Origin of the sequence: Schaalia sp. JY-X159 (genome assembly GCF_014525425.1) — a bacterium.
Taxonomy (GTDB): Bacteria; Actinomycetota; Actinomycetes; order Actinomycetales; family Actinomycetaceae; genus Scrofimicrobium.
Genome location: NZ_JACEXI010000004.1, coordinates 115,344 through 230,686, shown reverse-complemented (window position 1 = coordinate 230,686; position 115,343 = coordinate 115,344). Strand labels below are relative to the sequence as shown.

The following is a 115,343-nucleotide window of genomic DNA, read 5'->3' as shown; positions in this document are numbered from 1 at the left end:
TCTCTCTTCCTGGCCACGCAACTCAAATGCGCGCGCCAAATCATCGGATTGTGGTACTTGGTGGTTCTCCCAGTCAGCAACAGACCAGGCCAAGCGAAGAATGCGGTCCACTCCTCTGAGGGAGATGTGACCGGATTCCGTTGCCTGTTCGAGGGCCCGGGCATCCGCACGGGCCAACCCGGTGCGCTCCCGTAAATAGCGTCCCGGAACTTGGGCATTAAACCGCCACGGGTGCCCTCGCCACCTGCGTTCCGACCGTGCTCTGGCCGCCACAGTCCTCTCCCGCAGGCTGGCGGTATCCACCGTGGAACCGCCTGTCAGCGCATTTCGGTCAGGCCGTTCAAGGAGGAGGCGGATGTCCAGCCTGTCCAGCAGTGGACCGGAGATCCTTGCCCAGTAGCGATCTCTTTGAGCGTGTGTGCACCGGCAGCGGTCCTCACCCGCTCTTACCCCACCGCCACAGGGACACGGGTTCGCTGTCATCACCAGTTGAAACCGCGCTGGAAAGACAACCCTCTGTCGGGCTCTGTGGACTGCGATTGTTCCAGATTCCAGGGGCTGACGTAGGGAGTCCAATACCCTGACGCTGAACTCGGGAGCTTCATCGAGCACCAGAACTCCGGCGTGTGCAAGGGAAACAGAACCCGGCCGAATCGGGTTTCCCCCACCAATCAGGGATGCCAACGTCGCTGAATGATGGGGTTGCTCCAGGGGCGGCCTCGAAATCAGGGAATCAACAGCCCCGTCTGAACCCGCTAGGGATCGGAGGGCCGTCACCTCAACGGAGTCGCGAGTCGACAAGTCAGGGAGGAGCGCACGGAGTCGCGTTGCCAACATTGTCTTCCCCACACCGGGCGGGCCCAAGAGGATTGAGTGGTGCCCACCAACGGCGGCAATCCCCATTGCTTCAACCGCAAATGCCTGTCCTCGAACATCCACGATGTCCGCGTCATCGCCGGCAGCGGTGATGAGCGAAGCACCTCCACCTAAGGGACGGTCACTCGGTGCGTCACCACTTCTGAGAATGCGACCTTCAGCCTCCTGTTCAACCAGTTCCCACCCTTCAAGAGCATCGACAAGTTCCGGACCACTGTTCCCGAAGATCGCCAGAAGGTCCCGGAGATGACCACACGCCACGATTTGTACGTCCTCAACCAAGCCTGCTTCCGACGCCATGGCTGGGGCCACCACTATCCTCTTGAACCCGTTTTCACTTGCCGCCAACGCGATTGGGAGAGCTCCGGGTACTGCCTGCAGTGAGCCATCTAGTCCCAGTTCAGCAGCAAAAACAGTGTCCGCCGCTGCGATGATGCCCATTTGCTCACGCGCAATCAACATGGAAACTGCAATCGCGAGGTCGAAACCGGAGCCTGCCTTTGGAAGGTCCGCTGGGGAAAGGTTCACCGTTACCCGCTTACTAAGCGAGGGGATGGCGCAGGAGGAGAATGCTGCGCGAACCCTCTCTTTTGCTTCTCTAAGAGACGCATCTGGGAGCCCGACCAGAGTCGTCCCCACTAGCCCGGGGCCGACATGGGTCTGCACCTCAACGATCTTTCCGTTCAGCCCCTGCAGCGCTACGGCATATGTGCGGGCCAGGGTCGTCGAGTTCATTGGGCGACATCCTGAAGCCATGCGAAAGCCGGCTCTAAGCCCGGGGCAACGTGCACACCTATGACGTCGAAACGGTACCTCGCGGAAAGCTCACCCGCATGTGCGAGCCACGCCAGGGCAACCCGCTGCATGCGAGCCAGCTTTAGGGGCGACACTGCCTCGAGCGCGTCGTGCGCACCGATACGCCGCCGGGTCTTGACCTCTACGAAAACGATGAGGTCGTCAATCGTGGCGATGAGGTCGATTTCCCCGTCGCGACCGTTACGCCAGTTGGCCGCAACAATGGCGTAGCCGCGCTGTTCAAGAAAGCGTGCCGCAGCAGCTTCCCCATTGCGACCGATTTTTTGAGTGGTGTCTGTAGTTATGTTCACAGACACAGAATCTGCTCATCGCGAGCAACCTGCATCCCCACAAAGAACTATCTGTGGAAGACGCCGCAAACCGTGTTCTGTGGACTAAGAGGGAATATCCAGGTCCGGCTTCGTGAGTTCCTCGATGTTGACGTCCTTGAACGTGACCACCCGGACCGATTTCACGAAGCGGGAAGGACGGTAAATGTCCCAAACCCACGCATCCGTGAGCGTGAGCTCAAAGAAAATATCGTTACCCACCGGGCGTGCCTGTAACTCAACCGAGTTGCACAGATAGAAGCGACGGTCTGTTTCGACAACGTAGTTAAAGAGCGCGACGACGTCTCGGTACTCTTTGAAGAGCCCCAGCTCAGAGGCGTTCTCATAGTTCTCGATGTCGTCGCGGTTCACTTCTTTTCCCTTCCGGATCCCACGGCCTAAAAGGTCGAAATCGAATCCTGGCCTGGCTACAGGTTAGTTCACTCCGGGGAGTCGCCAACCCAGTCGATGCTGAGATGACACGCCAAGGCTCGCCAGTCCCTCCACGTGCGACTTGGCCCCGTATCCTTTGTTCGATGCCCACCCGTAGCCGGGATCCCGCAGGTCACACATGTAGCGATCCCGAGCGACTTTGGCAATAATCGATGCGGCCGCTACCACTTGGCTGTGCAGGTCAGCCTTGACCATTGTCGCCACGGGTAACCCATTGGGACCCGTCTCCCAGGGGTCTGGCAGGGGACTGGAATCAGCCCCAAACAATGCGGGGGTGGGGTTCGAAAGGTAGTCGTGCTTCCCATCCAACAAGACCGCACCGAGTGGAGTGTGCCCGCCGCATTGCAATTGCCTGTGCACGAGGGCGAACGCCCTCAGCGACGCCATGCGAAGCGCTGCGGTGACACCCGCGGAACTAACTTCACTTGGGCTGGCCCAGCCAATGGCACTGGCACGAGCCCATGAACCTATTGGTTCGACCAGTGCCTCACGAACACTGGGGCGCAGGGTTTTTGAGTCCGCCACGCCCTCGGGCGCTGGCCCGCATTCCCTGTCAACCACCACAACCCCAACCGCGAGCGGCCCGGCAAGTGCGCCACGTCCGACCTCGTCCACCCCTGCCAGCGAACCCCAGGAATCCAGAAGTGCGCGATCGACTTCACCAGTGGGGATCACCTTCATGACACGTCTTGTGGGTCTGGGACGGATGCGAAGACATCCCGATTGCCCAGGTATGACCAGTCAGAAAGGGGCCAAATCTCCCACTGCGCCCTCCCGATCACGGAGCCTTCCGGAATGAACGGATTTTGACCATTCTCAAGGTGGTACTCGGAATCTGCTGACCGTTGCCGATTGTCACCCATCATCCAGTACGAGCCTTCCGGGACCACCACGGAGAAGGGTGTTGTCGATGGGACTGCGCCCTCCGCCAAGTACGGTTCGTCAATGGCAACTCCGTTTACGGAGAGTCGCCCGAGGTCGTCACAGCAGGTGACGGTATCCCCGCCGACACCGATCACACGTTTCACGACGATCTGCTCGGAACCCTGTGGAGCGAAGCCGAACCATCCCGCAACGGTTGACCAAACGGAGTTTGTGGTCTGATCGACAGGATCCAACCAGCCTTCTGAATCACGAAAGACAACAATGTCACCGCGTTCCACCTGTTTCCCCCAACCAGGAACACTGTTCACAGCGATACGGGAGCCGACATTCAGGGTGTCCATCATCGATTCGGAAGGAATCTTGTAAACCTGCACCACGAAAGCCCTCAGTCCGAGGGCGAGTATCGCAGCAATCCCAACAACCGCAACAACCTCTAGCAGGGCACGCCCAACACGTCTTGCTCGCGGGCTTTGGACGGTGCGGTTTCCCATGCGTGATGGCAACTGGGTGCCGTGTGGTGGCAGTTTTTCTACGGTGGGTCGGAGCTCACGACCTGGAGGCACAGCAAAAGACGGGGGCATTGCGGGCGGCGAGTTGGAATCCAGACGACCGTCTGTGCCGCCACCTTGTGGGGACGGAGGGTCCGTCTCTGGTAACTCTGGATGCATGATGGCCCAGTCTACCGCTCGCGGTGACTGGGCCATCGATGAAGTACCACGTTCGTGGTAACTCAATGTCTATTTCGTTACGTTGATACGCTTTTCCTTGATCCGCGCTGACTTACCAACACGGTCACGCAAGTAGTAAAGCTTTGCGCGGCGGACGTCACCACGGGAGACAACTTCGATCTCTTCAATCGTTGGGGAATGAAGAGGGAAGGTGCGTTCCACACCTACGCCAAAGGAAATCTTGCGGACGGTGAAAGTCTCCGTAACCCCGTGACCCTTGCGGGCGATGACGATGCCCTGGAAGATCTGGATACGGGAACGGCTACCTTCAATAACCTTCACGTGAACCTTTACGTTGTCACCGGGACGAAACGTGGGGATGCTTTCACGCATTGAGTCTGCGTCAAGGAAATCTAACTTCTGCATTTCTGCTCCTCGTTACCTTCGCCGCAGGTCGTGGCAACACATAACCGGACCGAAGTCCGTAAGGTTGGTCTGAGAAGCCTCATGGTGGCCCCCCGCGGCAGGTCTCACCAACATTCTCGGTGCACCAGTCTGCCACAACTCGCGGCGCCACTCCAAGAATATTGTGCGCTATCGGGGCGGGAACTGGGTGAGATCACGCACGTACACAAAATCAGAGTGACTCCGTCCACCCACATCAAAGGTCCGTCGACCAACTTTCTTGAAACCGTGGTTACGGTAGAACCTGATGGCACGCTTGTTCGCGCGATTGGTACCAAGGGCGACACTGCTAACGCCCCACAATGCCATGGCATCTGTCAGCGCGAAGTCAAGGAGAGCGCCGGCAACACCGGTGCCATGCACGTTCGGGTCCGAATAAATCTTCGACAGGTAGCAGGTCCGCTCCGACGCCCCGGGCAGATCCGGTGCAGTGCGCTCTTCGATCAGTGCATACGCTGCGATGGCGCCGTCTTTCAGTGAGCGTGCAATTGTGATTCGCGCCCCGTCCTCGACCGCTGCGAGAAGAGCGTCGACACTGAGGTGGGTGGCGACGTGATCATCAATCTCACTCTGGGTCGTCCCGGGTGGGCACGCGAGGGGGAAGGTCCTTGCAGCCAGGTCAGCAACCTCTGCAATATCGCCAGGCGTAGCGACCTCGAAGGTGAACCCACCTCCACCACCGGAGATGTCGATCCCTCTCGCAGTCAGAACCTCACTGTCATCTCTATCCAGTTCGCTGCCCCTCCCCAGCAGCTTTTCAATCATGTCCGGGCGGCGAGCAGCGGTTCTGCTAAGCGCCTGGTCACGCCGCCACCGCCGTATCCGACTGTGGTCTCCACTGAACAGCACTGCGGGGGTCTCAAGACCGCGCCAACTACGAGGAAGCGTATAGACCGGATACTCCAGCAGACCTTCGGCAGAGTGCGACTCTTCGGCCAGTGACTCCGGGTTCCCGATTACGCCCTCGACCAGACGCGACACACCTTCGACGAGGGCGATTGCGGCAACTTCCCCACCGTTGAGGACATAGTCCCCAAGCGAGTACTCGAAAACTTCGACGCTCGAGGTGCGGTAGTGCTCGGCAACACGCGCATCGATGCCCTCGTACCGCCCACACGCAATGACAATCTGCTTGGCGGTAGAGAGCCTCTCCAAGTCGCGCTGTGTCAGGGGGCCGCCGCTTGGCGTCGGGATCGCGAGGACGGCACCCTCGGAAATGACATCGTCAATGGCGTGACCCCACACGTCGGCGCGCATCACCATGCCCGCACCGCCACCGCTGGGAGAATCATCAACCGACAGGTGTTTGCCAGTTGCCCAGTTCCGCAGATTGTGGACCTCGATGTCGAGGACGCCCGCGTCGCGCGCCTTTCCCACTAGGGAAAGATCCAAGACGGAGAAGAACTCTGGAAATGTGGAGATGACGTCAAAACGCATGTTGTCACGCCCCTCAGTCTTGAGGTGCTACTTGATCTGCATCTGGGAACAAGCCCGATGGTGCGTTAACCACAACTCGACCTTCCTCAACCGAGATGGTTGGAACGATCTCTTCAACGAAGGGGACCATCACGTCCACCTGCCCTGCTCGAACGATGAGCAGATCATGAGCCGGAGCTGCAACAAGGCCCGACACGACGCCAAGTATGTTTCCATCAGCGTCTTCGACCTTGAGCCCTTCAAGCTCCGCTGCATACCAGGCATCATCTTCAGATTCTGGCTCCACGAGGAGCTCGACACCGCGCAGAGCCTCTGCGTCTTCGCGGGTGGTGACGTCCTCGAACTGCACGAAGAGGCGGCCGCTGTGCTCACGCGCGCGGACGACAACCAGCTCTGGGTGCGCAGGTGACGAGGTAGTTAATGTAGCGCCCTCATCGAAGACGCTTTGCGCCCGGTCCGTACGCACATCCACACTAACTTCACCCCGCAAGCCCCGGGCTGCGCCAACAATGCCGGCTAGAAGTAGGTTTGAAGAATGTGTTTTCGTCATGGTGCTCCCTGTTGTCGGACGCGACACCCGTTAGATGCGGGATCCAGGTAGATACGGGATCCGTGGCCTGCGTGCCGGTCGGTTCTGGAAAAAGACTTCGCGTCTGGCTGTTCTGGTTAAAGACTAATGGGCCCGGCCCCTGGCCAGACCCATTAGTCACGAGTTTTCCCGCAAAAGATTATCGGCGGTCAGTCTCTACGACATCGACACGAACGAAATCCTTACCCTTGAGCGCAGAAACCACCTTTCGAAGCGAACGCGCTGTGCGTCCGTTCCGACCGATGACTCGCCCCAAGTCATCCGGGTGAACCCGGACTTCCAAGAGTTCGCCACGGCGCTGGTTTTTGCTGTCGACCCGAACATCTTCCGGGTGATCAACAATTCCTGACACCAAATGTTCTAGGGCATCGGCAAGCGAGCTCATTCTGCAGCAGCCTCTTCAGCTTCTTCAGTCTTAGCATTTGCGGCCTCAACCTCGGCTTCAGCCTTTGCGGCAGCCTTTGATTCAGCCTGCTTCGCCTTCGACTTGCGCGCCTTATCTTCCGCCGCAGTAATGGCTTCCTGCACTTCAGCGGCCTTATCAACGTCAGCAACCTTGATGCGGCTGACAACGTTCTCTTTACCTGCTGCGCGAGCAAGGTCGCCATTCAGGCTGAGCAGACGACGTGCTGACTCGGAAGGCTGTGCGCCAACACCGAGCCAGTAGACGGCCCGCTCAGAATCGATCTTGATAATCGAGGGGTTAGGGATCGGATCGTAAAAACCGATCTCCTCGATCACGCGACCATCGCGCTTTTTACGCGAGTCGACAACAACAACGCGATACTTGGGGTCGTGGATTGCGCCGAGGCGCTTCAAACGAATACGTACAGCCACTTGAGTGGTTTCTCCTTGTTATTACGGTGGGTTCCACTTCCATTGGTGGGGCCAACGGCGTATCGCCCATAGAACGCGATTCACGTGCAGAGAGGGGGCACGGAGCCGAGTACAGTCACACATTCTGCCACCTACGGAGCACATTCCCAAGGCGAATCCACATCCCCGCCCCAATTTAGTGACGTGGAGTTGCTCACCGACGCTCCGACAAGATGTGCGAGAGACTAGACCCATGTCTGAAAACTCAGTTTCTCCCCTGTCAATTCCCACTGCGCTTGCCGAACTGGCAGCAACCGCCACCACCCTGGTTGCGCCCTACTTGAGGAGCGTGGCCCGCTCTGCGCCGGAAGTTGGCTTGAAACAGGACATCCACGACCCCGTCACAGTTCACGACCAACGCACCGAAGCTATCATCCGCTGGTTCCTCGCTAAGTTCGCGCCCGGTTGCACCGTCCTCGGTGAAGAGATGGGTGAGGAACTGGACCCTGAACTTGTTGGGGATATTTCTGAGTACGTTCAAGCTCCAGCTGTCGCGCTCTCCGAGCAGGTTATTGACGTCATCGCACCTCTTCGCAGTCGGGTTCGCTGGATTGTCGACCCCATCGATGGAACCGCGAACTTTGCTTCCGGCCTCACCTACTTTGGAACTTCCATAGGTGTGGAGCTAGACGGAGAAGTGGTGGCGGGCGCGATCTCTGTTCCCTTCAACTACGAAATCTTCGTTGCCGATGACCGGCACTTCTGGCATGAGGATGAGAGGGATGGCACTAGGAAACTACTGACTAGCAGGGGACCCACAACAGAGACCGAAGCGCTGTTGGCTACCTACTATCCGGGCGTGCACGACCTCAACGCAAGCCCGGACTTATCCTTGGCCCACGAGAAAACCTTGATGAACGCCTACTCAACTGTTCGCAGGCCGGGCGCTGGCGCAGTCGACCTCGCCATGGTCGCGGCCGGGTGGATCGGGGTCTCAATGGCGACCGCGCTGAAACCGTGGGACGTGGCAGCCGGCATCCACATGGTGCGCGTCGCCGGGGGCAGCGTCCTCAATCTCCCCATGGGCACTGACCTTCCCGACGGTCTGCGCCCCGGAGTTGTCGCGTCAGGGAGCACGCTTCAAGCCACTACAGCAGAACGAGTGCTGCGTGAACTCGATGCCGAAGCAGACGCATCTCTAGCCGAAGCGGGCAATCCGCTAGAGGACTAGCACCCCACTCACTAGTGACATTCGCAACCTATCCTCGGACTGCGACCGCGCCACTAGCGTTAGTAGCCTTCCAGAGGCGGAACGCGCCAAGCAGACCCAGAGCTAGGAAAAACGCTGCAACCACCAGCGACCACGAAGTCGCCTGGGCAAACCCGTGCGACAGCGCCTCAACCACCGTGCCTGTGGCAGAGCCGAGGTCGCTGTGGTCCCCCTGTGCGCGAAGCATGGAGATCGTCGTACCAGCCGACTGCCGAACCCCGTCGGCCAACTGGTCTGCCATGGCTCCGCCAACACCCGCCGCATCGAGAGCGGCAGGCACGGTAATGGCCATTGCAATCGATAGTGAAGCTCCAGAGATAGCCGTGCCGAGGGCCGATCCCAACTGTCTCACCGTGCTCTGCGTCGCCGAACCCTGACCAGAAATTTCCACCGGCACATCGCGTAGCACAGTTCCGGTAAGTTGAGCCGAAGCCAAACCAAGCCCAAGCCCGTAAGCCACCAGTGGAAGTGCCACCAGCCACGCTGGCGTGTTGTCGCGAAGTACCAATGCCAACACCAGTACGCCAGACAACTCCAAGACCAAACCGATCAGAACGGTACCGGGTGACCCAAAACGTGCCGCAACATGGCGAGCGGCCGCACCTGACATGAATGCCCCCACTGCCATCGCAGCAAAAACAAGTCCCGCGCCCATCACATCCAGGCCCAGGGCATTAACCAGGTAGAGCGGCAAAACAAATACCAGGGCAAACTCTCCCGCAGCAACCGTCGCTGCCGTAACGTTGCCCCACGAGAAGGTCGGAAGTCTGAAGAGACTGAGATCAAGAAGGGCCGCCCGCGCCACCCGCTTGCGGTGCCTTTCCCAGAACACAAACAGGGTCAGCGCGATCGCAGCAATCAAGAACGCAACTGGCACGGGTGAGACGGCCATGGACGTCCCCCACGTCCACCCGAATAGGTGCAGTTCAGCCTGCGGGGTCCACCATCCCAAATCGGGACCCTCGATGATGGCAAAGACGAGGGCGCCAAACCCAATGGCACTAAGCAGGGCGCCGTCGACGTCGACTCCACGCCCACCCGGCTTACCGCGTGTTTCGGGGACAACAAGAAGTGTGGCGATGATGACGAGGACGCCAATGGGAAGGTTGACCAGGAAAATCCAGTTCCATGAAGCCCACTGGGTCAGGGCCCCACCGGCTAGCGGCCCAAGTGCTGCCGCCCCAGAAATCACCGCCCCCCAAACGCCAAAGGCAGCCGCCCTGTACGTCCCCCTGAATGTCGCATTGACGGTGGAAAGCGTCGAAGGCATGATCAGGGCGGCACCAATCGCCTGGACCGCGCGCGACCCAATCAGAGCGCCCGCACTTCCAGCGCCCGCAGCCAAGAGACTCCCTGCAACAAAAATGACGATCCCCAGCAGGAAGACCCGCTTGCGTCCCCACCTGTCTGCCAGACTGCCCGTTGACAGCAAGAGCGCCGCCAAGATCACCGCGTAGAGGCTATTCACCCACTGAGCGTCGGTGAGATCCATGCCAAGGTCTTCAATAATGATGGGTAATGCCACCCCAACGATGGTCCCGTCGAGGACGATCAGCCCGAGCCCAACGGCCAGCACTGCGAGCGCTAGCCAGTCCTTCTTTGTGGGTGTGTGGTCTTGCATTCCGGCTCCTGCCTAACGCTCTGATAATGCAGACGGTTTGTTGCGGGAACCACTCTACGACCATTTGTGACCACCGCTTGCGGGTGGCGCCAGACCTGGGGGGAGCTGCGCGGATCTTCAGCGAAGACAACTGCATCCGCGGGGGCGCCAACCTGCAAACAGTCCAGCCCCAGGAAGTCGCGAGCTTTCCATGTCGCGCTGGCCAGTACGTCCTCGGGCTCCATCCCCCACACAACCCACTGCTCCAGCTCATCAATCAAGGCACCGTGCACCTGGTAGCCGCCAGCGTCGGAGCCCGGAAGGATCATCACGCCCGAAGATAGCAGATCGGCAAACCACTTCTCACGCCCGTCGTAAAGATCGGTCATGGTCTCCGCATACCTGGGGTAGCGAGTTGCCGAGGACGCAAACTCAGGGAACTTGAAGACCTGGATGAGAGTTGGCACCACAACAACTCCCAGCCTGGCTGCGCGTCGCATCTGCGTTGCCGACATCCCGGTGCCGTGCTCAATCGAGTCCACTCCGGCATCAAGCAGGTCGTCGATTATGTCTCGTCCGAAAGTGTGAACGGCAACTTTGGCCCCCACCTCATGAGCGGCATCGATTGCGGCCAGCAGCTCTTCGCGGCTCCACAGTGGTTTAAGGTCCGAGGACGCCCCCTCTGAGCGGTCAATCCAATCCCCCACCAGTTTCACCCAGCCGTCAGAGGCGGACGCTTGACGTTGAACCTCGTCTGCAAGAAGACTTGTCCGGACGGGTACTTCTCCCTCCGTGGGATCCGCGGGAAGCTCGATGGCGAGCCCCCGGTTATAGCGCTTCTCCAGAGCGATGTGCCGACCTGCCGAAATGACGATTGGCCGTCCAAACGGCAGCTCGCCGGGGCTGACCTTCACTGGTGAACCTGGCTCCCGGACGGCTAGCACGCCGGCTCTGATCTCCTCCCACGCGTGTGCTCTGATCACGTCGGACGACTGCGGACCCTGGGCGATCGCCAGGTGAGAATGCAGATCAACGAAGCCGGGCACGATAAAGAGCTGCGAATCAGAGTCGGCTGTGGCGCGCTGCTCCACCATCGAGGATGACGCCGCAACCGACTGCTCAGCAAACGACTCGATAACCGAGTCTCGCCAGGTCAACGTACCGTAGCGGAATGTTGGCCTCTCTCCAGGGTTGTCACGCCACTGTACCCATCCCTGAACGGACCCGCTGGTGGATTTCTCACTATCTGCCATGCTCAGACTCTACCGCTGGCTCAGTTCCGTGTGCCCTTCACGGAAATGTCGTTGGCCCTGCGCGTCCACAGCTCTAAGGTTGCCGGAAGCGCCTAAGGTTGCCCATAATTCGCGAGAACGGCGGCAACCTTAGGCGCTTCCGGCAACCTTAGAGCTGTGGAGCGGGGCGGGCTAGAAGCCCTTCCCCAACATGCGTTTTAGGTCGTCCGGCAGAGAATCCATCGTCTCACGAACGTCTGTCGCCTCGGGAGCCGCAGCAAGCCCAAACGCACTCCCCTGGGGAGACACAGCTTTCCCACCGCGCTGCCCCTTTGGCAGCATTGCCTCAAGTTCCTGCTGACGACGCTTGGCCGGGTTTCCCGAACGCGCCTTCTTCTGCACGCGAGCCTTCTGTGCCTGTGCCTGACGCGCCTGTTCTTTCTGCTTCGCGCGCCCAGCAGCCCGACCGGGTCGCCCCTGCATCGCACCGAGGTTGGGCATCCCGCCCTGCCCCATCGAAGACATCATCTGCTTGGCTGCTTCAAACCTCTTGACGAGGCCGTTCACCTCAGTGACGGATGTTCCCGACCCCTTGGCAATACGAGCACGGCGGGATCCATTAAGGATCTTGACATCTTTGCGCTCACCGGGAGTCATGGAACGCACGATCGCCTCAACGCGATCAACATCCTTCTCATCAAAGTTCTCAAGCTGGTCGCGGACCTGGGCCATCCCAGGCATCATCCCCAAGACCTTCTTCATGGAGCCCATCTTGCGGACCTGCTGAAGTTGCTTCAAGAAGTCATCAAGAGTCAGATCTCCCGACATGGCCTTCGCGGCCATCTCTTCAGCAGTCTCTTGATCAATCTTCTTCTCAGCTTGCTCGATCAGGGTGAGGATATCGCCCATGTCGAGGATGCGGCCCGCCATGCGGTCGGCGTGAAAACGCTCAAAGTCGTCAAGGCCTTCACCGGTCGACGCAAAGAGAATAGGCGCACCGGTCACGCCACGAACGGACAGCGCAGCACCACCGCGTGCATCGCCGTCCATCTTCGACATAACAACACCGGTAAATCCAACCCCGTCGCGGAATGCCGTTGCGGTCTGTACCGCGTCCTGACCCACCATGGCGTCAAGGACGAACATCGTTTCGTGTGGTTTGACAGCATCGCGAATATCGCGAGCCTGCTGCATCATTTCCTCATCGACACCCAGTCGTCCTGCGGTATCAACAATGACGACGTCGTAGCCGTTCATAACGGCCTCGGACAAACCGCTGCGCGCAACCACAATGGGGTTGCCCACCCCGTTGCCAGGTTCAGGTGCCCAAACGTCAACTCCCGCGCGTTCGCCAACAATCTGCAGTTGGTTGACGGCGTTGGGACGCTGCAGGTCAGATGCAACAAGGAGGACGCGCTTATCGTTCTCCCGAAGCCACTTACCAAGCTTCCCGGCCAGGGTGGTTTTACCGGCCCCCTGCAGACCAGCGAGCATGAAGACCGTGGGCCCCCGCTGCGCAAATGTTAACTCCCGGGTTGCACCACCGAGGATCTCTACCAGTTGATCGTGCACAACCTGCACAACCTGTTGGCCGGGATTCAGAGCCTTCGAACGCGCTGCACCATAAGCCTCCTCCCGAACGTTGGCGATGAAATCGCGGACCACCGGGAGTGCAACGTCCGCATCCAGAAGTGCCCGACGAATCTCCCCGAGTGTCTCATCAACATCCGCTTCAGACAGCACACCTTTGCCACGGATGCGCTTGAACGAATCGCTCAGACGATCAGACAGAGTGTTAAACACACGTAAACCCTTCGTTTAGGACCCGCTTGGTGGCCGATGTTATTCCCCAACGATAGCGTCAACAAAGCCGCTGGGATCAAATGGTGCCAGATCATCCGGCCCCTCACCTAGGCCCACCAGCTTGACGGGAACGCCCAGTTCTTTTTGGACGGAGATGACAATTCCACCCTTCGCAGACCCATCCAACTTTGTGAGCACAATCCCTGTGATTCCCACGGCCTGCGCAAACACCTGGGCCTGCTTCATACCATTTTGTCCCGTGGTGGCATCCAGCACCAACAAGACCTCTCCAACTGGAACCTGTTTTTCCATGACGCGCCGAATCTTCCCCAGCTCGTCCATCAGTGCGGTCTTGGTCTGCAGTCTGCCTGCCGTATCAACAATCACGACATCAGACCCGGCTTCCACGCCTACCTTTACTGCCTCAAAAGCGACCGAGGCCGGATCCCCACCTTCTCGATCTGAGGCGACAACTGGCACTCCGACCCGCGAACCCCAAGTCGCCAGCTGCTCGCTTGCAGCGGCCCTGAATGTGTCCGCGGCACCCAAAACAACGGTCTTATCCTCGGCGCGCAGTAGTCGAGCCATCTTTCCAACCGTCGTAGTCTTCCCTGTTCCATTGACTCCGACGACGAGGACGGCTGCCGGACCGAGCTTTCCACTGCTGGCAGTAACGGGCTCCAGGTTCAACGACCTGTCCATGCCCGGATCAACTAGTCTCAGCAGCTCATCGCGAAGCACTTCCCTAGCTGCCTCAGAGTCGAGGCTTCCGCGAACCCGCGCCTCGTCCCGCAGTCTCGCAATGATCTCTTCTGTTGGGCCAAGACCAACATCGGCTAGCAGGAGGGTGTCTTCAATTTCTTCCCAATCGGAGGCACTCAGGTCACCGCGAGCAAAGACAGCGAGAAGAGCCTTCCCAATGCCACCCGACGACGCCATGCGAGCGCGGAGGCGCTGCATGCGACTTCGCACGGCCTCCGGCTCTTCAAGAGCAGGGGCAACAGCCTCGGTGTCTTCAGCAGTCGCAACCTCCTCAACCTCTTCCGGAGGTGGGGTTGCAGGAGCTGGCTTCGCCTTCTCAGCGGGTTCTTGGGGTGCTGATTTCCCAGAACGCACCGCCAGAACAATAACGGCCACGACAACAATCAAGACTAGGGCTGCAATCAAGAGTCCTAGCGGAGTTGTGAAGAACTCAGTTAGCGTGTTCATGGGGTGTCCTCTTCTGTGTTTGAGGTCGGGCGCCAACTGGGATGATACCTGTTCACTCGGTCTTCCTCGCCCCCTGCGAGGCCGCGCACCCAGTTGTCAAGATCTTCTGGTTCAGGAGGGGGCGCTGGTACCAAAGGCGGCTGCGCTTGGGTTCCCTCGCTACCCCAGGTCTCGCCCTCCACGTCCAGTTCAGCGTCGTCCAAGATCACTACGTCCACTTCCAAGTCGTCTTGGACCATGGGCTCAGCGTCAACTAGGGCTGCAGAATCTACCTGAGGGTCTGGGTCGGGCTCAACAATGTGCTCTACCGAGTCGCTATCTGCATCGTCTTTGGCGAAGCGAGCTCGAACGGAACTCGCCGCGCCCGAGGTCCATGTGCTAACGCCAGACCACGCCGCTTTAGCAATCTCCGCCTTCTCACGCATCACATCGAGGAACTTCAGATCAGCGCCGTCCGTCCACTCTTCATCCTCTTCATAACCAGGACGATCGAGTGCAGCGTTGAAGATGGATACTTCACCTGTGATCACCGCGGGTTCATAGAACTCGTCGTCATCGAGAGATGGTGGTGGCGGTGCTGCTGGCCCCTGAGCAATCTGAGCCCCTAAGAAGACTCCCTGGTACTGCTGCACCAGTTCACGCGGAGCTGGAGCCAGGGCTGCCATCACCTCTTCACGATGAAGAAGCTTTGGCGCACCAAGATAGGCACTCTCCGGCACTGAGTTGGCGGCCCACATTTCGTCCAGACTAACTTTTCGAGGGCGCAATCCGGGATTGCGAATTGACGGCATTCCCGACTCCCTCACATCTTTGGTTTGGCCGCGCACTGCAACCTGCCATTCTTGGCGAGGGCGGCGCACTAAGGCGGCACTAACCAGGACCAGGATGGCGAGGAGCACAAGGATAATGAGCGCCAAGTAGAGGGCGTGATGTGCACTCATGAGGATCCGTCCTTCACAGCGATGCTCCTCCTGTCCACAGTTTGGATTCACAGTCAGCTTAGCTGCTTCAAGACTCTCGTTAGCCTGCCATTCTGTGTGACATTACCGCAGTGATACCGTCTTTCATGGTCACGCCATAGAGCGCGTCGGCGAACTCCATGGTCCGCTTCTGGTGGGTGATGATAAGCAGCTGGCTTTCGCGACGCAGATCTTCCAGCAGGCGCAGAACCCTGGTCAGGTTAATGTCGTCTAGTGCCGCTTCGATCTCATCAAGTACATAGAACGGTGACGGCCTCGCCTCAAAGATCGCTATCAGGTAGGCCAGTGCCGCCAGAGAACGTTCGCCACCACTGAGTAGAGACAACCTTGTAACGCGTTTTCCGGACGGCCGAGCATAGATTTCTACCCCTGTGGTGAGGGGGTCGTCTGGATCCGTCAGCTCTAGGCGTCCAGTTCCACCGGGGAAGAGGACTGAGAAGGTTCTTTCAAACTTCTGCGCAGTATCCGCAAACGCGTCAGTGAAAGCCGACTTAACCTGCGCGTCAACTTCCTTTATCAGCGCCAGCAAATCAGACTTGGAGCGGTTAAGGTCCTCCACCTGCGTCTGCAAGAAGTTGTACCGTGACGACGCCGCCTCATACTCCTCGACGGCCAGAGGATTGACTATCCCCAGGCGCGAGAGGGCACGCTCAGCTCGCCCTCGTTCTTCTTCCGCCTGCTGACGTGTGAACACGACATTTGAGTTGAGGTCGTCTCCCTCTTCCGCGTCTCCTTCTTCCGGGTGGGGCGGCTGAGGGTTCCACGGCACGTGAGGCCCAAACGAGGCAACTATTGCGTCCCCGCACAGGGCGTCCGTGTTGACCTGGGCATCTTCTTCAGGGTTTGCGCCGCCATGTTCTTCCGATGAAGCCGGGACTTCCCCACTGGCGGCAGATTCCGTATTCCCGTACTTACCCAGCAGGGATGGCATGCGTAGATTCAGCAGTCTGCCGTAGTCCTCGACCAGGGTCTTCGCCTTCTCTTCCAGCGCGGTGACCTGGGAGCGTTCCTGAGCAACTGCCACTTCGGTCTGAAGCAATTCGTCGTTGCCGCTTGCACGTTCCTTCTCGATGGCACCAATCTGCATCAGTAACTGCTCGGCCTCGGACGACAGCTCCTCGAAGCGCTCCCGGGCTTGTGTACGCAAACTCAGGGCCTGCCCCGCAGCGCCCTCGGCCCGGGCAGCACCCTCACGTGCCATAGTCATCACCGACTGAAAACCACCAACAGCGTGCTTGGCTGCGGCCTCACGAGCGACCTGGCGCGCACGATCCTCACGTAGGCTCTGCGCCTGCGCGGCGAAAGCTCGTGCTTGGCGGTCAGCAGCCGTGGATCTTTCCCTAGCGACATGGGCGTCCAACCGGGCCTGGTTCTCTGCCGCCCAAGCCTCCTGTAGAGCCTGGCGTGCTGCCTCGACCGCTGACGAAGCGTCTGCCAAAGCCCGCGAATCCTCAGACGGGGCCGCGGCAGGTACCTTTGCCTCCGCTTCCGCCGCGAGCATTCGGCTGTGCTCCAGGCGCTTCTGCGCGTCCTCCACCTGCTTCGCTATTCGGTCAACGTCAACTTCACTAGCGTGGGCGAGGGCGTTCAGGCGGGCGGCCTCCTGAGCATGTTTCGCCCTCTCCGCATCTGCCGCGCGAAGCCGGGTCAGAGCCTCGTTCTTTCGCTTCACCGCATCCGTAAGAGTGGAACGCGCAGTCTCAACACTGCGAGTCGCGTCCTCGAGGGCGTCATTAGCGCGAGCCTCCTGGGCCGACGTTTCCTCCAAGTCGGCACGCAGGGACAAACGTGACGTTTCCTGCTGACCCCGCAAACGCACGTAATCATGGCCAAGGACCGCACCGTGACGCGTTGCAATTGTGGGCGTGGACTGCGGGTCCGAACCCGGCACCATCTCGGCTTCCAGACGGTCCAGGAAAGCAAGGGCGCCGCCCACCTCGTCGCAGACCCAGGTGTCCGCGAGTAACCGCTCGAGGTAGGAACCCGGTGAAGCCCCGGGTGCAGATGCCGACTTCACGACATCATGTGCCGGGCTGACCCCGCACTCCTGTGCCAGTGCTAATAGCTCGGGTTCCGGCTGGAGGGCCGCCACAGGCCCTTCAACGCCGCCCCCTCGACCCGCGGGAGTATCGGTGAAGACAAGACCCGCCGCACCTAAGTCGGGGGCGCTCAACATGTCGGGCATCTGACCGAGTAGGTTGCGGCTCTCACCTTCACCGACGACAACGCGCGCGGAGAGCATGGTTCCCAGAAGCGCGGTTATCGCCTCTTCCCAACCGCGCTCAATGACGAGAACGTCCTCAAGCCTCGGGCTGACCCCAATCCGATCCCGGAAGTGCCTCACTTCCTCAGATCTTGACGGGGTTGCCTCACGGCCCCCTTCAAGCGAAGCAGCTAGAGTCTCCCGCCTTGAACGCAGTCTAGAAACATCCTCGCGGCAGTCCCGCTCCAACCTCTCGGATACTGCGAGCCGATCCCGTGCTTCCTGTTCCTCACGCGCCGCGTCCTCGTATGCGGCGGCCTCCGAACCGACGGTGTCTCCCGCAATGCCGGTAAGGAGACCCGAATCGTGGTGGGGTGAGGTACTCACAAAATCAGCAACTGCCTTGCGAGCACCGTCAAAACGTCCGTTTGCCGCGGTCAACCGCTCGCGTGCGCCACGCATCTGTCCCGCCGAGGCCTCCACGGCAAGGGCAGCGGTCTCCGCATCTCGCTTGAGGCGCGCAAAGCTCTCTTGGGCAGCTCGTAGTTCAGCGGTCACCTGCCGTAGGACCTTTTCAGCATCGCGCACCTTCGATTCACCCAACTCACGCCCGACGCTGGCATCCCGGTAAGCAACGTCGCTCGCCTCAGTGGCACTACGAAGAAGTTGCGCCTCCGCGGCGGCCTCCTTGGCTCTTTCGTCCGCAAGATCCACGGAACTCTGCGACACGGCCGTCGGTGTGCGTGCGGCGGAGGAGGCCCGTTCTTGAGCTATCTCTTCAACCGCAACGAATCGCTCTCTTGCCTCAGTGAAATCCCTGTACAGCTCACCAACCTGCTCGGCGCGCTCCCGGAAGCGGGAGTGCTGTCCCACGACAGCCTTCTGACGTTCCTTCAGCTCTTCGAGGGCATCCGTCTCGCGCCGTGCTGAGTCACGTAGTTTCTCAAGTCGTTCGAGGTCGCGGTCCAGCTTGGCGCGGGACACCACCAGGTCATCCCCGAGGATCCGGGCAGTTGCGTAACCCAGACGATAGCGCACCCCTGCGGCTTCCCGCGCTGCTTTTGCCTGACGTGCCAGTGGACGCAGTCGTGCCCGCATCTCTTCTGTGAGGTCGAGGACGCGAACCAGGTTGGCATCCATCGACTCTAACTTGCGTAGCGCACGTTCCTTACGGCGCCGGTGCTTGGCGACGCCCGCGGCCTCGTCTATAAAGAGTCGCCTGTCGACCGGCGATGCAGACAGCACTGTGTCCAGTTGCCCCTGGCCCACAATGACGTGCATTTGCCGCCCCAACCCAGAATCGGAAAGGAGCTCCTGAACATCAAGGAGACGCACGGGAGAGCGGTTAATTGCGTATTCGGAGCCGCCTGAGCGAAACATCGTTCGCGAGATCGTGACTTCCGAGTAGGCGATCGGGAGCTTTCCATCGGAGTTGTCTATGGTGAGCTCAACGTGAGCACGCCCGAGGGCGCCACGGGTTGTTCCCCCGGCGAAAATCACGTCGGACATGTTGGAGCCACGCAGAGATTTGGCCCCCTGCTCCCCCATCACCCAGGATAATGCGTCTACGACATTGGATTTGCCGGACCCGTTGGGCCCAACAATGGCGGTGATGCCCGGTTCAAAGCGAAACCGGGTGGTCGAAGCAAAAGACTTGAATCCGGCGGCGGTTAACTCTTTGAGATACACGTTTGCCTACCGTGGACTTTCTTCTGGTGGGCGTACTACAGGGTGGACTCCCCTGATTCGTCATACGACAGTTCTGGGAACCACAGCGCAATCTCCCTGATCGCAGACGTTGGCGAGTCTGAACTGTGAACCACGTTTTCTACTGCGTCCCGACCCCAGTCGCGGCCCAGGTCACCGCGAATGGTGCCGGGATTTGCGAGTGTGGGGTTCGTTGCACCGGCCATGATCCTCAGGGCTTCGATGACACGATCGCCCTCAACGACCACTGCAACCAGTGGGCCTTCCATCATGTAGTCGCGCAACGCTGGGAAGTAGTGCCTGTCCACGTGTTCTTCGTAGTGCTCTTCAAGGATTCTTGCTGAAGCCTTCTTGATCTTCAGTCCCTTGAGTACGAAACCCTTCTGTTCGATGCGGTGGAGGATCTCCCCAGTCAGCCCACGACGAACTCCGTCGGGCTTAATGAGGACGAGGGAGTGCTCCTTGCTTGGGTCCAGTAGATCGGGTGTTGGCATGAAGTTTCCTCGCTTGTTAGTTCGTTCCGTCAGTGTCAAAGCCGATAGTAATCGCGTCAGCCACGGCTTGCATTGCTTCTGCAGCCTGAGCGCCCTCGGCGGTGATTGTAACTTTATCGCCTTGACGCGCCCCCAGTCCCATGATTTCTATCATGGAGTCGGCGGGAGTCCCGTTCACATACACCTGAGCATCAAAGCCTGTCACCAGTTGCGCAAGCATGGCAGCTGGCCTGGCGTGTAATCCCGCAGCGTCCGCTATGACTGCTTCCGCAGACTCGGTGCCTGGCACGGCACCACCCTGATCGACCGAGTCCTTTTCACACCACTGCAACGCGACTTCCTTCACGGAAGCCTCAACCGCGTCTAAGTCCCCACCCTGTTGCGCGGCAACTGCCGCCGCGACCGCGCCCTCAACGAGAGGCCCGGGCACAAAACGTAATGCGTCTGGATCGTCCGCAAATTCCAGCACTGTATCAACGGTGAGAGTGGCGGAACCCAGGTCGGTGAGCAAGACAACGCCGGCACCGTCAGACACCACCAGCGCCTCTTGCACCGCGGTTTCGACTAGGTCAAAGGACGTGCCAAGCCTTCCGTCGTCTGTGCCGGCCGCGGCACGAATATGGACGTCCGCGGCCATTGCCTTGGCCAGTTCAACCAGGCCCACCCCAAGTGCGTGGGAATGAGAAACCAGTACGAGGGCGACTTTCCCCATCCCTACTCCGAACTCTCAGCAAACACTTCGGATGCGGCGTCGGCAGCAGCCTGAAGAAGCAGTGCGGAAGAAGCCGACCCTGGATCAAGGTGGCCGATGCTGCGCTCACCGAGGTAGGAGGCGCGACCTTTGGTCGCCTTCATCGGAATCGTCGCTTCGGAACCGGCATGGCCAGCAGATGCGGCTGCAGCGAACGTGGCGACAACATCGCCGCCCTCGTCAGCCACATCGTGGGCGGCCTGCACCGCGGGAAGCCACGCGTCAACCATGGTCTTCTCTCCCGCCACCGCTTTGCCACGTGCTTGCACCCCCTTCACTGCGGCTTCGAGCACATTGGCCACGTCCTGACTTGTGAGGTCACCTTCCGGCATTGCTCCTGCGCCGCGTAGGTAGGCGGTTCCATACAGTGGTCCCGCTGCGCCGCCCACGGTCGAAAGAAGAGTCTTCGCCACGTACTTCAACACATCTGCGCCGCTTTGGGCCTCACTGAGACCGGGCCCGCTAACTACGGCGGAGAAACCACGGTCCATGTTCTCCCCATGGTCACCGTCACCGATCTGACGGTCGAGGTCGATCAGCAACTCGCGGTTCTCCCCGATCCTCTCGGCAGAAAGCTCCACCCAGCGACGCGCCCACGTTACGTTCTTTCCCATGACGGACTCCACTTCTCTCAAGAAAATGTCACGGATACATTCTGCACTGTTTCAAGGGGACGTAGGTGCGCCCAGCCCACAGTTGCGAGCCGGGCGCCCCCACATCATGAGTATCTTGCTAGTTCTTCCAAGCAGGAGTGTCGACCGGTGCATCAAAGTAGCCGAGCATTGCGTCATCGACGCGCGTCAGTGTGATTGACACACCCGGCATCTCTAGGCTGGTTACGTAGTTGCCCACCATCGGGCGGGCTGCCTCGATGCCATCGGCTGCCAGCAACTGCGCCAACTTGCGGTAGACAATGTACAGCTCTGACTCCGGGGTTCCCCCCATACCGTTGACGAGGGCGATAACACTGTCACCTGACTTCAAGCCGAGGTCGTCACGCACCTTCACATAGAGTTCCTCGGTGAGGTCGTCGGCCGGTTCCATCGGGCCACGACGGTATCCGGGCTCACCGTGAATACCTATACCCAACTCAATCTCATTTTCCTCCAGATCGAAGGAAGGCTTACCTGCGTGGGGAACCGTGCAGGGCCCAAGAGCCAGGCCCATTGAGCGCGTGTTGGCATTAACGTCGCGGCCAATCTGTGCGACTTCACCGAGCGGCAGGCCCGCTTCCGCCGCAGCGCCGACGATCTTCTCGACAATTACCGTGCCGGCAACGCCGCGCCGCCCAGCCGTGTACAGGGAATCTTCGACCGCACAGTCGTCGTCGATCAAAACTGTCTCAACCTCGACGTCATCCATTCCCGCTAGCTCCGCCGCAGTCTCAAAGTTGAGGACGTCACCGGTGTAGTTCTTGACGATGTGGACCACCCCGGCGCCTCGGTCGGCAGCCTTCGTCGCCTCGACAATGGGGTCGGGAGTTGGCGAGGTGAATACGGCTCCGGGAACAGCGGCATCAAGCATTCCAAGTCCGACATAGCCTGCATGGAGGGGTTCGTGTCCTGACCCCCCACCGGAGATAACGCCTACCTTGCCGTCTGCTTTTGGCTCAGCGCGCTCAACCCAGTCGGGGTCAAAATGGACTTTTACCTGGTCGCCGTGAGCTGCCTGAAAACCCTCAAGGGTTTCGCGGACAACTGCTTTTGGATCATTGATGAGTTTCTTCATTGAGTACTCCAATTCTTGTGGGCGCGGGCTAAAGCCCGATCCCTCTCAATCTTGCCAGCCTGGAGCCCAGTCCGTAAGTCCCATGGCGCCCCCGCACGAAGTTGCGCGCCCGGAGATCTGGCCGCGCAACCGTGCACCGCACCCGCACCCCGCCCGCTGACCCGGCACCGCACCCGACCCCACCCGCTGACCCGGCACCGCACCCTCAAATGTATACGTGGGGAACCAATGCGTGCCTGGGGTACGTACCCCAGAGGCGTTCTGGTTCCCCACGTATACATTTCGTGAGTGCCGCCGCCTGCCTGAGTGTTTGGAGTCGATGGATTGCTGTTTGCTTGTCGTTGAGGTTGGTACCGGCGCTACCCCGTGTCGTGAGGGAGCTACTTGAGCCATAGGGAGCCCGATAGGCCCAGCACAGCCAGGGATTACACCGTTATGCAAGCCTAACTGGCTCCGTGTGGCGTAGCAGGCTCCGTATGGCCGCACCGAGCTCCGTATGGCCGCACCGGCTCCGGAATGCGGCTCTTAGCAGAAGGGGCTGCGGGTATCCTTCCCGCCTCTACGACCGGTCACCGTTGCCGTCACTACCCACCTCAAACCGCGAGATCGAATAGTATCGACACATTACACTGTTATTGGACCCGAAGCTGTCGATACTATTCGATTTCGCGGAGGCGGGGGCGGAGGCCGATGTGGGTGTGGGTCGCAGGGGCGGTGTGGGTGCCGCGCACCCGCACCCCGTTAGCGGCGCAGCAGGGCTGTGACCTCACCGACCAGCTGAATCGACCCGAATGCCACGATGGCGCGCGTCAATGTCGGATCCTGGGGTGTGTCAGCAAGTGCCGTGGCCCGATCGATACCGTCGGCTACGTTTTCAGCGACATGGACTCGGTCTGCGCCAAACACGTCCTCGGCAATCACTTTGAGATCTTCTAGATCTGCAGCCCGGTCCCCACCCATGGGAACGAGGACGATTTCGCTGAGGTCCGGCTCAATTTCAACCAGCATTTCTTCAATGGCCTTGTCTGCCATTGCTGAGAACAGACCGATCGTAACGTTGAAGCGGAAGGACTCGTCAAGAGCATCCCTCAAGGAGGCCACCCCGGCGGGGTTATGCGCTGCATCCACGACGACCGTTGGGGAGGTGCGTACCACCTCGAGGCGTCCGGGGGAACGAGCCGTCAAGAAGCCCTCCTCAACGACCTCGGCCGGAAGCACCTTACCGCCCATCATCGCCTCCGTAGCCACAAGGGCGGCCGCAGCATTATGCGCCTGATGCAGGCCGTGCAGTGGCACAAAGAGCTGCTCATAAACACCTGTTGGAGTGCGAACATCCACAATCTGCCCACCAACTCCTGGGGTGCGGCTTAGGACCTCCCAGTCACGACCTTCTAGCCAAAGTACCGAATCGGTTTCGAGGGCGCGGCGCTCGATGACCTCGAGGACTACCTCTTCCTGATGGCAGACAACGACGATCGACCTGTCCTTGATTATTTGTGCTTTCTCAAAGGCAATTTCGGTGAGGGTGTTGCCCAGCCAGTTCTGGTGATCTAGCGAAATGGGGCTGATGATGACAACTCCAGCATCAATCACGTTGGTGGCATCCCAACGTCCCCCAAGCCCGACCTCCACAACGGCCGCATCCACGGGTGCGTCACCAAACCAGGCGAGTGCCATTATTGTCAGAGCCTCGAAATACGAAATCTGCGGCTGTCCCTGAGCAGCCGAAGCAGCATCAACCATGCCGATGTAGGGCTCCACATCCTTCCAAGCGGCCACGAACTCCGCCGGCGAAAGCGGCTCCCCATTGATGGCAATCCGCTCCCTCACATCCACAAGGTGCGGGGAAGTGTAGGTTCCAACGCGAAGACCAAATGCATGCAGAAGCGCCGCAGCCATGCGGGTGGTCGATGTCTTGCCATTTGTTCCACCGACATGAATGGAAGGATAACTGTCCTGAGGATCCCCCAAAATATCCAGGACCTGCTGCATGCGGACCATCGACGGGTCGAAGTCATGCTCGGGGTTACGAGTCAGCAAAGAACGGTAGATTGCGTGTGCCTCACCGGTGGCGAGCGCCGCAAGCGCTACCTCATCGACCTCGCCCTCGGCTTCTTCGTCACCATCCTCATCTTCACCGAGTTCCCCCGCCAGAACAGCGTCGACCAGGTCCGGGTCTGCACCGGCCAGGAGGGTGTCGCGAACAATGGCACGCAGAACATCGAGGTCGGCGTCACCTTCTTCCGCAACGTCATCCTCGCTACCGGGGGCGGCGTCGAGTCGTAGGTCGTCATCGTCTGCTTCGTCCTCCTCTTGGGCGGCGGCGAAGAAGGGGGCCATCTCCGGATCGATGCCCTGCGGTAACTGGAAGTCCTGCTCGTCATTAGCCATTGCGGCCACCTTCTTCTCTCTACTGGCTTGGGACATCTAGCGCTTCGAAATGGTCAGCGTCTGCTCATCACCGGCGCTGGCCACCAGATCAATGGTGAGGGTTTCGTGCTTGATGAGGTCCTCGTGGACACCGAGGGCCTCGAGGCGGTCTTCAGGCACCGTCAGCGTGACATTGATGCGGTCTGCGATGTGCAGGCCCTCCGCCTTGCGCGTGTCCTGGATTTGTCGGATCAAGTCGCGCGCCCACCCTTCGGCTTCCAGTTCTGCGCTGACCAGTTTGTCGAGGACGACGAAGCATCCGGAGCCCAGCACCGTGGCGGCCTCGTCCCCTTCAGCTTCGACGCGCTCAACGAGGGAGAACTGGTTGCCAAACAACTCGACCGCGGCCCCGTCGACCTCCACGCTGGGGAATCGCACGCCCTCGCCCTCGTCAATCACTTCCCAGCCGCCTGTCTTTGCCGCTTGGAACAGTGCGGAAGTCTTAGGACGAACGGCGGCGGAGAACTCACGTGGGTTGAGTGTCAGGTCCTGACGCAAGACCAGTCCCGACCTATCCGGCGTCTCGAACTCCACTTCTTTGACGTTTACTTCCGAGGCGATGATGGGTGCGAAGCCCGCCAGAGCCTCGGCGTCACTGGAAACGACCCGCAGCTTCGCCAGGGGTTGGCGAACGCGGAGCTTCTCAGCCTTTCGCAGGGAGTGTGCTGCGGAGACGATCTCTTGGACTTCATCCATCCCCTCAACTAACGCCTCATCCGCCCAGGACGCAGGCAGTTTCGGGTAGTCGACCAGGTGAATGGATTCGCCACCGGTGAGGCCGCGCCAGATCTCTTCCGTCACCAGGGGAAGTAGGGGTGCTGCAGCTTCGCAGAGGACGACGAGGGCGGTGTAGAGACTGTCGAATGCGGCCTCGTCCTCGTCCCAGAACCGTTGACGCTGGGTCCGCACATACCAGTTGGTGATGACGCCGAGGTGGCCGACGATGCGCGCGGAAGCACGAGGCAGGTCGTATTCGTCCATCGCGACTCGCACCTCTTCGGTAACCTCGCGGGTGCGGGCCAGCAGGTAGCGGTCCATTTCAGGAAGCGCGGCAAATGCGGCCGCTGGATCATCAAGTTTGTCCAGACGTGTCGGCGTGATGCCCGCGCCCTGGTTGGAGGCATTTCCGTACAGGGTCAGGAAGTAGTAGGCGTTCCACAGGGGTAGCAGCACCTGGCGAACCGCGTCACGGACGCCCTCTTCGGTGACGATCAGGTTGCCGCCGCGAACCACTGGCGAAGCGAGCAGGAACCACCGCATCGCATCTGAACCATAGGTGTCGAGGACGCCCTGAACGTCAGGGTAGTTGCGCAGGGACTTGCTCATCTTGCGCCCGTCGTTACCCAGGATGATGCCGTGGGAAAGTGACGTACGGAAGGCGGGCCGGTCGAAGAGCGCGGTTGCGAGGACGTGCAGCGTGTAGAACCAGCCGCGAGTCTGCCCAACGTACTCAACAATAAAGTCACCCGGGTAGTGGCTGTCGAACCACTCCCTGTTCTCAAATGGGTAGTGGACCTGAGCGAACGGCATGGAGCCCGACTCGAACCAGCAGTCCAAGACCTCGGGAACTCGGCGCATCATGGATTGACCAGTCGGATCGTCCGGGTTGGGACGTACGAGGTCGTCCACCATGGGCCGGTGCAGGTTGATCTCCTCGGCTGGCATACCGAAGTCATCGGCCAACTGCTGGTAGGAACCGTAAACATCCATCCGCGGGTAGGCGGGGTTGTCGGACTTCCACACGGGAATGGGGGCGCCCCAGAAACGGGTGCGGGAGATGGACCAGTCGCGGGCACCTTCGAGCCACTTACCGAACTGGCCGTCTTTGAGGTGTTCGGGAACCCAGGTGATCTGCTGGTTTAGTTCAACCATGCGGTCGCGGAACTTGGTGACCTCGACGAACCACGACGATACGGCGCGGTAGATCAGGGGTTGGCGGCAGCGCCAGCAGTGCGGGTAGCTGTGCTGGTAGGAAGCCTGGCGCACCAGGATCGGACGCATCTCCTCACTCATCGACGCCAGCGGGCCGGAGCCTTCACGCAGGTCAGAGAGGATCAGCCGGTTGGATTCGAAAACCTGCACGCCCGCGTAATCGGGTACTTCAGTCGTGAAGCAACCTGAGTCATCAACCGGGACCACGGTCTTGATTCCGTTGGCCAGACAGACGTTCATGTCGTCTTCACCAAAGGCCGGGGCAAGGTGTACGAGGCCGGTTCCGTCCTCGGTCGTCACGAAGTCGGCCTGAAGTATCTGGAAGGCTTCGGGTCCGGGGGCCGCGTCCTCGTCAGAGTTAGCAAAGTAGGGGAACATCGGGGCGTAGCGACGACCAACCAGGTCGGCACCTTTGAAGCGGCTCACTATCAAGTCCTGCACCGAGGTTGGGAGCTCGCTTAGCTCCGCGGCTTCGGGAGCGACCTCCGGAGTAGCATCTGCGACGACATCAATGCCGAACTCTTTGGCGTAGGACTCAGCAAGTGCCTCCGCGATCACGACGAGTTTGCCTGCAAGCGGGCCAGCCACCGGCAGTACCGTCACATAGTCGACGTCGGGGCCGACAGCTATCGCCAGGTTTGAGGGCAGCGTCCACGGCGTGGTCGTCCAGATGAGGGCAACTTCGCCACTGGGGCGTCCGTCCTCGTCCAAAAGCGCAACACCGACTGTGGCGGTCTGGTCAGTGCGGTCCTGATAGACGTCATCATCCATCTTTAGTTCGTGATTCGACAGCGGGGTCTCATCGTTCCAACAGTAGGGCAGAACGCGGTGTCCCTCGTAGATCAAGCCCTTATCGAACAGGGTCTTGAACGCCCACAGCGTCGATTCCATGTAGGTGGGGTCAAGGGTCTTGTAGTCGTTATCGAAGTCCACCCAGCGCGCCTGACGGGTGACGTAGTCTTCCCACTCTTTCGTGTAGCGCAGAACGGAGCTCTTGCAGGCATCGTTGAATGCTTTGATGCCGATTCCGTCGGGACCCTCGATTTCGGACTTGTCGACTATACCTAAGAGGCGTTCGGCCTCGATCTCTGCGGGGAGACCGTGGGTATCCCAGCCGAAACGACGTTCGACGCGGTGGCCCAACATGGTCTGGTAGCGACCCACCACGTCCTTGACGTAGCCGGTGAGCAGGTGCCCGTAGTGCGGGGTGCCGTTGGCAAAGGGAGGTCCGTCGTAAAAGACGAACTCATTCGAACCTTTGTCACCGGCTGCGCGATTCTCCACCGACTTCTTAAAGGTGTCGTCGGCGTCCCAATACGCGAGGGTCTCTTCCTCAATCGTTGGGAAGGAAGGTTTTGGGTTGACCTCTTGATCCCCGCGGTGGAGCGGGAAACGCTTCGTGGTGCCTTCTGATGCCATCTTCGTCCTCTTTCAAATCCACAACCGGTTCGAGGACGAAACGCCGGAGCCTTCCGCGGTACCACCTCGCTTGTGGCTACCGCTACGATCCTGGTTCTCCAGGTCAGAGGGCAACCACCGCTCATTAGGCTGTAACGGGCCACCCGTTCGGTTCTACTGGGATGGCTGACCGCGTGGCGCCACCTTTTCTTCCGAATGCTCCCCGGTGATACCCACTCCCCCGCATGCGCGGTGGTTTGGCCGGATCGATGCCCCTTCATGTTAGGCGACGCATGGCGCAGTTTGTAGCCCGGGGCGGCCGCTGAGAGCGTAATTGCTGTCACGTTTGCTTCAATCTTTGAGAGCAGTTGGTCGCAATTGGCGAGGTTCTGGTGGGACGGCTCGGCAATTTCCGTAGCTGTGCCGGGTTTTTCTGGGAACATTAGCCTTATGGTGACTGACAACCGCAAAATCTTTCCCGGAACAGAGTTCATTTCAACGGTGCTGCAGGCAGCAGATGCGAAGTCCTCGATGACAAAGCACCTGTCGCGTGTCTTCCTGATGCGTGCGGCGATGGCCGGGATCCTCATCGGTATTTTCTACCTGGCCAACTACTCCGTGATTGCTGCGTTTGTGGAGATCAGCCCGCGTGATGCCCGCCTTGGCTCAATCTTTGGTGCCGTGGTGTTTGGGTTCTGTCTTGTCTTCATCTACTACTCCAAGTCGGAACTGTTGACGTCCAACATGATGGTGACAACCATCGCCGTGTACTTCCGTCGCATGTCCGTGAGTCGCGCGGGGGTTGTGATGCTCCTGTGTTTCTTAGGCAACTTCCTAGGCGGGCTGCTCACGGCGATCATCGTCAAGTTCACGACACTCTTGGACGGGAGCGCTGGTGAACTTGTTACCGGCGCGGTTGAACACAAGCTGGCTTTCGTTTCTGGTGGGGCCGCGGGGATGGCAGATCTGTTCTTCCGCGCCATTCTTTGTAACTTTATGATCAACATCGCCATGCTGTTGATCTACAACGGGTTCGTCAAGTCCGATGGTGTGAAGGTTGCGGCCATGGTGGTATCAGTCCTGCTTTTCGCCTTCCTCGGCTTTGAGCACTCGGTGGCTAACACGGTCCTCTTTACCGTCGAAGGACTGAGGAACGGTATCGATGTCGGACTGGCACTTGGCAACGTGGGAATCGCACTGCTCGGCAACTTCGTGGGGGGTGGTCTGTTGATCGGGCTCTACTATGCCTATGCGAACGACTCTGAACGGCACCGTCGGACTCATCCGGCTTTGCGCGAAGAGTAGAAATACCTATCCACAGTGCACGGGAAGCGGAGTTTTCCCCAAGTTCACCGTTATTCCAGCAAAATGTCGGAACCTCCTCATAAGCTGAAGGCAGGAAATGAGAGGCGCGTCACCCCTCATCAGGTGTGATGGTGTGATGACCCGCTTCAGACTATTGAGGAGGACGCTCATGGCACTGCGAGCAGTGGCAACGGGAATGATTGCCGAACCTGTACTGCGCTGGACACCCCAGCAGAAGGCGGTGCTGGACCTACGGATTAACGCGACTGCTTCAGCGCGGGACAAGGCAAGTGGGCAGTGGGCCGACATTGGCGGTCCACTGTGGGTTGGGGCAACGTTCTGGGATGATGAAGCGAAGCATCTTGCAGACATCCTCAGCAAGGGTGACCGCGTCAGCATTGAGGGGACGCTGGTTGTAGATACGTTCCAGCGTCGGGACGGGACTGAGGGGCAGAAGCACATCATTCGTTTCCCACGCTTCCTCGGCATGATTCCCGGGCGCCGCCAGAGTGCGGAGGACGCTGGTGCATATGGCGGAGCCGCGCAAAGCCCCCAAAGCACATATGTAGACGCCGGCCCACCGCAGTCGGGTCCCATACCTCGCGTCGACGGTGGCGGTCAGGGACCAGCGGAAGCTCCCTTCTAGGCGCGCTGATCGTCTCAGTCCACTGACTGCACCGGGGCGGCGGTAGCTGGGCATTCACCTCATCGCTTAGGAAGACAAGTGCTCCGCGCGGCGGCGCTAACATGAAGGCATGACAAGTAACAAGAACGAACTACGCGCCCACGTCCTCGAACCCGCACTGATGGACACCGCTGTCCGTCCCCAAGATGACTTCTACCGCTACATCAACGGAACCTGGCTGCGTGAGCACCAGATTCCTGCGGACCGGGCATCTGACGGCGCGTTCTATGCGCTGCATGACCTGTCTGAGAAGCGCTGCGATGAGATCGCTACGGACGCGGCAAAGGGCGCTCTTGAGGGTGCAGAGGCACGCCGGATCGGGATCCTCTACAAGCAGTTCATGGACCAAAAGACACTGAATAGCCTTGGGATCACGCCGATCCAGGGACTTCTCAACTCTGTTTCTGACGCGAAGAGCCACGAGGATCTGGCTCGCCTCTTGGGAAATTTGACCCGAAACGGAATCGGCGGCTACTTCAGTGTTGGCGTGTCGACAGACCTTAACGACACCACTAAGTACACGGCAAGCTTTGAACAGAGTGGGCTCGGCCTACCTGATGAGTCCTACTACCGGGAAGATGAATACCGGAACTACCGCGACAAGTACGTCCAGCACGTAGCGAAGCTGCTAACCCTGGCCGGTGTCTCGACTGAAGAGAAAGCGCCACTTGCAGCAGCCGAAGTCATGGAGTTTGAGACGGATCTTGCCGCTCACCACTGGGATGTTGTCCGCTGCCGTGAGATCGACCCGCAGAACAACCCAAAGACATGGGCCCAAGTCGTTGCAGAGAACCCTGGATTCGACTGGGAAGGATGGGACGCAGGCCTCGGCTTCCCCCTGGATGGAAAGAGCCTCAACGTTTCGCAGCCGGACTTCCTTGAAGCTGCATCAACCCTATGGAAGAACACCCACCTGCACACCCTGAAACTGTGGCTTGCCCGCGCCATCATCGATGGGTTCGGCCCCTACCTCTCAGATCCATTCGCTGAAGAGACCTTCGACTTTTACGGACGTACCCTTGCCGGTATTGAAGAGATGCGCCCCCGCTGGAAGCGCGCACTGTCAATGATCGAAGGTGTCGTCGGTTTCGACATGGGGCGTCTCTACGTGGAGCGACACTTCCCGCCCGAGCACAAAGAACAGATGAGCCGTCTGGTCGACAATCTTCTGGATGCCTACCGTGATTCCATTCAAACACTAGATTGGATGAGCGAAATGACGAAGGAACGCGCCCTTGAGAAGCTCGACACCTTCATGCCAAAAATCGGCTACCCGGAAGAGCCACGTTCTTACGAGGGGCTGGATATCACCGCCGAGCGCACGCTGGTTGAAAACCTCATGGCATCGGCGCAGTTCGATATCGACTGGGAGTTCGCAAAGCTAGGTAAGCCAGTTGACCGGACCGAATGGCTCATGACGCCACACACTGTCAACGCGTACTACTACCCGTCGATGAACGAGATTGTTTTCCCAGCCGCCATCCTCCAGCCACCATTCTTCAACCCGGAAGCTGACGACGCGGTGAACTACGCGGGAATCGGGGCCGTGATCGGCCACGAAATCGGCCACGGTTTCGACGACCAGGGCAGTCAGTTTGACGCCCAGGGTGAAGTGAATAACTGGTGGAGCGACCAGGACCGTGAAGAGTTCGAAAAGCGCACCAAAGCGCTAATCTCCCAGTACGACCAGTTCTCTCCCGAGGAGCTGGATGATGAGCAGAAGGTCAACGGAGCACTAACCATTGGTGAGAACATCGGGGACCTCGGTGGCCTGACAATCGCCTGGAAAGCCTGGAAGAAAGCCCTTGCAGAAAGTGGGGTTTCATCACCCGTAGATGCAGAGGTCATTGACGGCCTCAGCGGGCCCGAGCGCTTCTTCACGTCATGGGCGCGGATCTGGCGCGGGAAACAGCGCAATGACTACGCGGTCCAACTGCTCGCCATTGACCCGCACTCACCGGCCGAGTTCCGCTGCAATGGCGTCCTCGCGAACTTTGACGAGTTTGCAGACCACTACGAACTCTCCCCCGGCGATGCCCTGTGGATCTCGCCGGAGGACCGGGTCAAGATTTGGTAGATGCCGACCTTGACACCCCCCAAACCCAAGCACTTCAAAAGTAAGAAATAGAAAGGTACCCATGCCTGGCTTGAACCTAACCCGAGTCGAAGCCCGCGAACGCGCCGCGGTTATTACCAACGTTGAGAGCTACGAGGTCGCCCTCGACCTTACGACTGGCGACAAGACTTTCCGGTCGACGACGAAGATCACTTTTGACGCGGTGGAAGGTGGGGAGACATTCCTCGACCTGGTCGTCGACAGGATCCACACCGCATCCCTCAATGGCGAGGCGCTGAACCCGGCAGAGTACGCGGACAACCGCCTGCCTATCCGTGGCCTTAAAGCGAAGAACGTCGTTGAGATTGATGCAGATTTTATCTACATGCACACGGGTGAAGGCCTGCACCGCTCGGTTGACCCAGCCGACGGCAAGGTCTACCTCTACTCCCAGTTTGAAGTTCCAGACGCACGACGCGTCTACCCGACCTTCGAACAGCCTGACCTCAAGTCATCGTTCACTTTCACTTTGACGGTTCCGGAAGGCTGGACGACCTTCTCGGTCTCCCCCACGCCGCAACCAACCGCCCTCGACGACGGACGTCAGGTTTTCAAGTTTGCACCGACCCAACGTATCTCCACGTACATCACCGCGATTATCGCTGGACCCTACGAAGGGGAAACCAAGACGATCCGCTCCACGGATGGCCGTGAGATCGACCTCGGCGTCTACAGCCGCGCATCACTGGTGAAGTACCTGGATGCCAGCGACATCATGGACATTACCGAGGCCGGTTTTGCTTTCTTTGAGAATGCGTACGGAATTCCCTACCCATTCACGAAGTACGACCAAATCTTCGTGCCCGAATACAACGCGGGCGCCATGGAAAACGCGGGTTGTGTAACCTTCCGCGACCAGTACATTTTCCGGTCCAAGCCGACCGACTGGCAGTTGGAATCACGCTGCAACACGATCCTCCACGAGCTTGCGCACATGTGGTTCGGGGATCTTGTCACGATGGCGTGGTGGGATGACCTCTGGCTCAATGAGTCCTTCGCGGAGTACATGGCACACCTTGCAACGTCGGAAGCCACGCGTTGGAGTGACGCGTGGGTCGGCTTCCTGACTCGCAAAGAGTGGGGCTTGGCGCAAGATCAGAAGCCTTCCACACACCCGGTGAAAGCAGAGATCCGCGATCTGGCGGACGTTGAAGTTAACTTCGATGGAATCACCTACGCGAAAGGCGCAGCGGTTCTGCGCCAGATGGTTTCTTACGTAGGCCGCGACAACTTCTTCAAGGGGCTGCACCAGTATCTGACCAAGCATTCTTACAAGAACGCAACACTGTCCGACCTGATTTCTGAGTTGGAAATCGCATCCGGACGGGACATGAAGAACTGGGTCAGCGTGTGGGTTGAGGAAGCGGGTGTCACCACCCTGCGTCCTCAGATCGACGTTGACGAGGACGGAACACTGACCTCGCTCAACGTTCTTCAAGAGGCTTTCTCCCCGCAAGCGTCGCTACGTCCGCACCGCCTTGTCGTTGCGGGGTACGACTTGAACGAGGACGGAAGCAAGGTTGAGCGCGTCTTCTCCGAAGAACTTGATGTTGATGGGGCAAGCACGCTTGTTGCCAGTGCCGCCGGACTCAAGAGGCCGGCGCTGATACTCGTGAACGATGGGGACCTGGCTTACGCGAAGGTTCGCATGGATGATGATTCTCTGGCATTCGCCATTGCGAACATCTCCAAGTTTGATGACCCCCTCACCCGCAGAATCATCCTGGCATCTGCCTGGGATATGACCCGTGATGGGGAGTTCCCGGCATCGCGCTTCCTCAACCTGGTGTTTGAGGCAGCGCGTGTCGAGACGTCAATTGCGTCGCTGACTGCACTGCTTCGCCAGATCGACACCGCTGTGACCTCGTACGTGTCACCCGCTCACCGTCCTGCCCAACTTGGCGTTGTGGCTGACCGACTCCTCGAGTTGGCTCAGAATGCTGACCCGGGAACGGATGCACAAGAGATGTTTGTACTCGGTGCGACAAGGCGCGCTGTGACACACGCGCAGTACGAGCAGATTGAGCGCCTCTACAAGGGTGAGGACGTCCTCGATGGCCTGGTGCTAAGCGAGGACCTACGCTGGGCAATGCTCTTCGCCCTCGTACGTGGCGGTCTGGCTAATGAAGCGGATATCAACGCGCTACGCGAGGAAGACAACACTCTCACCGGAGAGCAGAACGCAGCCCGCGCCCGGGCGACCTTCAACTCTCCGGAAGTGCGCCTCCAAACTTGGGAAGCCGTGATGCACGACGTCTCGATCCCCAACGACACACGTTGGGCAATGGTGGCTGGGTTCTGGTCACATGTGACTACTTCCCCGGCGACCTACGCGCAATACGTGGAGAAGTTTTATGACCAGGTGGCACGAACCTGGGATGAACACACCTTCCACATTGCCTCCGGCATCGTCACCGACCTTGAACCGCTGCCGCTGGTCGGCTACCTCCCTGAGGTTGACGTAGTGGCACGCTCCCAGGACTGGTTGGATGAGCACAGGGAACGTCCTGACTCGCTGCGCCGCCTAATCGCCGAGGGTCGCGATGATGCTCAGCGCATGCTGCGCGCTCAGAAGGCGGACGCATAGGTATCCGTTTTCAAGACTCGGACTGCATGTGATAGGCAGCTCCTCGGTTTTACCGAGGAGCTGCTCACCTTTTGGGGATGCTCAAACGCCACCGTGCTACCTTAAAAACGCGTAGAGATTTCAGTGTCGAGGCTGCCGGGAGTTGGCCTTGGCGCGACATTAGTGAAACGGGGATCCCATGTCTCAGGCACAAGACATTCTTGCCGGACTAGGTGGCAACGAAAACATCGACAGTATTGAGCCCTGCATCACGCGCTTGCGCGTAGAGGTCGTCGATCCAACGTTGATTGATGAAAAGGCGCTCAAGCAGGCAGGAGCCTTCGGCGTTGTTCAGGTTGGGCAGACGGTGCAGGTTGTGGTTGGACCTATCGCTGACAACCTAGCCGATGAGATCAACGAGCTGAACTGAGCCCGGTGAGCACAGTCCTCGCCAAGTTCAGAACAGCTGAGCCAAGTTAGCGGGAGCGGCCCGGTAGGGGCACAGTCGCCATTGGAGGGCGCCTGGGACAGGATTGTTCCGGGCGCCCTCCATGCTTTTGGTAAGGGGCCCATGTAAGGCTGCCCCCCCTACTCCCCCATCGCCTCCCGCATCACAGCGAACAGATGGTTGCCTTCCTGGACTGCAAGATCCTCCATCCACACACGTCGGCCCTCGCCATCAGCGAGCGGAACACGCCAGTTTGGATACTCCGTGTTCGTTCCAGGGAGGTTCTGCGGCCGCTTCTCTCCGACTGCATCCACAAGCGCTGCCGCCACTAGCCTGGCGGGTGTCGCACAGATGTAGCGATGTAGGCCATCCATGAACTCAACGTCCGTCTCGTCCTCCGGAATCAAGCCATACTCCCGAAGGCGCACCGCCATCTGGTGTTGCTCCTCGCGATCCGCCGCGCGGACGTCCTCGACGTCCTCAACGAGTAGTCCTAGCCTGTCACGAAGGGTTGTCTGGATCCCCTCAATGTAGCCCTGAGTGGGGGGAAGGTCGTGAGTATTGACGGTACCAAGGATGTCGCGGCGGTACTGGTCAGCGTGCAGCGGCCAACCCGACCCTTCCTTCTCAAACCACAGTACAGACGTCCCGAAGATCCCGCGACTAGCCAGATACTCGCGCACCCACGGCTCCACCGTCCCTAGATCTTCACCAATCAACACCGCGTCTGCCCGGTGCGCTTCCAAGAGCAGTATGCCAACCGTCGCCTCATGGTCGTAGTAGACGTACGTTCCATCTGCGGGTGATCCGTTGGCGGGAAGCCACCAAAGCCGGAAAAGCCCAAGAATGTGGTCAATCCGTAGCGCACCTGACAGCTTCAAAGTTGTCGCAACAACTTTACGCAGCGGCTCGTAGCCGCGCTCTGCGAGCTGACGTGGGTTGTATGGTGGCTGACTCCAACTCTGGCCCTGCTGGCTGTACATGTCGGGTGGCGCACCGACGTACATCCCCTGCGCAAATGCGCTTCGATCTGCCCAGACATCCGACCCCTCCGGGTGTATGCCAACGGCGAGGTCAGCCATCAACCCAATTTGCATACCGAGCTCGGTTGCCACCCGGTTGCACTCAGAGAGTTGATCTAGCGCGACCCACTGCAACCACTTGTAGAAGTCCACTTCCGCCTCGTGTGCCTCTGCGAACCGCGCAACCGAGGGCGCAAGGGGGTCGCTGTACTCCTCCGGCAGGGTCACACTGCCTGTGTCCTCAACAAGAGCCGCCCATAGAGCGTAGTTATCTAGGTGCTCCCCTCCTTCCATGCAGAAGGCTTGGAACAGCGCCTCACGATGTACTGAACGTGGCGCCGTATAGATGATCCGAAGGGCGGCCAACTTCGCAGCCCAGCTGGTATCGCGGTCCAAGAGAATGTCATCGTCCTCCGTCATTACTGAAGACCTCAGATCCTCTACCTCATCACGAACACCATCGGGGAGCATTGAGTACTCCGGGATTGATTCTGGTCGAATGTAGGAAGCATTCAGCCACTGCCTAGTAACAGGCAGGTAGGGAGAGTTCTCAATCGGCGCCAGAGGCTCTGCAGCATGCATCGGGTTCACCAACAAGAACTGGGCTCCCTCACGCGCAATAATTGCAGCCAGATCAGCCAGGTCTGAGGAATCACCCACGCCCCACGAAGAATGCGACTGAATCGAATACGCTTGGGCATTCACACCCCAGAAGCGCTTATCGCCGCGAAGCGCCGACGGATCAATGCGCTGAGGGACCACGATCAGAGGTGCTGAAACTGCCTCGCCCCCATTTATCTCGGCAAACACCGTGTGGTAACCCAAAGGAAGTGTCCCGGGGACCTCGAACGTTGCACGTCCTCGCCACTGGCCATCCACTTCTCTTGGTGGCACGTAGCGGTCCAGTTGCGAAAAGTCGCCAGTTGTTCCGTCCTCAAGGCGGTACCAAACATGGACGGAATCACCATGGACCACGTGAACAGGCAGGTCACGCCAATCACCACGCCTCACCACGGTACAGATGGGGAGGGTGTCAAGCCACGGTGCGTCTTCAGTAGCGCGGATCGCCTCCACAACCTCATGGTTGCTGGAGCGGGGGGAAACCGCCACACCCATCGCTTCCAAAACCCGTAGCAGGTTCCCCGGCTCAACCTGCTGCTGGGAGCCACCCCACGTCCAAAAGTACGTGGCGACCCCGTTTAGGTCTGCTAACTTCCTCACCAACTCGTGATCCACATCTGGGTTCACGTAGGCAGTTGTACTTTCCGTATCGGCATCTGGGCCGACTTCCAAAACGTCCTCGTTCATGGTCACCCTTTACTCCGGGAGATGGTCAACTCCTATAGATGATAGTCGCTTCTGATCATCCATGAACCCAAACCTGACCCTCACCTGGGAATTGTTCATCAAGTGGCAGAGCGAGAGAGAATAGACCTATGACTTCTCCCATTGCTGTTCCCCTGATCGATACGGAACCAGTTGCATCGGTTCTGCGGATTCTCAACTTATCTCCACTGGACGAGGACGTCTTTACCGCGCAGTCCCTCCCCCAGGTGCGGCGTGTCTACGGCGGTCAAGTTGTGGCCCAGGCGCTACTGGCAGCCGCGGCAACGGTCCCTGACCAGAACAGGTTGCCACACTCACTACACTCATATTTCCTCCGCGGAGGGAACCCCGATGAAGTCTTCGAGGTCTCTGTTGAGCGCCTCCGCGATGGACGTTCATTTTCCAACCGAAGAGTCGTTGCTCGCCAAGGTGAAAGAGAGATTTTCTCCATGATCACCTCTTTCCAAGCCACCGAGGACGGGCTGTCTTTTGCTTCTGTTGCCCCCGAAGTTGCCGGACCGGAAGAGCTGTCCAGCGCGCTCGAACTCTTCCGCACCATGGATCATCCCGTCGGAAAGTTCTTGGGCAAGACTGCGGCGTTTGATGTTCGCCACGTCCAGTCTTCCCTCTACACGGGAGCAGACCCATCAAGGAGCGGAGATCAGCAGTTGTGGATGAAGATTCGTTCTGATGTTGCCAGTGACACCCCGCAGGTTGTTCACCGCGCTCTACTGGCCTACGTTATCGACCAGGTAATGCTCGAACCCGCATTGAGGAGTGTTGGCCTCTCCTGGCTCACTCCGGGACTGTCGTTGGCGTCACTGGACCACGCCATGTGGTTTCACACAAATGTCAACATCAATGACTGGCTACTCTTCTGCGGTCATGTGGACTCAGTCGGTGGGGGGCGCGCCAAGGCACGCGCGGAGGTCTACAATCCGGACGGGCAGCCGATAGCAACCGCATCTCAAGAGGGAATGATTCGTGTCGCAAACCCGGACCATGGGGCCAACTCGCGTTGGGGCTTCAACTCCTAGAGAGGTCCCAAGGATCCCTGTCATCCCCAAAATAAGACACGACACCGTCCTCGGCTGCCCTGTGGAACAGGTCGATCCTTGACTCGACGTTGCGCCCATCTTGGCGGTACTTCTCACGAATTCGTGCCACCGACTTGTTCACGGTGTGAATGGAAAATGAGAGTCGTCTAGCGATCTGTTCCGCCGTCTCACCCGAGGCATAGAGAGCAAGAATCGCCGTCTCATTCTTCGTGAGATTCTCAGTAACGAAATCCCTATCTGCGTCGAGGGCGGCAGCCCAGTCCAACCCGGCACTCGGCCTCCCCTCGGACGCGGCCAAGATGGACTCAACCAGTTCGCTGGGGGGAGCAGATTTCCTCACGACTGCAAGAGCTCCCGCACCAATCGCTTCCCTCACCAGAACGGGGTTGTCTGCCGAAGTGTAAACGACAGTGGGCAAACCAAGTCGGTGCAAGTACCCCAGGGATTCGGCTGGTCTGGAGCCGTCATGCAGGCGAAGATCCAAGACAGCAACCGCTGGAAGTCTCAGCAGAGTTGGCACCTTATGCACCGAATCAGCATAGAAAAAATCGGCGCTGACTCCCGCTTCACTGAATGCGTGCTGCACACCAAGGAAAACAATCTCATGGTCGTCGATGACGACTATGGCGAGGGCGCCTGTACGCTCCCCATCAGGGATTTCCCGAGATATTTCGACCATGACCAATAATCTCACAAAGGTGCGGGGGGTTGACAATCCATGTCACCCCCCGTACCTTCGTACCCGCCCGAGTGTCTCTTAGTCCCGGGTCAGTTTGCGGTAGGTTACCGACTTCGGACGCGCAGCCTCGGCACCAAGACGCTCGACCTTGTTCTTCTCGTACGCCTCAAAGTTGCCTTCGAACCAGTACCACTGATCAGGGTTCTCCGCGGTGCCTTCCCATGCCAGGATGTGGGTTGCCACCCTGTCAAGGAACCACCGGTCGTGCGTCACTACGACAGCACAACCCGGGAACTGCTCAAGAGCGTTCTCCAGAGACGAGAGGGTTTCAACATCCAGGTCGTTTGTGGGCTCATCAAGCAGCAGGAGGTTGCCACCCTGTTTGAGTGTTAGCGCCAGGTTGAGCCGGTTCCGTTCACCACCTGAGAGGACACCGGCTGGCTTCTGCTGGTCGGCACCCTTAAACCCAAATGCCGACACGTAGGCGCGGGACGGCATCTCAACATTGCCGACCTGAATGTGGTCGAGGCCGTCCGAGACAACTTCCCAAAGAGGCTTGTCCGGGTCAATGCCAGCGCGATTCTGGTCGACATAAGAGATCTTGACCGTCTCGCCAATCTTGAGATCACCATCATCAAGCGGCTCAAGACCGACAATTGTCTTGAACAAAGTAGTCTTCCCAACACCGTTGGGGCCAATCACGCCGACGATGCCGTTCGGAGGCAGTGAGAATGACAAGCCACTAATCAGGACCCTGTCACCGAAACCTTTCTTGAGGTTCTTTGCCTCAATGACCGTGGAGCCAAGACGGGGGCCCGGCGGAATCTGGATCTCTTCAAAGTCAAGCTTGCGTGTCCGTTCGGCCTCAGTCGCCATCTCTTCGTAGCGCTCGAGGCGAGCCTTCTGCTTCGCCTGACGCCCCTTGGCGCTTGTGCGAACCCAGTCGAGTTCATCCTTGAGCCGCTTGGCCATCTTCTGGTCCTTCTTGCCCTGAATCTGCAGACGGCGCTGCTTCTCTTCAAGGTAAGTCGTGTAGTTCCCCTCATACGCGTAGAGGTGACCGCGGTCAATCTCAGCAATCCACTGCGCGACATGATCCAAGAAGTAGCGGTCGTGAGTAATCGCAATAACAGCACCGGGGTATTTCTGCAGGTGTTGCTCTAGCCAGAGCACTGACTCAGCATCCAAGTGGTTCGTTGGCTCATCAAGCAGAAGGAGGTCTGGAGCCTCAAGGAGGAGGCGACAGAGTGCAACGCGGCGACGCTCACCCCCGGAGAGGACGGACACAGGCGTATCCGGGGGCGGGCACCGCAGTGCATCCATGGCCTGAGACAGCTGTGAGTCAAGATCCCAGGCATCCGCCGCGTCGATCTCCGTCTGCAGTTCACCCATCTCACCCATCAGCGCGTCAAAGTCAGCGTCTGGGTCTGCCATCTCCTCAGAGATCTGGTTGTAGCGGTGAAGCTTGGACATGATGCCCGACACGCCCAGCTCGACGTTTTCAAGCACGGTCTTGTCTTCGTCCAACTTCGGTTCCTGCTCGAGAATCCCGACCGAGTATCCCGGTGTTAGTCGAGCCTCACCGTTCGATGGCTCATCAATGCCAGCCATGATCTTCAGAATTGAAGACTTACCCGCACCATTGGGGCCAACCATACCGATTTTGGCACCCGGCAGGAAAGCCATTGTTACATCGTCAAGGATCACCTTGTCACCGTGCGCCTTACGGGCGCGGACCATTGAGTAAATGTACTCAGCCACGACACTCCATTCATGGGGGAAGAAGACAACTTCCCCCATGGTAGGCGGACCTGCGGGTACGTGAAAGCGACCGGCTGAAGGTCACATCATGCCGCGTCAGAAATCGCCGTGGATTCGTCCTCCTGCGACTCGCCAGCGGCTAAGGCATCACCCTCCTGGATCACCTCCGGATCCACTTGGTGTGCCACCTCCGTTTCAAGTTCGTCGTCGTTCCCCGCTTCTCCATCGGAGCGTGGCTGGGTGTCTTGAGACGGGATGATCCGGATGTCTGGCCCCTCTTCTTCGCCGGGCCGCACCGGAGCAAGACGCCGGTAGTTCGTTATCCCAAAGCCCATGTCATGTCCGGCCGTGAACGCGTTGATCGCAAGTTCCGTGCGTATCTCACCATCCTGGCCAACCCACGCATGAGCCGCGGGTCGTCCGATGACGACCAGGGGCTGCCCTTTTCGAAGAGAACTCGCCATATTCTCTGCCAGTGGACCCCACGCGCGGATGGTGTGCCATTTAGGTTCGCCATCCTCCCACTTGCCACTGTCATTCCGCCTGGCGCGGGGGATGACCATTCGGAAGCGGACGAAGCTTCGCCCTCCCCCGTCCTCGGGTCGATGCAGCGTCAGGTTGGTCCCCACACGCCCCCGCAACACCATCAGATCACTCATACTCATAGCAGCTCCCTTTCGTCCTGGCTTCCCCGTCTTTGCGGGGGCTTGTCCTAGCCGCCTTCAGTTTGGCGACAGAGGAGGAGGGCTGCCAGCGGGTCAGGAGAGATCTGGGGAAAACGCCGCAAGTGCTGAGCTGTGGAAAACTTACTCTTCGTCGCCTGCGAACGTGGCATCGGCAGCGCTGCGAACTTCCTCAGCCATGCGACGATACACACCCTTCTCTTCGATGAGGTCGTCGGGGAACAATGCTCGCCGGTAGTAGGCCAACTCAACTATCGAGTCCTGAATGTCCCCGAGCGCGCGGTGCCCTCCGTTCTTCTCAGGCGCACAAACGTATACCCGCGGGTACCAGCGCTTCGCCAACTCCTTGATTGTCGACACGTCGATGATCCGGTAGTGCATGTACTCGACCAGGTTCGGCATGTAGGCGCGGAGAAAGCGCACGTCCTGCCCGATGGAGTTGCCGGCAATCGGGGCCACGCCAGGCTGAGAGATAATCGAACTCACGTACTCAAGCACCGCGACCTCGGCATCTTTGAGCGGAACTCCGGAGTCGAACTCATTGATCAAACCCGAGTCCGTATGCATCTGCGTGACAAAAGGAGACATCTGCGCCAGAGACGCAGCCGACGGCTTGATGACGATATCGATGCCTTCGGCCAGGGGGTTGAGGTCGGAGTCCGTGATGATCACGGCTATCTCCACCAGTTCGTCAACCTCTGGGTCCAGACCTGTCATTTCGCAGTCGATCCAGACGATCGGGTTCTTTACGGATTTGCTGTTGTCAGTACTCACCCCCTCACTTTACGTCGCCATATGGTCAAGGACCGCATTGTTTCAGGACCCTCCTAGACTGTCTGTGTGGAAAGCACGGAAGATACTCAGCAACACGCCCGCAGGCCCGGACATGAACGAGGGCGGAAGGACGCGGAATCATCCCCCCATGCCGTTTCTGCACGCGATGTTGATGAGGCTGCGCAACGCCTCTCGCACGTTGCACGGCTCACGGCGGTGGATGAAATCGACAGGCTCACAGAGGCAGCTGGGGTACGCGTTCTGGTGAAACGTGAAGATCAGCAGGTTGTCCGCTCTTTCAAGCTGCGCGGCGCCTACAACCGAATGGCACAGTTGTCTGAGTCGGAACGGCAAGCGGGAGTGGTGTGTGCATCCGCTGGGAACCACGCGCAGGGTGTTGCGATGGCATGCGCCCAGCTAGGTATCCATGGCACCATCTTTCTTCCTTCCTCCACACCGCGGCAGAAACGGCGCCGTATCGCCACCATCGGTGGCCCCTGGATCACCATGCAGTTCGTGGACGGCACTTTCGACGAAACACAGGCGGTGGCACTCGCGGCCGCTGAACGTTCGTGGAAGACCTACATTCACCCCTATGACGATCCTGCTGTTATCGCAGGTCAGGGTTCAGTTGCCAAGGAGATCGCCGAGCAGTTAGGCGACAGTCTTGCGACCGTGGTGGTGCCGGTCGGAGGTGGTGGCCTCATCGCAGGTATGGCCGCGTGGCTCAGTGAGAACCGTCCTGATGTACGCGTTATTGGCGTTGAGTCCGAGGGCGCCGCTTCCACCTCGGCCGCATTGGCTGCCGGGGAGCCCGTCAAACTCCCGCAGGTCGACATGTTTGTCGACGGCACCGCCGTTGGGCTGGCGGGGTCCTGCACCTACGACCTCGTTCGTGACCTGGTTGACGAGGTCGTGGTGGTTCCCGAAGGTGCGGTCTGCACCGAAATGCTTGACCTCTACCACCTGGATGGAATCATCGCTGAACCCGCCGGCGCACTTTCAACAACTGCGATTTCTTTGGCGGCAGCGGGCCTGCTCCAAGGCCTTCCCCTCGATGGGGTCACCGTCGGCATTATTTCCGGTGGCAACAATGACTTGACTCGCTACAACGAGGTTCAAGAACGGTCCCAGGTTTACCGTAATTTGCGCCACTACTTCCTAGTGTCGTTTCCGCAGAGGCCGGGCGCGCTTCGGGAGTTCCTCGATGATGTGCTTGGCCCAGAAGATGACATTCTCTACTTCGAGTACACGAAGAAGAACAACCGTGAAACCGGTCCCGCCCTCGTTGGGATCGACACGGCCTCGGAATCTTCACTCACCGATCTGCGCGAGCGCATGGCGTCCTCGGACTTGAGGATTGACGAACTGGACTCAGATTCGGAGCTGTTGCGCTTCCTGGTCTAAGCCCCGCTCACGGTTCAGAAGAGGGGATCCTTGTCACCCCATGGCACAACCGCGAACCGGCGCGCCTCGGGGTTGGCGTCAAGGACACCCGCCACTGCGGTGAGGCTATCGGCCGTATCTGTGCCCGCCCTGAGGTAGCGACCCGACCATGCGTCCAGCTCGCCACGCCCAATCGCGCAGACCAGCTCAACTGTTGCTTCCACGGGGGTGAACTCCTCACGCCCAGCATGCGCTGCCATGGAAGTGGTCATGTCGGTACGCACCACGCCCGGCGCTACACCAAAAGCGCGGATTCCCAGGGGTGCCCCGGCTTCATCCACATCCCCCACGTTGCGTAACTGCGCCGCTTTGCTAGTTGTGTAGGCGCTGGCAACCCCCCAGCTGTTCGCCCCCGCGCCGGACACCAGGTTCACCACCCGACCACGTACGCCTGAAGAGTCGCCCAGATTGTGGGCGAGGACGGCTGGAAGAACCGCGCGTTCGACGTAAAGCGTGCCGAGCAGATTCGTTTCCACAACTGCCCGCAACTGGCTTGGGTCTGCTTCCCACACGGGGACTTCGGTGTCGATGCGCCCAGCATTGTTTACCAGCAACTGGGGGACACCAATTTCGGCGATGAGACTCGTCACGGCAGTTGACACCGCCCGGTAGTCGCCCACATCTGCGGCAGCGACACTGACCCGAGAGCCTGTCGACGAGTGGATTTCAGCCGCCAGTTCAGCGAGTGCGTCCTCGTCCGTCGCGATCAGACCCAGGTTCCAACCTGACTCGGCAAGCCCGAGGGCGATCGCGCGGCCAATTCCACGGCTCGCTCCGGTAACGAATGCGGTCTGCTTGCTGGTTTTCATGATCGCTCCAATGCGTCAACCTAGAAGCACCCCCGACAGGACTCGAACCTGCAACCTACGGATTAGAAGTCCGTTGCTCTATCCATTGAGCTACGGGGGCTAGTGGGTTAGAAACCCGCTACAGAGGATAGTACTCAAACACGTCTTCGTGCCAACTGGTCGAAGTAGATGAGGTGGAATCCCTACGGGCGTGCTCTGGTATCAACCTTTTCCGACACGGTAGGAAAATGCCTTCTGGGTCCCCTTGCGCCCGCTTGTCAACACCAGGTAGCCACCCCCTGCGAGTGCCGCGAAGACCGCAGCACGGCCTACGAAACGCAATACAACATCTTTTGTTTCATGGGCGCGTAGAATTTGCCACTCATTGGCACGAGCATGGGCCCGAAGGGCGCGGTCCGGGTTGACTGCGACAGGGTGGCCAACGGTGGAGAGCATCGGAATGTCGTTGGCCGAGTCCGAGTAAGCCCACGACTGGCTCAGGTCTAGATTGTTCTCCGCTGCCACCTCGAGGACGGCAACGACCTTCTCTTCACCGTGAACGATTTTCCCGTCAAGTTCGCCAATCAGGTAGCCATCAGCAACCTTGATCTTGGTGCCGATACCTCCGACTGCCCCGATCTGTCTGGCAATCTCCTCAGCTATCAGCCACGGCGTGGCTGAAATGAGGTAGACCGTGTGGCCAGCAGCGACGTGTGCTTTCAAGAGTTCGTATGTTGCCCTGTAAACCTTGGGAACGAAGTACTTCTCAAAAATGTCCTCGCCTAGGCGCTGCATGTCTTCAACAGAGTTACCTGCTACCAGCTGTGCGGCTCTGGAAGAAAAACTGCCGATCTTGTCCGTGTTCTCCCCAAACAGAATGAACTTGAAGGACTCCTTTGCGGCAAATCCCAGATCCCGAAAACCAAAAAGCGAGCGGCGAAACATCTCTTTCGCGGCCCAGTAGGCACTGGCGCCACGAACCAGCGTTTCATCGACATCAAAGAATGCTCCTATTCGGGAAGGTTCAATCTCTGCCTCAGCGTGGATTGCTTCGCGAAGTGTCGCTCGAACCCCGGGAACTTCTTCCTGCGGACGGTTACTCATAGCTCCATCTTACGGATGGTCGTCAAGAGATGTCCCCAATGCAAGAGATTCGGCGTTATCCCCAGATTGAGATTTCTGAGATGTGCCGACTGTATTTAGTTGGAAACGTAGGTGTTCAGCCAGTCATCAGGTCGCAACCGCGGCAGTTGGCCGGCTCATATCCGTCAATTCCAATGAAAGGTCCTCCCTTGAGAAAACTGACTATTGCAGCGATGGGAATCGCTGCCGTCCTAATGGGTGCATCCAACGTCGCCGCATCTGCCGCTCCCCCTCCCCCTTTGATTCCAGACGGAGCAACCGGGAGCATCAGCGTCCACAAGTACGCTCAGCCCACTCGCTATATAGCGGACAATCAGGGCATGCAACTGCCTCCTGGCGACCTGGAAGGCTTAGCCCCGTTGGAAGGCGCAAAGTTCACGATTGAACAGGTCGCAGGTATTGATTTGAAAACCAATGCCGGTTGGAAGAAAGCTCAATCACTTGTCGACACCTTCGACCCGTTCAACCCTGGTGCGATCACGCAGAACGGTCACGGCCTGGTCAACAAGAAGGAGGCAACCACCAACGCTTCGGGACTTGCATCATTCAAGAGTCTCCCGGTTGGTCTGTATCTTGTTCAAGAGAGCCAGGCTCCAACCGTTCCAGCCAATTCTGCGGTCACTAAGTCAATGCCATTCTTGATCTCAGTTCCTCTCACGGACCCACAGGATCGTCAGAACTGGGTCTTTGACGTCCACGCCTACCCGAAGAACACCATTAGTCGTGTCACAAAGACCGTGAATGACGGCTCCGCATACGCCCTCGGACAGGCGATAAGATTCACGATCGATTCCACCATTCCCGGCGGATCCGCAACTACCAAGTACGTCGTCAAGGACCACCTAGATCCGAAGCTGACCTACCGATCCACAACGGTGACGATCGATGGCCAAGCGACCACGGATTTCAATGCCACACATGACAAAGGCCTTGTTACCGTCACTCTCGGAGCTACCGCAAGGAAGGCAGCTTTTGACGCGCTTGTCGGCAACCCCAATGCAAAGGTGTCAGTCACACATGAGGCCATTGTGGCGGCTTCTGGGGAGATCTCTAACCAAGCGGAGCTGACCTTCCAGCGTGAGGGCGAACCGGAAACAGAGGTTCCCTCCACTGTGATCGAAACCAAGTTTGGAGGGATCAACGTCCTCAAGCACAATCGCGAAGGCAAGTTCTTGAGCGGAGCAATCTTTGAGGTTCGGGCTTCTCACACCAAAGACTTTGCGACTGCGACCGCGGTATCAGTCAACGGAAAGAGCCAGTGGGCCACAGGAGCTGATGGAAGAGTCACTGTTGATGGCTTGCGCTACTCAAACTGGGCGAACGGGGCAACTGTGGCGGAAGGATCGCCAGACTACAACTTTTACTGGCTCGTAGAAAAGCAGGCGCCGGTCGGCTATGAGCTACTTCCCGAACCCATTCCATTTACTGTCACCGCCCCAGTTGCCTCCGCGGCAACGGTAGACGTCGTCAACAGCCCGCACAACGCAGGCGGAGAGCTACCCAAGACAGGTGCCGAGGGGTCAGCTGCTCTTCTGGTCGGTGGACTCGCACTGATAGGCATAGGCGGCGGAGCTCTGATGCTGTCTCGCTCAAGGCGGAACTCCGACAAGGCATGAACCTTGCCGGCTCCCATGTAAAGCAACGATGAACTCCCACAGAGCTCGACGAAGCCAACCCGGCCGCACAGCCGCCAAGGTCCTCTCTTTGGTAGTGCTCGTGGCCGGGTTGGCTGTGCTGATGTATCCAGCCGTCTCCAAATGGCACGCAGCCTCAACCCATACGCAGGCAGTAGCTGAGTACGCATTCCTCCAACCTGACTCAGCCTTTGCCCAGTTCGAAACTGCACGCCAAGCCAATGAGGTGCGGGATCTCGAAACCGCGGGTCAAGCATTGGTTGTCGTCGGTAGCGACGTTCGTGCCCGGGTGCAGGTTCCGGCCGTCAAGATTGACCTACCCGTTTACGCAACCTCCTCGCCCGAAGACCTCCTGCGGGGAGCAGGCATCCTTGAAGGTAGCTCACTTCCTGTAGGTGGGGCGGGCACCCATGCCGCGATCACTGCGCACTCAGGAATGGTTACCGCCTCCATGTTCGACCATCTCGGCGAAGTCGCACTTGGGGACCACATCTACGTTGGGGTACTTGGGCAGACCCTGGCTTACACCGTCACCGAACGGGTCGTCGACACCCCTCGGGACGGTAGAGCTCGGATACAACCACAAACTGGCAAAGACCTTCTAACCCTGATCACCTGTACTCCCTACGGCATTAATACACATCGACTCTTGGTTACCGCGGAGCGCGACCTGGCCGAAGAGATGCAATTTGCTTCAAGTGCCTCCTCCGCGGCACAACCGGCACAGGTCGATTCCGACCGCCGCATTAACGCTGTCCTAGTGGCGACTGCATTGTTCCCATGCACCCTCGCAGCCTCCGCCCTCGTCATCAGAAACAAGACGAGGAAGCGAAGAAACGCTACGAGGCTGCGGCCCCGCCACCGATCGCCCACCCGTCGGCATCGAGCAGGTGCTCCAGGGTCAGCGCGTTAGTGGGCGCGTGGCCCGCGGCGGTGTTGTCAAAGTACACGTAGCAGTCCCGACCCACCTCAAGAAGGGGGCGCAGACGCGCCGCCCATGCCTATAGATCGGCCTCGGAGTAGTTGGAGTAGTAGATGCGCGGGCTTCCGTGTAGCCGGACATAGGTGAAGTCCGCAGTAACTTCGTCGAAGAAGGGATGTTTACCGGCCGAATCAGCCATGACTAATGCGGCATTGTGGCGACTCAGAATCTCGATTGCCTCCGTCGCCTCGAAACTGGCGTTACGAGGTTCGACTGCATACCGGATGAGCTGGTCGCGAACCTCTGTAGGGATCTCCGGAGGGGTTTCCGCAAGCGCTGCGGCGTCCCCAAGGGTCTTCGGAAGGGCGTCGAGGAAGCCCTCGAGAACGGAGGCGTCAAATCCTAGTGAGGGCGGCAGCTGCCAGAGCACGGGCCCCAGACTCTCCCCCAGCTCAAGTACGCCCGAGCCGAAAAACTGGCCAATGGCACCCTCGACGTCGTACTTCTTCCATCCCCCAACTATCACCCAGAGCAGACGCCGCAGCAACATATCGGACTGGGTAGGGGTCACCGGGTACGCTGGATCCCACTCACTTTCCCGATCTGAAGGAACGCTCGTGGAGAACGAACAAGATAGGCCGGAAGAGGCGCCTACCACCGTTGATGCTTGGGAACAGCGTTACGCCGACAGACCTCAGGTCTGGTCGGGGCGTGTCAATGCAGCCCTGGAAGAAGTGGTGCGGACGCTGCCCCCAGGAACAGCCCTCGACATTGGCTCCGGTGAGGGCGGCGACGTTATTTGGCTGGCAAGCCGCGGCTGGCAAGCCACAGGCCTTGATGCATCAAAGACCGCGGTGGAGCGTGCCTTGGCTGCAGCGCGAACCCATGGCCTCAGTGAAGGTAGCGCTCGATTCGTCGCATCCGACCTCACCGACATTGATGAGGTTGTGGGATCAGAGCGCTTCAACCTGGTGACAATGTCGTTCATGCAGTCACCCGCATCACTGACGCGCAGGGGCATCCTTGAAGTCGTGGCACCGCTGGTGGCAGTCGGAGGGTTGTTGCTCCTCACCTCTCACGCGGAGCCCCCACCATGGTCAAGTGGTCGGGGACCCAGGGTTTACCCGCAGCCTGCAGAGGAAGAAGCTGCCGTCAGGGCAGTGGTACCAGGTGTCGCTTGGGAAACCCTCGAGGCCGACATCCGCACTCGGGTCCACTCCCATGCCGGTAGAGAGCCTGCCGAGCTCCGAGACACCGTGGTGCTGATGCGGCGGCTCACCGGTCGATCCTAGGCCCCGCCCCCACACTCGCCTACGGCATCATCGCGTTACTCACGCTGATCACCATGGAGTCCATCTTCCGAGGGGTTCAGCACGCAGGAGGCTCGGGCCATTTCCTTGGGACCAAACCCATCCTCGTCTTCGTTGACGGCAAACCTGTGCCGGAGTCCTGCAAGGCAACACACACTTCCGTTGACGACCTCAACTCTGCGATGAGGAAAGCTGGAGCTCCAACCCCGAACGACGTGAAGTGCATCGTCTTGGAACCCAATGGGACCTACTCGGTTATCCGAGCAGGGAGTGAGTTCAATGTCGACATGTTCTCAGACGTTGTGGGAGCGGAGCGTCTCTCAGGACAAAACTAAAACCCCGGCGGAGTTGGTCCTTGGCCGTCGTTCAGCTCAACTCGCCGTGGTGATTCCTAGGCGCCAACGCGCTCCCCCTCGAACGTCTTTACGCGGTGAGAGCGGGAAACGCCCACTTGCCCGAGAGGATTTCCTGATGCGGGCGGTAGAGGCGGACGAGGTAGTTCCAACCCTCAGTGATCGGTATCGCGTTCGGCGTGCCTGGTGGATAGTCGCCGAATCGGATCGTGATCCGCCCGTCGGGATCACGGGCGCCGGTGATGTTATTGACCGTGTACGCATCTGCCTTGTTGGGTTCGAAGAATCCGTCCGCGTTGTACACAGACACCGACCAGAACCCGTCGACCGGGACCTGCCCGACCGTCAGCTCGTATTGCCCTAAAGGCAAGCGGGGGTCGACGCCGATGTAGCTGGCCTCCTCACTAGGTAGGCCACCCCAGCCTGCGGCGGTGCCAATGAGGTGGCGGACCGGATCCACTTGATCGGGCGTGCCGAACATCCGATCAAAGCCACTAAGGTTGCGGGCAAGCGACAAGAGCGCTTCGCGAGTCTCATCAAACGAGGCCCTGTCGTAGTCGGGCATCTCGAAGGGGAGATCCGAACCGCAATCCAGCCCGACCTGGTCCTGCAATGACACGACGGCCCGCACATCGGCGGTATCGGTCGGATCAACGAGGATGCGCAAAGCGATCACCGCATACCGAGTTCCGTCTTCCGGGGTACTCAGAGCGTGTGTACCCTCGTCATGGAACACATCGGTAACGTAGTGCCGTTCACTTACGATCATCGCCGAAAGGTAGCGATCACCGTGCTCGGGGATAGTCAGTGTTGCCCCGCCTTCCAGGTCGATGACGGCGAAGCTGTAGAGCGTGTCGCGGTTCAATCTGATCACTGCCTGCGCATTGATCGATGCCGGTTCACGGTTGTGGGTGAACTGGTTCACGCCTCCCGAAACGTGTTGCAGATCATGCATCATGCGGTGCGTCTCAGCGATTGCAAAGTTATCAACGTTAACCAAGGCACTCATGTGTCCATCATCTCATCCGCCCGATTCCACAAGTCAAGCCCTACGGATGGGATCGGTGCTCAGCTCGGCACTGCCAATGTCTTGCGGCTTGGCAAAGACATCCGCCCGATTCCCTGGTGCCGCGATGATCTTGATAGCCAACTCTCGATGGGACTGCTGCATAAGGAGGTGACAGTTGTTGCTGGCTGCTCTTGCATTGTGCTGGCACCTCAACCGAGGACTACCACAACGGCTGGAGTCGACGCTCGACCATTGGCAACCAAACACCCGCAGAGTACAAGCTGTGACACATGAAGCTACAAGCCGTGTCCTCGATTCTCACAAACAGGCTGCATAGATCCCGGAGCAGTTGAAGCACATGAATCAGCTCGTTCACGGTTCTTAAGTCATATCTGGGGCCCTGAGTCCCCTGCTCGCCTCTACCATCAACTACAGCCCGATTCGCCTTGCCAGCCCCTCCCCACTCCGCGAGATCGCTTAACTCCGCCACTTTCGGACGCGATCACAGTGTTATATGGCGGAATTATGCGATCTCACGGGGCGGGGATGCGTGGAGGCCGGTATCCCACCTCTTACCGGTAAAGCTAAAGCCCCCACCGAGGTGGAGGCTTCTGCTGTTGGTACGCCATCAGGGACTCGAACCCTGGACCCACAGATTAAGAGTCTGTTGCTCTAGCCAACTGAGCTAATGGCGCCTGGTAAAACCATGCCGCATCGGCCGTATCCAACCCTTGCGACGAATGAAAACTCTAGTGGATTCAGGGTCACTTGAGCAAGTTCGAAAGGCCTTCCCGGCATGTGAGTCTGCTCCTACGCAGGAGCCGGGGAAGATAAGCTCTCTAGTGCTACCAAACCGCAACTTCAGGGGGACCCGTGCCGAACGCATCATCAAAAGCTGCAAGATGGACCAGCCCGGCCACAGGCATCGCAGTCCTCTTCTTCGCGATTGTCGGCCTGATCTCCTCGATCGCGCTAATCCATTCGGAGCTCGAAGTGCTCCAAGACCCTGAAGCCAACCTGCTGTGTGACGTGAACCCTCTGATTGGCTGTTCATCATCATTGCTATCACCGCAGGCCCACCTCCTGGTTATCCCCAACGCAGCAGTGGGGCTGATGGCCTTCGGCGCACTGGCCGCCCTCGGCGCCGTCCTTACCTTCAAAGGATCCCTCCCCCGGCTGGTGTGGTGGGGAATGTCTGCTGGCGTCCTCGCTGGTGTCGGTTTCGTGGCGTTCTTCCTGCACGCCTCCGTCGCCGTCTTCCGGGCACTCTGCCCTTACTGCATGCTGACGTGGGTGGCCGCCCTCGCCCTCGTCCCCATCATCCTGGGCGGCGCGCTGGCATCCGGGTCTTTCGGCGACGGGTCCATCTCTTCGGGTAAGACAACCCTGAAGTACTCTTGGGCAATCGCCCTGGTCCTCTACCTCATTGTCGTCCTGGTCATCGTTGTGACCATGTCCGATAAGATCGGCTACCTCTTCTAGAACCCTAGAATGTCCTCGGGGAAGACATCACCATTGGGAGGTGCTTGGTGTGTCCCTGGTTGCGGAGCACCTCCCGGAGGGCATGAGCGGCCTCATCCAAGTCCACAGCGTCAGCCGCCCGCGCTCCCTTTAGGGACGCGGCCCCCTCGGACGTCGCGGGGATGACGTGTACGTGCGTGTGCGGCACCTCGAAACCGGCGATGATCACCACGGTTCGCGGAACGCTGAACGTGACTTCCTGTGCCTTACCGATTATCTGCGCTACTCGCATGACGTGGTCGAGGACGCCCGGCTCTAGGTCCGTCCATTTGTCGACCGGCTGGCGGGGGATGACGAGGACGTGTCCGGGGGCCACCGGTTCGATCGTCAAGATCGCCACGCAAGTATCGTCGGCCCACACAAACCGTCCGGGAATCTGGCCATCAACAATCATTTCGAAAACAGTGCTCATGGAGACATTGTCCCCCATTGATGACCGCGGCGACAGAGATGTCGGCGCCCTGCGCTACCCTAGATTCTGGCAATACTCAGGAGGAAGTAACGATGGCTGACAGTTTGCGCACCACTTCGGGGACGGATGTACCCCAGTTCCGCTATGACGCAAAAATGGCGGGAGAAATAGAGAAGAAGTGGCAGGGTATTTGGGCACGCGACGGCGTCTTCAATGCCGACAACCCGACCGGCGATCTTGCGGGTCCTCGGGCAGAGCTTGAGCCGTGGTTTGTCATGGATATGTTCCCCTACCCTTCGGGTTCGGGTCTTCATGTCGGTCATCCTCTGGGATACATTGCGACCGATATTTTGGCGCGGTATCAGCGCATGAATCAGAAGAATGTCCTCTATACCCTGGGTTTTGACGCATTCGGGCTCCCTGCGGAGCAGTACGCGATTGAAACGGGCCAGCACCCACGTGTCACGACCGAGCATGCGATGGAGATTTTCACGCGCCAGTTGGGGCGCCTGGGCCTCTCGCATGACAAGCGCCGCGGGTTCGCAACCATTGATGACGACTATGTGAAGTGGACGCAGTGGATCTTCCTGCAGATCTACAACTCCTGGTTTGACCCGGATATGCCCAACGGGGAAGGTTCCCTTGGCAAAGCACGCCCAGTCTCTGAGCTGGTGGAACAGTTTGCACGGGGTGAGCGCGCCGTTCCAGGCGGTCGCGCTTGGGCGGATTTGGACGAGGGCGAGCGGAGTGACGTTCTGTCCGGCTACCGCCTCGCTTACCTGTCGGAGTCACCGGTGAACTGGTGCCCGGGCCTGGGCACCGTCCTCGCCAATGAAGAAGTGACTTCAGAGGGCCGCTCGGAGCGCGGCAACTTCCCAGTGTTCACCCGTAAGCTACGCCAGTGGAACATGCGTATCACGGCCTACTCGGATCGTCTGACTGAGGCGCTCAGTGAGATTGATTGGCCTGAGAAGGTGCGGCTGATGCAGCGCCACTGGATCGGCAAGTCCCGCGGAGCCACCGTGACCTTCCAGGTTCCCGGCGCAGACGATCTGCAGGTGTTCACGACGCGACCCGACACACTGTTTGGCGCCACCTTCATGGTGGTTTCCCCCGAGCACCCCCTGCTGGACAACGGGGTTGTGCCAACCGAATGGCCCGATGGGACCCGGGAGGCGTGGACTGGTGGATACGCTAGTCCGACCGAGGCCGTGTCAACCTATCGCGCACAGGCGGCAGCCAAGACGGATATGGAACGTCAGGCAGAGGCCGGGGAAAAGACGGGTGTCTTCACGGGCATCTACGCCACCAACCCGGTCAACGACACTCCCGTACCGGTGTTCGTAGCCGACTACGTGCTGATGGGCTACGGGACTGGCGCCATCATGGCCGTTCCTGCCCATGATGACCGTGACTTCGCGTTTGCCAAGGCATTTGACATTGACATCATCCAAACCATTGACCCCGCCGGGGTTGAGGGTATCGAAGTTCCGGACGACTTCAGCATTGAAGAGTCAGCTTGGACCGGTGACGGCCTCATCATCAACTCTGAGCGCGGCGACTTCTCTATCAACGGCCTCGGAAAAGAAGCCGCAATCGACAAGATGATTGACTGGCTTGGGGCTCGGGAGATCGGTGAGGCAACAGTTACGTTCCGCCTCCGCGATTGGTTGTTCTCACGCCAGCGCTACTGGGGTGAGCCCTTCCCGGTTGTCTATGACGAGGACGGACGGGCACATGCACTCCCCGAAGACCAACTGCCTGTCTTGCTGCCCCACCTGGATGATTTCTCCCCCAAGACCTACGACGCAGACGATGCGGATTCTTCACCGGAGACTCCACTGACCCGCGCCGAGGATTGGCTGAACGTTGAGATTGATCTGGGCGATGGCGTCAAGAGTTACCGTCGTGACACGAACACCATGCCGAACTGGGCGGGCTCGTGCTACTACGAACTACGCTATGTCGACCCACATGACAGTGAACATCTGATTGAGGCCATCAACGACTCTTACTGGATGGGTCCACGTGACGGCAAGCCTGCGGGAGGCGTCGACCTCTACGTTGGCGGTGTGGAACACGCAGTCTTGCACCTCCTGTACGCGCGGTTCTGGCAGAAAGCGCTGTTTGATCTGGGATACGTCACGGCCCCCGAACCATTCCACAAGCTCTTCAACCAGGGCTACATCCTGGCCTACGCATACAAGGATTCCCGCGGGGTCTATGTCCCAGCCGAAGAGGTTGAGGGAGACGAACGGTCCGGATTCACATACAACGGCGAACCCGTGGAGCGCGAGTACGGCAAGATGGGCAAGTCACTGAAGAACTCTGTGACTCCTGATGAGATGTGCGACCGCTATGGTGCCGATTCCTTCCGGCTCTTTGAAATGTCCATGGCTCCCCTCGATTTGTCGCGCCCCTGGGAGACCCGTGCGGTCACCGGGTCCCTGCGTTTCCTGCAACGCCTGTGGCGAAACGTGGTCAGTGAGGAAACGGGTGAGGTCACGGTCTCGGATGCTCAGGCGGATGAGGAGACACGGAGGCTGCTCGCGCGCACCATCAGTGAGGTCACCGAAGAGTACGACAACATGCGCATCAACACGGCGATCGCCCGCATGATCGTCCTCAACAACCACCTCACCAGCCTGGATCAGGTGCCACGTGAGGTTGTTGAACCGTTGGTGCTGATGGTTGCCCCCGTCGCGCCTCATGTTGCTGAAGAGCTGTGGCAGCGCCTCGGTCATGACACTCCACTGGCCCAGCATGATTTCCCGGTGGTTCAGGACGAATCACTGCTGGTCGAAGATACCGTTACTTGCATTGTGCAGGTCAATGGGAAGCTGCGCGCCCGGATCGACGTGCCGGCGGACATCCCCGAAGACAAACTTGTGGAACTTGCCCGGGAGCTTTCACCCGTGCAACGCACACTTGGCGACCAGGAGCCGATGCGAACCATCGTGCGTGCACCGAAACTGGTCAACTTCGTGGCACCCCCCAAGAAGTAGCTTCAGTTGCCAGAGGGTCATTCGATTCGCCGCCTCGCTCTCGCATTCAGCGAGTGGTTCGTCGGTCATGCCTGTGATACCTCGTCGCCTCAGGGGCGCTTCACTCATGGGGCGGAGCGCCTCAACGGCATGACCATGCTCGACGCCCAGTCTGTGGGAAAGCACCTTTTCCTCGAGTTCGGATCAGGCCACGAGGCGACATCCGAGATGGCTCGCGGACCACTCTGGTTGCACGTGCATCTCGGTTTGTATGGTTCCTGGCGTTTCTACGGTAGCCCCGGCACGAGCGTCACGCCATCCATTGGAGCTCCCCGGACACTGGACTCCCTCGTCGCAGAGAATGACATGCACGAGGACGCGGGCGGCGACGCATTCGAAATGGTGCGACTCGCTTCCGAGGTGGGACCTAGATCGAATGAAGGAATCCGCCTCAGCGAGGACTTTGGGATCGATAGTGGCCACTGGTCTCCCCCACCGCCCCGTGGCGCAGTCCGCCTCCGCACTGCTACCGGGACCGTCGCTGCTGACTTGACCGGACCCACGCAGTGCGAGGTCCTCGATGCGGCGGGAGTTGAGGTGGTTCTGGGAAGGTTGGGTCCAGATCCCCTCGATGATGAGTCTCCCGCGGAGAGATTGCGTTCGGAGTTTGTAGGCCGGGTGCGCGGTAGTCGGCGCCCCGTTGGGGAACTGGTCATGGACCAGTCGGTTGTTGCCGGAGTTGGAAACATCTACCGCGCCGAAGGTTTGTTCCGGGGTGGCATCTCTCCCTTCCGTCGCGGCAACAACGTCTCAGAGAAACGACTGCGTAATCTGTGGGATGACTTCGTGGTGCTCCTCGATGATGGGGTACGCCGCGGCAACATCTACACGATGATCCCCGACTGGCACTCCACGGAAGTAGTAGTCGAGGACGATGAGGCTGAGAAGTGGTTTGTCTACAAGAGGGCCGGGCAGCAGTGCCTAGTGTGCGGCACGCCCGTCCGCACCTGCGTCATGCAGGGCAGGAACCTGTTCTGGTGTCCCTCCTGCCAGCGCTAACCAGAACGCATTAACCAACTTCAGCGAAGCCGAGGCTGCGGTACATGTGCAGTGCTTCCGGGGAACGTCGCATGTCGAGCTGCAGGGCGAGATCGTCATACCCCCAGTCCCCAACCCGAGAAGCTAGCTCGTTGACAAGTGCGCTACCAATACCTTGTCGTCGCCATTTTGGATCAACAATAAGATCCACAACGAACGGACCCCTTGGAACACCATCGAGTGGCGAATCCAGCACGCCGAAGATTGCTCCCACAAGCTCACCGTTGACCCACGCCCCAACGAAGGAATCGTCCCGCGGCATGCCGAAGGCGCCGTCAAAGTACATGCGCATCTCATCGGTTGCTTCCCAAAGGCTCTCAGCAGTGCCCGGGTTGCCGTAAGCGCTCACGGAAAGGGCCGCAAGCGCAGGAATGTCATAGAAGGTCAGGGTTGCGATTTCCAGCCCTTCCCGGCGCGACCCATCCTGGATCTCACGAGGGTCCGCTTTAAGTGTGAGTTCGCTCATGCTTCAAGGTTAGTTCAAACACCCAAGAATCTGGCGGTTTTCACGCGTTGCGGCGCCGCCGACTCCAGGAAGTAGAGGATGCCGCCACTCTGACTTAGTGCGTGCAGCCCATCCTGTTAGGGTGTTTTTCCCCGACCAACCTGGCTGGAACCCCGACAGCAACCTTGCCGTCTGGGACGTCGCGGACCACGACTGCATTGGCACCAATCTTGGCATCCGCACCGATGTTTACCGGACCAAGAATCTTCGCTCCAGCGCCAAGTACTGCACGATCCCCCACTGTGGGGTGACGTTTCCCTGGTTCAGTTGAAGTACCACCGAGGGTGACCTGGTGGTAGATGAGGACATCCTCACCGACCTCGGCGGTCTCCCCAATCACCACGCCTTCGGCATGGTCGATAAAGAGGCGGCGTCCCAGGGTCGCGGCTGGGTGGATATCGACCCCCGTGAAGAAGCGCGTAGAGTTTTGGATCACTCGCGCAGGGAAGCGCAGTCCCTGGTTCCACGCTGCATGTGCAACGCGATATCCCCAGACTGCGTGCAGTCCCGGATATGTCAGTGCCACTTCCCAGGGGTTCTGTGCCGCTGGGTCACGCTCCATGGCAGCCTGAAGGTCTTCGCGGAAGACCCCCAGGGCTCGTTGAACTACACCGCGCATTCTCTCCGCCTCAGTCTTACGTCGGGCCCTACGCCGGTCTGGTTAATCCATGTACTGCTCGTAGAGTTTGGTGCTCAAGTAGCGCTCTCCGCCATCGGGGAGCACCACAACAATAGTCTTACCAGCATTTTCCGGACGACTCGCAACTTCCTTGGCCGCAACTAGAGCAGCGCCCGAAGAGATACCTACCAAGAGTCCCTCCTCGCTCGCGGCTTCCCGACTTGCGACAAGGGATGCATCGCCCTCGACATCGATAACCTCTGAAATGACGGACTGGTCCAAGATTGACGGGATGAAGTTGGCTCCAATGCCCTGGATGATGTGCGGTCCCGCTGTTCCTTGGGTGAGGAGGGGTGAGTCGACTGGCTCAACCGCGACGATCTGGATTTCCGGGTTCCGACTCTTCAGAACCTGGCCAACGCCGGTCACTGTTCCACCGGTACCAATTCCAGCAACAACAATATCCACGTTGCCGTCCGTGTCTCTCCAGATCTCTTCCGCGGTTGTCTCAACGTGTGCCTGCACATTTGCAGCATTGTCGAACTGTCGAGCGAGGACGGAACCCGGGTGGCTCTTCACATACTCTTCGGCTCCGGCGACTGCACCCTTCATCCCGAGTGGAGGGTCTGTCAACACCAGCTCAGCACCGTGGGCACGCAAGATTGCCCGGCGTTCCTTACTCATTGATGCGGGCATGAAGAGGACAACCTTGTACCCCTTTGCCGCACCGACCATGGCGAGGGCGATCCCCGTGTTTCCTGAGGTTCCTTCAACGATTGTCCCGCCTGGCTTGAGTTCTCCTGAGTCCTCAGCTGCTTCGATGATCTGTCGCGCTATACGGTCCTTCACTGAGCCGGCGGGGTTGAAGTATTCCATCTTGGCAAGAACCTCAACGCCTTCCGGCATGGTGCGGTTGAGGCGGACCAGTGGCGTGTTGCCGATTGTTGAGTCAATCGAAGGGTGAATCGTTGCCATGAGGGGTCCTCTTTTCATTTCGAAAGCAGCAGGTCACGTAAATGCTAGTGGCCGATTGGCTCGCCGACTAGGGACGAGCCAAATGTGGACGCTCTTTACAGCTCAGAGCAGAACTTCTAGGAAGCGATCGGCACGTCGCTTGACCTTGCCTTTACCGCCGGTCTGTTGAGCGATAAACGGTTCGACTTCGCCCTCCTCATTCTGTGGCACGGAGAAGTCAATGCTGACAATCTCTCCCCACGTCACCTTCTCTACGGTCCATCCGCGGCTCCGCAACTCTGCTTCCGCGCGACCGGCAAGAAACGGGTCCAGAGCCACAGAGAAGGAGGGGCAGTTCTCAATTTTGGCCAACTGCGCATTTTGGATCGCGGCTTGGGTGGAACCGGAGTACGCCCGGACCAGACCTCCTGTACCAAGCAGTGTGCCGCCAAAATAGCGGGTCACGACAGCCACAACATTGGTCAGACCAGCACCTCGGAGAGCATCAAGTATTGGTGCCCCCGCCGTCCCGTTCGGTTCTCCATCATCTGAGAACCTCATCTGTGGGGTCGCCCCGTCTGACTGCAAAATGAAAGCCGAACAATGGTGTCGGGCATCCGGGAACTGTCTACGGCGCGCAGAGATGACTTCACGCGCAGCAGCTTCAGAAGCCGCTGGACAGAGGAACGCGATGAAACGCGATCTCTTGATGTCCTGCTCAACCTCACTGCTGGTCCCGGTGGCCACTGTTAGCATTACCCCATCTTCGCACTTCTCCCCGGGACTAACCTCACATCCAGATCCACCGCTTCAAACTGGCTTAAGCGCGGCAAATCGTGGCAGACTTGAGCAGTTCAGTAGCGACGCTACCAGGCGTCCGCGTGCCCAAAGCCATCCGGCAAACTAATCTACTTGGGCCGAAGCAGACCACTAGAACCCGGAAGGAGCGACTTAGCTATGGCAGTTCCAAAGCGAAAAATGTCGCGATCGAATACCCGCACCCGCCGCTCAGCTTGGAAAGCCAAGATGAGTGCGCTACAGACGATTAAGGTTGGGGGCCGCGAAGTTCGCATCCCTCGTCGTTTGGCCAAGGCATACCAGAATGGTCTTCTGGATGCTGAGGATCTGGGCTAGGTATCCGACACTCCTGCCTCGTCTAGAGGTGTCTCGACCGCGTCTGACAGACAGAATAGAAAGACTTAAAAATGAGTGGAAATATTATTCAGCAAGCAGGCGAGAAGCTGCGCATGGCGATGGGTGTCTTCGGACTCCTCTCCCTCGCCGCAGGTATCGCAATTATGGTTTGGCCAACAAAGACGGCCCTTATCGTTACCGGCATTTTTGCCGTTTACGTAATTGTCGCAGGGCTGGTTTACGTCGGTGCAGGTGCCTTCTCCCAGGGAATGGCCTTCGGAGCCCGCATCTGGCGCATCCTTCTCGGTGCACTGTTCGTCATCTCGGGTGTAGTCGCACTTACAAGCCTCAAGAGCACAGCGGCGTTCTTCTTCGTGTTCATGGCCATCATGATTGGCGTGACCTGGATTTACGAGGGCTTTGTGGCCTTCGCACGTTTGGGCCAGTCGGCATCTAAGGGTTGGACTGCTTTCTACGCAGTGGTCTCCATCCTGGCGGGCCTAGTCATCGTGTTCTCCCCGATCTACTCGACTATCGCCCTGTGGTGGGTTATCGGCCTGTCGGCAATCGTCTACGGCATTGTCCAGATCATTCACTCTTTCACGCGTCACTAAGTCTTCCCGCCTCCTATGAGGCAAAATGGAGACGGATACATTAGCCGGTGCTCCCCGGTGGTTAGCCAGCAAAGCTGGTTCGCCACCGGGGAGCATTTTGTTTGGCGCTCTCTATTACTTCGCGGGCTGCCAGACTGTTTTGAGTCGGTGGGTTGTTGTTTGCTTGTTGTTGAGGTTGTTACCCGCGCTACCACATGTCATATGGGAGCTCCTTGAGCCATTCGGAGCGGGTTTGGCTTTCATAACGGCGTGATTCGTAGGCAAATTGGGCCGAACCAGCTCCGTGTGGCGTAACAGTTATAACTCTCCATCTCCCAACCCAAACTCACAGGCAGTCCGACACACACGGCTCTGTCCCCCGCGCGCCACATCTGGCGTTATCCACAACTCCTTCGTGCACGGGCTGCTTCAATCTTCTTTCCCGCCTACCTTGGGTTGTCACAACCGTTGCCGCCACGGTGGCGGCTACGCCCAAGATGAGGAAGAAGCAGGGATGTCCAACGAAAACCATCGTCCACCCATACTCGCGCGTGCAGTAACAGCCGCGTCCGTACTGATCATCGCCCTGTCCGCAGCAACTACCGCGTCAGCCATCTCCCCGCCCTATTCGGAGGGCGGGGCGAGTGGTGAATCCTCCGGGCCTAGCCAACAGGTTGCCCCAGAAGAAGCACCTGAATCTGCGGATGATGTCCCAGGGGCGATCTCTCAACCCGTAGAGGCCCCTCGAGAGCACAAGGATGACCCCACACACTCAGATGCAATCACGGAGCAAGATCCCGATACGGGCCAGGAAATCGTAACCCGCTCTGGAATAACCCACTGGGAAGAGCGGTCCACCCCTGACCCGCGCTTGATGTCCCGTGCGACCGCACCTGACATTCTCACCGTGTCAATCGCACCGACCTCCGGCAGTGTTGGCTCGATACCGAACCCACGGATTCGCATAGATTTTAGCGTCCCACTCGGCGCAAAGGTCGGCGATTCATATGATGTGGATCTCAGCGCTCCATGGATCTATGCCACGACTAGCACAACTGAAATCAAAGATGCAGTTGGGACCGTGTTCGCGGTCGCGCAACCCAAGAACTTCGAGCAGAAGGGAAAACTCGGGCGCTGGCGGCTAACAATCACGCTAACTGAGCAGGTAGAGACGCACTCTAACGTAAAAGGTTTTATAGACTTGCAGCTGGCATACTACCTCAACCGGAGCGCTTTCAGTGGCCCAATTATTGCCACCAGCAACGGAGTTGAACTTGCGAGAACTGCTGGGAACTGGTCTATTCCTGCCTCAGGTCAGCAGCTTGAGGGCGCGGCCCTCAACGGTGGGGCTTTTGTCAACGGGAAGCCGGCCGTACAACCTGGGATCCGCATCAACTACAACCGAATTCCTGCCTCGGGGTGGAAAGTAACGATATCCAACCTATCGGCGGGCCTAAGTCCCTCCTGCAACGGACAGGTCCAAGTGCAGACCGCTGATACCAATGGCTGGCTCATCGATACTGCCGGGATGGCACAAGTAGACACCTGCACGGCGTCGACCCAAGTTTTCACCATCACTCAAAGCATGGCCCAAGCACTTGGTGCCTCTGGGACCATGCCAGTTAACCTCCGGACGTATATGTACGGAGAGAAGCAAAGAACTTCCTACTCCCTACGAATGACATCGAACGTTCCTGTCAACGGTGCCTCATCATGGGATCTGACCGCAGCTACCGGCGAAGGCTCCGCATCTAGCGCTGACTATCTTTCCCTCACCACGTCCAAAACAGCGGAAGTGAACTCTTCGAGCCGAAACGATAGTGCCACCATCGGGGACACCATCTCGTACACCATCACAACCACCCCGGGAAAAGATAACGACCGGGCAATCTCGAATGTCATCACCACCGACCATCTTCCAGAGGGTCTCAAGTTCATCTCAGCCAATAACAATGGAACGTTTGATGCTGCGAAACGTACCGTTACCTGGGGGCCTCGCTTTCTTTCATCCACAGGTAGGTTCATTGACGTTGTCAATGTCGAGGTGATGTCCACGCAGAATGCAGGCTCCTTGACCAATCGGGTTTCAAATGCGGGCGACCGGGTATGCGGAGAAGCCGATGCGCAATCTGTCTGCAGTGCGGAGGTGACAACTCCACTCGCCAAGCCATCGTTCGCGTTTACTAAGGCTTCAGAGGCAGTTGATTCCAACGGGAACGGATGGAAGGGAGACGAGGGGGACAACATCAAATACACCTTCACGGCAAAGAACACAGGGGAAGTTCCCCTCTCATCCGCGAAACTCACCGACAAGATGTTGGGAATCTCAGACCGCGAGTGTCTAGTTGCTCCGCTAGCTCCCGGGGCTTCCACCCAGTGTGTGGGCGAGTTCTTCCACACCATCACCAAGAAGGATGTTGACGCTGGAAAAGTCACGAACCAAGCAACCCTCTGCGTCGATCCAAAACTGGGTTTGGCTTGTGAGGATGAAAGCACAACAACCACCACGATCGGACCCGCATTCAGCTTCAGCAAATCCGTAGCCACAATCACCGATGCCAACGGAAAGCAGATTGAGACAGGCAAGGCGTCCAAGGGGGATAAGATCCTCTTCCAGTTTGAGGTGACAAACACAGGAAATGTTGACCTGACAAGTGCGTTTGTGACTGACCCACTGCTGGGGGTCTCGAAAGTCCCTTGTCTCAGTGCCAGCGCTCCGCTTAAGCCAGCCCAGAAGGTCACGTGCCCGACTCATCCAAAATTCACTTACGTGGTGAATGATGGCGATGTGGCTGCGGGGAAAGTGCGCAACGTCGCAGTTGGATCTGTACCTGGCCTACCGGATCAAGAACGGGAAACATCCACACCGGTTCTTCCCGACCCACTAAGCCCCAATCTGCCACAGACAGGGGCGACAGGCTCCATTGCTCTGTTCTCCCTCGGGGGGATTCTCATAGCCGTGGGAGCAAGCACCGTGGCACTGCAGTACCGATACTCCAGCCGCCAACCACTTCATAGAAGAGGAACGCCCTCGCACTAGGGCTACGCCAAGCCAAAGGAAGAACCTCTCGACATTGGATGGGCGACCCCACATCGGGAACTACGACCTCGATGTGGGGCGCGGGTCGCAAATCTCACAGCCAGGCGTGATTGAGTCGTGATTCTGTTTGCTTCTGCGCATAACCTATGGATATGAAGTTTCTAAACGGACAAGCGCATTCCAACGACCTAACCTATGACGATGTCTTCCTCGTGCCCTCTCGATCCGATGTCGTCTCTCGTTTCGATGTTGACCTTGCCAGCGATGATGGAACAGGAACGACAATCCCGCTCGTCGTCGCGAACATGACGGCAGTATCCGGACGTCGAATGGCGGAGACAGTGGCGCGGCGTGGCGCGATGGCGGTGATCCCTCAGGATATTCCGCTGGAGATAGTTGCGGATGTGCTCAGTAGCGTCAAAGACACCGACCCCGTCGTCGAATCCGCAATAGTCGTTTCCCCGGACATGCCTGTCAGTGCGGTCCTAAGCCTTATTCCTAAACGCTCACACGATGCCGCAATCGTGGTCGAGGACGGGAAGCCCATTGGCATCATCACCACCAAAGACTGCAGAGGCGTCGACATGTACGCACAGGCAAGGCAAGTAATGACGCCGAACCCTGTCGTCCTTGATTACTCCCACGTCTCACACTCACCCGAGGCACTTAGCGATCTATACGCAAAGCTAGACTCCCAACGCTTGCACTTTGCGCCAGTTGTGAATCACGGAAAACTGGTCGGTATCCTCTCCTCGAAGGGCATTGTGCGCTCCAGTGTCTACGCACCCACGCTCGACAACACCGGGAAACTGCGTGTTGCCGCCGCAGTTGGAATAAACGGCGATGTTGAAGGAAAGGCCAAGGCACTCCTCGAAGCAGGAGTCGACACCCTGGTTGTGGACACAGCTCACGGCCACCAAGTCAAGATGCTTGACGCGGTCAGGCGAGTCCGCTCTCTGAGCCCAGATGTTCCTGTGGTGGCGGGCAACGTTGTTACAGGTGCGGGAGCCGAGGACCTCATTGCTGCAGGAGCTGACATCGTCAAAGTTGGCGTAGGGCCGGGAGCAATGTGCACCACACGCATGCAGACCGGGGTTGGCCGACCACAGTTTTCCGCAGTGTTGGAGACAGCCAAGGCAGCACACGCCCTCGGAAAACACGTCTGGGCTGACGGAGGGGTTCGCCACCCAAGAGATGTCGCCCTCGCGATCGCAGCCGGAGCCAGCCAGGTCATGATCGGGTCGTGGTTTGCCGGCACCCATGAGTCTCCCGGCGACCTCCATACTGACGGTCAAGGCCGTTTGTACAAAGAGAGTTTCGGCATGGCATCAGCACGCGCTGTCGCTGCACGCACTGCAGCATCCGGATCGTTTGACCGCGCACGCAAATCACTCTACGAAGAAGGTATTTCTTCATCACGCATGTACCTGGATCCTCGACGCCCCGGCGTCGAAGACCTGATCGATGAGATCACGTCCGGGGTTCGCTCCGCATGCACATACGCCGGTGCGCGTGACCTTGAAGAGTTTGCCGAACGGGCAGTCATAGGTGTACAAACGGCTGCCGGCTACCAGGAAGGACGTCCACTTCCGACCAGTTGGCAGTGATCGTAGAGACTCGGCACGAGTATGACGGATCCAATACTCTGGGACCATGGACCCGTTTACATGCATTTGCATATACTGGGGGTTATCGATAAGACTTTGGCACCTAGATAGATGGAGAGCGACATGCAATTTGGAGTCTTCTCAGTTGGCGACGTGACCCGCGACCCTGTTTCCGGACACACACCCAGCGAGCATGAGCGCATCAAGGCTCTGACCAACCTCGCCGTCAAGACCGAGGAGATCGGCCTCGACGTCTTCGCTATCGGCGAGCACCACAACCCGCCATTTGCAATCTCTTCACCTACGACCTTCCTTGCAAACATTGGCGCCCGCACCAGGACCTTACAGCTGTCGACTGCGACAACGCTGATCACAACGAATGACCCTGTGCGCATTGCTGAAGAGTACGCACTTCTTCAGCACCTTGTCGATGGCAGGCTCGACCTCATGCTCGGACGAGGCAACACGGCCCCCGTTTACCCTTGGTTCGGACAAGACATCCGAAAGGGACTGCCACTCGCCCTCGAGAACTACAACCTGCTTCACCGCCTCTGGAACGAAGACGTCGTGGATTGGGAAGGCAAGTTCCGCACGGGACTCCAAGGGTTTACGTCGATCCCTCGCCCCATGGATGACGTGGCACCGTTTGTTTGGCACGGCTCTATCCGCACGCCAGAGATCGCGGAGCAGGCCGCCTACTACGGAGACGGGTACTTCGCTAACGGAATCTTCTGGCCAATGTCGCACTTCAGACGGCTAATCAACCTCTACCGCAACCGCTACGCACACTATGGGCATGGTAGACCCGAGGACGCCATCGTCGGAGTTGGTGCGCAGGTCTACGTCGCGAAGACAAGCCAAGCGGCATTCCGAGGGTTCCAACCCTACTTTGATGCCTCGCCCGTCTACAGCGGTGGCGCGGCACTGGAAGACGTTGCTGCACAAACCCCGTTGCTGGTTGGAAGCCCCCAGCAGATAATCGACCGCGTGCTGGGCTTGCGTGAGTACTTTGGCGACTACCAGCGCCAGATGTTCCTAATTGATCACGGACTCCCGGAGAAGGAAGCCCTCGAACAGCTGGATCTCATTGGTTCTGAGATTCTGCCGGTCCTCAGGAAGGAAACCGCTGCCGCAACGCCCGCGGGCACCCCGGAGGCACCAACACATGCCTCATTAGTGAAGGAAAAATATGGAGACGCGGAACCACGTCAGCCACGCCCCAACCCCAACCGTGGCGACAATGTGACGGGCACGTCTCCCTACCAAGACAGTGACCCCTCCGTGAAGGTAACACTCCCGCGCCTTTAGTATCGTGTCCACGATGACGGAGCGTCATTCCTCCTCGTCTTGGACATCAAACGACTCCAAAACAATCAAAGCCAAGGAGAGTGTGATCGGCATGAAAAGCGCCAACCCGATCCAGGTCGCCCTCGTCAGCGCCGGATCTTCAGAAAGCTCGTCTACAACCGCCCTCGTTCGCCAGATAGGCGCGGCAGTTAGGGAAATGTTAGAGAACGAGGGCGCCCTCGTCGAGGTCCACCTCGTGAACCTAAGGGAAGTCGGAAGAGATCTGGGGATCGGACTGGCGACCGGAATGATCTCAGATGATCTGCGCGCCGACCTCCAAATTGTTGAAGAGGCCGACGCCGTCGTGGCAGGAACACCCGTCTACAAGGCCGGCATGTCCGGGCTTTTTAAGTCTTTCTGGGATCTCGCTGCAGATGACGCCGTCCTTGCAACCCCCGTTGTCTTGGCGGCAACGGCAGGCACGCCACGCCATGGCCTAGTGCCTGATGCCGAAATGCGCTCACTCTTTGCCTACCTCCGCGCCCTGACAGTTCCAACATCAGTGTTCGTTGCGACTGAAGACTCCGCATACCCTTCTGCTGTCAAAAAGAGGGTCGAGAGGGCTGCAACCGAACTTGCTACCCTCGCCGCACTGAACGTGAAGCGCGCCCTACGCAACCAGGAGAAGTCAGAGTACCGCCGCACCTTCCCCGATCACCAGGTCACAACAGAGTCTGTGGATGCGGGCATTGACTTTGACTCGGATCTGATGCGGCTCGCTGCGGGCGGAGCCTAGCGGAACCATTTGGTGTACCCCCACCTCATCCTGCGCTGCCTAGCAAATCCACGTAGATTTGTGCGAGACACACCGGTAGCGCTCCGATCAGTCATCGGATGAGGGAGAAGACAAGTGGCCTCTGGCACCCTGGAAGAATCCACCACTCAAAGCAAGGGAACCGGCTCAGTCACCACGATGGGAGCAACCGCCATCGGCGTAGGCGGGATGATGGGTGCCGGCCTATACACGCTGCTGGGACTCGCTGCGAGCATAGCCGGAGCATGGGTACCGCTGGCGTTTATTGTCGGCGGTGCGGTTGCAGCATTCTCCGTCTACTCCTACTCGAAGCTCGGCGCAGTATTCCCCAGCTGAGGAGGGGCTGGGGAGTTCCTGATTAGATGCTTCGGAGAGAACACCCTGTCGGGCGGGCTCAATGTTTTCCAGTTCCTGGGTTGGGTCATAGCGATGGCGCTGTACGCGGTCGGCTTCGGGGGCTACGCGGCGGAAGTCCTCGCCTGGCACATGCCCGACTGGGGCGCGAAAGCGCTCGGCATAGGACTAGTGCTAATGATCATCGGAGTGAACTTTGTTGGTTCACGACCGGGGGCGACGCGCATTGGACGGGTATCTTCTTCGCTGCCGGCCTCCTCTACGTGACGTATGAGGGGTTTGGTGTCGTCACAAACTCCGCCGCCGACATGCGTAACCCAAAGAAGCAGTTACCTCGAGCCATGTACACGGCCCTCTTCGCGGTAATCGCCATATACGTAGTGGTTAGCACCTTGGTGGTGGTCCTCATGTCCGTCTCAGAAATGGAGAAGCACCAGGGACACGTCCTCGCCATCGCAGGGCAAGCAGTCATGGGAAAGACTGGCTTCATTCTGCTCGGATCTGCAGCGATGCTTGCGACGGCATCAGCGGTCAACGCAACACTCTTCGGAGATGCAAACCTTGGATTCGACATGTCAAAGAATAAGGAGCTCCCCGGCTTAGTTGGCAAAGGCATCTGGCGTGGTGGAACATGGGCCAGAAAAGGCTGGGCCGGACGCTGGCAACCCTAACGACACGCCCAAACCCCCGAGTTTAGACACCAATAATGGCCGCATCCCCACAGAAAACAGCCCCAAAAGACACACCAAATGTCCTATAGCCCCTAAATCCCGCGCCAGGGCCAACTGAGGATCCGGCTTAAACGACAAGGCCCTCTGATCAAGATTCTCACTTGGCCAGAGGGCCCTTCTAGTAGCGGGGGCCAGATTTGAACTGACGACCTCTGGGTTATGAGCCCAGCGAGCTACCGAGCTGCTCCACCCCGCGTCGGCTAGTACAGTCTACGCAGTGCCAACTGCTGGGGCAACCGACCCTAGCGTGTTCTCCCTCATAGTCCCCACCTGCGCAAATGCCTCAGCAGCAAGAGGGGGACCCGGGCCGCCCCGAGTCCCCCTCCATACATGCCAGGCTCAACCACGTAGGTGAACCCTCAGCGTGCGAATCAACGCGTCTGGTCTAGTTACCGTCCTCCGTTGCTACTTCTGCATCCTCACCAAGGGTGCCCAAACCAGTGCTATCTTCACCCGGAGTGAAGGTAGCACTGTCCTCACCGGTGCCCGCAGCTGCTCCGTCAACCAGTTCCTGCAGACGAATCAGTTCCTCCAGTGCAGCATTCAGCGCATCCTGAGCCTTCCCGTACGCTGCCCAGTTACCCGCCTTCATCGCCTCATCGGCAGCCACCATGGCATCCCGAGCACTCATGATCGCGGCGTTCAATGCTTCATCGCCTTCGAGAGGCGCCTCCCCTTCGTCACCGTCGGGCGTTGTTGGCGCCACGTCCTCGTCCCCGGTCACTGCTTGAGCGTCGCCCCCGAAGGTTTGGTCTAGCGCTTCGTTCAGTGTCCTAGCGAAGCCCACCTGGTCACCAAATGAAGTGAGTACATAGCGCAGAACCGGATACGAGGTCGATCCTGTCGACTGAACATAGACGGGCTGCACGTAGAGCAAGCCACCACCGACTGGAAGTGTCAGCAGATTACCCCGGATGACCGAAGATCCCTGCTGACTCAGCAGGTTCAACTGAGTCGCCACCTGCTGGTCGGTGTTGAAGTTGTTCTGTACCTGACCTGGTCCTGGAACCGTGGTCGAGGACGGCAGCGCCATGAGCCGCAACTTCCCATACCCATCGCGCACCTCACCCGGAGTGTCGCCCGTCTCAGAATCGACCGCTAGGAAGCCGGCCATCGCGGCACGTCTAGATTCACCACCACCTGCTGGAACATAGACCGAGGTCAACGAGAATTCTGCACTGTCTTGACCCGGCATCTGCATTGTCAGGTAGTAGGGCGGCTGCAACATTGTGCTGCTGGTTGAACCTTCAGCGGTCGAGGCCGTGGGATCTTCCGAAAGCCTCCAACGGTCACCACCGGTGTAGAACTCAGCAGCCTCTGTGACGTGGTACGTCTCAAGCAATGAACGCTGGACCTTGAACATGTCCTCTGGGTAGCGGAAGTGCGACATCAGATCGCCCGAAACCTCAGACATATCTTGAATCATGCCCGGGTAGACGCCCTTCCAGGACTCTAGAATCGGGTCAGTATCATCCCAGGTAAACAGTTGAACCGAACCGTCGTATGCATCAACAACTGCCTTCACTGAGTTGCGCATGTAGTTCACAGTGTCTGAAACGAGCAGCGACGACATATCTGCCGTACGCGAATCGGTCGTCGCCGCTGACAGGGAAACACGCTCTGAGTAGGGATAGTTTGCCGAAGTCGTGTATGCGTCAACAATCCACACGAGGCGCTTGGGCGTCGACTCGTCCTCATCCATGTCAACGACTGCCGGGTAAGCCTTCTTCTCAAGGGTCAAGTACGGAGCAACCTTTGAGACTCGCTGAAGTGGGTCACGTTCGTAAAGAATCTGTGACTCAGAGTTGGTCTGCTGGGAGAAGAAGATGTCGGTGGAGCCAAACTTGATTGCGTAGAGCAGCTTGTTCCATGGGTTACCCACCGAAGGTCCGCCATCCCCCGTAAAGGTTGACTGGACCTGCCCGGACGGTGCGTTGTCGTCGGGATAATCCAACTCTTGCGGAGCCGCTCCCTCGGGTGCGCCGACAATCGAGTACTCGGGTGAGTTCTGTGAGAAGTAGACCCTGGGTTCGTAATCCCCCATCTCACCAACCGACGGAATCGAAGATTCCCAGAACGCCGGCGTACCGTCGGCACGAACCGTATTGCCGTATGCGGCAACCACGCCGTACCCGTGGGTGTAGACAGTGTGAAGGTTGACCCAAGTCTGCTGTTCGGTTTGCAGGCCTCCCTGATTGAGGTCGCGCACAGCGATAACCGTGTCGCGGCGCTCATTATCGATCGTGTAACGATCAACCGAAAGTTTGGAATCAAACGTGTAATAGGGGCGGGACTGCTGCAGCTGGCGAACCGTCGGCGAAATTATCATCGGGTCAAGCAAACGAATCTGCGAAGTCGCCTCTGCATCATCACGCAGCTGCCCCGGAGAAACATCCGTCTTTGCTGCGTATGTCTGATACTCGACCTCGTCCAGTCCATATGCTGCCAGCGTCGCGTCAATGTTGCGCTGGATGTATGGGGTTTCCATCTGTCGCGCGTTTGGCGTCACCCGGAACTGTTGGACGAGGGCGGGATACGCGCCACCAACCACGAGGGCGGAAACAACAGTCACGGCCACACCAACCGCCGGCAACTTCCACGTTCCGCGGAATGCTGCCACAAGGAAGAGCACGGCGACCAGAAGTGAGATTACCGCAAGGATCATCTGTGCCGGCAGAACCGCGTGAACATCACGATAGAGAGCCCCATCAACGATGTCACCAGTTCCCAATACCAGGGAGTAAATCCCCACCCAGTAACGCAATGCGACTATCAGCGAGAGGACCGCGCCGAGAATTCCGATCTGCATTCTGGCACTGGACGTCATCTTAAAGCGAGGCGAGAAGGATATGCCTCCGTAGAGGTAGCCGATGATGATGACGGCAAGGAGAGACACAACAGCCGTGTTGAGCAAGAAACTCAGAATAGTGTCAAGAATCGGTAGCGTGAAGACATAGAAGCCAATGTCAAGGTTGAACTGAGGATCAGTTACCCCGAATGGCGTGCGGTTGAACCACACCATGAAGGTTTGCCACTGCGTCGCCATTCCGGCGGCAGTCATTAGTGCGATTAACGCCGGAAGACCCCAAAAAATGGCCTTGCGGAAAGGCTCCAAAGCCTTCTGGTATTCACGAAGTGTGGACCCGCTCTGACCGCCCAGACGGGAGGGTCGCGTACGGTATGCCCAAGTCACAACGGCAGTGATCGCCGCGAACTGGACCGCGAAGGTCACCAAGAACAGAACCGCCGCTGCCCCCCAACGTGTCCACAGCACCCTCGCTGCATTGAGCTGGTCGAACCACAGAACCTCTGTCCACACGCGTGACGCAACATAGATGATGACGGCAAGAAGAATAATGATGCCAAAAGTGATCACAAGAGGGCTGCGGAGAGCGGCCTTCGTCGTAGGACCTTCGCCCGACCGACCCTCTGGTTCCTTCTTAGGCTCTCGGGATGGCTCCGGCGTTGCTGTCGGGAAGAAAGTCACCGCTGTCCTCTCTGGGGCCCGCACATTCCTCGGAACCCACTGATGATTTGGGGACATTCTACCCTTGAGCGCCGACATCAAAGACGAGCGGCTACTATTGCCGCCATGAGCGAAATCCACGGAGCACCACAAGCGGACCCCACGCAGCACACCCTCGATCAGGTCCCCATGTCCCTCCCCACTCCACGTGCCGCGGCCCTGCGGAAGGTAACTGAAGAGATTGAGGTCGGCGCGGCAAGCCTGGGATGGGACCGACCCCCGGCGCTCTACGCCCTGGTTCCAACCAAACAGTTGCTCGCAACCGACGATGTTCCCGAGGACGTCTTGGCGAGCCTTAGAGAAGCCTGGGACGGCACAGCGGCGCACCTTTCAGCCATTCTCCAAGACTCTATCCCCAACGATGAGCTGGAAGAAGTTCTTCCCAAGTTGGCGTGGCCGGAGTCTGTTTTCGGTTCGGCACTCACCGTTGAACGAATTATCGTTCCCCCCTCGGTCGAGGACGAGGCTCCCGACGACCCGCAGGAAGCCCTCGATTTCATTAGCAATCACCCGGCCCGGACTGACGTGCGACTCACAATCGGAATCACACGCGAGGGCGATTCATGGTGCGCTGTGCGAGCCCGCACGTTCGATGATACCGAGCGGGTTGGTAAGGGTGAAAACCTAGTGCCCGCCTTGGTTGAGGCACTGCGGATGGGTTTCAACCCCGACGTTCAGGACGCATAACCGCGCCGTAGCCATCAGCTGCACGTGGGCAGGGAGTCCCCATCGCCATCAGCAATAGCTTGAACTGCAGCAACACCTTCGCTGAGGGTCTCAACCGGCACGACGCGTAAGCCATTGGGCTCCCGCCCCTGCGCCTCCGCACAGTTACCGTCCGGGATCAGGAACCACTGCGAACCATCCCGTTTTGCACCGTACATTTTCTGCACCACACCACCAATCGGCACAACGTTGCCAACGAAGTCCAGCGCGCCCGTGGCAGCAATGGACTCTCCACCGGTGATCCCACCGGGAGTCAACTGGTCAACGATGCCGAGGGCGAAGACCAGCCCCGCCGAAGGACCACCGATTCGCTCAAGATGTATTGACACGTCGATGGGCATCTCTGTATCGGCCCCAAGGTAGACCCCCATTCGGGATCCCTGAGGCGCATTGTCACCGCTGTCGTCCCCGTCCTCGTCCCCATCAGATCTGTCGCCCTCGTCCTCCGATGTCTGCGGGGCCGCGGTGACGATGTCAACTTTATGGATTTCCCCGTCGCGAAGCACAGTCACACCGATCGTTGAGTTTGCGGGAGTGTTCTCCATGAGGACAAACGGGACCGACGGAGAGTTCACCTCATGCACGACCCCGTCGGGGGTCTGCAACGAAACGAGTACGTCTCCCTCCAGCAACTGCCCATCGGCTCCACTACCCGGAACGGTGCCAGCCACCGTCATGGTGGTCTCCATTGGAATACCCAAGTAGTCCATGGCAGCAATGGCTGAGGCCGAATGTGAAGACTCCATTTGCACGGCACCCGCCTCCGCAACGTCCTCGGCGGTTGTCTCAGGCGCGTAAAGGTCAGAGTATGGAATCACCGCAGTGCTGGGACTGAACCATGCCCTCACGACGTCGCCGACGCGCACGGTGGTACCGGGACCACCCAGCGAGGAAACGGTGACCATTCGCAGTTGCCCTTCGTCAGGGACCTTCTCACGAACCACGTGCTTTGTGTAGTCACCGGACTGTGAAAACTCAAGAACGGGAGTGTCAGCCTGACTTCCCAAGACATTCACAGTGGGGCCGGCATCTTGAATCACGTAACCAACCGGTATCAACGAAACAGCCATGACGAGAGCCGCCGCAACTAAGACAGCGAAAAGGACCCTGGTCCAACGCGTCACCAACCGGTCGCGCCTGGTCGTTGTTGAAGGGGTGTGCACTGATTCCATAGGGTTTATTGTGCACTGATTCAACCTCGGCGACATTCGGCCGAAGGCGTAAGGCTCACAACGTGAGGAAAGCTAAACTTGACCTATGGATCAGAACCCAGACTTCCGTCCTGAAGATAGCGACGACCCACTCAGAGCGTTTTTGGAGTCCCTGCTGGGCCCGGGGGCCGCAGGCGACGCACTTGAGGCGATGAGGCTTCAGGGCTTTGATCTAAGTGCCCTACCAGGTATGGACTCTCCCCAGGCCATTTCTCAAGCCATGGGTCAGATGCGTTTCCTCATGAACGCTTCCTCCGACCCTGTGAACTGGCGCATGGTTGAAGAAATGTCACGCCAGCAGGTTTTCCAGTCCGGCGACCCCCGCCTTTCAGCCGCTCAGGCACAAACTGTGCGACAAGCACTTACGGTCGCCGATCTGTGGCTTGATCCAGTCACCAGCTTTGCAGTCAAAGGTGTCACCCGTGATGCTTGGACCAAGGTGGAGTGGGTTGACCAGACGCTGCCAGCCTGGAAGAAGATCTGCAATCCCGTTGCTGAGAACGCTTCGCGCGCCATGGCCGACGCTATGGCATCACAAATGGGCGCAGGCGATTTAGACCGCGACGACCAAATGGCGGGGCTGGCCCAATCTTTATCTTCGATGCTCCCAAAGATGGCCGCAATGGCATTTGCCTCGCAGATTGGTAGTGCCCTGACCGAGATGGCAAAGGAAGCGCTTGGCACCACCGACTCCGGTCTTCCTCTCACAGAGGGTGACGTCACCGCCCTCGTCCCCACCAATATCTCCGCATTCGCTGATGGTCTTGACATCGGATATCAGGAAGTCCTCCAGTTTGCGGCAGTCCGAGAGTGTGCGCATGCACGGCTCTTTGCATCGGTTCCCTGGTTGAAGCACGACCTGCAAGTTGCTATTGAAAGGTATGCAAGGGAGATTTCCCTTGACCAAGACGCAATCATCGAGGCTGCACAGTCGATTGATCCCTCGAACCCAGAGTCGCTGCAAGTAGCCATGAGCGGGGGCATTTTCGCGGCAGAACCCACCGAGTCACAACTGCAAGCACAGCAAAGACTCGAAACGCTGGTGGCACTCATCGAAGGGTGGGTGGAGGTCACGACCGCAGCCGCGATCGCCCCCTACCTCCCCCACGGAGCCCAACTTCAGGAAATGATGCGTCGGCGCCGTGTTACCGGGTCATCCGGAGAGCACCTGCTTCACCAGCTGGTCGGCCTTGAGCTCCGCCCTCGCCAAACGCGCAGTGCAGCAACCATTTTCCGTAGACTCACGGACGAAGGCGGGCCGGAAGCACGCGACGATGTCTGGGCTCACCCAGACCGCGTTCCAACATCTGCTCAACTCGCAAATCCCGACACGTTTTTTGAGGATCTTCCAACAGACCCAGAGCTCAGCGACTTGGATGAGCAACTGTCAGCGCTCCTTTCGGGAACACTGGGCTTTGACGAATCCGTGCCCAAAGAAATGCGCGGATCGGCCCCTGAGGTGGGCGACGGTTCTGACACCGAGCCAGAGGACCTCTAGAGCGTCCCCAGTTCTGTTATCCGCAGGGTTGTCCACAGGTTTCAAATCCAATGCACGTGGAGGCTGCGATTGGTACACAGTTGAGAAAGTCATTTCTGAACCTGTGAAACCAAGGACGGTACATCCATGAGGCTTCTGCGCCCTCACACATTTGTTGGCGAAATCGAACCGGGAAAGCTTCAGGTGGGGTCTGCTCCACCAAGGACCGTGGTCTTCTCTGCTCTCTCACCTGCAGAGTCTGCATGGATCAAGAGTCTGTCCAGAATAGAGACTGCAGTCCCACCTGGAACCCAAACATCTGCTCTCACACATCGGGCTCCAGACCGTGTCTCGCGCCCAGCACACGACACCAGTTCGCTGACGCCCCGCCAGAAGGAAATGCTGGTCATGTTGGACGCCGTCGGACTGTTAGAGGACGGGGCAAACCCTCTGGGTGAACTGCGAGTACGTGTTTCCGGGCTCGACAGGGTTGGTGCCCGCGTTGCTGCGCTCCTCGCTGAAGAGGGAGTTCGCGAGCTGGAGTTGCGCGACCGCCGCGCTGTTGACCGCGTTATGCCACCCGCGTTCACGGAGAAACAGCTGGGGCGAACAAAACAGACCGTGTTGTCTCGGCACCTTCGCGAACGCTACCCCGGACTGCGAATAACGGGACTTACTCTGCCTGATCTTGCAATAGTGTGCAGCAGCAGTGTTTGGGACCATGGGACCCTGGGTCGGCTCCTGTCCAGCGACACTCCCCACCTGCCAATTGTCCAACGTGACCGGGAAGTGCAAGTCGGTCCCCTCATGGTTCCCGGCGTAACTGGTTGCGCACTGTGCGCAGACTTGAGCATTCAGGACTCATTCCCGCTGTGGGCTAAGTCGTCCCTAGCTCTCGCAACTGCACCCCAGCCAATTACCGCTGACCATCTTTGTATGACCGCAGCCGGGTTAGCGGTGACGCTGATTCATGCTGCAGCAACCGGGGCCACACCCATTGGTGCATCTGGTCCGGCCGGGCTGGGAGGGGTGTCGCACTCATTGACTGTAGGCCCCAGCGGCGTAGAGGTTCGGGAATGGTACCCACACAGGGGTTGTTCGTGCAGACGGGGACCGATCAGTCAAGGGGTGGCTCAGGTCGCCTGATACTACCCGGGGAGGTAATCCTTCACGATGCGAAGGATCGGGGTTCCGTATGCTTCAAGTTTCACAGCCCCGATTCCGCGCAATGCCCCCAACTGGCGGAGCGTCCTTGGTTTCGCTGTTGCCACGTCTCTGAGAGTGGCATCCGCAACAACCGTAAATGCCGGCTTACCGCTCTCACGTGTCACGCCAAGTCGCCACTGGCGCAAACTCTCAAACAACTCCCTTGTACTCTGATCTGCCTCTGCTAAGAACTGGGCATTTATATCGCCGGACTTTGTGCGTGTGTTCAGTTTGTTGCCGGGTTTAGACGCAGTCCACCTTCCACGGGCCGTTTCTTCCCTGGGCCACATCTTGGTCAAGAAACGGCTCACCGTGCGTTTACCTTTGCGATCTGCAGATCGAGCCTGCGAGTAGCTAAGGCTCAAGTGGATCCGCGCCCTGGTAACACCGACGTAAAGGAGCCGCCTCTCTTCTTCGATTCCGCCGGGCGTGTCCGCCATTGAAATCGGCATCAGCCCCTCCGAAAGCCCTGCGAGGAAAACCGCGTCCCACTCCAAACCTTTTGCAGCATGAAGCGTTGAGAGGACCACACCCTCAACCGTCGGCGACGCTTTCGCGGCGGCACGCTCTTCCAGCTCAGAGACGAACTGTTCTGGCGTCTGCTGCGGATTGCGGCGCGCCATGTCTAACAGGGCATCCAGGTTGGCCCATCGTTCCCGCACAGCCCCGGCACTGGTGGGCGGTGTCGGTTGCCAGCCCAGTGTCCCAACCACTTCGGCGACCATGTCAGGAAGAGACTCAGTTTCCTGTCCGGCGAGGGCGCGCACCCGTGCTTGTTGACGCAGAAGCAGCACGGCCCTCTTCACTTCCTCACGATCAAAGAACCGTGCTCCACCCTTGACTTGGAAGGCGAGACCGACATCTGCAAGGGCTTCCTCAAATGCCTCAGACTGCGCATTGACCCTGTAGAGGACCGCAATCTCCGAAAGTGGAACTCCCGATTGGTGAAGCTCCTTGATGCTCTGAGCGATGCCCCGCGCCTCTGCAACGTCGTGATCATAGCGTTCGAAGGAGACCGCGGGCCCCATGGGCCGTTGTGCCTGCAGGCGAACCGCGCCGGGCAGCCCAAGGGTAGTTGCACGACCATCCATCCCCTTCGCGGAGGCGACGACTTGGTTTGCTAGTGCGACAACCTGGGGGGTAGAACGATAGTCACGGACCAGCTCAATCACTCTGGCACCCCTCATACGCTTCGGGAACTCCTCAAGGTATTTGGAGCTGGCGCCCGTGAATGAGTAAATGGTCTGTGCGACATCACCGACGACGCACAGGTCTGTCCTCTCCCCTCTCCACAGGTCAAGCAAGTGTTGCTGCACGGGGGAAACGTCTTGGTACTCATCAACCACGAAGCTTCGATAGCGTGAGTGGACTGCCCGCGCAACGTCTTCACGTTCCTCCAAGAGTCCACACTGCAACAGCAACACGTCCTCGAAATCAATGGCGTTACGATCTGCTTTAGCCTGTTCGTAGGCCTCATAGAGACGCGGAAAGTCATCTACAGTCAGGTCTGCGGGCGGGGTTCGTAGGTTTGCCTTTGCGAAGTCCGCATAGCCGTCAGGCGTCACCATCGACACCTTGGCCCACTCGAGTTCAGCGGCGAGGTCGCGAACCACAAGCTTGTCAGCACGAATCCCTACCCTGCTTGCGGCAGCCGCCACCACGGAAGCTTTGTGCGGCATCAGGTTTGGAAGTGGTCCGCCGCTGACGCGGGGCCAAAAGTATGCCAACTGCTTGAGTGCTGCACCGTGGAAAGTCATCGCTTGAGCTCTCCCAGCACCCAGAGCCCGCAACCTCGAGGACATTTCTGCTGCGGCCTTCGCAGTGAATGTAACTGCGAGAACAGTGTTGGGATCAACCGCGCCAACAGCACTTCCGTAGGCAATTCGGTAGGTGATTGCACGGGTCTTCCCCGTACCGGCCCCCGCGCGCACGCAGAGCGGGCCAGACACCTGGAGTGCCGCCTCACGTTGCTGGGGGTCAAGCGCATCCAAGAGCTCTTCTGGTGAGCGCAATGTCGTCACGTTCCTTACTTCCTCAACATGTCGAGTCTGGCTCACGGGAGTTCCCCCCGCATCCACAGGCCGATGACAGTATGTGCGACCGCCGCCGGTCCGGGTAGCAGGACTTCTTTGCTAGCGACTGCTTTCTTCAGCTCATCTCTCGTAAAGAATCGGGCATGGTCGATTTCAATTTGATCTGGAACTGGCGTGGTCACCATGGTCTTGGCAGTGTAGGCCAGCATCAACGACCGAGGGCGGGGCCACGGTTGCGAGCCAAGATACCGCAGCCCGAAGATTTCTATCCCGACTTCCTCACGAAGCTCTCTTGGAACCGTACGTTCCGCACTTTCACCAGCGTCGACATAGCCTGCAGGTAGGGACATTCGGCCCGCAGGCCAAAGAACATTGTGAGCAAGCAGCAGGCGATCTTCCGTATCAACTACAGCGACAATCACAGCCGGGTCCGTCCTTGGATACTCAACGCGTCCGCATTCCTTACAGTGCGCGCTCCAGCCAGCCGAGCCGGGGGTCAGGGGGCTTCCGCAGTTCGGGCAGAACTTTGTGGAGCGATGCCAGGCAAGCAGAGCTGTAGCCTGGGTGACCAGTAGTGATGCCGAGTAGTCCTCAAGTTCGGCGGCAAAGGCAATCAGATCCAACCAGCGAACTTCCTCCGGCAGGAGGGAGAAGAGGCTTCCGGCCCCGTTGAGATCGTCTGGTAGTACAACCACCAGTAAGGGGAACCCCTCGGCTGTTCTACCCATAAACCAGATGCAGTCGTCAGCCACGCCTGAGACCAGCGCCCCCAACTGTTCACCTTCCGGTCGCCAAAGAAGTGGCTTCCCTCCCGTAAATGTCACCGCAAACTCGCCGTTTTCACGCACCGCGGTCACCACCGCCCCATGGGCTCCAGACTCAGCTGTGAGATCCACAGACTCCCTCTGGGAGGTGGCAGAATCAAAGTCCCCGCGAGCCAGGGCGAAATCAAACATCATATGACTACGGTAGCCCGTCCCTCCGACATCTTGGCGCCCCTCTCGGATCACTGGGGACCGCGCCGCTCTGGCCGAACTGTGGATAACTCTCGAACTTTGCAACGCGACTAAGATACAGATATGATGAACACGACTCGCAAAGATGGACGTGCACCAGACGAAGCGCGACCAGTAAAGATCATTCGCGGATGGACTTCCACGGGTGAAGGATCCGTCCTCATCGAAACCGGAGCCACCCGCGTGCTCTGCGTCGCCTCCTTCACCGAAGGTGTCCCCCGTTGGCGCAAGGGCAGCGGTCAGGGCTGGGTGACTGCCGAGTATGCGATGCTCCCAAGGTCAACCAACGAGCGTAACCAGCGCGAGTCCGTGAAAGGAAAAATTGGGGGACGCACCCATGAGATTTCGCGTCTGATTGGGCGTAGTCTGCGCAGCGCAATTGACTTGAGCGCGCTCGGAGAGAACACGATCGTAGTGGACTGCGACGTACTTGTGGCTGATGGTGGGACGCGAACCGCTGCCATCACCGGCGCCTGGTTGGCTCTTCATGACGCAGTCGCCTGGGCAGTCGAAAAGGGGGTCATCGCGAAGCGCAACCAACACAGCGTCCTTGTCGACTCCGTGGCAGCCGTTTCAGTTGGCATCGTCAATGGGGCGCCCGTCCTCGATCTGCCCTACGTCGAGGACGTTAGCGCCGAGACTGACATGAACGTCGTTGGCCTGGGTAGCGGTGGGTTTGTCGAAGTCCAGGGAACAGCAGAGGGCGCACCATTTAGTCGAGGTGAACTGACCCAGATGCTGGATCTAGCGGAGAAGGGCCTCCATCGCCTCAACTCCCTCCAGGCGCGCGCCATCCTTACTCCCCCCGGCGTTGAAATCACAAGCGCAGACCTTGGATTGTGATGACCCCCGCCCTTGCTATTGCGACGGGTAATGCCCACAAGATTGAGGAAATGAAGGCACTCCTGGGTGATTTCATACCCGGGTTCGACCCATCACTCGTCGCAACTCTTGCTGACTTTGATGCAACTTCTCCGGTCGAGGACGGCCTCACGTTTACCGACAACGCTCTGATTAAGGCTCGCGACTTGGCGCAAGCGACCGGCCTCCCAGCCCTAGCGGATGATTCGGGTATTTCCGTTGATGCGCTGGGTGGGGTGCCCGGAGTCTTCTCGGCACGGTGGTCTGGTACCCACGGGAATGACCAGGCAAACGTAGAGCTTCTGCTGGCGCAGTTGGCGGACGTCAAAGATTGTTACCGCGGAGCTCGGTTTGTCTGCGCTGCGGCGCTTGTCTTCCCCGATGGGCAGGAAATTGTCAGGGAAGGCGTTGTTGAGGGCTCGCTCACGCGTGAGCCGCACGGCAGCGGGGGATTCGGCTACGACCCAATTTTTGTTCCCCTCGGGTCTACTTCCACCACCGCGCAAATGTCACAGGAAGAGAAGAATCGAATCTCCCACAGGTCACGAGCATTGAAAGCGCTCGCCCCCTACCTTGAGGAGATCTTCGCCTAGAGGACCCAGGTACTCCCTGCTAGAGCAACTTCGGTCTGGCCATCAAACTGGGATTGCGCTTCTGAAAGCGGCACTTCCGGGTCGGTCCATGGCTGGATGTGGGTCAGCACCAACTGCCCAACCCCACCTTCGCGTGCAAGAACCCCTGCCCGTCCACCAGTGAGGTGAATACCGCGAGTCTGCTCCACCTCGGTAAAACCACATTCGGCGAGGAGAAGATCCAAACCCTGCGCCATTTCCGTCATACCATCGCATGAATCGGTGTCACCCGTGTACGCCAACGTCACGCTCGTAGTGGACTGCAGGTCGTCAGAGGGGCCTTCAATGCGAAAGCCAAAAGACTCCACGGTGTGGTTGCCTGGGAACGCGGTGATTCTCATTGGTCCAACTTGAAGGACATCGCCACTGGCAACAGCGTGGAAATCGAGCATCTCCACAATCTCGTCCTCATCGGCATATCCATCAATCTGCGCCATGCGCGCACGTACCTCTGCGGGACCAGCTGTATAGAGAGGTGCCCGATGGCCTTCGGGATGCCACTTCAGGAAGACGTAGAAGGAAATGACGTCGGCCATATGGTCAGCGTGCCCATGAGAAATCAGCAATGCATCAACGTCGCGTGGATCCATCTGCTTCCACAGCTCGCCGAATGAGCCGGGCCCCATGTCTAGGACGACAGACCAAGTCCGCATCTTTCCCGTCTCACGATCAAAGCCCTGCGCTTGAACGAGATAGCTAGATGCTGAGGATGCCGGACCTGACATCGATCCGGAAGAGCCAAGAACGGTGAGCCTCATCGATCCTCCCCAACCCTACGTGTGGGCGCAACGACCTCGACCCCGTGGACTTCAGGACCAAGAAAACGCCTCGCCAAAGCGGAGAACTCTGGGCTCTCCCCCGTCGAGAGGAACCTGTAGTGCGCATGCTCTCCCGCGGCCCTGGGCGAATGTAGTAGATCGAGGTCGATAAGCTCGGAATAAGTGGCATTCGCAGTTGCTTCCGATGACGTCACTAAGCGAACGCCGGGCCCGAGCAATCGAGACAGGACCCCCGTCAGCAACGGGTAGTGGGTACAACCTAAGATAACTGTGTCAACGTCGGCGGCAATTAGTGGTGCAAGGTACTGCCTTGCTGCCTCAGTCACGGCCTCTCCTGTCGTTTCGCCCTTTTCAACGAACTCAACAAATCTTGGTGCCGCATTCTGAATAACCTCAACGTCAGGCACGGCACGAAGTGCGTCCAGGTAAGCGCCCGACCTCACGGTAGCAGCCGTTCCGAGGACACCGATGCGGCCGTTGCGTGTTGTTGCGGCACCTTGCTTGGCTGCCGGAGTAACCACCTCGATGACAGGAATCCCCTGCTCCCCGTAGCGTTCCCTAGCATCCTGCAGTGCGGCTGCAGTAGCGGTATTACATGCGATCACGAGAATTTTGGCCCCCAGCTCAACCAAGCGGTCAAGGCCCGCAAGCGTGAGCGCGCGAACATCCGACAGCCTGCGCGATCCATACGGGGTGTTGGCACTGTCACCAAGATAGATGACATCTTCGCCCGGCAGCTGATCAATGATTGCGCGGGCCACCGTCAGGCCACCAAGGCCTGAATCAAAAACTCCGATTGGCGCGTCATTCACGTCCTCGACGTTATAACAATTCCATCGGGCAAGGTGGCTTTGGGGCGTGAAACTCCACACCTCGTGACGCGTCCCATGTCAGGAGGCTACGAGACCCGAATGGTGACCGGGCATGCGCACGTCAGCGCGGCGAAACGACTACCGTTATGCCATGGCCGCTTCTGAATCAACAGCACTGCTTACTGACAAATACGAGCTCACGATGGTCGATGCCGCTCTCCACTCGGGTGTCGCAAACCGGAGATCTGTGTTCGAACTGTTTGGCCGCAGAATGGCCCCATCGCGTCGGTACGGCGTTGTCGCCGGCACAGGACGCGTCCTTGAGGCATTGGCGCGATTCCACTTCGATGACGACCAGATCGCGTGGCTTGAGAGCCAAGCATTCCTCAGTGACAAGGCTCTGGACTTCCTGTCAACTTTTACCTTTACGGGGAGCATCCACGGCTATGCGGAAGGGGAAATCTACTTTCCGGGTTCGCCGCTGCTGACTGTTGAGGGGACATTCGCTGAAGCCACACTGCTCGAGACCTTGCTCCTGTCCGCCCTCAACTACGACTGTGCCGTCGCGTCAGCTGCGTCGCGGATGACCATTGCGGCCCACGGTCGACCATGCCTCGATATGGGTGCACGCCGCACCCATGAGCGTGCCGCCGTTTCAGCTGCTCGGGCATCGGTGATCGGCGGGTTTGTCGCCACATCCGATCTCGAGGCCGGGAGGCGCTACGGAATCGATACCGTGGGTACCTCGGCCCACTCCTTCACGCTGGTTCAAGACTCTGAAAAGGCCGCCTTCGCTGCGCAGATCGCAACGCTCGGGCCAGACACAACGCTCCTTGTCGATACCTACGACATCCATCAGGGGGTCATCAACGGGGTCGAGGCTGCTCGCGCAGCCGGTGGTGAACTCGGCGCAGTACGAATCGACTCCGGCGACCTAGTGGCGCATGCCTTCCAGGTTCGCGAGCAACTAGATTCCCTGGGTGCCCAATCGACCAAGATTGTGGTGACATCGGATCTGGACGAGTACGCAATTGCGTCGCTAGGGGCGGCCCCGGTGGACAGCTATGGGGTCGGAACGCGCCTAGTAACAGGATCCGGCGTTCCGACAGCCGCTCTTGTCTACAAGCTGGTCGAACGTGAGGATAGCGATGGGATGATGCAGCCCGTCGCCAAACTGAGCGAGTCTAAGGGAACTGTCGGTGGCGAAAAAGCTGCGGGGCGCCTCTACACCCCTGACGGACGCGCAGTCCAGGAAGCATTGGTAATGGGTTCCAGCCGTGAAGAGAACAGGGACCGCTTGCTTGAGGTCGGTGGCCGGCTGCTCCAAGTTCCGCTCGTCGACAACGGCCGTATCCTTGAGGAAGCGTGGAGCCCCGAAGCGACCTGGGCCGCTCAGGACCGCCATCGCGAGTCTCGCAACGAGTTGCCATACCAGGCCTGGCGCCTGTCTGACGGGGAGCCTGGAATTCGCACGCGATACTATGGCCCAGAAGCGCCCGTGGAGAAATTCTCTTAGGTTGAATGGGTTGGGGCTAGTTCACCGCTGTCTGGCCTAGGGGATGTAACTCCCCTCTCGGCGCGCCCCGTTTGGGGACGGCGCAAACATTAGGGACGTATATATGGGGCACTCCGGCAGCAATGCCAGGAAACCCCGTACAAAGGCGCCTCCCAAACATCGTAGCGTGTGGGCAGAGGGGCGATTCAGGGGCATATTCCTCGGTATTGCTCTGGCCATCCTGGTCTACTTTCTCATGCCAGACCAACTAACTGGTTCCCTTGCTGAGACCCTTAACTATGACGGCACTCCGCGTTACACTGCGCACGGCCTCAAGCTCACGGCTGCCACCGCGACACTCATGGCGACCTGGTGGATCACTGAGGCGATTCCTCTTCTAGCAACCGCCCTCGTACCACTCATCGTGTTTACGCTGGCGCAGACACAGACTTTTGCTGAAACCGCCCGACCTTACGCGTCCGGCACCATCTTCCTTTTCCTGGGTGGCTTCTTCCTGGCGGCTGCGGTCCAGAAGTGGAACCTTCACCGACGCATAGCGTTGAACGTTGTCAAAGTCGTTGGAACAAAGCCCAAGATGATTGTTCTCGGGTTCATGATTGCGACCGGGTTCATCACCATGTGGGTATCCAACACGGCCACGGCAATCATGATGCTCCCCATCGGCCTCTCCGTCCTCCACCTCATAGACGGAGGTAAGAAAGGTAGCGAGCTACTCCATTCCAACTTTGCCAAGGCACTAATGTTGGGCATCGCGTATTCGGCGTCGATAGTCGCCACCTCCAGCCTGATCTCAACACCACCGAATGCACTTCTTCGCGCCTACATGCTGGATGACTACGGCATCACCCTCACTTTTGAGCGATGGCTCCTCTTCGCGGCACCGATGGCCTGGATCTTCCTACTCCTAGCCTGGCACTTGCTGGTGAACGTGTTCTTCAAGCCAGAAATGGATGACATTCCGGGTGGACATGAGCTAATCGTCTCTGAACTGCGACAAATGGGGCCGATGTCGCGGGGTGAGAAACTTGTCGCAATGGTGTTTGTGCTTGCGGCACTCTCGTGGCTGTTCCTGCCGATGCTCTTCGGCCACATGGGTGTGACCGACGAGCTCATCGCAATGGTGATTTCGCTTCTCCTCTTCCTGATCCCAGCTGGACCAGACCAGCGCCTACTCGATGCGAAGACGGCGCCGGGAATCCCCTGGGAGATCCTGCTGCTCTTTGGCGGTGGACTCGCCCTTTCATCCGCATTCACGAACAGTGGTCTAAGCACATGGATAGGGGATCTGTCCCAAGGTTTGGGTGGGATGGGTGTGGTCGTCCTCGTCCTCGCCGTGACCATCCTGGTTATGGCGCTGACAGAGATGACGTCGAACACCGCAACCGCTGCCACATTCCTGCCCGTCCTGGGGGGGTGTAGCAGCGGGCACGGGTCTGGACGTTATGCTGCTGGTGGTACCGGTTGCACTAGCCTCCACCTGCTCATTCATGCTTCCGGTCGCGACACCACCCAACGCTGTGGCCTACTCGACGGGCTATATCCAAATGAAGGACATGTTGCGCGTCGGCATCTGGCTCAACCTGATCGGCATCGTTCTGATTACAGTCACCACACTCACCATGGGACCCCTGGTTCTAGGGATTCAACTCTGAGTGCAAGACGTCCCCAAGAGGGTATTCCCGAGGACGTTCAAGCTGTTCACCTAGTCGGCAAAGGGCCAGTTTCTACCCTGTTTCCCAGCCTCATCCCGCAGTGCCTTACAACGCGGACAGACCGGGTACTTCTTAGCGTCACGCGTGGGCACCCACACCTTGCCACACAGTGCAACGACTGCCTGCCCGGTGACTGCCGCCTGGTTTGCTCGGTCACGCCTCACAAAGTGGGCGAACCTGTCCCCATCCCCGTCGCCGGACGTTGGTTTTGTCTTAGGGAGTTCGAGGACGTCTGCGCTTCCAGCGGGTGCTTCCTGAGCCATGATCACTAGCCTTTAAGGGCGGACAGGGCGACTTCGCCCTCGTACGCAGCTTTGTAGTAGTCCTTTAGCTGCAGTTTGCTTGCCGCACTTTCGTCCACCAGGATCGTTGCGTCATTGTGGAACTGCAGTACCGATGCGGGCCACAGGGCGCTCACTCCACCTTCAGCGAGGGCCGCGATTGCGTCTGCCTTCTGCTCACCCTGCGCAACCAACACCACAGCCTTGGCGCGACCGATTGTGGCCAGACCCTGGGTGATGCAATAGCGGGGAACAAGGTCGATGTCGTCATCGAAGAAGCGTGCGTTGTCCTTGCGAGTCTGCTCAGTCAAGACCTGGGTGTGTGTGGTCGAGGAGAGGGAGCCACCCGGCTCGTTAAAACCAATGTGTCCGTCAGTTCCAATCCCCAGGATTTGCAGGTCCACTCCCCCGGACTGGACGATCTTCTCTTCATAGTCGTTTGCGGCCCTCTTAGGATTTGGAGCCGTTCCATTCGGTCCGTTCACGGCGCCAGGCGCGAAATCCACCTTCGAGGCGAACACCCTCTGAATGAAGTTGCGGTAGCCCTCAGGGTGATCTTCCGGCAGGCCGACGTACTCGTCGAGCAGGAAGGCCTGGGCATCCTTGAAAGACACCTCGCCTTCCTCATAGCGGCGAATCAGTTCATCGTATACGGGAACAGGCGAAGACCCGGTCGCGAGTCCCAACACTGCGTTTGGCTTCTTTGCAAGCAAGTTCGTGTAAAGATCCGCTGCAGCACGAGCAATTTCTTCGGTGGAGGACAAGACTACGATGTTCATTCACAACTCCTGAGGGTAAGTGGTAACTACTTTCCGTGTCTCATCTTAATCCCGAAGCGGGGTTGGGGACACCTGCCCCCAACCCCGCTTCGTCTCGGTGCTTCATGTGCGCGGAATCCTCGCCGCCACAAGGCGTCCGGTTTCCGCGGTGAAACTACTTTCCGACTGCACTCTTCAGTGTTGAACCAGCGGACAGCTTGACGCCGTAGCCAGCCGGAATCTGGATTTCCTCACCGGTGCGTGGGTTACGACCGGTGCGGGCTGCACGCTCAACACGCTCAACCGACAGAAGGCCGGTGACGCGCACCGACTCGCCCTCGGAAAGGGCATCAATGATAACGGACTGGAAAGCACCCAGCGCAGAGTCAGCCTGAGCCTTAGTAAGACCCGAGCGTTCAGCCATCTGTGATACCAGTTCGGTACGGTTAATCGACATTAGTCATCCTCTTGTAGGTGAAAGTTCTCAAGCCACTAACGTGACCTACGAAAACGCTACACAGTAGCGGGGAGTTTGTCAGGTCTGAAACGTTGAAAACCCGCGTATTGTGGCAAATTTCCCGAGATTAAGCCCCCAAATCCTCCGCAAGCTTCGCTAGAAGGCGCCCCCCGAACCCAGTCGCACCACTGCGGAGCCACCTATCGTTTCCTGCACTTATCGACGGTCCTGCAATATCAATATGAACCCACGGCACCTCACTCACGAAGTTCGAGAGGAAGAGGCCGGCAGTAATGCTCCCCGCCGCCCGATTCGACATGTTCGCATTTGCGATGTCAGCAAGGTTCGAATCGAGAATCTTCATGTACCGCTCGTGCAGTGGCAACTCCCAAACGGCCTCCCCCGTTGCGTCACCAGCACGCTCCACCTCCCCAAGGAGGTCCTCATCGTTACCCATGATTGCCGCAATATCGTCGCCGAGGGCGATTATCTGCGCACCCGTGAGCGTCGCCATGTCAACGATCCATGAGGGCTTCGACTCTGCTGCTAACGAAAGGGCATCCATCAGGATGAGACGGCCTTCCGCATCCGTGTTAGCGACTTCCACAGTCTTCCCGTTACGCGCGGTAATAATCTCACCCACCCGCATTGAGTCACCCGAAATCATGTTGTCGGTCGTCGGGAGCCAAGCATCCACCGGGATATTCACATCAAGATCAGCGAAAGCTGAGAATGCGCCGAGTATTGCAGCGGCCCCGCCCATGTCGGTCTTCATGTTGATCATTGATGCGGCAGGTTTCAGGCTGAGGCCACCCGAATCAAAAGTTATGCCTTTACCCACAAGGGCTAGGTGCCTCTCCTCAGTCTGCTTCTGCGTGGGTGAAAAACGGAGTTTGATGAGGCTTGCTTCGTAATCCGAGCCACGATTGACACCGATGATTCCCCCGCACCCCATCTCTTCCAACTTGGCGTGATCGGCAATCTCAACCTCAAACCCGAACCGCTTCCCCAACGTCTCTGCCGTCTCGACGAGGGTGCGTGGCGTGAGGTGTGCGGGCGGCGCATTGGTCAAGTCACGCGCGATGTAGGTCGCACGCACCAGTGCCCGTGCACGGACCAAAGCGGCCTCAAACACCTGCGGTGCAGCTGCAGCCCGATCTGAACCAACGATCGTCAGCCCGCGTAGCTCCGGCGTACCCTCTGGATCCTTTTCGGACTTGAAAGTCGTCAGTGAGTAAGCAGCAAGCAAAGCACCTTCAACCAGGGCAACTACCTGCGCGGGATCCGTAGACGCATTGAGAACAATGCAGCCATGTTGTCCCCTACCAAGACTCTTGGTGAAGGAGGCCCCTGCTTCACGGTACGCGTCCTCGTCCAAGTCATCTTCAGATCCCAGCCCAACAAGGATTGTCTTCGCACCGCTTGGATTGGGCAGCACAAGTGTCTCACCAAGCTTGGCCTTGAAACCTGCGGTCCCCAGCGAGTCCAAGTCCCAACCCCCCTCGAGCGTCACACCCTCGCCTGTCACCAGCAAATGAGCAATTGAGCAGGAAGCATCGCTTTTGCAGGAAAGCTCCCGGTCAGATGTTTGGAACTGAAGGGACAGTCTGTCCAAAGCCGAAATGCCCGGGAGTAAGTCGACACTGTAGGACTCGTTTACCGAAACCACGTAATGAACCACCTAACTAGAGAAATGAAGCGGCGGAGGGCGCCTCACATCCATGGTAGGCGAGGGTTCCGTCACTAACTGACAAGAGCAGGACCAAGGCGCCACGTCTAGGCCGACACCCTCTGGCAAGATCGGGACGTGCTTACGATTCCACAAACACTCAATGTTCAAGCCGACGTGGCCACCGACAAAGTTGCGGGGCTGAAGAAGCCGGGACGCTTCATGGTCTCAGGGATGCTCGCCGGCCTCTACATGGGTGTTGGCGTCGTCCTTATGGTTAGTACAGCCGGTCCGCTCCTGGCAACGGGAGACGGGTTTGCAAAGCTGGTCAGCGGACTCGTTTTTGGTGCCGCGCTAACGCTGACAGTCTTCGCAGGCGCTGACCTGGGAACATCTGCAATGATGATCCTGCCCCTCGGCGTCCTGATGAAGTCGGTAAAGCTAGGAAGAGCCTCCGCGACACTCGGCTTCATCTGCCTTGCCAATGCGCTGGGTGCGCTTCTCTTTGGATCCCTAATCGTCGCATCCGGGGTTCTGGTGTCAAATGAAGCCGCCGGCACAATGCTGTCTGACATGCTTGCCAGCAAAGCACATGAAAGTCCCCTGGAACTGTTCGCTCGTGGGATTCTCTGCAACGTCCTCGTCTGCTTGGCGATCTGGATGGGTTCACGGGTTGAGTCAGACGGGACGAAGATCGCGTTGATCTTCATTGCCATCACCGCATTCATAGCCTCTGGGTTTGAGCACGTCATTGCCAACATGACGACCTACACGATAGGCATCCTCTCCGGAGATCCCAACGGTACGCTGGCGCTCTACGGCTTTAACGTCCTCTGGGTCGGCTTGGGAAACCTTGTTGGTGGAGCCGTGGTGGTCGCCCTCGCCTACTGGTTCATCGGAGGAAAGCCACAGGTACCGAGCGTTGCTACCGTGGGTGCAGAAGCCCGAATATACTAGGCCATGTGCGTACCCTCAGTCCTGAGAGCGCCCCGGAGCTATGACCAAGAGTGGTTCAACGCGAGGGGCCGGGATTTGGCGATTCTTTAAGCTCTTCTCTGACCTGGCATCTCCGGCCAACCTAACAATACTGGCGGGACTCGCCCTCATCTTAGTGACCGGAGTCTTCGGGGGTTGGAACGCCGCAGACGCCCAACCAGAAACCACCCCACGTGCCAGTTCTTCCGAGGCCGTCAGCGCCCGACCGTTCACCATCTCCATTAGCGACAGCTTCTGGACATCAGACCCGTCGCCTTTGCCCGGCGGCTTCCAAGAAGCCGCCTTCTTCGTGGTCAAGGCAAGAGTAGTTAACACAACCGAATCGTGGATCCAAGCACCCCTGCTCAGCCAAGCCATCACGGCAACCATCCCGAACACAGACCTTCAACCCCAATCTGGGCTATGGTCCAACGCGCTGGTGAGCGATGGTTCAATGGGAGGGCCAACTGCCTACCGAGTCATCGACCTGCAGTCCGCACGCGCGTTCCAGCCCGCACTGGAACAGGAGTACTGGCTGGTCTGGGAGCTGCCTCCAGACACACCACGGAGCCCGCAGGTACAACTTCAGTATTTCTCCCATACATGGCGAGCCTCAAGTTTGGACGGCGGGTTTTTCTGGACCGACCGGAGTCTAGTCGCGGTTCAAAGTCTGTCCGCTGCTGTCGAGGGTGAGGTTATCTAATGCAAAAGGTCAACTCCGCTCTACTGGTAACCGGTGTCATTGTGGTCGCAGGACTTGCTGTTGGGTCTGCGATTGACCGCGCACTTCCCTCCGCTCAAGACGTTTTAAGTGAACCCTTCGTCACGACTATTGAGGTCGGTCAGAAGGCAGAACTGCGCACTGCCGACATCACGGTGGACTCTTGGACGACCTCGGACTCTGTGACCAGCTACGGGACGGTTTATGACACGGTTGGAACCTGGGTTGTGCTGGACTTGCACGTCACAGCCAAGAATCGCCCTCACACACTAGCTGGCATGGAGTTGGTGTCCGAGGGCGGACGAACCTACGGTGGCCCTGCTGACATCCCCAATGGTTGCGACCCTGCGCAACCCGGCGTCCCGATTACCTGCCAGGTTGCGTTCGAAGTGCCATCCGAGGACGTACCCGGCCTCGAACTTCACATTCCCGCGGGAGGTGTGTCTGGTTCGCCCGGCGACGACCTAGCGATAGTCGACCTCGGCATTGTTCCGGATGCGCCCAGTGTCACCAGCCGGTTATCTACCGTTGATCTAGTCCGAACGCAATTTGGGGCGACCTCATGACTTGGCTGCAACGGAACAGATGGGGTTTGATACTGCTTCTACCGGCCCTGGTGGTTGCGCTAGCCGCAGCGTCTTTTCGGATGGTGAACCTCTACCTTCCGTGGAGTTCCGACCGGGGAGTCACTGTCGAAAGCCAGGTTGTAATCCCCTCTCAAAGGACCCTGGTCGACTACCCGAACAACGAGGTCTACACCGCGATACTGACCCCCGTGGCACTCGTTCCAGCGGAAACTGGAGGTGACTACGTGGAGTTTACTGCGGCGCCCGGGGCGCGTCTCTGGAAACTATCTGTAATGGTGGACGCGGATCCGGAAATGGTTCTGTCAGAGTGCTCCCTGTCGCTGGAGGACTCTACCGGCACCGTCTACGAAACATCTGGCGGCAAGGTGAGTTCCGGCGAGGCCTACGTAGACACTTGGGGAAACCTCTGCACAAATTCAGATGCGCCGGGCCCCTCCGCAGACCTCAACAATGTCTATGTTCCAGTCGACCCGCAGTACGCCCGACCTCGAAACTACCAGGTGGACCGGTACTTCGCGCTACCCACGGGCGTAGAGCCTACGGCAGTGCGGGTTTCGCTGGCTCGCTCTCCGCACTGGATTGTGCAGGTTCCTGTTGGGTAGCCGCAGATTCCTCTCCTACTAAGCGACGTTGGCTGGCAATAATGGTATTGACTGAAGATGCAAGCAGGCACACCATCACCGTCATGTAGATAGACTGTGCCAAGACGTCAATGAACGGGGACACCCCCACCCAAAAAGCACCCGACTGTGGACCAATCAGCAATCGAAGAACCTGCGTAACCCAGACGCGAAGCTGAGAGGTAAATGCAAAAATGACGCACAACATCACCATTGGGATCACGCCAGCAGTAGCAACTCGCCCTATCGCGCGAACGGTATTGCGGAATGGATTCACCACGGGCTCGCTAACCTGAGCCGCAACTCGGCGAACTGGGTTTGGCACCCGCTGCAATCGCTGTGTCATCTGCTCAGAAGTCATCATTGGTCTGGCACTAGGCAGAGAAGAACCGTAGATTGTGGCACCAACTGCAATCCACGCAACTGGAATAATCACCAATGATCCCATTGAGGAGACTATTCCCGTGACCTGATCGATTACAGCTTGAATAATGGAACCCACTGGACCGAGGGTCGCCATGATCCCATCGAAAGTAGCCCCAACCTGGCGAATAACAACTCTTGACTGCACCCACCCGCGCACGGAGTCGATCGACCACGCGAAGTAAGACGCCAACGTGACGAGCCAGAGGGCCTCAAGGTATCCGGCAAACCCAGCGACTGGGAGTGAGGATTTCCCCAGGTTGAATCCAGCAATGACCTTCCTCAAGACCAGCGCAATGATAACGATTGCAATCATCTGGGCGTCCGATCCGAACACCACTCGTGAGAAGTCGGCGTTGAACCCCTGATTCAACCATTCATCAGTTGTGGCGCTGTAAAGAAATGATCTCCGGTCCTCCTTGATCATTCCCTGCGATGCATAGACAGCAAGAAACGGAACCAGCACCATTACGGCAATAGTCAAATCTGCACGCACTTGGGCTTGCCGACTCCCCACCAGCGTTTTCTGCAGTTCGGGAAGCGTGGGCGCGACTCTCCGCAGCATGAGGACGAGGGCGATCAGCAGAGAAATAGGCGCAAGCGGGAGCAGGAGCATGCCCAGCAAAGGGGAGAAGCTGGATGCCTCTATCGCCAACCAAAGGAATAGGCCGCGAAGCGCCGTCCCCGCAAAGAACAACGTGAACAGGACAGGCCAGTTCTGAACAAAAGCCGTGAAGGCGTCGCGAAGCATCGACACCAATGCCTTCACGGCCTCATTGACCGCGTTTGTCACTGTTCGTAGAACTTCCACAGGCCAACACTACAGTGACATCGGGTTCGGCCGTATTCGTCCACGAATCCTGGCTTTCAGTTGGATCCACAAACAAGAAAAGCCCGGAAAACCGGGCTTTTCTGATACGAGTAATGTCTCAACCATTTCTCGAGTGGAGATGGCGGGAATCGAACCCGCGTCCGACGGTTGGCCCCGAGATATTCTCCGGGTGCAGTCTGCAATCAATTTCTCAGCCCTCGGCATAGTGCAAACGCTCTACCGAATGGGCTCAGTCAACTTAGTGTCGAGTTCCGCCCATTGACACTGCGGAACTCCAGTGGCTTCCTAAACGACGCCAGGAACCGGGGAAGAAGCAATCCCCGGGCTGACGGACTTTTAAAAGTCCTGTTACCTAATTAGATTAGGCAGCAAGGACGAAGTCAGTGCTCTTCTGTTCGGCACTTAATTGTTTGTACGCATCGTTAACGAGCAAAGCGCACGTCCTCGACCCGCTTCCCCTCGATCGACAACCGCCGTCGAAACCGATCATCCCCTATTGAGTTTTCAACGCCAGCATCAACTACCTCAACGAGATAATTCAACACTGCCCAGCAACTTTACACGCTTCCACTAGTAATTGCTATAGCATCTATGCCCTGGTGGGTCTCTTGAGGTAGTTACTCATTGCGCGTCGAGCCTCACGTTCATCCTGTTTTTCCCTCAACGCTTGCCGCTTGTCCCACTCTTTCTTACCTCGGCCAAGGCCGATCTCTACCTTCGCCCGACCCCCAATGAAGTACAACTCCAATGGCACAACCGTGTACCCCTTGGCCGACACGCGCTGCGCAAACCTCTCAATTTCCGACTTGTGCATCAGAAGCTTCCGCTTACGAGTGGGCGCGTGGTTATTCCACGACCCTTGCGAATACATGGGAACGTTGATTCCGTAAAGCCATGCCTCGCCGCGGTCAAACTCTACCCACCCGTCGACAATAGACGCTCTACCCATCCGCAACGCCTTCACTTCGGTACCGCCGAGGGCGATCCCCGCCTCAAGTGTGTCCTCGATCTCTAGATCGTGTCTGGCACGACGATTGCGGGCGACGACCTTCTTCTCGTCAGATAGCGCCTTCTTGCGCTCACCCTCAGTGGGTTTGGGTTGCTTCCAGTTCTTTGCCATCTCTCAATCCCCATTTGGTATCAGCGCGTCAGCATACAGCATGAAGAATGCTCCCAACAGAGGTGGTCGCACCTCGCAAGGTAGGCTCCCGGTCGAGGATGCCTACACGAAGCAGGCAGTCTTACATATAGCCGAGGATTGAAGTGCTCGACCCGTTGACAAACAGGGACAGGTGGAGGTGGCAACCCGTCGAGTTACCGGTGGTGCCCGTGTATCCAATAATTTGTCCGCGGGACACAGACTGACCTGCCGATACTGCAATGCTTTGCATATGCCCTGATCTTGTCACCATCGAGCTTCCGTTCACCAACCCGTGGTTGATGGTGACCTGATTGCCAAGTCCATCAAGCCAACCGGCCGACGTTACTTGTCCTGCTCGTGTTGCCAAAAGGGGGGTTCCACACGCCGCTCCGAAATCAGTTCCATCATGAAGCCTGGGAGTGCCGAAAATGGGGTGGACTCGCCACCCGTAATTTGAGGTCACAGGGGCACTGAAGCTGAACGGATTTCCAAACACTCCGCCAGAGGATGCAGAAGCTGAGCCTCCAACGCTCTCGAATACTGTCTGATTGGTAGCATTCTCCCCGTCAATTCGCGCAATATCCGAGGCAGCCTGCGCACCGGCAGCGTCATAGGAAGCCAACTGCGCCTCCGCTTCACTCTTACGCGCGTTCCATTCAGCTTCTGCTTGACTCTGTGTTACCTGCAGCTCCTCCAAGGCGTCCAGCTTGTCCTCGACAATCGCTTTGGCTCCTTCAGCAGCCTCCGCTGCAGCCTTGGCCTCGGCCTCTAGGACAGCAATTCTCTCGGTGATCGCGGTCTGACGCTCCTGCTGGTTCTCCTGCACCACCAATGAAGAGCGAACTTCATCAAGTGCCTTGGACTGGACCCGACCCAGGCTGCTGGCCGCAGATGCTCTGCTGTTGATCTCTGCTGTCCCCTCAGCAGACATGACCACCTGCATGGTCGAGGTGGACTTCCCCCGGTACAGCTCTCTGGCCATATCCCCGACGGCAGCGGTAAGAGTACCCTCATTACTCTGGGAGACACCTACCGCAGTTGTGAGCTCATCAAGTTCTCTTTGAGCCTCCTGCAGCTCGGCCCTCGCTGTAGTGAGGTTGCGCTGCGCTTCTGCAAGTTCTGCCTCTGTATCAACAAGTTCAATTTGGGCGGTAGCAACATCTATCTTGGTTTGCTCCATCTGCCGAAACAGGGAAGCTAGCTCCGCATCGATGCCCTCAACTTTGTCCTGGAGGCCATCAACTTTCGATCGGCTCTCATTGAGTCGCTGAACCGCGTCCGACCGCTCATCTGCGGACGCATCCATCGCGGGGATCGACAAGACCGTCATCATCACCAGTGCAACTGCCGCTAGGATCGCGCCAAACTGTATCCAGCGTCGACGTCGAGCCGGATTCTTCTTCTGACTACTGTTTGAACTCATGTATCACACCCGCGTGTACTTGGCCAATGAGAATGCAGATGCGACCAAGGCTAACAGAAGAGCTGCTCCCACCAGAAGAGGCGTGATCATCCAAACTTCCTGGAACCCAATGAACTGGGCCCAATTGAACGAATCGGCCAACCAGTTGTTAACCAACAGGTGGACTCCACCAAACAGTGTCCCAACCGCCAAGGCTGCCCCAACTAGTGCTGCGATTGCGCCCTCGACCATAAATGGTGCCTGAATGAAGAGGTTCGACGCGCCGACCAGACGCATGATCTGGGTTTCACGCTCCCTGCTCATTGCACTCAATCGGATCGTTACCGTGATCAGAAGGACAGCCGCAATCGTCATAATCCCCGCAAGCGCGAGAGAGAGTAGCTTCGCCATTTCGATAACATTGAACATTGGTTCGACAAGCTCCCGCTGATCCCGAACTTCGGAGACACCGGGGCTTCCGCCAAACTCCTCCTGAATGATCTCGTACTGCTCCGGATCAACAAGTTTCACGCGGAAAGAGAACTGCAGCATGTCCGCACTGGTCCAGTCCCCCAATGCGGTGTCACCGTACATTTCTTGGAAGGCTGCAAACGCCTCTTCTTTTGTTTCTTCGTATACCTCTTCGACATACGGCCGGAGGTCGTCCGACGCAAGGCGTGTGCGTACCTCGTCTATCTGCTCTTCAGTCGCTTCTTGAAGATCACAAGACGGCGCACGGTCATCTGCCGCGCACATGTAAATCGAAACTTCGATCTTGTCGTACCAGTCAGTCCTCAACATGTTGACCTGGATTTGAGCGAGCGCAGCAACACCAACAAAGAGAAGAGAAATATAGGTAACAATTATGACGGCAACTGCCATCGCCTTGTTTCGGGACAGGCCCTTACCGGTCTCCGACAGAATGAATCTGAGTCGCATGGTTAGCGCGTCCCCCCGTATACGCCGCGATCCTGATCGCGGATGACATGTCCGTCCTCCAACTCGATGACGCGCTTACGCATTTGATCGACAATCTTCGAGTCGTGGGTTGCCATAACTACCGTGGTTCCAGAGCGGTTAATCCTGTCCAACAACCGCATAATCCCCAGGCTGGTCTCCGGATCCAGGTTCCCTGTGGGCTCATCGGCAAGGAGTAAAGGTGGGCGATTCACCATCGCCCGAGCGATAGCAACACGTTGCTCCTCACCACCAGATAGCTCGCTAGGGAGCCGACTCTCTTTGCCCTGCAACCCGACCATTTCTACTACTTCGGGAACAGCCGCGGCAATGGCGTGTTTTGGTCTTCCAATGACCTGCATCGCCAGAGCCACATTCTCATACACGGTTTTCTGTGGAAGCAGACGGAAATCTTGAAACACCGTCCCTACTTGGCGACGCAGCTTTGGCACGCGCCATTGCGACAAATGCGTGAGGTCGCGACCCAAGACCCAGACTGACCCCACAGTTGCACGCTGCTCACGGAGAACCAACTGGAGGAATGTTGACTTTCCAGAACCTGATTTTCCTACCAAGAAGACGAATTCTTCTCGCTCAATCTCAAGGGAGACATCGTCGAGTGCAGGCGCGGCTCCGCGTGCGTACACCTTGGTAACGTTTTCGAAACGGATCATCTCTCACTACTCACAAACTCTTGCTCTGGGGCCCTGGACCTGACTGAGTTGTCAACCGTTCTACCCTATGCAGGCAATGATCACGGTTCTCAGCGGCGCGCCCTCGTGTGCTGATTTTGCGCTCAGGCACCAAACTGTTCTTTTTGACTGTTCTTCCTCCAACGGATTCCCGCATCAATGAAGTCATCTAAGTCCCCGTCAAAAACAGCCTGGGTATTGCCCGATTCATGCTCCGTCCTCAAGTCTTTGACCATCTGGAAAGGCTGCAGAACGTACGAGCGCATCTGATCACCCCAAGAAGCCTTGACATCGCCCTTCAGTTCATCCTTCATGGCCTTTTCTTCCTCATGACGAAGGATGAGTAGTCTGGACTGGAGGACACGCAGTGCTGCCGCACGGTTCTGGATCTGCGATTTCTCGTCCTGCATTGAGACAACTATGCCAGTGGGGATATGCGTCATTCGCACTGCAGAGTCCGTCGTGTTCACAGACTGACCTCCTGGACCTGAGGAACGGAAGACATCGATCTTCAGCTCGGTTTCAGGAATATCGACCTCGTCCGTGGTTTCAATCAGGGGGATTATCTCCACTGCCGCAAAACTGGTTTGACGTCTCCCCTGATTATCAAATGGACTGATGCGGACCAGTCGGTGGGTTCCCGCTTCCACAGAGAGTGTGCCGTAGGCATAGGGCGCCTCAACCTCGAAAGTTGCCGACTTTATTCCTGCACCTTCCGCATAGGATGTGTCGAGGACGCGAGTCTTGTAGCCCTTGCGTTCAGCCCACCTCAAGTACATACGCATGAGCATTTGAGCGAAGTCTGCAGCGTCAACCCCGCCCGCACCGGACCGAATAGTCACGACAGCGTGCCGTTCGTCGTACTCACCGTCCAGCAGGGTTCGGATCTCCAACTCAGCTACATCGGCCTCAAGGGCACCCAAATCAGTCTGCGCCTCTGCAAGGAGTTCGCGTTTTTCGTCCTCGTCGGACGACTCTTCAGCCATTTCAACAAGAACTTCAAGGTCATCGATGCGTGCGACTGTCCGATCAAGACGTTCAAGGTCGGACTGCATGTGACTGAGCTCCGAGGTCACCTTCTGAGCCTCATCAGCATCATCCCAAAGGTCGGGGGCAGCTGCGGCCTCAGACAACCTCGCAATCTCAGACTTCAGGAAGTCAGGATTGGAGACAGCCACGATGTTACCCATGGTGATTCGCAGTGCGGCGATGGCGGAAGAAAAGTCAGTACTCACACGTGAAGCCTAACCGATGCCAATTCGGGGTGTGATCCACTCTTCGCTCGGTCCGCACGATAGCGTTAGGCAGTGATGTCTGAATCCAAGAATGTCCAGCCAGTATCGGAACTCGAACTTGCGGCTCTGAGCTCCGCCGCGATGCCATCCATTCAGGTGAGGGGAATAAGGGGAGCAATGCAGTCATCTGACTCTGGTCAATGGCTGTCCCTTGTCGACGCTCTTGGCGATTCATGGCTTTCCTGGGCCCCGGCCCATGCGTGGAGCGACAAGAAGGAGGAGCGTTTCGTTAGGACTACCGACTTCTTGAAAGACGCACAGGCAGACCGGAAACTCCCTTTCGAGACGCCAGTATTGGAGGGAGAGATCCGTCGCAATGGTGGAGGCACCGTAATGGTCTTTCGCCATCCCGGCGGCGCAGCGCTCACTAACGAGAACCTTTCCGTAGCAGGCCTTCTCCCCAAGTCACTTGGATCATCTTTGGCGGCGCTTCACGAGCTGGAGGCGACCCAATTTGCGCGCATCTGTGGACAGTACGCAGATGCCGAGAGAACACGCCGTGCTCTCAAGCAGCTCGTCGATAGGCATGTGAGCGCGATCCCTGCGCGATTGAGGTCCAGGTGGCTTGACGCGCTCAGTGAAGACTCACTTTGGGTCTTTCAACCAGTCCCACTCCACGGCTCCTTATGCTCTCAAGATGTGTATGTGGCCCCCGGCGGAGCAGTGCTGGGAATCTTCGGGTTTGATTCTGCGGCAGTTGGGGACCCAGCGCAGGACATGGCATGGCTGATGCTATATGCATCAGATGCGTTCCTAAGCTCATTTGAATCGGCATACGCTTTAGCCAGGAAATCTCCCGACTTGCATGTACTTGCCCGCGCAACGCTGCTTGCGGAACTTGAGACTCTCAGGTGGTACGCGCGCGGAGTCGCATGTGAGGATCGTGAATGGCGACGAGCCGGTGTGCAGGCGCTTCGAGACATGGACTCTGAGATTGGCGACCACAGGTTGGTACCCAAACGGCAAGAGGTTGTTGAGATCGCCTTCACCGTGGAAGAGGAGCCCCTAATGCGGTTGCAGCAGACTGAACCCGGGACTGGCTCCGGGCCACGTTCGAGGTGGCAGGCACAAGAAACAGAGGTGATTGTGCCCTCAGCGCAGAGTCCTCGAAGAATTGGCTTGGGTGGCACTCAGGAGACAGCTGAGGATCAGGAACATGCCACCGGCGCTTATGACCCATTTCCGCATCAGTCAGCTCGATCAGCAGGAACCCACCCAACCGGGGCGGAGCCCACGTGGGATTCAGACCAGACCGGCAGGCTTGGCCAAGCCCGCAGCACCGACCAGACCGGCAGCATCGAAGTCCCCTAACGGCGCCCCGGTGAACCTTCTACATCTGAGCAGGGTCCTCGCCCACAATTTCAGCTTCTGACACCCACCAGGTGCCCCCCGGGTAGATGAAAACTAGTGCACACGTCAAAGAGGAATTATCGGCTTCTGCACGGTCAGCCCATGCCTGCCGGTAATAGCCCAGTTGGGTCCCATAGCGCTTGCGTTCCTGCGCACTCAGTGAGGTTTTCTTGCGCGAGGACGTCTTCCAATCGATCAACATATAGTCGCCACTTGAGTCCCGCAAGACCGCATCGATTCGACCACGGACTATCCGCCCCCGTTGAGTGACCGTGAAGGGAACTTCAACCGCGACAACCTCATATTGAGTTAGGTCAATCGCTTCTGCCGACGTCCTCAGCTCAGAAAAAAGCTCATACTCATCCGGACTGAGCACGCCGCTGCCACGCTCGCCTTCTTCGCCGTCGGGATTGGCAGCCGCGACGGAAAGCCGCCGTAACTTCCTCTCTAACCAGGAATGAAGCAGTGTTCCAACCAGCGCCGATTGGCCCGGTTTGGCAGGTACCGGCCTCAACATATCGCGAGCACCAACCTGGGGATCCACCGCAAACCCAGCAATCTCGGTGACTGAAAGTGGACGTAACAAGGCAACGCGATCTAGGACACCGTCTCCGCTGAGATTCTGCTCAATACCCTTTTGCCATGCCTCTTCATGATCACGCTCCGCAAGGAGCAACTCGGTCGTTTTTGCTAAGAGTTGGTCGGATAGGGACGCAAGACTTTCCGACCGACTGGCAGTCTGGTTGTCATCACTCGTGAATGCTTCGATAACGCGGGCTGCCGCCTGCTCGCCTTGCCGTCGCACGGGACCCGGATCCCGCGGGAACACCGTTGACTCGCCGCGGCGAGTCAACGACTCCCATTCCTCGCGGGGAGGAAGGGGGGCAAGCTCGCCCATGGTGAGAGCAGGAACAGCTGCGGACTTCCCACGATGCCCATTGCTGTTGCTGGGAACGGAAAAGTCATGGGGACTACCATCAAGGAAGTCGCGCCAGGCCGGACCGCTGTTCACCCCGGTGGCACTCTTCGCCGCTGCAAAAAGCTCCGCCATGAATACGGACGGAAAACGAGGTGTCACACCATCCCCGAACCAAGAGCCAATCAACAGTAGTGCGCGCTTTGCTCGGGTCACAGCAACATAAGCGAGTCTGCGTTCCTCATCCTGGAGGTACTGGCCAACCTCTTCTTTGAACTCCGCAGCCATTGCACCTCCGGATCTGGACATGTCCCATATTTGCGGATCCGGAAGATGGGCGTGGTCATCCCGGAGCGGATATGGCAGAACACCCGCATCCTGCCACCAGCCCATTGCGGGAGCAGGAATCTGTGGAGGCTTGGTGACACCCTTTGACGTAGTTGAGCCCTTTCCCCTTGTACTGGGAAAGCGACTAGCTGCCACATCGACCAGGGCTACTGCATCCCATTCGAGTCCCTTTGAGGCATGAATGGTCATGACTTGGACAGCATTGGGATCGATGTTGACGGACGGAACAGAAAGACCCCGCTCCTTTTTCTCCACTGCATCCAGCCAGGTGAGAAATGCTCCCATGGTTGCCCTTTGAGCTCCGGCCTCATACTCAAGTGCGACATCAGCAAAGACATCCAGGACTGCTGTGACATCTTCAGAGGTCGGATCCGCCGCTGCCTCCTGGTCCAATCCCAGCAGACTTCTGGCTTCCTGAATCTGCTCTGCCAGACCCATCGTGGACCACGACCGGAGATTGCGCAGTCGCATCCCGAGGCGTGCAACGCGCCGTGCCCCAACCTCGCTGAGGCCCTTAATCGGAACACCTTGGGAGCAGGCATCAACTGCATCGAGCAGTAGAGGCGCCTCACGCTCCGAAGCTCGGCCCACCTGCCCCTTGTCCTTTGAATGCTGCAACTCCGCTTCAGGTGTCGAATGCTGGGACCGGTCGCCTGAGGGCAAACTGCGCCGGAAGGAAAGTGCTCTCGCATAGTTCCCTAGGGCTCGAAGGTCCCCTGCACCAAGGTCAAGGTGGGTTAGTAGTCTTAGAAGCTGCGCAGACTTGCCGACGTCGTTAGATATCTCTAGGGCTGCCCTGAGGTCCCGTATCACCGGATGTCCAAGCAAAGAGTCCCCACCAACGATCTGTGCAGGCACTCCGGCCTCACGAAGGGCGGTTACTACCGGCTGCAAAGCGGCCCTCGTTCGGGACAGAACTGCAACCGAAGCAGGCGTGTGACCGTCATCGGCAGAGAACTTCTCACGGGACTGCTTGACGAACTCAACTGTGCGTAGCAACGCTTCGCTGTCTGTGACGGTAAAGACTGCCTGTGATGAACCCACGCCAGCGTGACTTCGAGATTGAAGTTGTGGAAGAACCACCTCGGACCCCTCATTTTTCCGTGAGGTGCGCGCATAGGTTGGGACTTTCGCAAGCGGCGCCGCCAGGACATTAGCAGCCCGAAGAATAGCTTGGTCGTTACGCCAAGCAGTCGACAGAGTCAGTGTCTTTTCAGGTACAGCCCCCCTGTTGAACCTAGGATGAAACTCCTCAAGTGAAGCCGCGGAAGCGCCACGCCAACCATAAATCGCCTGATTGGGGTCACCCACCGCGGTGACCGGGTGGTCTCCGAAGAGGGATGCCAAGAACCGCATCTGCGCAACAGAGGTATCTTGAAACTCATCCAGAAAGACCACTTTGTGGCGTTCTCGGAGTTCTTCGCGCACTGCTGGAAACTCTTCGACTATCCGTATCGCCGCACTGACTTGGTCGGCATAGTCCATTTGCCCCATGGCTTGTTTACGTTGATCGAAGACCTCGATCATTTTGAGTAGTTCGAGGCGCTGAGATACTGTTTGCTGACCCGGAACATAGAAGGACTTGGTGAAAGACCTCTTTCCTTCAAGGCGAGCACTCTCAAACTGTCCATAAAGCCTTAGGAGTCCGGCACGTGCCTGCTCGACAGTCATCGCTTGATTTGCAATGGCATCCCTGAGGCCTAGCGCCCTCTCAACGACCGTCGCCTCTGAATCTTCCTTTGCAAGGTCTTCACGCCACGACGCCACAACCTCGCTCATGAGTTGCCATGCTGCGGCTTCCCCCATATGGGACACCTGAGGGTCGAACCCCGCTGCCCCACCGAACTCTTGCACGATGCCAAGTGCAAATGCGTTGTATGTCGTTGCCTCTGGAACGTGACTGAAGTCCAACCGTGAAGCCAAGCCTGCACCCGCCGAGGCTCCCCCACCGCTCTCTTGGCAGATATCGGCCCATGACTGAAGTCGATCCCGAAGCCTCTGCGACAGCTCCCCCGCTGCCTTCCGGGTAAACGTCAGGCCAAGTATGCTCTCTCCGGGGATGCCGTAGTGTGCTGCGATATACGTGGCGCGCAGTGACAGGGTCTCTGTTTTTCCTGACCCTGCCCCGGCGACAACAAGCAGCGGAAGCCCCCGCTCGACACCGTCAACTTCGCTGAAGGGCGGATACTCTGCGATTGCTGCCTGCTCGGAAGTAGGTGTCTGCAAACCAAGTGTCCGAATCAACTCTGCTAGAGAAGGTGACCCCGGCTTCTCACTTGGCGGCGCTCCAACATGTGCGTCGCACCCAAGAGCGTGTTCCCTCATTCGCTGCTCCTTGTCGAGTCGGCCTGGGCAGGACAAACATGCCGAAAGGCACAAGACCGACAGAGGGAAGCCTCCGGACGAGCCAGCAGGCGCTTACCACCCAACTGATCACCCAGGTCTCGAAGAAGACCCTTCGTCTCACCAATCTGTTCCTGATCGAATGCTTCCTGTGCCTTCAGCGGGCTGTCGCTTCGCAGTGCTAGCAATGCCGCGCCGCCCGTCTGGTATCCGTCTTCCACTACGCCAACCTGGTAGACGGCAAGCTGCAGGTTGTCCTCGCCTTTGGCCCTGGCGTCTGACTTCCCCGTCTTAACATCAATGACCCGCGCCAAGCCTTCGCCATCGATTTCGATCCTGTCCGCACGCCCCGAGACGAGGACGTCTCCCAGAGGAAACCTCACCGTCTGCTCAGTAAGCACCTCACCTTTGAAAGAAGAAAAGTACTGTCCCATCCGGGTGGCCATGTTGGACATCTCAGAAAATGCCCTTCTCTCCCAGTAGGTATCTAGGGTGAGGCCAAGCTGTTCCCAAGCTTGATCTAACGCCAACCTCATCTCCGCAGGCCCTGCATGCGGGTTTGCCTCAGCTAACCTGTGCATGATCGTCCCGATCATTGCCCCATCAAGGTTCCTTGCCTCTGAGTGAAGCTCCTGATTGTGCCCACCTATATCCTGGAGGAACCACTTCAGACCGCAATCGACAGCTGTCTGGATGGACGATGGACCAAGGCGAACGGGTCCCTGTTCCAGCACCGGACTGTCCGTACTTAGCGACCCTCCGGTGTCCCACAGGCCCGGATCTGCTTGATCCACACCTTCACGCCACAAGAGCGCAAGAACGCGTGCAGCCTCCTTTTTCTCATCCGAGGAGCTATTCGTACCGACTAGTCTCCTTCGCATTTGTGAGACAAGTGTCGGAATCGTCAGCGCCGAGCCCACCTGCCCTTCCTGACCGCCCGTCCTCCGCACCTCACCGGCCACGCCTGAGTCAAGAAGATTGGTTATGAAGGCCGAGGGCGAGGAGTCCTCATTGTTCGTGCACAGAAGGTGAACATCCCCCCGTGAACGAGAGATTGCAACCAGGAAGAGTCGCGCCTCATCTACTCTTCGGGATGCAGAAGCAACTGCCCGGTTGAAAGGAACCGCGGCGCTGCGATCTGGCAGGAAGTCAGCAATCCGGGATTCACCCGGCCAACCACGCAGCCGCGCATCATCCAGAATGCCTTCAAGCGTCGGAAGATCACCCAGGCCACGTCTCAGGGGGGAGGGCCACGACCCTTCGTCCAAGCCCGTGACCACAACTGTCTCCCATTCCCTTCCCGCAGCCTGCGTGGGCGTAACAATCCATACGCCAGCTTCGTTGAGGCCGCGTGGAACAAGCGGATCTGTGGCAATGGTTTGCCCAAGGATTTGCTCCGCGAATGTGCGGGCATCTGCCGCCGTCGAACCTTGATCTGCTCTCTCTTGGCTCCACAGGTCCGCCTTGCGGAATAACGCGAGCACACTGTCCAAGTCTTCTGATGCGGCACGCCCGGATGAAGCCCCACGCAGCGCGGAGTCACGGAGTGGTTCCGCCAATCCTGACATGTCCCAAACCATCCATAGCCCCTGTTGCGCAGGCATCGCTGCAGCCGCGGCTCGCACAGACCAGAGCTGCGAGGCCACCTTTAGCTTCCTGAACGAGCCTTGGAGACCGGGTTGAGACGGCACATATCGGCCAGCCTCGATTGCGTCGAACAAGGCACAGATGCCGGAGGGTTCATCGGGTTCAACTTGACCACGAAAGTCTCTCAAGATGCGGAACAAGCCCAGGGAGTCAACCCTGACAAGGGGAGAAACTGCCAGTTCTAACGCTTCCTGGTCGGCTGCTTCGGCAGTCATATCACCATCTTTGATGGTGAGTAGAGACAACATGGAGGAGACCAATGGGACTTTGGAGAGTACAACGGGCCGCTCCCCGCTCTGCACCGGAACTCCGTTCCGTGCCAGAGCACGAGCCACACCATCGACCGCGTCAGCGTGACGCACAACGACCGCCATGTCTTTCCAGTCCACGCCACCAAACAGATGCGAAGCACGGAAGACTGCACTGACCCGCTCCGTCAAGTGCGACTGGGTGGCCAGCGATTCAACAAGAACGCGCTTGGGCGCGTCCCCCTCTCCGGTTTCGCGGTGCTCAGAGTCAAGCACGACCTCCCTACTGATCCGGTCCCGTCTCCGCGGAGTAAACCAGCCCTCTACCTCCTGGATCGCCGACGCAACACCTTGAGCCGACCTGTGATTGTCCCGCAGCAGTACCCGAGAGGCTCCGAGTTCTTCTGCGCAGATACGGCCAAGATCTGGAACCCCACCACGGAATGCAGCCACCGCCTCATCTGGGCTTCCTGTGATTACCACCTGAGATCCTGCGGATGCCATCTCTTCCAGTAGGGGGAGCGCGGACCTTGGGAGATCTTGAGAATCGTCGACTATCACCACGCCGGGCAGAGGCTTCGGCGTCACTACCCCCTCAGCTTCCGCGAGCGAATCCCAAACGCGAAGAACTCCCGCGGCGATCAGCGGTATTCGAGCGGCATCGATGTGGGACGAGGAGGTCGTGAAGGCGCTTCGGTCGCCGGCGTAGGCGGCGTAGGCCGTTGCAGCCACTCTCCAGGTCGGCTTCTCAAACTCAACACCAAGAAGTCCCAGATCCCCTGGAAGCAGTCCCGCCTGCCCGCAGCGCGCCATTATGTTGCGCACCTCCATGCGGAACTGGGAACTTCGGAGCACCACTTCTGGAACTTCCCGCCGCGCAACCTCACTTGCCTCCAAGAAGGTTGCAAGCCAAGCGTCCTCATCGGCACCGGAAAGCATCACCGGCCGCTCGAGTGCATCCTCTCTCTCAACCAACCACAGCCCCAGAATCAGGTAGGCGTAGGAGCTAAGGGACCTCACTAAACGGTGGCTCCCATCCGCGCTCAATCCAGACAGTTCCCCTGCAGACCTGCGAGCAAGCAACACCTCAGCTTCGCGTGCCCGTCGACGGTCAGGAACCAAGAGCAGGGCGGGTGCCCAGAGTTGATGGTCAACGTTTGCTAGCCGCCTCTGTGCCTCAGTCATTGCGGCCAGCGCAACAGTTGTCTTACCAGTTCCGGGGCCCCCTACGACGTGGACGTGTCCCCCACTGCTCGCGGCATCCACTGCCGCCTGCTGGCAGCCATCAAGAATGACCCCATCCGACATGCCAGACCCCTCTCTCTACAGCACAGGTACTTCGGAAGACCAGAAATCTTTCGCTAGCAGCGAGTATCCCCCACCCCTCCGACATTTCGCGTCTTCGCGGCTCTAGACTTGAGGAAAACACATTTAACGCGCGCGAAAGTGAAGACAATGAAGGTCACATTTAACCTCCGTTCAGGTGTCGGCACACTCTCACTTGAGGTTGCCGGCAATGAGGACGAAATCATGGCCCAGGTAAAAGAGGCCATCGAAACCAATAGCATTCTCGATCTCACCGACACCAAGGGTGACCGCGTTGTCATCCCCGCCTCGATGATCGGCTACGTCCTCGTTCCTACCTCTCAGTCCCACAGGGTCGGGTTCGGACGCGCCTGAAGTCTCTGTGGCCCGCGCCGGAACACCGCACCGACGCTAGGGCTTCAGGTTCACTTCTTGCAAGCGCTCCCTGTAGCGCCGGGTCGCAGACTCAATGATGGCATCTGCGGTCTCTGGGTCAACCGCCAGCTCCGGATAGGTAAACAGTGTTGCCCTTGCCAATCCAAACGTCTCCCCGGCCACCCGTCGCGCCCACAGTGACAACCTCGCGGCGAGTTGGTCGTCCTGGTCGGTAAGCGGACCCAGGTTCTTGACTACCCACGCCCCCTGACCCAAGTCCCAGACGTTGAAGACCTCCGAAAAAACCTGGTGGCGGTCGCTCAGTTCCTGCAGAACGTCCCCAAACACGCTGAAGATCACGTAACTCTTGACACACCGTTCCCACCAGTTTGAGGGCCGGGTGCGTTGATCCAGCTCATCAAACAAACCCGCGTACTGGCCAGCTGCCTCAACAATTGAGAAGCCTCTCTCAGTCGCGTAGGAATCAAGATCACAGAACCGCCTGTAACCCGAGTCCGCGAGGCGCGCCAAATCGACGTGTGCCTGGGTATTCGGCGCCTGGTCGCCGTCTTTGGCAAGCCGCGTCATTGCCGCTAATGCGCAGTAGGCAAACAACCCCACCACGGCGCTTGTACCTGATTTCATTTGGTCTGCATCTTCGCTAGTCATAGTTAAAGACTATAAGCCCACACGATTACGCGCCACGGTCCCGGTAGACTTTGGTCTGGCTGCCCGATCGCTTTGGCGAAAACGGGCTGGGTCCGAAGGTGAAGACCCCTCAACACATGTTGCATGACAGATAATGCGCGATCGGCTGCCTGAACTTGATAACACTCTAGATATTTAAGGCAAACGTGACCCAAGAAACCAGTGCGACCGTTGAGACAACCTTCGCGGACTTTGGAATCCGCAGCGAGATTGTTGACGCGCTCAGCGAAAAAGGTATTGTCAACCCATTTCCAATCCAGGCCCTGACCCTCCCGGTTGCACTCAAACGCAACGATATTATCGGCCAGGCTAAGACCGGCACAGGAAAAACTCTCGGGTTCGGTATTCCCGTGCTTGAAACCGTTGTGGCACCGGGCGAACCGGGCTTCGATAAACTCGCCCACCCCGGCGCGCCGCAAGCGCTGATCATTCTTCCCACCCGCGAACTGTGCAAGCAGGTTGCAGAAGATCTCCGAGCCGCTGCCAAGAACCTCCCCGTCCGCATTATCGACATCTACGGCGGCGTCGCATTTGAACCTCAGGTCAAAGCACTCAAAGACGGTGTTGAGGTCGTGGTGGGTACGCCTGGACGCCTCATCGACCTGGCGAACCGGGGGATCCTTCGACTCAACAACGTCACAACCGTGGTGTTGGACGAGGCCGATGAGATGCTCGACCTCGGATTCCTTCCCGATGTTGAGAAGCTCCTCTCCCAGGTTTCAGGAGCGCGCCACTCAATGCTGTTCTCAGCGACAATGCCGGGCCCTGTGATCACACTTGCCCGCCGCTTCATGCGCCAGCCCACACATATCCGGGCCCAGGATCCCGATGACGAGGGCGCAACCGTTGCGGAGGTGAACCAGTTCGCCTACCGCGCCCACGCCCTCAACAAAGCTGAGGTTCTTTCTCGTATCCTCCAGGCTGATGGACGCGGACGCACCGTGGTTTTCGTCAAGACGAAGCGCACTGCCGCCGCCCTATCAGATGATCTGGAAGGGCGGGGTTTTGCAGTCGGGTCCCTCCACGGTGACCTGGGTCAAGGCGCTCGTGAGCGCGCTCTGCGCGCCTTCAAGAACGGCAAGGTTGACGTCCTCGTCGCCACCGATGTCGCAGCACGTGGCATTGACGTCAACGACGTAACACACGTCATCAACTACCAGTGCCCCGAGGATGAAAAGACCTATCTTCATAGGATCGGTCGAACTGCACGTGCGGGCAAGAAGGGCACTGCCGTCACTTTCGTCGACTGGGATGACGTGCCACGTTGGGGCCTCATCTCCCGCACCCTCGACCTCGACATTGCCGAGCCAGTCGAGACCTACCACACGTCAGAACACCTCTATGAAGACCTCGGCATCGATCCGAACGTGACCGGACGTCTTCCACGATCACAGCGAACCAGAGCAGGTTTGGACGCAGAAAAGATCGAGGACGTCGACGGAAAGGGCGGCGACTCTACTCCCGGTCGAGGACGCAACGGCGGCGGCTCCGGTCGAGGACGCTCCGGCGATGGACGAAGCGGAAGAGGTGGACGAGGCAACGCTAACGGTGGGGGCAGAGGCAACCGCGGTGAGAAGCAGTCCACGGACGCACCAACCTCGCAGCGCAGACCTCGCAAGAGGACGCGCAAGTCTTCTTCGTCTGGCTCGACACCTAGCGAGTAGTAGGCACGGGGGCTGTGGCTAACCTTCTCACCACAGCCTCCTCCACACCAGAGGATTCAAAGACCACCGACAGCCCCTTTTATCAAGAGCTGGCTACCCCATGGCCCCCGATTGGAATGCAGCAACGAAGTGGAATGCCGCGTCGACCACAAGCTGGGTGGCGATTGCAGCGAGCAGGACACCGGAAATCTTCGTGAGCACCAAGACCCCGTTGTCGCCAAGTATCTTGGCCAAACCCACTGACCACCGCATTGTCAGGTAGATGACGACGTGCATGAGAACCACGGCAGTCAGCACTGCAACCCAGCCTGCGATAGTCCCACCCCCCTGGTTGACTGAGACCATAACGGCAACAATCGCACCCGGACCTGCAAGAAGCGGGGTACCGAGAGGAACCATCGCGACGTTGGTGTTGGTCTCCCCATCAGATTCGCCGTATTCTCCCTTGCCCATCAGGAGCTCCATGGCAACTAGGAAGAGCAGGATGCCGCCGGAAAGCTGCAGCGAATCCATAGAGATCTGCAGACCCTGGAGAAGGTACTTGCCTGCGACGGCGAACCCAACGATCACACCGAAGGACGTGAGGGTCGCCTGAAATGCTGCCTTGTTCTTCCGCTGGCGGTCCATGGTGCGCGTCAGCGCAAGAAACACCGGGACGGTGCCGGGCGGATCCATAATCACGAATAGCGTGATGAAAGTGGTTGCCAAAAGCGGCAATGAAATTATGACATCCAGACTCAACTGCGAACTACCTTCGACGTACCCTGTGCTTCGATCTCAGCCAAAATATACGGGTCCAGACTGTTTTCTCCCAAAAAATTCGGCTTACCTGTGCCGTGATAGTCAGAACCACCCGTCATGAAAAGGGCGTGTGAAGCCGCCAGGCGCTCAACGGTTTCGCGCCCCGCCGCGTCGTGATCACGATGGTCCCTCTCAATCCCAAAAAGGCCCGCTTCCGCCATCTCGGCAACCAATTCCTCCGGAACACGCCAGCCGCGGGTTGATGACTGTGGATGCGCGAGGACGGGGACCCCACCCGCTCGGCGTATCAGTTCCACTACCTCGGTGGGACTGGCCACCTTCTGAGGAACGTAGTACGGGCCGCTGGGATGAAGCGCCCACTCGAAGGCCGCACTGCGGTTCGGGAAGTAGCCCTGTAGCACCAACTCATCTGCCAGGTGCGGCCGACCCAACGCCGCGTCCCCTGCCCTTTCCTTGAGGGCATCCCAGTCCAAGAGAGGGTAGTCAGCAGCCAGGTTGCTCGCCATCTGCGCGAGGCGCGTGCTTCGTTCCCGCCGGGCGTCCTCGAACAAAAGATTGAGCGAATGGTCTTGCGGATCCATGAGGTATCCAAGGATGTGGACCGAATTACCCTGGTAAACGGCTGAGACTTCAACACCCCGCAGCAGGCCCACCCCGTGACGTCGCGCAGCTTCGACGGCTTCTGCCCAACCCTGTGTTGTGTCGTGGTCGGTTATACCCACGACGTCAAGCCCCGCCCTCTTGGCCGCCAGCACCAGGCCCTCTGGCGTGTCCGTACCGTCCGAATGCAGGGTGTGGGCGTGGGGATCAATTTGAGAAGCCATAGAGCTCATACTACGGGTCGACCTTGGGTGCTAATGCGAGTTGGCAAGCGTGGGAAGATAGGACCATGACTGACAAGAATTCTCCCCAACCCCCCGCTTCACCAGACAGTTCACCCAAGGATGGCGAACAGGCACTCGAGGAGCGTGTCAATAACCGCTCCCATCGCCCCTCTTCGGAGGCATTCCGAGAGTTCATGGCTAGCAGTTGGGGTGACCGCACGCCACTGGGACTCGCCCGAACAGGGGCTGCCGACTTCGTTGAAGATCGCCACCAGAAAATCGGGAAGGTGTTCGAGGGCGAACGGCTGGTAGTCCCAGCCGGCGGCTTGAAGGTTCGCAGCAACGATACGGACTATCGCTTCAGGGCCCATTCCGCATTTGCGCACCTCAGCGGCCTCGAGGGCGAAATGGAACCCGATGCAGTGCTAGTTCTTCACCCCAACGGTGAGGGAAACCAAGACGGCGACGCAACACACGAGGCAATCCTCTACTTTGTCCCCCGCGCCTCTCGCACCTCAGAGGAGTTCTACGCCGATTCACGCTACGGAGAGTTTTGGGTAGGCGCCCGGCCATCTCTCGCGGAAATGCAAGCAGCGACAGGTATCCGCTGTGAACATATCGATACGCTGAAGGACGCCCTCGCAAAAGATGCTGGTGCCGTCCAGATCCGCGTTGTCACGAACGCTGACAGCCAGGTTGAGGCGCTTGTGAATGAGGTTCGGGAGCAGGCGGGTCTTCCCACTGGAGAGGATGCGCGCCAGGCTGACGACGCACTGACCGAAGCACTTAGCGAACTGCGCCTCACCAAAGACCGCTACGAGGTCCGGGAGATGGAGAAGGCAGTGGCTGCAACCAAGGCCGGATTCGAGAGCATTATCCGCTCCCTGCCACGGACGATTGGCCACCCCCGCGGGGAACGCGTGATCGAAGGCGCCTTCGCATCCGTCGCTCGCGAGTATGGGAATGGGCTGGGCTACGAAACAATCGCGGCCTCGGGCAACCATGCCAACACGCTGCACTGGATGGACAACTCTGGGACTGTGGAGGCAGGCGACCTCGTACTTGTCGATGCGGGTGTTGAACTGGACTCTCTCTACACGGCTGACATCACCCGGACACTCCCCGTCAGTGGGCATTACAGCGCCACGCAGGCGGAAATCTACGATGCTGTCATCGAGGCCGCCGACGCGGCTTTCGAGCGTGCAAAGGAACCCGGCGTCCGCTTCCGCAACTTGCATGAGGCCGCCCAGGAAGTACTAGCCCGTCACCTCGCCGAGTGGGGTGTTCTCCCAGTCTCTGTTGAAGAATCGCTGTCACCTCAGGGTCAGCAGCACCGCCGGTGGATGCCCCATGGAACATGCCACCACCTGGGAATGGACGTTCACGACTGCGCCCAGGCGCGCCAGGAGATGTACCAGGACGGCCTGCTGGAAGAGGGAATGGTTTTCACAATCGAACCCGGCCTCTACTTCCGCGCCGATGATCTTGCCGTCCCAGCGGAGTTCCGTGGCATCGGGGTGCGGGTCGAGGACGATATTGTCATGGATGCCCTCGGCAAACCACGCAGGCTCAGTGAGGATATTCCGCGGGTGCGCGAGGATGTTGAAGAATGGATGAAAGAAGTCCAGTCTCGCAGGGATTAACCTACGCCGGGTTGTCGTCCTTGGGGTCCCCACCGACATGAGGATCGGCCTGAGTCGAACCTTCGGGCACCTCAAGGCGAACACCAAACCGCGGAACCTCATCGCGTCGTGAGCCGTACTCGGTTGGCTTGAGTGGATCGACCTGTGGGTCCTGCTGGGCGGGTACCTCCGGTGACACCTGTGACCAACGCGGGTCCCCAGGTGTGGGCTCCTGCGGAGTTGCAACGACTTGGTGACGGGGATACTCCTCACGACGAACAGGGCGCCGGGGACTGCTTGTAAGGTTGCCCGGCATGCCGCTCAGGAGGGTGAACGCACGGTCAGGCATTTCGGAGACCAGCACCGCGTACCGACTGGCAACCAGGGTGCTCTGCGCGGCAAAACTTCCCCGGTTCTTGCGCAGTGCCCACGAAATCATCGTGATGAAAACGCCCAGAAGGATGCCCACGACTATGAGTATCGCGGGGATGATGGCCCCGGCCTGCGGGTAAAGCAGCAGGGAGAACAAGGCCATCAGAAGTCCCCAGGTCAGACCCTGCGTCGCTCCCGTGAGTGCAACCCGGGCAGGGGTCATTCGCCCCAGGATCTGTTCGGCCATGTGCAGATCTGAACCGACTATCGTCACACTGGTGAGAGGAAAGTGCTCCTCAGAGAGCTTCTCAACCGCCGCCGTTGCTTCTGCATGCGTACGAAACGCGGCAACCTCGGTTCCCACGGGCATCTGGGGCGAGCGTGAAGAGACAATGTTGCGTGGCATGTCAGTTTCCTTACCTGTTATATAGGTCCACCATAGTTTCCCGCGGGCCTGCGCACACAATGGCTTCGCCCTTAGCTTGGCGGATGAGGACGATCGGCCCCGCTCCTCTAAGCTGGTCGCATGACCGTACATGAAGCCGCTGTAATGGAAGCCCTGGAACGAGTGATCGATCCGGAGATCCACCGCCCTCTACCTGACTTGGGGATGATCAAAGGGATAGACATTGACGGAGGCCGCGTCACGGTTCACGTACTGCTAACGACCTCGGGCTGCCCCCTGCGCGGGACAATCACCGCAGACGTCCAAGAGGAAGTGGGGAAGGTCGAGGGCGTCGAAGGCGTCGAGGTGACAATGGGTGTCATGGACGATGGCCAAAAGAAGGCTCTCCGAGAGAAGCTAACTGGTCACGCCGAACGTGAGATCCCTTTTACGAAGGCGGATAGCCTCACTCGCGTCATTGCAGTCACTTCCGGTAAGGGTGGCGTTGGTAAGTCTTCAATCACCGCCAACATGGCTGTGGCACTTGCGGGCCAAGGCCTCAAAGTTGGGGTACTTGACGCGGATATCTACGGATTCTCCCTTCCACGCATGCTGGGGATCACCCACGAGCCGCAGTCCATTGATGGAATGATCGTCCCGCCCATCGGAACGGACGGGGTCAAGGTCATTTCGATTGGAATGTTTGTGCCAGAGGGTCAGCCCATCATTTGGCGCGGACCAATGCTGCACCGAGCTCTCCAGCAGTTCTTGGCTGATGTTTTCTGGGGGGACCTAGATGTCCTCCTCATCGACATGCCTCCGGGTACAGGGGACGTTGCAATTTCTATTGCCCAGCTCCTTCCCAACGCTGAGATCCTTATTGTCACCACACCACAGATCGCAGCAGCCGAGGTCGCAGAACGCTCCGGCTCCATTGCGACACAAACGCGCCAGCGGGTCATCGGCGTCGTTGAGAACATGGCTTACCTTACTCAAGCCGACGGTTCACGACTGGAGATCTTTGGTTCAGGCGGTGGCGATACTGTCAGCGCGCACCTTGGTGCCCTACTCGGCTACCAGGTGCCTCTCCTTGCCCAGGTCCCCCTCGATATAGCGCTCCGCGAGGGCGGAGACAGCGGGGTGCCAATTGCTTCGAGCACCGCGGCCCACCACGCTTCCCCAACGGCTACGGAGTTGCGTACCCTCGCGGCCAAACTTGCCGAGCACAGTCGAGGCCTAGCGGGCCGGCCCCTTGGAGTGGCTCCCGTACGCCGCTAGTTTCACCGTGTTATTGGCTGAGTTCACTCACATCGCCCTCGCGTCAAGGTAGCCTGGCCCTAAGCCAACTCGGGAAGAGGAAGACATGTCTGTTGCGAAGAATGACATCTGGGTCTACTGCGAAGACTACGTGACTGAGCCGGCTGTT

98 protein-coding genes, 3 tRNA genes, 1 other RNA gene and 2 pseudogenes (2 of these 104 cut by a window edge) are annotated in these 115,343 nt (G+C 58.6%); 42 read left to right on the top strand and 62 right to left on the bottom strand.

Translation table 11 applies throughout. The features are described from left to right. The 10 genes from IDL90_RS08535 to rpsP form a co-directional block, all read right to left on the bottom strand. A protein-coding gene (locus IDL90_RS08535) for a YifB family Mg chelatase-like AAA ATPase (protein ID WP_182142206.1) crosses the window boundary here: on the bottom strand, positions 1–1,611 show its 5' portion. 9 nt of this gene lie to the left of the window's left edge; only the first 1,611 of its 1,620 coding nucleotides appear in the window; the start codon lies at positions 1,609–1,611; its stop codon lies off the left edge, out of view. Beyond that, positions 1,608–1,982, bottom strand: a complete 375-nt coding sequence (locus IDL90_RS08530) for a YraN family protein (protein ID WP_187995112.1) — start codon at positions 1,980–1,982, stop codon at positions 1,608–1,610. Before IDL90_RS08530 ends, IDL90_RS08535 begins: the two co-directional genes overlap by 4 nt. An 84-nt stretch (positions 1,983–2,066) precedes the next feature. After that, complete coding sequence (locus IDL90_RS08525) at positions 2,067–2,372, bottom strand: DUF2469 domain-containing protein (protein ID WP_182142204.1); 306 nt, start codon at positions 2,370–2,372, stop codon at positions 2,067–2,069. A 63-nt stretch (positions 2,373–2,435) separates the two neighbouring features. Next, complete coding sequence (locus IDL90_RS08520) at positions 2,436–3,134, bottom strand: ribonuclease HII (RefSeq protein ID WP_187995109.1); 699 nt, start codon at positions 3,132–3,134, stop codon at positions 2,436–2,438. After that, positions 3,131–4,006: a signal peptidase I gene (lepB, locus tag IDL90_RS08515; RefSeq protein WP_182142200.1), complete on the bottom strand. Its 876-nt coding sequence runs from the start codon at positions 4,004–4,006 to the stop codon at positions 3,131–3,133. The genes IDL90_RS08520 and lepB overlap by 4 nt, the downstream gene beginning before the upstream one ends. 69 nt (positions 4,007–4,075) lie before the next feature. Continuing rightward, positions 4,076–4,432: a 50S ribosomal protein L19 gene (gene rplS / locus IDL90_RS08510; RefSeq protein WP_182142198.1), complete on the bottom strand. Its 357-nt coding sequence runs from the start codon at positions 4,430–4,432 to the stop codon at positions 4,076–4,078. A 168-nt stretch (positions 4,433–4,600) separates the two neighbouring features. After that, on the bottom strand, positions 4,601–5,908 hold the full coding sequence (trmD, locus tag IDL90_RS08505) for a tRNA (guanosine(37)-N1)-methyltransferase TrmD (protein WP_187995107.1): 1,308 nt from the start codon (positions 5,906–5,908) through the stop codon (positions 4,601–4,603). Between the two features lie 13 nt (positions 5,909–5,921). After that, a complete protein-coding gene (gene rimM, locus IDL90_RS08500) occupies positions 5,922–6,458 on the bottom strand; it encodes a ribosome maturation factor RimM (RefSeq protein ID WP_187995105.1) in 537 nt (178 codons plus the stop codon). 178 nt (positions 6,459–6,636) lie between these two features. Then, positions 6,637–6,882: an RNA-binding protein gene (locus tag IDL90_RS08495; RefSeq protein WP_182142193.1), complete on the bottom strand. Its 246-nt coding sequence runs from the start codon at positions 6,880–6,882 to the stop codon at positions 6,637–6,639. Then, positions 6,879–7,334: a 30S ribosomal protein S16 gene (gene rpsP / locus IDL90_RS08490; RefSeq protein WP_187995103.1), complete on the bottom strand. Its 456-nt coding sequence runs from the start codon at positions 7,332–7,334 to the stop codon at positions 6,879–6,881. The genes IDL90_RS08495 and rpsP overlap by 4 nt, the downstream gene beginning before the upstream one ends. A gap of 232 nt (positions 7,335–7,566) precedes the next feature. Between rpsP and IDL90_RS08485 the strand changes: the two genes are divergently transcribed. Further along, complete coding sequence (locus IDL90_RS08485; RefSeq protein WP_187995101.1) at positions 7,567–8,544, top strand: inositol monophosphatase; 978 nt, start codon at positions 7,567–7,569, stop codon at positions 8,542–8,544. A gap of 28 nt (positions 8,545–8,572) precedes the next feature. Here the strand turns inward: IDL90_RS08485 and IDL90_RS08480 are convergent, their stop codons facing one another. The 12 genes from IDL90_RS08480 to ileS all read right to left on the bottom strand — a co-directional run bounded on the left by IDL90_RS08480 (position 8,573) and on the right by ileS (position 28,071). Continuing rightward, a complete protein-coding gene (locus IDL90_RS08480; protein WP_187995100.1) occupies positions 8,573–10,204 on the bottom strand; it encodes an MFS transporter in 1,632 nt (543 codons plus the stop codon). Beyond that, positions 10,168–11,436, bottom strand: a complete 1,269-nt coding sequence (locus IDL90_RS08475; RefSeq protein WP_187995099.1) for an amidohydrolase family protein — start codon at positions 11,434–11,436, stop codon at positions 10,168–10,170. The genes IDL90_RS08480 and IDL90_RS08475 overlap by 37 nt, the downstream gene beginning before the upstream one ends. A 171-nt stretch (positions 11,437–11,607) precedes the next feature. After that, positions 11,608–13,218, bottom strand: coding sequence for a signal recognition particle protein (gene ffh, locus IDL90_RS08470; RefSeq protein ID WP_187995098.1), 1,611 nt, complete (start codon positions 13,216–13,218; stop codon positions 11,608–11,610). Positions 13,219–13,257: 39 nt separating this feature from the next. After that, positions 13,258–14,427 (bottom strand): signal recognition particle-docking protein FtsY, encoded by a 1,170-nt coding sequence (ftsY, locus tag IDL90_RS08465; protein ID WP_187995097.1) that lies wholly within the window; start codon positions 14,425–14,427, stop codon positions 13,258–13,260. Further along, a complete protein-coding gene (locus tag IDL90_RS08460) occupies positions 14,424–15,368 on the bottom strand; it encodes a hypothetical protein (protein WP_187995096.1) in 945 nt (314 codons plus the stop codon). The genes ftsY and IDL90_RS08460 overlap by 4 nt, the downstream gene beginning before the upstream one ends. Before the next feature lie 79 nt (positions 15,369–15,447). Further along, on the bottom strand, positions 15,448–19,299 hold the full coding sequence (locus IDL90_RS08455; protein WP_187995095.1) for an AAA family ATPase: 3,852 nt from the start codon (positions 19,297–19,299) through the stop codon (positions 15,448–15,450). Positions 19,300–19,334: 35 nt separating this feature from the next. Next, positions 19,335–19,811 carry a nucleoside-diphosphate kinase gene (ndk, locus tag IDL90_RS08450; protein WP_182142178.1) on the bottom strand — a complete coding sequence of 159 codons (477 nt, stop codon included), beginning with the start codon at positions 19,809–19,811 and terminating at the stop codon, positions 19,335–19,337. A 16-nt stretch (positions 19,812–19,827) separates the two neighbouring features. Further along, complete coding sequence (dhaM, locus tag IDL90_RS08445; RefSeq protein WP_187995094.1) at positions 19,828–20,523, bottom strand: dihydroxyacetone kinase phosphoryl donor subunit DhaM; 696 nt, start codon at positions 20,521–20,523, stop codon at positions 19,828–19,830. Positions 20,524–20,525: 2 nt separating this feature from the next. Then, the gene (gene dhaL, locus IDL90_RS08440; RefSeq protein ID WP_182142176.1) at positions 20,526–21,176 is read right to left on the bottom strand and encodes a dihydroxyacetone kinase subunit DhaL; all 651 of its coding nucleotides are present in this window, start codon (positions 21,174–21,176) and stop codon (positions 20,526–20,528) included. 118 nt (positions 21,177–21,294) lie between these two features. After that, on the bottom strand, positions 21,295–22,290 hold the full coding sequence (dhaK, locus tag IDL90_RS08435) for a dihydroxyacetone kinase subunit DhaK (RefSeq protein WP_182142175.1): 996 nt from the start codon (positions 22,288–22,290) through the stop codon (positions 21,295–21,297). Positions 22,291–23,031: 741 nt separating this feature from the next. After that, positions 23,032–24,681: a folylpolyglutamate synthase/dihydrofolate synthase family protein gene (locus IDL90_RS08430; protein ID WP_187995092.1), complete on the bottom strand. Its 1,650-nt coding sequence runs from the start codon at positions 24,679–24,681 to the stop codon at positions 23,032–23,034. A 36-nt stretch (positions 24,682–24,717) separates the two neighbouring features. Next, complete coding sequence (ileS, locus tag IDL90_RS08425) at positions 24,718–28,071, bottom strand: isoleucine--tRNA ligase (RefSeq protein WP_187995090.1); 3,354 nt, start codon at positions 28,069–28,071, stop codon at positions 24,718–24,720. Positions 28,072–28,500: 429 nt separating this feature from the next. On the opposite strand from ileS, the gene IDL90_RS08420 reads away from it, so the two are divergent. From IDL90_RS08420 to IDL90_RS08400, 5 genes are all read left to right on the top strand, one after another. Next, on the top strand, positions 28,501–29,355 hold the full coding sequence (locus IDL90_RS08420; RefSeq protein WP_187995087.1) for a formate/nitrite transporter family protein: 855 nt from the start codon (positions 28,501–28,503) through the stop codon (positions 29,353–29,355). A gap of 169 nt (positions 29,356–29,524) precedes the next feature. After that, entirely contained in the window at positions 29,525–30,001 is a 477-nt protein-coding gene (locus IDL90_RS08415) for a single-stranded DNA-binding protein (protein ID WP_187995085.1), read from the top strand. A gap of 109 nt (positions 30,002–30,110) precedes the next feature. Next, positions 30,111–32,117, top strand: a complete 2,007-nt coding sequence (locus IDL90_RS08410) for a M13 family metallopeptidase (protein WP_187995083.1) — start codon at positions 30,111–30,113, stop codon at positions 32,115–32,117. Between the two features lie 61 nt (positions 32,118–32,178). Then, positions 32,179–34,743 (top strand): aminopeptidase N, encoded by a 2,565-nt coding sequence (gene pepN, locus IDL90_RS08405; RefSeq protein WP_187995081.1) that lies wholly within the window; start codon positions 32,179–32,181, stop codon positions 34,741–34,743. A gap of 178 nt (positions 34,744–34,921) precedes the next feature. Continuing rightward, entirely contained in the window at positions 34,922–35,152 is a 231-nt protein-coding gene (locus IDL90_RS08400) for a PTS transporter subunit EIIB (protein WP_182142168.1), read from the top strand. Between the two features lie 158 nt (positions 35,153–35,310). Here IDL90_RS08400 and malQ read toward each other — a convergent pair whose 3' ends face one another. Further along, positions 35,311–37,500, bottom strand: coding sequence for a 4-alpha-glucanotransferase (gene malQ, locus IDL90_RS08395; protein WP_187995079.1), 2,190 nt, complete (start codon positions 37,498–37,500; stop codon positions 35,311–35,313). A 128-nt stretch (positions 37,501–37,628) separates the two neighbouring features. Here malQ and IDL90_RS08390 point away from each other — a divergent pair, with 128 nt between their 5' ends. Continuing rightward, positions 37,629–38,555 carry an acyl-CoA thioesterase II gene (locus tag IDL90_RS08390; protein WP_187995077.1) on the top strand — a complete coding sequence of 309 codons (927 nt, stop codon included), beginning with the start codon at positions 37,629–37,631 and terminating at the stop codon, positions 38,553–38,555. Here the strand turns inward: IDL90_RS08390 and IDL90_RS08385 are convergent. The 4 genes from IDL90_RS08385 to orn form a co-directional block, all read right to left on the bottom strand. Beyond that, positions 38,545–39,255, bottom strand: coding sequence for a DNA-binding response regulator (locus tag IDL90_RS08385; RefSeq protein ID WP_182142165.1), 711 nt, complete (start codon positions 39,253–39,255; stop codon positions 38,545–38,547). The two genes, IDL90_RS08390 and IDL90_RS08385, sit on opposite strands and share 11 nt — an antisense overlap. A 78-nt stretch (positions 39,256–39,333) precedes the next feature. Next, complete coding sequence (ettA, locus tag IDL90_RS08380; RefSeq protein WP_187995076.1) at positions 39,334–41,016, bottom strand: energy-dependent translational throttle protein EttA; 1,683 nt, start codon at positions 41,014–41,016, stop codon at positions 39,334–39,336. 86 nt (positions 41,017–41,102) lie between these two features. Further along, positions 41,103–41,681 (bottom strand): single-stranded DNA-binding protein, encoded by a 579-nt coding sequence (locus IDL90_RS08375; protein ID WP_187995075.1) that lies wholly within the window; start codon positions 41,679–41,681, stop codon positions 41,103–41,105. Positions 41,682–41,822: 141 nt separating this feature from the next. Continuing rightward, positions 41,823–42,473, bottom strand: coding sequence for an oligoribonuclease (gene orn, locus IDL90_RS08370; RefSeq protein ID WP_316930317.1), 651 nt, complete (start codon positions 42,471–42,473; stop codon positions 41,823–41,825). Between the two features lie 66 nt (positions 42,474–42,539). On the opposite strand from orn, the gene ilvA reads away from it, so the two are divergent. Then, positions 42,540–43,880 (top strand): threonine ammonia-lyase IlvA, encoded by a 1,341-nt coding sequence (gene ilvA, locus IDL90_RS08365; RefSeq protein WP_187995074.1) that lies wholly within the window; start codon positions 42,540–42,542, stop codon positions 43,878–43,880. Between the two features lie 14 nt (positions 43,881–43,894). Here ilvA and IDL90_RS08360 read toward each other — a convergent pair whose 3' ends face one another. The 3 genes from IDL90_RS08360 to IDL90_RS08350 form a co-directional block, all read right to left on the bottom strand. Beyond that, on the bottom strand, positions 43,895–44,728 hold the full coding sequence (locus tag IDL90_RS08360; protein WP_187995073.1) for an SDR family oxidoreductase: 834 nt from the start codon (positions 44,726–44,728) through the stop codon (positions 43,895–43,897). A gap of 27 nt (positions 44,729–44,755) precedes the next feature. Continuing rightward, positions 44,756–44,828 (bottom strand) — tRNA-Arg (locus IDL90_RS08355). A gap of 101 nt (positions 44,829–44,929) precedes the next feature. After that, positions 44,930–45,811, bottom strand: a complete 882-nt coding sequence (locus IDL90_RS08350; protein ID WP_187995072.1) for an HAD family phosphatase — start codon at positions 45,809–45,811, stop codon at positions 44,930–44,932. Positions 45,812–45,999: 188 nt separating this feature from the next. Here IDL90_RS08350 and IDL90_RS08345 point away from each other — a divergent pair, with 188 nt between their 5' ends. Beyond that, the gene (locus IDL90_RS08345; protein WP_187995071.1) at positions 46,000–47,466 is read left to right on the top strand and encodes a SpaH/EbpB family LPXTG-anchored major pilin; all 1,467 of its coding nucleotides are present in this window, start codon (positions 46,000–46,002) and stop codon (positions 47,464–47,466) included. Between the two features lie 28 nt (positions 47,467–47,494). After that, positions 47,495–48,397, top strand: a complete 903-nt coding sequence (locus IDL90_RS08340; RefSeq protein ID WP_182142158.1) for a class C sortase — start codon at positions 47,495–47,497, stop codon at positions 48,395–48,397. Here the strand turns inward: IDL90_RS08340 and IDL90_RS08335 are convergent. After that, a pseudogene (locus IDL90_RS08335) lies at positions 48,324–48,956 on the bottom strand (DUF72 domain-containing protein). The gene IDL90_RS08340 and the pseudogene IDL90_RS08335 overlap by 74 nt on opposite strands. Before the next feature lie 67 nt (positions 48,957–49,023). Here IDL90_RS08335 and IDL90_RS08330 point away from each other — a divergent pair. Both IDL90_RS08330 and IDL90_RS08325 read left to right on the top strand, forming a co-directional pair. Next, positions 49,024–49,698 carry a bifunctional 2-polyprenyl-6-hydroxyphenol methylase/3-demethylubiquinol 3-O-methyltransferase UbiG gene (locus tag IDL90_RS08330; protein ID WP_187995069.1) on the top strand — a complete coding sequence of 225 codons (675 nt, stop codon included), beginning with the start codon at positions 49,024–49,026 and terminating at the stop codon, positions 49,696–49,698. Between the two features lie 53 nt (positions 49,699–49,751). After that, entirely contained in the window at positions 49,752–50,051 is a 300-nt protein-coding gene (locus IDL90_RS08325; protein WP_187995068.1) for a YetF domain-containing protein, read from the top strand. Between the two features lie 88 nt (positions 50,052–50,139). Here IDL90_RS08325 and IDL90_RS08320 read toward each other — a convergent pair whose 3' ends face one another. Both IDL90_RS08320 and IDL90_RS08315 read right to left on the bottom strand, forming a co-directional pair. After that, positions 50,140–51,078 carry a DUF1214 domain-containing protein gene (locus tag IDL90_RS08320; RefSeq protein ID WP_187995067.1) on the bottom strand — a complete coding sequence of 313 codons (939 nt, stop codon included), beginning with the start codon at positions 51,076–51,078 and terminating at the stop codon, positions 50,140–50,142. A 618-nt stretch (positions 51,079–51,696) separates the two neighbouring features. Continuing rightward, positions 51,697–51,773: transfer RNA gene (locus IDL90_RS08315), tRNA-Lys, on the bottom strand. Between the two features lie 178 nt (positions 51,774–51,951). Here IDL90_RS08315 and IDL90_RS08310 point away from each other — a divergent pair. Then, entirely contained in the window at positions 51,952–52,560 is a 609-nt protein-coding gene (locus IDL90_RS08310) for a vitamin K epoxide reductase family protein (RefSeq protein ID WP_187995066.1), read from the top strand. Between the two features lie 4 nt (positions 52,561–52,564). Here the strand turns inward: IDL90_RS08310 and IDL90_RS08305 are convergent, their stop codons facing one another. Then, positions 52,565–53,011 carry an HIT family protein gene (locus IDL90_RS08305; protein ID WP_187995065.1) on the bottom strand — a complete coding sequence of 149 codons (447 nt, stop codon included), beginning with the start codon at positions 53,009–53,011 and terminating at the stop codon, positions 52,565–52,567. A gap of 92 nt (positions 53,012–53,103) precedes the next feature. On the opposite strand from IDL90_RS08305, the gene leuS reads away from it, so the two are divergent. Both leuS and IDL90_RS08295 read left to right on the top strand, forming a co-directional pair. Then, on the top strand, positions 53,104–56,016 hold the full coding sequence (gene leuS / locus IDL90_RS08300; RefSeq protein ID WP_187995064.1) for a leucine--tRNA ligase: 2,913 nt from the start codon (positions 53,104–53,106) through the stop codon (positions 56,014–56,016). Between the two features lie 6 nt (positions 56,017–56,022). Then, positions 56,023–57,054 (top strand): Fpg/Nei family DNA glycosylase, encoded by a 1,032-nt coding sequence (locus IDL90_RS08295; protein WP_187995063.1) that lies wholly within the window; start codon positions 56,023–56,025, stop codon positions 57,052–57,054. A gap of 10 nt (positions 57,055–57,064) precedes the next feature. Here the strand turns inward: IDL90_RS08295 and IDL90_RS08290 are convergent, their stop codons facing one another. The 4 genes from IDL90_RS08290 to IDL90_RS08275 all read right to left on the bottom strand — a co-directional run bounded on the left by IDL90_RS08290 (position 57,065) and on the right by IDL90_RS08275 (position 59,927). After that, positions 57,065–57,559: a GNAT family N-acetyltransferase gene (locus IDL90_RS08290; protein WP_182142150.1), complete on the bottom strand. Its 495-nt coding sequence runs from the start codon at positions 57,557–57,559 to the stop codon at positions 57,065–57,067. Positions 57,560–57,653: 94 nt separating this feature from the next. Then, positions 57,654–58,217, bottom strand: a complete 564-nt coding sequence (gene cysE / locus IDL90_RS08285) for a serine O-acetyltransferase (protein WP_182142149.1) — start codon at positions 58,215–58,217, stop codon at positions 57,654–57,656. Between the two features lie 42 nt (positions 58,218–58,259). Beyond that, positions 58,260–59,192 carry a cysteine synthase A gene (gene cysK / locus IDL90_RS08280; RefSeq protein WP_187995062.1) on the bottom strand — a complete coding sequence of 311 codons (933 nt, stop codon included), beginning with the start codon at positions 59,190–59,192 and terminating at the stop codon, positions 58,260–58,262. A gap of 102 nt (positions 59,193–59,294) precedes the next feature. Next, complete coding sequence (locus IDL90_RS08275; protein ID WP_182142147.1) at positions 59,295–59,927, bottom strand: YigZ family protein; 633 nt, start codon at positions 59,925–59,927, stop codon at positions 59,295–59,297. Positions 59,928–60,128: 201 nt separating this feature from the next. Here IDL90_RS08275 and rpmF point away from each other — a divergent pair, with 201 nt between their 5' ends. The 9 genes from rpmF to IDL90_RS08235 all read left to right on the top strand — a co-directional run bounded on the left by rpmF (position 60,129) and on the right by IDL90_RS08235 (position 68,671). Continuing rightward, positions 60,129–60,305, top strand: coding sequence for a 50S ribosomal protein L32 (rpmF, locus tag IDL90_RS08270; RefSeq protein ID WP_182142146.1), 177 nt, complete (start codon positions 60,129–60,131; stop codon positions 60,303–60,305). Between the two features lie 71 nt (positions 60,306–60,376). Then, complete coding sequence (locus IDL90_RS08265; protein WP_182142145.1) at positions 60,377–60,919, top strand: HdeD family acid-resistance protein; 543 nt, start codon at positions 60,377–60,379, stop codon at positions 60,917–60,919. Positions 60,920–61,412: 493 nt separating this feature from the next. Next, entirely contained in the window at positions 61,413–63,938 is a 2,526-nt protein-coding gene (locus IDL90_RS08260) for an Ig-like domain-containing protein (RefSeq protein ID WP_187995061.1), read from the top strand. Positions 63,939–64,090: 152 nt separating this feature from the next. Further along, the gene (locus IDL90_RS08255) at positions 64,091–65,545 is read left to right on the top strand and encodes a GuaB1 family IMP dehydrogenase-related protein (RefSeq protein ID WP_182142143.1); all 1,455 of its coding nucleotides are present in this window, start codon (positions 64,091–64,093) and stop codon (positions 65,543–65,545) included. Positions 65,546–65,668: 123 nt separating this feature from the next. Beyond that, on the top strand, positions 65,669–66,853 hold the full coding sequence (locus IDL90_RS08250) for a CE1758 family FMN-dependent luciferase-like monooxygenase (RefSeq protein WP_187995060.1): 1,185 nt from the start codon (positions 65,669–65,671) through the stop codon (positions 66,851–66,853). 13 nt (positions 66,854–66,866) lie between these two features. Next, positions 66,867–67,628, top strand: a complete 762-nt coding sequence (locus tag IDL90_RS08245; RefSeq protein ID WP_187995059.1) for a CE1759 family FMN reductase — start codon at positions 66,867–66,869, stop codon at positions 67,626–67,628. A 114-nt stretch (positions 67,629–67,742) separates the two neighbouring features. Then, on the top strand, positions 67,743–67,982 hold the full coding sequence (locus IDL90_RS08240; protein ID WP_182142140.1) for a hypothetical protein: 240 nt from the start codon (positions 67,743–67,745) through the stop codon (positions 67,980–67,982). Positions 67,983–68,075: 93 nt separating this feature from the next. Continuing rightward, on the top strand, positions 68,076–68,267 hold the full coding sequence (locus IDL90_RS11730; RefSeq protein ID WP_259349621.1) for a hypothetical protein: 192 nt from the start codon (positions 68,076–68,078) through the stop codon (positions 68,265–68,267). Then, on the top strand, positions 68,237–68,671 hold the full coding sequence (locus tag IDL90_RS08235) for an amino acid permease (protein WP_259349603.1): 435 nt from the start codon (positions 68,237–68,239) through the stop codon (positions 68,669–68,671). Before IDL90_RS11730 ends, IDL90_RS08235 begins: the two co-directional genes overlap by 31 nt. Positions 68,672–68,853: 182 nt before the next feature. Here the strand turns inward: IDL90_RS08235 and IDL90_RS08230 are convergent. Then, positions 68,854–68,927, bottom strand: a tRNA-Met gene (locus tag IDL90_RS08230). Positions 68,928–69,116: 189 nt separating this feature from the next. Next, entirely contained in the window at positions 69,117–72,218 is a 3,102-nt protein-coding gene (locus IDL90_RS08225; RefSeq protein ID WP_316930316.1) for a UPF0182 family protein, read from the bottom strand. Positions 72,219–72,323: 105 nt separating this feature from the next. Between IDL90_RS08225 and IDL90_RS08220 the strand changes: the two genes are divergently transcribed. Then, positions 72,324–72,944, top strand: a complete 621-nt coding sequence (locus IDL90_RS08220) for a PPA1309 family protein (protein ID WP_310649239.1) — start codon at positions 72,324–72,326, stop codon at positions 72,942–72,944. 14 nt (positions 72,945–72,958) lie between these two features. Here the strand turns inward: IDL90_RS08220 and IDL90_RS08215 are convergent, their stop codons facing one another. Further along, the gene (locus IDL90_RS08215; protein ID WP_182142137.1) at positions 72,959–74,155 is read right to left on the bottom strand and encodes a PDZ domain-containing protein; all 1,197 of its coding nucleotides are present in this window, start codon (positions 74,153–74,155) and stop codon (positions 72,959–72,961) included. An 85-nt stretch (positions 74,156–74,240) separates the two neighbouring features. Here IDL90_RS08215 and IDL90_RS08210 point away from each other — a divergent pair, with 85 nt between their 5' ends. Further along, positions 74,241–75,692 carry a zinc-dependent metalloprotease gene (locus IDL90_RS08210; protein WP_187995057.1) on the top strand — a complete coding sequence of 484 codons (1,452 nt, stop codon included), beginning with the start codon at positions 74,241–74,243 and terminating at the stop codon, positions 75,690–75,692. A gap of 126 nt (positions 75,693–75,818) precedes the next feature. Further along, positions 75,819–76,817, top strand: coding sequence for a hypothetical protein (locus IDL90_RS08205; RefSeq protein ID WP_182142135.1), 999 nt, complete (start codon positions 75,819–75,821; stop codon positions 76,815–76,817). 2 nt (positions 76,818–76,819) lie between these two features. On the opposite strand, the gene IDL90_RS08200 is transcribed toward IDL90_RS08205, so the two are convergent. Both IDL90_RS08200 and nudC read right to left on the bottom strand, forming a co-directional pair. After that, complete coding sequence (locus IDL90_RS08200; RefSeq protein ID WP_316930315.1) at positions 76,820–78,934, bottom strand: ATP-dependent DNA helicase UvrD2; 2,115 nt, start codon at positions 78,932–78,934, stop codon at positions 76,820–76,822. Next, a complete protein-coding gene (nudC, locus tag IDL90_RS08195; RefSeq protein ID WP_187995056.1) occupies positions 78,931–79,869 on the bottom strand; it encodes an NAD(+) diphosphatase in 939 nt (312 codons plus the stop codon). The genes IDL90_RS08200 and nudC overlap by 4 nt, the downstream gene beginning before the upstream one ends. Positions 79,870–79,989: 120 nt before the next feature. Between nudC and rph the strand changes: the two genes are divergently transcribed. Both rph and rdgB read left to right on the top strand, forming a co-directional pair. Then, positions 79,990–80,769: a ribonuclease PH gene (gene rph / locus IDL90_RS08190; protein WP_398402032.1), complete on the top strand. Its 780-nt coding sequence runs from the start codon at positions 79,990–79,992 to the stop codon at positions 80,767–80,769. Next, on the top strand, positions 80,769–81,380 hold the full coding sequence (rdgB, locus tag IDL90_RS08185; protein ID WP_187995055.1) for an RdgB/HAM1 family non-canonical purine NTP pyrophosphatase: 612 nt from the start codon (positions 80,769–80,771) through the stop codon (positions 81,378–81,380). Before rph ends, rdgB begins: the two co-directional genes overlap by 1 nt. On the opposite strand, the gene IDL90_RS08180 is transcribed toward rdgB, so the two are convergent. Further along, positions 81,377–82,177: an MBL fold metallo-hydrolase gene (locus IDL90_RS08180; protein WP_187995054.1), complete on the bottom strand. Its 801-nt coding sequence runs from the start codon at positions 82,175–82,177 to the stop codon at positions 81,377–81,379. The two genes, rdgB and IDL90_RS08180, sit on opposite strands and share 4 nt — an antisense overlap. Then, a complete protein-coding gene (gene murI / locus IDL90_RS08175) occupies positions 82,174–83,010 on the bottom strand; it encodes a glutamate racemase (protein ID WP_187995053.1) in 837 nt (278 codons plus the stop codon). Before murI ends, IDL90_RS08180 begins: the two co-directional genes overlap by 4 nt. A gap of 151 nt (positions 83,011–83,161) precedes the next feature. Here murI and IDL90_RS08170 point away from each other — a divergent pair, with 151 nt between their 5' ends. From IDL90_RS08170 to IDL90_RS11335, 3 genes and pseudogenes are all read left to right on the top strand, one after another. Then, positions 83,162–84,526 carry a nicotinate phosphoribosyltransferase gene (locus IDL90_RS08170; protein ID WP_187995052.1) on the top strand — a complete coding sequence of 455 codons (1,365 nt, stop codon included), beginning with the start codon at positions 83,162–83,164 and terminating at the stop codon, positions 84,524–84,526. Positions 84,527–84,629: 103 nt separating this feature from the next. After that, a pseudogene (locus IDL90_RS08165) lies at positions 84,630–85,889 on the top strand (SLC13 family permease); the annotation flags it as partial. A gap of 79 nt (positions 85,890–85,968) precedes the next feature. Further along, a complete protein-coding gene (locus tag IDL90_RS11335) occupies positions 85,969–86,178 on the top strand; it encodes an anion permease (RefSeq protein WP_223175275.1) in 210 nt (69 codons plus the stop codon). Between the two features lie 50 nt (positions 86,179–86,228). Here the strand turns inward: IDL90_RS11335 and IDL90_RS08160 are convergent, their stop codons facing one another. The 4 genes from IDL90_RS08160 to IDL90_RS08145 all read right to left on the bottom strand — a co-directional run bounded on the left by IDL90_RS08160 (position 86,229) and on the right by IDL90_RS08145 (position 89,403). Further along, complete coding sequence (locus IDL90_RS08160; RefSeq protein WP_187995051.1) at positions 86,229–86,501, bottom strand: DUF3039 domain-containing protein; 273 nt, start codon at positions 86,499–86,501, stop codon at positions 86,229–86,231. Positions 86,502–86,506: 5 nt separating this feature from the next. Continuing rightward, the gene (nagB, locus tag IDL90_RS08155) at positions 86,507–87,298 is read right to left on the bottom strand and encodes a glucosamine-6-phosphate deaminase (protein WP_187995050.1); all 792 of its coding nucleotides are present in this window, start codon (positions 87,296–87,298) and stop codon (positions 86,507–86,509) included. A 154-nt stretch (positions 87,299–87,452) separates the two neighbouring features. Next, positions 87,453–87,734 (bottom strand): HU family DNA-binding protein, encoded by a 282-nt coding sequence (locus tag IDL90_RS08150; protein WP_182142126.1) that lies wholly within the window; start codon positions 87,732–87,734, stop codon positions 87,453–87,455. 127 nt (positions 87,735–87,861) lie between these two features. Further along, entirely contained in the window at positions 87,862–89,403 is a 1,542-nt protein-coding gene (locus tag IDL90_RS08145; RefSeq protein ID WP_187995049.1) for a leucyl aminopeptidase, read from the bottom strand. A 138-nt stretch (positions 89,404–89,541) separates the two neighbouring features. Here IDL90_RS08145 and IDL90_RS08140 point away from each other — a divergent pair, with 138 nt between their 5' ends. From IDL90_RS08140 to IDL90_RS08125, 4 genes are read left to right on the top strand one after another with little or no spacing between them, the layout of a single operon-like run. Further along, on the top strand, positions 89,542–90,360 hold the full coding sequence (locus IDL90_RS08140) for a formate/nitrite transporter family protein (protein ID WP_187995048.1): 819 nt from the start codon (positions 89,542–89,544) through the stop codon (positions 90,358–90,360). A gap of 40 nt (positions 90,361–90,400) precedes the next feature. Next, positions 90,401–91,081 (top strand): hypothetical protein, encoded by a 681-nt coding sequence (locus IDL90_RS08135; RefSeq protein WP_187995047.1) that lies wholly within the window; start codon positions 90,401–90,403, stop codon positions 91,079–91,081. Further along, on the top strand, positions 91,081–91,665 hold the full coding sequence (locus IDL90_RS08130; RefSeq protein WP_187995046.1) for a hypothetical protein: 585 nt from the start codon (positions 91,081–91,083) through the stop codon (positions 91,663–91,665). Before IDL90_RS08135 ends, IDL90_RS08130 begins: the two co-directional genes overlap by 1 nt. Next, positions 91,662–92,288 (top strand): hypothetical protein, encoded by a 627-nt coding sequence (locus tag IDL90_RS08125; RefSeq protein WP_182142121.1) that lies wholly within the window; start codon positions 91,662–91,664, stop codon positions 92,286–92,288. The genes IDL90_RS08130 and IDL90_RS08125 overlap by 4 nt, the downstream gene beginning before the upstream one ends. On the opposite strand, the gene IDL90_RS08120 is transcribed toward IDL90_RS08125, so the two are convergent. The 7 genes from IDL90_RS08120 to prfB all read right to left on the bottom strand — a co-directional run bounded on the left by IDL90_RS08120 (position 92,224) and on the right by prfB (position 98,943). Continuing rightward, positions 92,224–93,540 carry a hypothetical protein gene (locus IDL90_RS08120; protein ID WP_187995045.1) on the bottom strand — a complete coding sequence of 439 codons (1,317 nt, stop codon included), beginning with the start codon at positions 93,538–93,540 and terminating at the stop codon, positions 92,224–92,226. The two genes, IDL90_RS08125 and IDL90_RS08120, sit on opposite strands and share 65 nt — an antisense overlap. 131 nt (positions 93,541–93,671) lie before the next feature. After that, positions 93,672–94,055, bottom strand: a transfer-messenger RNA (tmRNA) gene (ssrA, locus tag IDL90_RS08115). A gap of 95 nt (positions 94,056–94,150) precedes the next feature. Further along, positions 94,151–94,681: an SsrA-binding protein SmpB gene (gene smpB / locus IDL90_RS08110; protein ID WP_182142107.1), complete on the bottom strand. Its 531-nt coding sequence runs from the start codon at positions 94,679–94,681 to the stop codon at positions 94,151–94,153. 121 nt (positions 94,682–94,802) lie between these two features. Beyond that, a complete protein-coding gene (locus IDL90_RS08105) occupies positions 94,803–96,125 on the bottom strand; it encodes a M23 family metallopeptidase (protein ID WP_187995044.1) in 1,323 nt (440 codons plus the stop codon). 3 nt (positions 96,126–96,128) lie between these two features. Next, on the bottom strand, positions 96,129–97,043 hold the full coding sequence (gene ftsX / locus IDL90_RS08100) for a permease-like cell division protein FtsX (protein WP_182142105.1): 915 nt from the start codon (positions 97,041–97,043) through the stop codon (positions 96,129–96,131). Between the two features lie 2 nt (positions 97,044–97,045). Next, positions 97,046–97,735, bottom strand: a complete 690-nt coding sequence (gene ftsE / locus IDL90_RS08095; RefSeq protein WP_182142104.1) for a cell division ATP-binding protein FtsE — start codon at positions 97,733–97,735, stop codon at positions 97,046–97,048. Between the two features lie 122 nt (positions 97,736–97,857). Continuing rightward, positions 97,858–98,943 carry a peptide chain release factor 2 gene (gene prfB / locus IDL90_RS08090; protein ID WP_223175298.1) on the bottom strand — a complete coding sequence of 362 codons (1,086 nt, stop codon included), beginning with the start codon at positions 98,941–98,943 and terminating at the stop codon, positions 97,858–97,860. A gap of 120 nt (positions 98,944–99,063) precedes the next feature. Between prfB and IDL90_RS08085 the strand changes: the two genes are divergently transcribed. Next, on the top strand, positions 99,064–100,359 hold the full coding sequence (locus IDL90_RS08085; protein WP_262509144.1) for a phosphotransferase: 1,296 nt from the start codon (positions 99,064–99,066) through the stop codon (positions 100,357–100,359). A 19-nt stretch (positions 100,360–100,378) separates the two neighbouring features. On the opposite strand, the gene IDL90_RS08080 is transcribed toward IDL90_RS08085, so the two are convergent. After that, positions 100,379–103,987, bottom strand: coding sequence for an ATP-dependent DNA helicase (locus tag IDL90_RS08080; RefSeq protein ID WP_182142101.1), 3,609 nt, complete (start codon positions 103,985–103,987; stop codon positions 100,379–100,381). Continuing rightward, a complete protein-coding gene (locus tag IDL90_RS08075) occupies positions 103,984–107,208 on the bottom strand; it encodes a UrvD/REP family ATP-dependent DNA helicase (protein WP_187995041.1) in 3,225 nt (1,074 codons plus the stop codon). Before IDL90_RS08075 ends, IDL90_RS08080 begins: the two co-directional genes overlap by 4 nt. A gap of 147 nt (positions 107,209–107,355) precedes the next feature. Between IDL90_RS08075 and IDL90_RS08070 the strand changes: the two genes are divergently transcribed. Then, positions 107,356–107,580, top strand: coding sequence for a DUF3107 domain-containing protein (locus tag IDL90_RS08070; RefSeq protein WP_182142099.1), 225 nt, complete (start codon positions 107,356–107,358; stop codon positions 107,578–107,580). Between the two features lie 36 nt (positions 107,581–107,616). Here the strand turns inward: IDL90_RS08070 and IDL90_RS08065 are convergent, their stop codons facing one another. Then, positions 107,617–108,249, bottom strand: a complete 633-nt coding sequence (locus IDL90_RS08065; RefSeq protein WP_182142098.1) for a ferritin-like fold-containing protein — start codon at positions 108,247–108,249, stop codon at positions 107,617–107,619. Between the two features lie 185 nt (positions 108,250–108,434). Here IDL90_RS08065 and IDL90_RS08060 point away from each other — a divergent pair, with 185 nt between their 5' ends. Further along, entirely contained in the window at positions 108,435–109,952 is a 1,518-nt protein-coding gene (locus tag IDL90_RS08060) for a DEAD/DEAH box helicase (protein WP_259349565.1), read from the top strand. 93 nt (positions 109,953–110,045) lie between these two features. On the opposite strand, the gene IDL90_RS08055 is transcribed toward IDL90_RS08060, so the two are convergent. Together IDL90_RS08055 and IDL90_RS08050 are read right to left on the bottom strand one after the other, a co-directional pair. Then, positions 110,046–110,693 (bottom strand): MarC family protein, encoded by a 648-nt coding sequence (locus IDL90_RS08055; RefSeq protein WP_220458775.1) that lies wholly within the window; start codon positions 110,691–110,693, stop codon positions 110,046–110,048. After that, a complete protein-coding gene (locus IDL90_RS08050; protein ID WP_187995040.1) occupies positions 110,690–111,538 on the bottom strand; it encodes a PHP domain-containing protein in 849 nt (282 codons plus the stop codon). The genes IDL90_RS08055 and IDL90_RS08050 overlap by 4 nt, the downstream gene beginning before the upstream one ends. Before the next feature lie 65 nt (positions 111,539–111,603). On the opposite strand from IDL90_RS08050, the gene IDL90_RS08045 reads away from it, so the two are divergent. After that, entirely contained in the window at positions 111,604–113,181 is a 1,578-nt protein-coding gene (locus tag IDL90_RS08045; protein WP_187995039.1) for an aminopeptidase P family protein, read from the top strand. 1 nt (position 113,182) lies between these two features. Here the strand turns inward: IDL90_RS08045 and IDL90_RS08040 are convergent, their stop codons facing one another. Next, the gene (locus IDL90_RS08040) at positions 113,183–113,938 is read right to left on the bottom strand and encodes a general stress protein (protein ID WP_182142095.1); all 756 of its coding nucleotides are present in this window, start codon (positions 113,936–113,938) and stop codon (positions 113,183–113,185) included. A 120-nt stretch (positions 113,939–114,058) separates the two neighbouring features. Between IDL90_RS08040 and IDL90_RS08035 the strand changes: the two genes are divergently transcribed. Beyond that, positions 114,059–115,195 carry an Mrp/NBP35 family ATP-binding protein gene (locus IDL90_RS08035; RefSeq protein WP_187995038.1) on the top strand — a complete coding sequence of 379 codons (1,137 nt, stop codon included), beginning with the start codon at positions 114,059–114,061 and terminating at the stop codon, positions 115,193–115,195. Between the two features lie 85 nt (positions 115,196–115,280). Further along, on the top strand, positions 115,281–115,343 hold the 5' end (the start) of the coding sequence (locus IDL90_RS08030) for an O-methyltransferase (RefSeq protein ID WP_187995037.1). It continues 582 nt past the right edge of the window; the window shows 63 of its 645 coding nt (coding positions 1–63); the start codon lies at positions 115,281–115,283; the stop codon falls past the right edge of the window.

Excerpts from the sequence above, each read along its gene's own strand:
- IDL90_RS08520 (WP_187995109.1), bottom strand. The coding sequence starts at position 3,134 with ATGAAGGTGATCCCCACTGGTGAAGTCGATCGCGCACTTCTGGATTCC.
- lepB (WP_182142200.1), bottom strand. The coding sequence starts at position 4,006 with ATGCATCCAGAGTTACCAGAGACGGACCCTCCGTCCCCACAAGGTGGC.
- rplS (WP_182142198.1), bottom strand. The coding sequence starts at position 4,432 with ATGCAGAAGTTAGATTTCCTTGACGCAGACTCAATGCGTGAAAGCATC.
- trmD (WP_187995107.1), bottom strand. The coding sequence starts at position 5,908 with ATGCGTTTTGACGTCATCTCCACATTTCCAGAGTTCTTCTCCGTCTTG.
- rimM (WP_187995105.1), bottom strand. The coding sequence starts at position 6,458 with ATGACGAAAACACATTCTTCAAACCTACTTCTAGCCGGCATTGTTGGC.
- IDL90_RS08495 (WP_182142193.1), bottom strand. The coding sequence starts at position 6,882 with ATGAGCTCGCTTGCCGATGCCCTAGAACATTTGGTGTCAGGAATTGTT.
- IDL90_RS08485 (WP_187995101.1), top strand. The coding sequence starts at position 7,567 with ATGTCTGAAAACTCAGTTTCTCCCCTGTCAATTCCCACTGCGCTTGCC.
- IDL90_RS08480 (WP_187995100.1), bottom strand. The coding sequence starts at position 10,204 with ATGCAAGACCACACACCCACAAAGAAGGACTGGCTAGCGCTCGCAGTG.
- IDL90_RS08475 (WP_187995099.1), bottom strand. The coding sequence starts at position 11,436 with ATGGCAGATAGTGAGAAATCCACCAGCGGGTCCGTTCAGGGATGGGTA.
- ftsY (WP_187995097.1), bottom strand. The coding sequence starts at position 14,427 with ATGAACACGCTAACTGAGTTCTTCACAACTCCGCTAGGACTCTTGATT.
- IDL90_RS08460 (WP_187995096.1), bottom strand. The coding sequence starts at position 15,368 with ATGAGTGCACATCACGCCCTCTACTTGGCGCTCATTATCCTTGTGCTC.
- ndk (WP_182142178.1), bottom strand. The coding sequence starts at position 19,811 with ATGCCAACACCCGATCTACTGGACCCAAGCAAGGAGCACTCCCTCGTC.
- dhaM (WP_187995094.1), bottom strand. The coding sequence starts at position 20,523 with ATGGGGAAAGTCGCCCTCGTACTGGTTTCTCATTCCCACGCACTTGGG.
- dhaL (WP_182142176.1), bottom strand. The coding sequence starts at position 21,176 with ATGGGAAAGAACGTAACGTGGGCGCGTCGCTGGGTGGAGCTTTCTGCC.
- dhaK (WP_182142175.1), bottom strand. The coding sequence starts at position 22,290 with ATGAAGAAACTCATCAATGATCCAAAAGCAGTTGTCCGCGAAACCCTT.
- IDL90_RS08430 (WP_187995092.1), bottom strand. The coding sequence starts at position 24,681 with ATGGCTAATGACGAGCAGGACTTCCAGTTACCGCAGGGCATCGATCCG.
- ileS (WP_187995090.1), bottom strand. The coding sequence starts at position 28,071 with ATGGCATCAGAAGGCACCACGAAGCGTTTCCCGCTCCACCGCGGGGAT.
- IDL90_RS08420 (WP_187995087.1), top strand. The coding sequence starts at position 28,501 with ATGGTGACTGACAACCGCAAAATCTTTCCCGGAACAGAGTTCATTTCA.
- IDL90_RS08415 (WP_187995085.1), top strand. The coding sequence starts at position 29,525 with ATGGCACTGCGAGCAGTGGCAACGGGAATGATTGCCGAACCTGTACTG.
- IDL90_RS08410 (WP_187995083.1), top strand. The coding sequence starts at position 30,111 with ATGACAAGTAACAAGAACGAACTACGCGCCCACGTCCTCGAACCCGCA.
- pepN (WP_187995081.1), top strand. The coding sequence starts at position 32,179 with ATGCCTGGCTTGAACCTAACCCGAGTCGAAGCCCGCGAACGCGCCGCG.
- IDL90_RS08400 (WP_182142168.1), top strand. The coding sequence starts at position 34,922 with ATGTCTCAGGCACAAGACATTCTTGCCGGACTAGGTGGCAACGAAAAC.
- malQ (WP_187995079.1), bottom strand. The coding sequence starts at position 37,500 with ATGAACGAGGACGTTTTGGAAGTCGGCCCAGATGCCGATACGGAAAGT.
- IDL90_RS08390 (WP_187995077.1), top strand. The coding sequence starts at position 37,629 with ATGACTTCTCCCATTGCTGTTCCCCTGATCGATACGGAACCAGTTGCA.
- IDL90_RS08385 (WP_182142165.1), bottom strand. The coding sequence starts at position 39,255 with ATGGTCGAAATATCTCGGGAAATCCCTGATGGGGAGCGTACAGGCGCC.
- IDL90_RS08375 (WP_187995075.1), bottom strand. The coding sequence starts at position 41,681 with ATGAGTATGAGTGATCTGATGGTGTTGCGGGGGCGTGTGGGGACCAAC.
- IDL90_RS08360 (WP_187995073.1), bottom strand. The coding sequence starts at position 44,728 with ATGAAAACCAGCAAGCAGACCGCATTCGTTACCGGAGCGAGCCGTGGA.
- IDL90_RS08350 (WP_187995072.1), bottom strand. The coding sequence starts at position 45,811 with ATGAGTAACCGTCCGCAGGAAGAAGTTCCCGGGGTTCGAGCGACACTT.
- IDL90_RS08340 (WP_182142158.1), top strand. The coding sequence starts at position 47,495 with ATGAACTCCCACAGAGCTCGACGAAGCCAACCCGGCCGCACAGCCGCC.
- IDL90_RS08325 (WP_187995068.1), top strand. The coding sequence starts at position 49,752 with ATGGAGTCCATCTTCCGAGGGGTTCAGCACGCAGGAGGCTCGGGCCAT.
- IDL90_RS08320 (WP_187995067.1), bottom strand. The coding sequence starts at position 51,078 with ATGAGTGCCTTGGTTAACGTTGATAACTTTGCAATCGCTGAGACGCAC.
- IDL90_RS08305 (WP_187995065.1), bottom strand. The coding sequence starts at position 53,011 with ATGAGCACTGTTTTCGAAATGATTGTTGATGGCCAGATTCCCGGACGG.
- leuS (WP_187995064.1), top strand. The coding sequence starts at position 53,104 with ATGGCTGACAGTTTGCGCACCACTTCGGGGACGGATGTACCCCAGTTC.
- IDL90_RS08290 (WP_182142150.1), bottom strand. The coding sequence starts at position 57,559 with ATGAGCGAACTCACACTTAAAGCGGACCCTCGTGAGATCCAGGATGGG.
- cysE (WP_182142149.1), bottom strand. The coding sequence starts at position 58,217 with ATGCGCGGTGTAGTTCAACGAGCCCTGGGGGTCTTCCGCGAAGACCTT.
- cysK (WP_187995062.1), bottom strand. The coding sequence starts at position 59,192 with ATGGCAACGATTCACCCTTCGATTGACTCAACAATCGGCAACACGCCA.
- IDL90_RS08275 (WP_182142147.1), bottom strand. The coding sequence starts at position 59,927 with ATGCTAACAGTGGCCACCGGGACCAGCAGTGAGGTTGAGCAGGACATC.
- rpmF (WP_182142146.1), top strand. The coding sequence starts at position 60,129 with ATGGCAGTTCCAAAGCGAAAAATGTCGCGATCGAATACCCGCACCCGC.
- IDL90_RS08265 (WP_182142145.1), top strand. The coding sequence starts at position 60,377 with ATGAGTGGAAATATTATTCAGCAAGCAGGCGAGAAGCTGCGCATGGCG.
- IDL90_RS08260 (WP_187995061.1), top strand. The coding sequence starts at position 61,413 with ATGTCCAACGAAAACCATCGTCCACCCATACTCGCGCGTGCAGTAACA.
- IDL90_RS08255 (WP_182142143.1), top strand. The coding sequence starts at position 64,091 with ATGAAGTTTCTAAACGGACAAGCGCATTCCAACGACCTAACCTATGAC.
- IDL90_RS08250 (WP_187995060.1), top strand. The coding sequence starts at position 65,669 with ATGCAATTTGGAGTCTTCTCAGTTGGCGACGTGACCCGCGACCCTGTT.
- IDL90_RS08245 (WP_187995059.1), top strand. The coding sequence starts at position 66,867 with ATGACGGAGCGTCATTCCTCCTCGTCTTGGACATCAAACGACTCCAAA.
- IDL90_RS11730 (WP_259349621.1), top strand. The coding sequence starts at position 68,076 with ATGGCGCTGTACGCGGTCGGCTTCGGGGGCTACGCGGCGGAAGTCCTC.
- IDL90_RS08220 (WP_310649239.1), top strand. The coding sequence starts at position 72,324 with ATGAGCGAAATCCACGGAGCACCACAAGCGGACCCCACGCAGCACACC.
- IDL90_RS08215 (WP_182142137.1), bottom strand. The coding sequence starts at position 74,155 with ATGGAATCAGTGCACACCCCTTCAACAACGACCAGGCGCGACCGGTTG.
- IDL90_RS08210 (WP_187995057.1), top strand. The coding sequence starts at position 74,241 with ATGGATCAGAACCCAGACTTCCGTCCTGAAGATAGCGACGACCCACTC.
- IDL90_RS08205 (WP_182142135.1), top strand. The coding sequence starts at position 75,819 with ATGAGGCTTCTGCGCCCTCACACATTTGTTGGCGAAATCGAACCGGGA.
- nudC (WP_187995056.1), bottom strand. The coding sequence starts at position 79,869 with ATGATGTTTGATTTCGCCCTGGCTCGCGGGGACTTTGATTCTGCCACC.
- rph (WP_398402032.1), top strand. The coding sequence starts at position 79,990 with ATGATGAACACGACTCGCAAAGATGGACGTGCACCAGACGAAGCGCGA.
- rdgB (WP_187995055.1), top strand. The coding sequence starts at position 80,769 with ATGACCCCCGCCCTTGCTATTGCGACGGGTAATGCCCACAAGATTGAG.
- IDL90_RS08180 (WP_187995054.1), bottom strand. The coding sequence starts at position 82,177 with ATGAGGCTCACCGTTCTTGGCTCTTCCGGATCGATGTCAGGTCCGGCA.
- IDL90_RS08170 (WP_187995052.1), top strand. The coding sequence starts at position 83,162 with ATGGCCGCTTCTGAATCAACAGCACTGCTTACTGACAAATACGAGCTC.
- IDL90_RS11335 (WP_223175275.1), top strand. The coding sequence starts at position 85,969 with ATGCTGCTGGTGGTACCGGTTGCACTAGCCTCCACCTGCTCATTCATG.
- IDL90_RS08160 (WP_187995051.1), bottom strand. The coding sequence starts at position 86,501 with ATGGCTCAGGAAGCACCCGCTGGAAGCGCAGACGTCCTCGAACTCCCT.
- nagB (WP_187995050.1), bottom strand. The coding sequence starts at position 87,298 with ATGAACATCGTAGTCTTGTCCTCCACCGAAGAAATTGCTCGTGCTGCA.
- IDL90_RS08150 (WP_182142126.1), bottom strand. The coding sequence starts at position 87,734 with ATGTCGATTAACCGTACCGAACTGGTATCACAGATGGCTGAACGCTCG.
- IDL90_RS08135 (WP_187995047.1), top strand. The coding sequence starts at position 90,401 with ATGACCAAGAGTGGTTCAACGCGAGGGGCCGGGATTTGGCGATTCTTT.
- IDL90_RS08130 (WP_187995046.1), top strand. The coding sequence starts at position 91,081 with ATGCAAAAGGTCAACTCCGCTCTACTGGTAACCGGTGTCATTGTGGTC.
- IDL90_RS08125 (WP_182142121.1), top strand. The coding sequence starts at position 91,662 with ATGACTTGGCTGCAACGGAACAGATGGGGTTTGATACTGCTTCTACCG.
- smpB (WP_182142107.1), bottom strand. The coding sequence starts at position 94,681 with ATGGCAAAGAACTGGAAGCAACCCAAACCCACTGAGGGTGAGCGCAAG.
- IDL90_RS08105 (WP_187995044.1), bottom strand. The coding sequence starts at position 96,125 with ATGAGTTCAAACAGTAGTCAGAAGAAGAATCCGGCTCGACGTCGACGC.
- ftsX (WP_182142105.1), bottom strand. The coding sequence starts at position 97,043 with ATGCGACTCAGATTCATTCTGTCGGAGACCGGTAAGGGCCTGTCCCGA.
- ftsE (WP_182142104.1), bottom strand. The coding sequence starts at position 97,735 with ATGATCCGTTTCGAAAACGTTACCAAGGTGTACGCACGCGGAGCCGCG.
- prfB (WP_223175298.1), bottom strand. The coding sequence starts at position 98,943 with ATGGGTAACATCGTGGCTGTCTCCAATCCTGACTTCCTGAAGTCTGAG.
- IDL90_RS08085 (WP_262509144.1), top strand. The coding sequence starts at position 99,064 with ATGTCTGAATCCAAGAATGTCCAGCCAGTATCGGAACTCGAACTTGCG.
- IDL90_RS08080 (WP_182142101.1), bottom strand. The coding sequence starts at position 103,987 with ATGAGGGAACACGCTCTTGGGTGCGACGCACATGTTGGAGCGCCGCCA.
- IDL90_RS08075 (WP_187995041.1), bottom strand. The coding sequence starts at position 107,208 with ATGTCGGATGGGGTCATTCTTGATGGCTGCCAGCAGGCGGCAGTGGAT.
- IDL90_RS08070 (WP_182142099.1), top strand. The coding sequence starts at position 107,356 with ATGAAGGTCACATTTAACCTCCGTTCAGGTGTCGGCACACTCTCACTT.
- IDL90_RS08065 (WP_182142098.1), bottom strand. The coding sequence starts at position 108,249 with ATGACTAGCGAAGATGCAGACCAAATGAAATCAGGTACAAGCGCCGTG.
- IDL90_RS08050 (WP_187995040.1), bottom strand. The coding sequence starts at position 111,538 with ATGGCTTCTCAAATTGATCCCCACGCCCACACCCTGCATTCGGACGGT.
- IDL90_RS08045 (WP_187995039.1), top strand. The coding sequence starts at position 111,604 with ATGACTGACAAGAATTCTCCCCAACCCCCCGCTTCACCAGACAGTTCA.
- IDL90_RS08040 (WP_182142095.1), bottom strand. The coding sequence starts at position 113,938 with ATGCCACGCAACATTGTCTCTTCACGCTCGCCCCAGATGCCCGTGGGA.
- IDL90_RS08035 (WP_187995038.1), top strand. The coding sequence starts at position 114,059 with ATGACCGTACATGAAGCCGCTGTAATGGAAGCCCTGGAACGAGTGATC.